We start from the raw sequence: 115,056 nt of genomic DNA, 5'->3' as shown, positions 1-115,056 counted from the left end.
GCGGCGAAGGTTGAAGTGGCGCTGTTGGACTTCGAGAAGTGCCGCCAGCGCTTGACCGCTTTGCGGGCGGCGCGGCATGACATGTTGCAGTTGCGCCGCCATTCGTCGTGGAATGCTACGGACTGGCAGAAACTCAGCTACTTTTACGAGACGGCGTTTGGCAGCGCTATCAAAGGTTTAACGTAATGAAGCTAGAAATTGCACGAGGTTTGTTTCTGTTGGGGGCGTTGGGCATAGCGGCCCTCGCCCTGGCTGCCTGGGAGCAGCCCCGGACACAAGTCCTCAGTGCGGTACAGGGTGTCGGGCAGCAGTGCCCGATGCCGCGGATCGCCAAGGTCGGTGTTGCGGCCAAGCCTGATCATGAGTTGTTGTTGTTCATGTTTGGGATGTCCCAAGGGATGAGGCCACAGAGTTGAAGAGATTGAAGCCCAAATAAAAGGCCTCGCTAGTTCGAGGCCTTTTATTTGGGCTTGGGTTTTTGGGGTTGGTTGGTTGATCGAGTACATATCCGTTGCTGCGGTAACGGCTACTTAGGGTTCCGCTCTTACAGCGGGTCACTTTTGGCAAACGCCCGGAATGCCGGCCCAGCCAAAAGTAACCAAAAGGTCTTTGCCCCACCACTCGGTGCCTCGCTAAGGCTCGGCATGCCCGCACTCCGGCCCGATTCCGCGGGCCGCCGCGACGGGCCATCCATGGCCCGGCGCGGCTAAATCGGCATCCCTGCCGATTTACCCGCTCCACCGTGCCTGCTTGCGGCCATCGTGGTTAACGGGGCCCGCAGATCAAAATCAAAAGCAGATCAAGAGCACAGCGGCCTACCGGCCGGCTTGAGTGTTAAGAGCGAAAGCAGAGCTGCTTTTCTGTGGGAGCTGGCTTGCCTGCGATGCAGACAACTCGGTACATCAGGTACACCCAGTTGATGCCATCGCAGGCAAGCCAGCTCCCACATTTGACCGTGCCCGCTTTATATTTTGATTTGGTTTTTGCTCTTCAACACTCAAGCCGGCCGGGAGGCCGCTGTGCTTTTGATCTTGATCTTAGGCGCCCCGTTAACCACGCTGGCCGAACGCAGGCTTTGGAGCGTGGGTAACCCGGCAGGACGCCGGGTTAGCCGTCCTGGGCCAAGGATGGCCCATGACGGCGGCCCACGGTCCAAAGCCGGAGTGAGGGCACACCGAGCCTAAGCGAGGTGCCGAGTGGTGGGGCAAGAGCGTTTTGCTTACTTTTGCGCTTTTCAAAAGTGAGCCTCTGTAAGAGCGGAACCCATAGCAGCCCTGACCGCAGCAACGGATATGCCCCCCATCAGCCCCCCGATCAAACCAGATGCAGATGGTTATCCCAAAGCCCCGCCGGCAACTCCAGCGGCTTGGCCACCAACGGCACCTGCCGACAATCATAAAACCGGCAACGCCCCTGCCCGGAAGTCACTACAAACCCGTCAGCCACCGCACCCACCCCGGCACAATCCGGCAACGGCCCGTCCAGCAGCAACTCCGCGCTGTCCATGTTCCAGATAAAGAACCGATTCCCCCGAGGCGCCGTCAGCGCCACCAGCCGCAACTCACTGTGCACCGCAACGCTGGCCGTGTAATGCCCCATGGCCTGCAACTGCTCATCCGCCACCGGAAACGCCACAAACGGCTGCCCCGGTCGCTTGATCGCCAGCAACTCCGACCGCTCATGAGACGCCCCCATGAACTGCTGCCCCGCGAGGATCGTCCCGTCGCTGGCAATCCCCATATGCCGCACACTATTCATCTGCTGGCTCAGGGTTTCCTTACTCAGCAGCGTCCCGTCGCGCTTCATCAGAACCAGGCTCGGCTCCATGGCATTCAGGTTCATCTCCACCCGGCTCTCCGCCTCGGTACGAATCCCGCCGTTAGCCACCACCAGCGTCTCACCGTCAGGCATCCACGACACCTGATGCGGCCCGATCCCATGGGTAGAAATCTCCCCGGTGTGCACCAACCGCTCACCCTCGAACCGATATACCCCAAGCAAGCCGCGCCCCGGATCAGACGTGTCGTTTTCCGTGGCATACAACCACTCGCCATCCTTGTGCACCACCGCGTGCCCATAAAAGTGTCGATTGGCCTTCGAGGTGATGGTCTGCAGCAGCGCCCCGTCGCGCAAGTCGATCAGGTAGCTCTCGGTGCCCGGCCGGCGGGCGACAAACAGCGCAATCGGCAGCGTCGGGTGGTTGATGATGTCGTGACAGCGCTGACCGACCTGGGTGGCAAACACCTGCTTGCCGTCCAGGTGGAAGCCGACGGCGTAGTGTTTGCCATCACTGTCATCACGCGCCGAGAGCAGCAGCGGGCTTTTGCCCTTCTGCTTGAACAGCGTCCAGCCACCCAGGGTAATTGCACTGAGCAGCACGCTGCCGAGGGCCAAAGCCTGTCGCCTGAGCATCATCAGTCACCGTCGTTGGCGTTAAAGCCCAGTTGGATGCCCAGCGCTTTGGCCAGATCGCCTTCGTGCAGGCGGTGGACCACGTTGAGGCTGTCGTAGATATCGTTGAGTTGCTGGCGCCCGGCATCGTCGGCCAGCAGTTCATTCAGCGTACGCTGGTTGCTGGCGAACAGTTTCAGGGACGCGGCATACGCGGCGTCGATCTTGTCAGCCAATGGCTTTTGATCGGCAGGCAACAGGCCGCGCAGGCCTTTGTTGTCGACGCCGATCCAGACGGTCTGGGCGGCAGCCAGGCTGGCTTCCAGGCTTTGCAGGGACGACTGGCTGCGCCACGCATCGGCCTGGAACGGTTGCGGGATGCCCTTGGTCTGGCGGCCCATCGGGGTGCCGAGTTTTTTCTTCAGGGTGTCCAGCGCAGTCACTTGAACCCGCAGCAGGTCGGCGATGGCTTCGTGGGAATCGGCGTAGCGCTGGTTAGGAAACTTGGTCATCTGCGCCAGCATGCCGTCGGTGCTGTTCCAGCTCGACAGGATTTCTTCGGCCAGCAGTTTCTGGCGTTCGCCGATGGCTACCAGCAACGGGCAGTAACGGGCTTTTTGCGTCTCGTCCGCCAGATCGGTCTTGGCGTCGTAGAGGATGTATTCGTAGGCCGACAGGCCCTGCACCACGACGCTGGATTTGGCCAGGGCGGCGGCGTCGATCTGTGGTTGGGCAGTCACCAGTTGCTCGACTTGACGACCCACCAGGTTTTTCTTGTCCGGCCAGAACTGCACCTGCCACGAGCGGTTGCCCTCGGCCAGCGGGCCGATCAGCAGTGGTTGCAACTCGGCCCAAGCCTTTTGTGCGTGCAGGAAGTCGGCACGGGCGGTCTCCAGGCTTTCCTTGCCCTGGCAATAGGCCAGGGCGCTGACGGCCAGTTGGCGGTCGGCTTCAACCCAGCGGCTGTAGGTGGGCAGGATCACTTGCTTGGCGATGGCCGCCGAGGTCACCGCTTGCGGGTCCTGGGGCGAGCACGCACCGAGGGCGAGGGCGGCCAGGCTGGTGAACAACAACTTGGGACGGAACATGTCGAGCTCCCTTCTGTAATTAGGACAAAACTTATAAAGAATTCAGAAATGCCAGCAACGCGGCGCGCTGCTCGGCATTGAACGACAACACATGCTGCTGCGCCGCCTGGGCTTCACCGCCGTGCCACAGCACGGCCTCCATCAGGTTACGGGCGCGGCCGTCATGTAAAAACTGGGTGTGGCCACTGACGGCTTGCGTCAGACCAATGCCCCACAACGGCGGCGTGCGCCAGTCGCGGCCACTGGCCTTGAATTCGGTACGGTTGTCGGCGAGGCCGTCGCCCATGTCGTGCAGCAGCAAGTCGCTGTAGGGGCGAATCACTTGGTTGGCCAATTCAGGTTCGGCGGCCGTTGGCGCCGTGGTGAACTGCGGTGTGTGGCAGCCCTGGCAGCCAGCCTGGTAGAACAGGTTTTTTCCGGCCAGCACCTGCGGTGCGTTGACGTCGCGGCGGCCCGGGACGGCCAGGTTGCGGGTGTAGAACAGCACCAGGCGCAGGATGTTGTCGCTGACCTCAGGCTCGCCGTCCGGGCCATTGCCGTTGGGCGCCTGTTTGCAGGCGACTTGTGTATCGGTGCAGTCATCGAAGGGTCTCAGGGACGTGGTGAGGCCCATATCACCAGAAAACGCGTGAACATTTTGTTGATTGAGGTTCGGTTGCCCGGCTTTCCAGCCAAATCGACCGAGGACGGTCTTGTGTTGCGCGTCGTCCCAGACCCAGTTCGCACGTCCGACGATGGCTTCCTTGTCGGCGGTTTTCGGGTCGGTGTTGCGCAGGATATCGGCGTCGGGGATGGCTTCCAGCAGCCCCAGGCCGATCATCGGCGGGGCAACCCGGGCCGAGAAGCGCGTGTCGGGGTGCATCGGGCCGTAGCCCAGCTGGGTGATTTGCAGCGCTGGCTTGCGCAACTCGACGACGGTGCCGTCCTTGAAGCTGACGTTGACCGGTGTGTAGTCGACCCGCACCTTGCCTTCCGGGGCGACGCCAGGCACGGCCATGTCCTGCAATTGCCCACCGTAGACTGGCTCGGGGACGACACCCAGTTGCTCGATGACCTTGGCATAGGGCGGTGCATCGGGGATCGACAGGCGTACCAGCATCGACACCGCGTTGGCTGCATCGGGCAGCGGCGGATGACCACGGCCATCCTTGATATGGCAGTTCTGGCACGCATTGGTGTTGAACAGCGGCCCCAGCCCATCGCGGGCAGTGGTGGTAGACGGGGCAATCACCCAGGGGCTGCGGAAGAAACTGTTGCCCACGCTGAAGTCCAGGCGCCGGGTCGGGGACAGGTTGGCCGAGGGCAGCGAGAAGGCGTTCTGGTCGGTCTTCCTGACCGTTGTCGCGCCGCCAGCCCTTGCTTCACCCGGCTCAGCCTTGGTGAATCGCGGGGCGTCATCGCAGGCACTCAGGCTCAGGGCCATCAACAGTGCAGACAGGCGAAGGGGCGAACGGGACATCAGTCTTCCTGAACGTGGGCTGAAAATAAGGCCGCAAAGTCTAACAGGGCAGGGCGGTTTGAATAAGAGCAATTATCGTTTGGTGGTATCCGATTCATTCCCGCTAGAATGACCGCACATTTTTCTCTGGAGGTGGCCAATGCAGGCTCTCGACGCTTTGCTCAACCGTGTTTCCGTGCCGCGACTGCTGGACCCGGCACCGACCCAGGAGCAGCGCGATCTGCTGTTCGCCGCCGCCATGCGCGCGCCCGACCACGGCCAGCTGCGGCCTTGGCGTTTCCTGACGGTGGAAGGTGCGGCACGTGAGCGCATGGGCACGCTGCTGGCCGAAGCCGCCCGCCTGCAGGACGCCGACGCGCCCCAGGCCGCGATCGACAAGGCGCAGAACGGCCCGCTGCGTGCGCCGTTGGTGGTGGTAGTGATTGCCCGCCTGCAAGAACATTTCAAAGTGCCAAAATCCGAGCAGCTGCTGGCGGCGGCCTGTGCGGCCCACGGGATTCTGCTGGCGGCGTACGCCCAGGGGATCGGCGCGGTGTGGCGCACCGGTGAGTTGTCGTACTCGGCCCATGTCGCCAAAGGCCTCGGGCTGAAGGCGGATGAGGAAGTGATTGGCTTCCTTTACCTGGGCACCCCACAAAACCCGCCGCGTACGGCCCCGAAAGAAGACCTGGCGCCGTTTGTGGCAGCCTGGACGGGTCAATAAGGCACCGCAACTCTGCTGTGGACGGGCTTGTGTGGGAGCGGGCTTGCTCGCGAATGCGGGGTGTCATTCAGTACATGTACCGACTGATCCACCGCATTCGCGAGCAAGCCCGCTCCCACATTGGGTCCTCACTGGATTCAAGCTCGGGTCAAACCCGAAACTGATCCATCAGCTTCATCTGCTGGCTGGCCAAGGCATTGAGCTGGCTGCTGATGGCTGCCGATTCGGTGGCTTGGCCGGTGAGGGTTTCGGTCACTGTGCGGATCGCCGAGACGTTGCGGTTGACCTCTTCGGCCACCGCACTCTGCTGCTCGGCAGCGCTGGCGATTTGCAAGTTCATGTCGCTGATGACCGTCACCGCATCGCTGATCTTGCCCAGGGCCTGCACCGCCTGATGAATCTGCCCGGCATTGTTCTGCGCCTGGGTCTGGCTCGAGTGCATGGTCGCTACCACCCCACGGGTGCCGGTCTGGATGCGCTCGATCACCAGGCGAATCTCCTCCACGGAATCCTGGGTACGCTTGGCCAGGTTGCGCACCTCGTCGGCCACCACCGCAAAACCTCGCCCGCTTTCCCCGGCCCGTGCTGCTTCAATTGCGGCGTTCAGGGCCAGCAGGTTGGTCTGTTCGGCGATGCTGCGGATCACTTCCAGTACCGAACCGATCTGCTCACTGTTCACCGCCAGGGCTTCGACTTCGGTCACGGCCTTGCTGACTTCTTCGGCCAGGGTGGTGATGTCGCGGGTGCTGCGCTCAATGATCTGCATGCCTTCACGGGCTGACTGGTCGGCACCGCGGGCAGCGCTGGCGGCGTTGGAGGCGCTGTTCGCCACGTCGTGGGCGGTGGCGCTCATTTCATTCGAGGCCGTGGCCACCTGGTCGATCTCACGGAACTGCACCTGCATGCCCTCACTGGTCTGGCGCGCGATTGCCGAAGACTGGTCGGCGGTGCCACGGGCTTCGGTGATGCTTTGCTTGATTTGCGCAATGGTCGGCTGCAGCTTGTCGAGGAAGCGGTTGAACCAGTTCACCAGTTCCCCCAGTTCATCCTTTTTACCGTAGGCCAGGCGCTGGGTGAGGTCACCGTCGCCGCTGGCGATTTCCTTGAGCATGGCGGCCACGCTGTTGATCGGCCGGGTCACGCCGGTGGCTGTCAGCCAGATCAGCAACAAGCCCAGCAGGCCGGCGGCTGCGCCCACCAGCAACGCCTTGACGGTGCCACTGGCCTGGGCTTTGTCGAGCACGGCCTGGAGTTTCAGTGAGTCTGCCAACAGCACTTGTTTAGGCAGCTTGATCACTACCCCCCAGGATTTGGCGTCGGCAATCGGCTTGACCGGGTACACGGCGCGAATCGTGCCGTCTTCCTCGCGGATCTTGCGGGTATCGCTGGCCAACAGTTGCACGATCTCTTTGCCTTCGGCGCCGAGAGTGTCCACCAGGTTTTTACCGACCTTGGCCGGCTCGCCGCTGTAGCCGGCGATCAAGCCGTTACCAGACAGTATTTCGAGAATCCCTGCACCGTTGAACAGCTCTTTTTGTGCGGCATCGGTGGCCGCTTGAAGGGCGTTGAGGGCGAGGTCGATCCCCACTACGCCGATCACCTTGCCGTCGACCAGCAGGGGCAGGGAAATGGTGGTCATCAACACCGGTTTGCCGGCTACGGTGTCTTCATACGGGTCCAGCAGGCAGGTGTTTTTGGTGTCCCGTGGGCAGGTGTACCAGATGTTGTAAGGCGTACCGCTGAGGTTGAGGGTGGTCTTGGTCAGGTCATCCTCGACCATCACCGTGTTCAGGCCTTCGCTACCGGCGCGGCTCCAGTAGCTGGAAAAACGGCCTTTTTCGTTGGACACACGGGCGGCGTCGTTGACGAATTCGCTGTCTTTGCCGTCGAGGGCGTTGGGCTCGAACGACAGCCAGATACCAAGCACCTTGGTGTTGCGGTCGAAGGCGGTTTTCAGGCTGTGGTTGAGTTCTTCACGCAAGGCCCCGGCGTCCATGGAACGCTTGCTGGCCAAGGTACGCAGGTCTTTGATCTGGTCGGCAAGGGCGGTGACCACCAACAGGCTTTCACCGAAGGTCTTTTGCAGTTGCACCGCTTGTTCAGCGGCCTTGGCCTGCAGCAGGTTCTGTACGCTGTCGGTGAGCATTCGCGAGCTTGAATCGTTGATCAACTGGTCGTTCTGATTGGTCTGGTAGAGGTTCATGCCGACCACCAGGGCGATTACCCCCAGCAGGCAGAGACCGGACAACAGCACGATTTTCAAGCGAATGGAGAGGGTGTCGAGCATAGGTGTACCCGCGAATGGACTTATTAGTATGCAAGCTCAGGCGAGTCCATTCGGCGCTATGCCCGGAATATCGGCTTGGGGCGGCAGTTCATGAGCGGGAGCCGATGGGTGGTAGGCGTTTGTCAGGTCGGTTGCGGGAGGCGTTCCGGCCGAGACCAGATCCACAGGTTGCCCATGCTCATTCCGGCGATGGCCAGGTAGATCGGCCAGCCGTGGTCAAGCATCACCAGCATCAAGCCGGCGCACAGCAACATGCTCACGGTGGCGCTGACTTTGGCCCGGCGGGCGATGATCTTGCCATTGCGCCAATTGAACAGGATCGGCCCGAACAGGCGGTGGTTTTCCAGCCATGCGCTCAGGCGCGGTGAGCTTTTGGTGGCGGCCCAGGCGGCCAGCAGGATGAATTCAGTGGTGGGTAAGCCCGGAACCACAATCGCAATCAAACCGATGCCCAGGCTGACGTAGGCCAGCAGGCCGAACAGGACACGGGCGATTTTGGATGATGATTGGGTTTTGCCGGTCATGGGTGCGGTTTGCATGGATGGATTTACGAAGGATTCAAAGTGAAACCGGATCAAAATGTGGGAGCGGGCTTGCTCGCGAATACGGTGGATCAGTCGGTACATGTATTGACTGACACACCGCATTCGCGAGCAAGCCCGCTCCCACATTTGATTGCATTCCAATCAGGGAATCAGGCCAGTTCAGGGGCGCTAGCGTACGCCTGTTCCAGCAACACGGTGAAGCGCACGAACGCATCAATCGCGCCTTTCTCCACTTCGGCTTCTTCTTCTGCGCTGAATTCCAGTGCGTCGAGGGTGCGAGTGAAGCGCTTCCAGCCTTCAGCGCGACCACCCGCCGGCTCGCCCAGGTGGCGGGCGCCGAAGGTTTCGCTCAAGCCCAGGCCCACGGCACGCTTGATCAGGAACGCGGCGCCCAGCTTGGAGCCTTCAGACACGAACAGCCAGCCCAGGGCTTCGGCCTTGCTCGGGTTTTTCACCGCGCCGGCAACTGGTGCCGGTACTTCGGTGTCCAGGTCGCCCAGGTCCAGCTTGGCCGCTTCGGCACGGCAGCGCTCGGCCAGGTCGGGGACGATCTTGATCAGCTCGGCATCGTTGTACAGCGCCACCAGCTCCGATTGGAACAGGTACTGCGCAACCACGAAGCGGGCGAAGTTGGCCTGGGTTTCAAACGGTGCATGGGCCTTTACCAGCGCGTCGAGCTTGGTGTGCGGCTCGTTGGTGATCTGGTTCAGGCGCTGGGAGCGCAGGGCGGCACGTTCTGCGTTAGGAGAGGCGGTCATCGGGAAGTCCTTGAGAAGAGAAAGCGTCTGGTTGCCAGGCTGTTATGAACTAGACGAACCAGAAGACGCGTCACAGTAAAAAATCCTCACCCCGCCGAAGATAAAATCCGGCGGGGGAGGCTCCATTGATCAGATGTCCCAGATCAGGTTGATCGCAAAGTTGCGGCCCGGTTGGGTCAGGCGGTCCAGGTTGGCCGGCCCGGTCACACCCGCTTCGCCGACGCTGTCGTAGCTGCGAACGTCGTCCCAGTCCCAGTATTTCTTGTCGGTCAGGTTGTACAGGCCACCGTTGATGGTCACGTCGTTGGTGACTTTGTAGAAGCCGGTCAGGTCCACGATGCCGAAGCCCGGGGTCTTGAACGGGCCGTTGGCGCTGTTGCCGTCGGGGGCGAAGAAAGTGGTGCTGTCGACGCGATTCTGTTTCTTGACCAGGGTCCAGCTGACCAGGGCACCGTAGTTCTGCTGGTCGTAACCCAGGCCAAATACGCCCTTGAGCGGGTTGACGCTGTTCAGCGGTTCGCCGTTGTCGTCGTTGCGCCCGTAGGTGTAGGCAATCGAGCCTTTGGTGTACAGGCCCTGCGGCGCGCCAAACGCATCGAGGTTCAAGCGGCCCTTGGCTTCCACGCCCTTGATGGTGGCGTGTTTGATGTTGTTGGCTTCGAACTGCTGAACCGTGCCACCAGCGACCGAGGCATCTTCGTTGATGAAATCACGGTACTTGTTGTAGTACACCGCCACGTCAAAGGAGCCCGAGTCGAAGTTGCCGCGAATTCCGGTTTCGACACCTCGGCTGCTTTCCGGCTTGAGGTCCGGGTTGGGTTCGACGGTGTAGCTCTGTTGCAGGTTTTCAAAGCGGCCATACAAGGCCTTGGCCGACGGCGTGCGATAGCCTTCGGCGTACTGGCCGAACCAGGTGTATTGCTCGGTCAGGGCGTAAGTCACGCCGAATTTTGGCGTTACACGGTGCCAGTTCTTTTCCGAATTGCTGTGGTCGTAGATGCGTGCCGGGTCAACGGTATTGAGAAATTCCTGAGTCAGCTTGGGTTTGAGCTGGATGTAGTCGTAACGCACGCTGGGCAGGAAGGTCCACTTGTCCCAGGCAATCTGATCCTGGGCAAACAACGCGTAGGAGTTGATGGTCGGATCCGGGAAGTCGCTGGCCTTTTTCACGCTGTCGGCGGCCGACGGGCTCGGTGCGCCGATGGCCGTGCAACCGCTGCCGACCGCCAGGCAGGTCGCGGAGCCTTCACGGGAACCCGTGACTTTCTGCTGTTTGAGGGTAGTGCCGTAGGTCACTACATGATCGGTTTCGCCGATGCTGAAAGCCTTGTCCAGCTGCGCGTCGAATACCCACTGTTTCTCTTCGTACAGGGTGTCGCGGGTGCGCAGCACCTTGCGCGATGGCTGGTAGATCTCTGCGGTGGTCTGGTCGGTCTTGGCGATCTGGTAGTTGAGGCTGGTCTTGATGTGATCGGCAATCGGCGAGTCGAGGGCGAACGTGTTTTCTATGCCGAAACGCTCGCGGGTGATGGTGTCGTTGCCTGTACGGCCGCGGTAGAAGTTAAAGCCCTGGCCACCGACGAACGGGCCACCTACCGCGTTTTTCAGGTTGGTGTCGCGATCATCCTTGAACTTCTCGTAGGTCAGGCCCAGGCGATTCTCTTCACCATAATTCCAGCCGAGCTTGGCCAGTATGTTAGTGGTGCGCGCATCTTCCGGGTTGGCGCCGGTGCGGGCCAGGCCGGTGGCGTTATTGCCGTCGTAGGACTCCATTTCGTGGCCGTTGCGCTGGCTCAGGTGCAGCAAGCCGTCGAAGTCCTGTACGCGACCGGCGACGGTGCCGGAGGTCAGCCAGCTTTCGTCGGCGGAGCTGTAGCCGGTCTTCAGGCGCGCGCCGAAATCCTGGCCGGGCTTGATGATGTCGTCGGGGTCGAGGGTGAAATAGCTCACGGCGCCGCCGATGGCGCTGCTGCCGTACAACGCCGAGGCCGGGCCGCGCAGGATTTCCACGCGCTTGACGATTTCCGGGTCGACATAGTTGCGGCGGGTCTTGGCGTAGGGGCCGTTGAAGAAGTTGTCCGGGACTTCGACGCCGTCCACCTGGGTCAGGATGCGGTCACCGTCGATGCCGCGAATGTTGTAGCCGGCGTTCCCGGAGCGGGTCCCGGCACCCCCCACCGACACACCTGGCTCATAGCGCACCAGTTCGCGGATGGTGTTGACGTTCTGGCGGTCCAGTTCTTCGCGGTCATGCACGGTCACGGTGCTGGGCACGCTGTCTACGGCCTGTTCCTGGCGGGTGGCGCTGATGGTCATTTGTTGCAGGGTGATGGCGCTGCCGGCGGCGCGTTTTTCCAGGACGATGTTGTTGTTGCTCAGTTTGCGATAGCCCAGGTTGGTCCCCACCAACAGCCGGTCCAGGGCTTTATCTGCCGGCAACGCGCCGCGTACGCCAGGGGACGACACACCCTGGCCCAGTTCGGCGGGCAGGCCGACTTGCCAGCCGGTCACCGCGGTGAAGGCGTTCAGCGCCGAGACCAGGGATTGCTGCTCGATGCTGAAGCTGTAATTGCCCTGGCTGCGGGTGGCAGGCTCAGCGGCGGTAGCGGCCATGACGGGCGCACCGGCCAACAGGATTGCGGCCGTCAGCAGGGACAAGCCGTGGCGGCGAACGAGCGAAGAGGACCGGCGGTTGAAACGAGACGACATCGAGAGCGCTCCGGAAGGTACGAATCTTATAGTTGCGACACTGAATCAAATAGGAATCAGTTGCATTGGCTATAACGAGACGTACCGCCGATGGCTATCGAGTAAAAATAATTCTCATTTAGTTCAGGATCACCAGCGCCGGGTATTCCGAGAGCTTGGCGGAAGTGATGTGGGCCAGGGAGCGCACGACGTCGAGAGGCTGGTCCAGGCGGTAATTGCCGGTGACCGCCACGCTGGCGAGCTTGTCGTTGTTGTTGACGATCCAGCCGGGGTAGTAGCGACGCAATTCGGCCAGCACTTCGCTCATCGGGCAGTTTTCGAAGATCAACCGACCGTCGACCCAGGCCAGGTCCTTGGTGGTGTCCAGCTTGGCGGGTTGGCCGAAGCCCTTGGGCCCGATGCGGATACTTTCACCGGCGCTCAGGCGTACCCGCGCATCGTCAAAGGTGTTGCTCAGGTCGACGTCGCCGCGTTGTACCTGAACCTGGGCTTCACCGTTCAAGTAGCGCACCGCGAAGGACGTATCACGCACACTGGCGCGCACCGGGCCGGCGTCGATTTCCAGGGGCAGGCCACGGCTGGGCAGCACTTCGAAAAATGCCTCGCCCTGATACAGGCGCGCGATGCGCTGGTGGTCCTTGATGCTGCTGGAGAACGCGGAATTGGTGTTCAGCAAGACTTTTGAGCCGTCGTCCAATTGAAGTCGCTGGCGTTCGCCCACCACCGTCAAGTGGTCGGCCTGCAGGCGCATCGGCAGGTTGCTGAAGCTGAACAGGCCCAGCAGCAACACAGCGGCAGTGGCCAAGGGTTTCCAATGCGGTTTGATACGACGCCACGCACTGGGTTTGCGCGGCGCATTCAGGGCGACGGCAGCGCTGTGCACGGGTGCGCCGGCCCAGGCAGTCTGGGCCTTGATGAAGGCTTCGGCGTTCAAAGGGTCGCGGGCGAGCCAGGCTTCAAACTCGTCTTGCTGCCCGGGCTGCGGGCACTGCAAGGCGATCAGCCAGTCGAGGGCTTGGTCCATAGCCGTGTCTTGCAACACCTCATGAGCCAGCTCATGAGGGCGCAGTTTATTCGGATCCGTCACGGTGTTCCTCGGGTCTTCGCCACGTTTTAATCAATAGTCCTGCAGGCTGTGCCGACAAAGCTTAAGGGCGATCCAGTCTTTCGGCCACACCTATGCAGATGGCCATGATCAATTTCAGTTCCTTTTGCACAGTGCTCAAGGACACGTCGAGCTTGTCGGCAATTTCCTGATAGCTGCAACCGTGCAGGCGGCTGAGGATAAAGATCTGCTGCTGGCGGGCGCTCAACTGTCCGAGGCTGACACTCAGGTGCTCGAGCAATTGCTCGGCCTGTGTCGCGTCTTCGGGGGTGCTGACGGGGGAGGCGACGCTTTGCAGCACGTCCAGCGGGACATCTTCCTGCAGGGTGCGGGCTTGAATCCTGCGGGCGCGCAGGTGATCCAGCGCCAGGTTGCGCGCCGTCTGGTAGACGAAGGGTTCGAGGTGATCGATCGGCCGTTCGCTCAAGGCCCGGGTCACGCGCAGGTAGGTTTCCTGTAGCAGGTCCTCGGCGGTGCTGTGGTTATTCACCATCCGCTGCAAGGTGCGCAGCAGAATCACCCGCTGGGTGAGGAAGACTTGGTTGAAGCGAGATTGGCTCACAGTGATACCAGACCGATTTGCAGCGAATGATAATGCTTATCATCAACGTAAATGGCAAGTGGCTATTTCTGAGCATGAAGCAAGACCCTGTGGGAGCCGGGCTTGCCCGCGATATACGCAACACGGTCCGTCAGATGGACCGCGTTGACTGCATCGCAGGCAAGCCAGCTTGTATGGTTAGACTTGTAGGGGTGGTGGGACTAAAAGCCAGCATCTGACTCTAGCCAGTACAGACCGTGGGAGACTTCGCCCCACCCCTTCACCAAAGCGCCGATAAGGAATGCATCGGCCATGACCGACGATAGAAGCAAGCCAGCGCAACGGTGAAGCCCCAACAAGCCCATAAACCCTAACCCGGAGCGTTTTTCATGGCAATGACTGTCTTGCAATCAATCATCGGCGTGGATGTTGCTAAGGCTGAAGTCGTGGTCTGTCACATTGAAACAGACGAATTGAAGATTGTGCCCAACAACAAAACCGAGCTGAGGGCGTGGCTCAAATCTCTACCCGTGGACAGTGCCATCGCGATTGAGGCGACCAATATCTATCACCTGGATACGGTCAATTTGGCTCACGGGATGGGCCATAAGGTTTATGTGATTGATGGCTACCGCCTTAATCACTACCGCAAAAGCACGGGTGGGCGGGCGAAAACAGACGCCAGCGATGCGCGTTTACTGGCCCGTTATTTGAAAAATGAACAGGCTGATTTACGTGCCTGGAACCCGCCGCCGAAGATCTATACCAAGCTTCAAAGCTTGCTTCGCCGACGGGCAGCGTTGGTGAAAATGCGGGTTGGCCTTAGCCAAAGCTGGGCAGGTGAGCCACTCCTTAAGGCCTCATCAAAAAATGTCTCAGCCTGCCTTGCGAGACATGAACGGCTTATTGAAAAACGGATATTAGATGCCGTCACTGAGGCGGGCCTCTTGCATCAGATCAAACGCTGCCAAGCTGTTGAGGGGATTGGTTTTCTCACTGCGGTGGCGCTCACGATGGCGTTTCAACGAGGCGAGTTTGAAAGTGCCGATGCCTATATCGCGTTCCTGGGAATGGACTTGAGAGTATCTGACTCGGGGCAAATGAGCGGACGTCGCTCACTGAGCAAAAAAGGAGACTCGGAGATCCGTCGATTGCTGCATAACGCGGCGTCAGCAGGTATCAAGTCAAACGCTTGGAAACCGCTCTATGAAGGCTATCTGGGCAGAGGCCTGAAAACGACTCAGGCCTTGGTTATCATCGCTCGCAAGCTGGCGCGTATCGCGTTCTCCCTCATGAAAAACCTAAGCGAATACCAGTCGAAAGCGGTTTTGGGGGCTTCCCCCCAACCATAGAATCTCCCACAGGAGAGGTCAGCACCGCTGGTTTATTCGGCGTTGCACAGCGCCAGGCAGTTATCCAGCATGCGGTTCGAGAAGCCCCACTCGTTGTCGTACCAGGCCAGCACTTTCAGCAACTTGCCGCTGACCTTGGTGTGATTGGCGTCGAAAATCGACGACAGCGGGTTATGGTTGAAGTCACTGGAAACCAGCGGCAGGGTGTTGTAGCCGAGGATTTTCGAGTGTTGGCTGGCTTCTTTGAGCAGTGCGTTGACTTGCTCGGCGCTGGCTTCTTTTTTCAGTTGCACGGTGAGGTCCACCAGCGACACGTTGATCACCGGCACACGCACGGCCATGCCGGTCAGCTTGCCTGCCAGTTCCGGCAGCACCAGGCCCACGGCTTCGGCAGCGCCGGTCTTGCTCGGGATCATGTTCTGGGTGGCCGAACGCGCGCGGTACGGGTCGGTGTGGTAGACGTCGGTCAGGTTCTGGTCGTTGGTGTAGGCGTGGATAGTGGTCATCAAGCCGCTTTCGATGCCCAGTTCACGGTGCAGCACCTGGGCCACCGGTGCCAGGCAGTTGGTGGTGCAGGAAGCGTTGGAGATGATCTGGTGGGATTGACGCAAAATGTCGTGGTTTACGCCATACACCACGGTGGCATCGGCACCCTTGGCCGGGGCCGAGATGATCACCTTGCGCGCGCCGGCGGTAATATGGGCGGCGGCCTTGTCACGGTCGGTGAACAGACCGGTGCATTCGAACACCACGTCCACCTTGTGTGCAGCCCACGGCAGGTCGGCCGGGTTGCGAATGGCACTGACGGCAATCCGGTCACCGTTCACGGTCAGGCTTTCCTGATCATGAGCGACCTCTGCGTCGAAAGTACCGTGGACGGTGTCGTATTTAAGCAGGTGGGCATTGATCGAGCTGTCGCCGAGATCGTTGATGGCGACGATCTGCAAATCCTGGCGGTAGCCTTGGGTATAAAGTGCGCGCAGGACATTTCGGCCAATACGGCCAAAACCATTGATAGCGATACGTAGAGTCATTGGAAGGTGCCTGTCGTCGATTTGTTGTAAGAATTACAAGATTATTCGCATAAAAATAGAAAACAAGCCTTTTTAGTGGCAATATTTTGTTCAATCTACAACGAGTGACCTGAATCAACTGGTCCGATTGGTCAAGCAACACCCTGCCAACCTCTTCGCGGCGGGCGTTTGACCAGCATAGACTCTCAGGTCGCCACATCCGTTAGCCTGGAGTTCTATACATGCATCCCCGCGTACTTGAGGTCACCGAACGGCTTATCGCCCGCAGCCGTGCAACCCGTGAGGCATACCTTGCGCTCATTCGCGGCGCTGCCAGCGACGGTCCGATGCGCGGCAAGCTGCAATGCGCCAACTTTGCCCACGGCGTGGCCGGGTGCGGCACCGAAGACAAAAACAGCCTGCGCATGATGAACGCCGCCAACGTGGCAATTGTTTCGTCATATAACGACATGCTGTCGGCGCACCAGCCGTACGAACATTTCCCCGAGCAAATCAAAAAGGCCCTGCGTGAAGTCGGCTCTGTTGGCCAGTTCGCCGGCGGTACCCCTGCCATGTGCGACGGCGTGACCCAGGGCGAGCCAGGCATGGAGCTCAGCCTGCTGAGCCGCGAAGTGATTGCCATGTCCACGGCGGTAGCGCTGTCCCACAACATGTTCGACGCCGCGCTGATGCTAGGTATCTGCGACAAGATCGTCCCCGGCCTGATGATGGGCGCCCTGCGTTATGGCCACCTGCCGATGATCTTTGTGCCGGGCGGGCCGATGCCGTCGGGGATCTCCAACAAACAGAAAGCCGACGTGCGCCAGCGCTACGCCGAAGGCAAGGCCACCCGCGAAGAGCTGCTGGAATCGGAGATGAAGTCCTACCACAGCCCGGGCACCTGCACCTTCTATGGCACCGCCAACACCAACCAGTTGCTGATGGAAGTGATGGGCCTGCACCTGCCGGGCGCATCGTTCGTCAACCCGTACACACCGCTGCGTGACGCCCTGACCCGCGAAGCCGCGCACCAGGTCACGCGCCTGACCAAGGCCAACGGTAACTTCACGCCGATCGGCGAGATCGTCGATGAGAAATCCATCGTCAACTCCATCGTCGCCCTCAACGCCACCGGCGGTTCCACCAACCACACCCTGCACATGCCGGCCATCGCCATGTCGGCGGGCATCATCCTCACCTGGCAAGACATGGCCGACCTCTCCGAAGTCGTGCCGACCTTGTCCCACGTCTATCCAAACGGCAAGGCTGATATCAACCACTTCCAGGCGGCGGGCGGCATGTCGTTCCTGATCCGCGAACTGCTGGAAGCCGGCCTGCTCCACAACGACGTCAACACCGTGGCCGGTCACGGCCTGAGCCGCTACACCCAGGAACCGTTCCTGGTGGACGGCGAGCTGGTATGGCGTGAAGGCCCAATCGAAAGCCTCGACGAAACCATCCTGCGCCCCGTGGCCCGTGCGTTTTCCCCGGAAGGTGGCTTGCGGGTGATGGAAGGCAACCTCGGCCGTGGCGTGATGAAAGTCTCCGCCGTGGCCCTTGAGCATCAAATCGTCGAAGCCCCGGCCGTGGTGTTCCAGGACCAACAAGACCTGGCCGATGCCTTCAAGGCCGGCCAGCTGGAAAAAGACTTCGTCGCGGTAATGCGTTTCCAGGGCCCGCGCTCCAACGGCATGCCGGAATTGCACAAGATGACGCCGTTCCTCGGCGTACTGCAGGATCGTGGTTTCAAAGTGGCGTTGGTAACAGACGGGCGCATGTCCGGCGCGTCGGGTAAGATTCCCGCCGCGATTCATGTCAACCCTGAAGCCCAGAGCGGCGGGCCACTGGCACGCGTGCGCGATGGCGATATCATTCGCGTGGATGGCGTCAAAGGCACCTTGGAGCTTAAGGTGGACGCCGAAGAATTTGCAGCGCGTACGCCTGCCACGGGCCTTCTGGGCAATAACGTGGGGGCCGGTCGCGAGCTGTTTGCGTTTATGCGTTTGGCCGCAAGCTCCGCAGAGCAGGGCGCCAGCGCCTTTACCTCTGCCCTGGAGACACTTAAGTGAAGCTTGCGCTGGTCGGTGATATTGGGGGTACCAACGCCCGTTTTGCGTTGTGGCGGGATCAGGAGCTGCATTCGATCCGCGTCCACGCGACGGCGGATCATGCCAGCCCCGAAGAGGCGATCCAGGTCTATCTGAAGGAAGAAGGCCTGGCCATCGGCTCCATTGGCGCGGTGTGCCTGTCGGTCGCCGGGCCGGTGAGCGGAGATGAATTTAAATTCACCAACAACCATTGGCGCCTGAGCAAGACTGCTTTCTGCAAGACTTTACAGGTGGACGAGCTGCTGCTGGTGAATGATTTCTCGGCCATGGCCTTGGGCATGACCCGCCTGAAACCGGATGAATTCCGTGTGGTGTGCGAAGGCACGCCGGAACCGTTGCGGCCTGCGGTGGTGATTGGCCCGGGCACTGGCCTGGGTGTCGGCACCTTGCTCGACCTCGGCAACGGTCGTTGGGCGGCACTGCCGGGGGAGGGTGGCCATGTCGACCTGCCGGTGAGCAGCCCGCGGGAAGCTCAGCTGTGGCAGCACATCCACAATGAGATCGGGCATGTCAGCGCTGAAACCGCCTTGAGCGGTGGCGGTCTGCCGAGGTTGTACCGGGCGATCTGCGCGGTGGACGGCCATGAAGCCGTGCTGGAAACTCCCGAGGCCATCACTGCCGCTGGCCTGGCGGGCGACCCGATTGCCCTGGAAGTGCTGGACCAGTTCAGTATCTGGCTGGGCCGCGTTGCCGGTAACAATGTGCTGACCACCGGCGGTCGTGGAGGGGTTTATATCGTTGGCGGCGTGATCCCGCGCTTTGCCGATTTCTTTATCAAGAGTGGTTTTGCCAAGAGTTTTTGCGACAAAGGCTGCATGAGCGACTACTTCAAAGGCATTCCGGTGTGGCTGGTGACCGCACCGTATTCCGGTTTGACCGGGGCTGGTGTAGCGCTGGAGCAGGCATTTGCGTAGGCAGTGATGGCGCCATCGCAGGCAAGCCAGCTCCCACAGGGAAATGCATTCCAAATGTGGGAGCTGGCTTGCCTGCGATGAGGCCCTCCAGAACAACGAATTATTAAGCCCGTCCCATCCCTAACAACAAGGACGACCCCGTGAGCGTAATCAGTAAATCCATTCTCCTGGTGGACGACGACCAGGAAATCCGTGAGTTGCTGCAAACCTACCTCAGCCGCGCAGGATTCCAGGTGCGTGGCGTGCCGGATGGTGCGGGGTTCCGCCAGGCAATGAACGAGGCGCCGTGCGACCTGGTGATCCTTGATGTGATGCTGCCGGACGAAGACGGCTTCAGCCTCTGCCGCTGGATCCGCCAGCACCCGCGCCAGGCGCAAGTGCCGATCATCATGCTCACCGCCAGTTCCGACGAAGCCGACCGCGTGATCGGCCTGGAACTGGGCGCCGACGATTACATCGGCAAGCCCTTCAGCCCCCGTGAGTTGCAGGCGCGGGTCAAGGCGCTGCTGCGTCGTGCCCAGTTTGGCCAGGAGCGCAGCGGCGGCGAGGTGCTGGTGTTTGGCGAGTGGCGCCTGGACATGGTCAGCCACCGTCTGTTCCACGTCGACGGCGAGGAAGTGATTCTCTCCGGCGCCGACTTTGCCCTGCTCAAGCTGTTTCTCGATCACCCCCAGCAAATCCTCGATCGCGACACCATCGGCAACGCCACCCGTGGCCGCGACCTGATGCCCCTGGACCGGATTGTCGACATGGCCGTCAGCCGCTTGCGCCAACGCCTGCGCGATACCGAAAAACCACCCCGGCTGATCCGCACCGTGCGCGGCAGTGGCTATCAATTGGCAGCCAGCGTGGTTGCCGGCAATGCCCACTGAGCGCCTGCGTGAACTGCGCCGGCGCATCCCGGTACCGCGTTCGCTGCTGGGGCGGATGTTACTGCTGACCCTGTTGGCGGTGCTGTTTGCCCAGGCGTTGTCCAGCGTGATCTGGGTGTCGCAACTGCGGGCTACCCAGCTCGAAGGCCTGGTCACCGCGGCCCGCAGCCTGGCGCATTCGATGACGGCCAGCGTCAGTTATTTCCGTTCCTTGCCGGTGGCCTTTCGGCCGCTGGTGCTGGACCAATTGCGCAGCATGGGCGGCACCCGGTTTGTGGTGACCCTCAATGACAAGCCCCTGGACATGGCGGTGTTGCCGGAAACCCCGCGCAAGCACGCGGTGCTCGGTGCGGTCGAAGAAGTGTTGCGCCAGACCCTGGGCAGTGACGTGCACGTGTCTGTGGAATTCGTCAGTGCCGAAGACCTGCGCATCTTCAATGCCGGTTTGAAACTCGATGAATTGCCGCGTTCCTGGGCGCATTACGCGCTGACCCTGGAGCCGGTGAATCCGCCGGTGTTGGTCACCCAGATCCAGCTGGCCCAGGGCGAATGGCTCTACATTGCCTCCTTGCTGCCCGAACCCTACACCAGCCTTGAAGAGCAAGGCCTGCCATACCAGCAGGTGTGGTTTATCGTGCTCACCAGCGGCTTCCTGCTGCTGTTTATCGGCCTGCTGGTGCACTGGCAAAGCCGTCCACTCAAGCGCCTGGCCAGGGCGGCGCGGGACATGTCCCTGGGCGCCGACGTGGAGCCGGTGGCCGAAGGCGGCGGCAGCGAAGTGGTGGAAGTGGGCCGCGCGTTCAATGCCATGCGCGAACGCATCAGCCGTTACCTGACCGAGCGTAGCCAGCTGTTCAGCGCGATTTCCCACGACTTGCGCACACCTATCACACGCCTGCGGTTGCGGGTGGAGTTGCTGGAAGACGAGAACCTGCAAGCCAAATTCGGCCGTGACCTGGATGAGCTGGAGTTGCTGGTCAAAGGCGCGTTGCAGTGCGTGAAGGACACGGATATCCACGAGAACATCGAGCCGGTAGACCTCAACCATGTGCTCGACTGCCTGGTGGAACCGTACCTGGCACCCAACGGCAATGGCCGCGTGACCCAACATGGCCGGGCACTCACGACATACCCGGGCAAGCCGCTGGCGCTCAAGCGCTGTATCGGCAACCTGATCGACAACGCCTTGAAGTACGGGCAGAACGCCCATTTGCATATCGAAGACGATGGCGCGGAGTTCATCCTCCACGTCGACGACGAAGGCCCGGGCGTACCGGAACAGCGCCTGGAACAGGTCTTCGAACCGCACTTCCGCCTGGCCGGGCAGCAACAGGGTTATGGCCTGGGTCTCGGCATCGCCCGCAACATTGCCCACAGCCATGGCGGTGAAGTGAGTTTGCGGAATTTGCGCGAGGGTGGCTTGCGGGTGACCTTGCAGTTGCCCCGCGGCCTGGATTGAACGCCACCCATACCGCAGCTGATTGAGTACTTGTGGCGAGGGAGCTTGCTCCCGTTGGACTGCGCAGCAGTCCCATCTTTTGGGGCCGCTTCGCGCCCCAACGGGAACAAGCTCCCTCGCCACATTATTAGTATCCGGCGTTATAACCGCGGTTAGACGCTCTGGCGTAACCGGGCCAGATCCCGCAACGGCGGTGCACCAAACAGCCGGCTGTATTCGCGGCTGAACTGCGAGGCGCTTTCATAGCCCACCCGATACCCCGCCGCCGAGGCTTCCAGGCCCTCGGCGATCATCAACCGCCGAGCCTCCTGCAAGCGCAACTGCTTCTGGTACTGCAACGGGCTCATGGCGGTCATCGCCTTGAAGCGGTGGTGCAAGGTCGAGACGCTGAGGTTCACTTCCTTGGCCAGGTCATCAATGCGTAGGGGTTGTTCGTAGTTGCCGTTCAACCAGGTGATCGCCTGGCTGACCCGATGGCTCTGACTGTTGGCAACCGCGATTTCATACAGCCGATAACCCTGCGGGCCACGCAACAAACGGTAGAGAATTTCCCGATTGATCAACGGCGCCAGCATCGCGATGTCTTTCGGCGTGTCCAGCAATCGGGTCAGGCGTAGTACGGCGTCGAGCAACTGGTTATCCAGGCGGTCGACATACATCCCGCGAGACGTAGGGCGTGTGGGTACACCCATGGGACCGGCTTCGGCAATCAGCGCGGTGATTTGGGCCGGGTCGATGTTGACCCGAAGCGACAGGTTGGGATCTTCCGGCGTCGCATCGAGGATGCGACCGGCCACCGGCATCGAAACCGAGAACACCAGGTAATTGAGCGGGTCGTAGGCGAAAACCTCATCCGCCAGGCGCACTTCCTTGCTGCCCTGGGCCAGGATGCACAGTGCGGGCTCCACCAGTACCGGCATGAAGTCGCGCGGGGTGTTATGGCGATTGAGGTACAGCGAAGTGATCGCCGTGCCGTAGGAACCATCCTCCCAGGTATGCCGACGCACGATACCGGCGAGTTCTGCGCGCTGCTTTTCCATATCGGCGTCGAGGGGCGTGGAGCGAAGGTCGGGCGACGACATGGGACATCCTCTGGTGCTTTTGACGATGGGCACAGCTTAACGGCGGCTTTGCAAAAAGCGGTACGTCGATTCTGCACAATCCTTGCCTGATCCTGCGATAAATCGTGAATCAGGCAAGCACAGGGCTGTCATGCCCCTGAAATACGGCAGTCATGCCGGGAACAAAACCCGCACGCCGATTGCTATCTCTGCGCATCTCGCAGGATTGTGCAATAAGCCGGCAGGAATCGACTAACTGCATCCACCCCTGCGCCCGTATCTTTGATCCTGTGGCAACACGCCCTCACAGTGCTTGCCGAGCATCACTTCTCAACGGGAGAGTCGAACATGTCCACCCCCATTCCCGCGAGCCATATGGCCTTTATCCGTGCCCGTACCGGGTACAGCACCGAACTGGGTGCACGCTTGAGCAGTTTGATCGAACCGGGCCGCCAGGCTCAGGGTTGCCTGCAATTCTCGTTGCAGCACTCCCTGGCCGACCCGGATGTGTGGTTGGTGTCGGGCTTCTGGAGCAGCGAGCAGGCGATGAGTGCCTACTTCAGCTCGCCGGCGCTGATGGTCTTCACCGAGTTGTTGAATGACATGGTGGTTCGCAGTATGGACTTCCAGACCTTCACCGACGCCTCGGCGGCCAACGCCTATGGCGAGTACCTGCAACTGGCGGGCTAGTGCTTTAGAATGGCCGCCTTTCCCATTGGCCAGGACCTGCAACATGGCACGTAAAGAGTTTGCCCACCACGAAGCCGTTTCCGCCTTGGTGCGTGAAGAAGAGGGTGGCTATAGCGCCGCCATCGCCGTCAAGGCGCTGGATGGCATGGGCGCACCGCGCTTTCACAAGATCCTCGATGGACAGAAATTCAAGACCGCTGATGACGCTGATGATGCTGCAGCTCTGCAACTGGAGCGCTTGGTCAATGTAGATGAAGACGGTCAGCTTTCTTGGGCAACTTCCGCCAACTAAAACACCGCTGATCCAAATGCGGGAGCGGGCTTGTGTGGGAGCGGGCTTGCTCGCGAATGCGGTGGATCAGTTGGTCTATGCATTGACTGACACGCCCCCTTCGCGAGCAAGCCCGCTCCCACATTTTTATCGCATTCCAATCAGCGTTTCGCGGCGCCTGGGCGGTACATTTTGAACAGCGCTTCCGGCCCCAGCTGAAAATAATCCGCCGGGCCGCCTCCACGCAGGATCGGCTCGGCGGCAGCGGTGTCGTACACCCCGTCTTTCAACAGCCACTTGGCGATATGCACCGCCACGACCTCGCCAAGCACCAGCCAGCTCGGCACCAGCTCCTTGTCGGCGCGCTGCAGCTGAATGATCTGCGTCACCTTGCACTCGAACGACACCGGGCTCTCACCCACGCGAGGCACGGCGATCACCTTTGAAGCCACCGGCGTCAGGCCCGACAATTCAAACTCGTTGACCTCGGGCGAGACCGGCGCGCAGCTCTGGTTCATCTGCTCGGCCAGCGGGCGGGTAGCCAGGTTCCACACGAACTCACCGGTCTGTTCGATGTTGTTCAGGCTGTCTTTGCGCCCGACACTGGAAAACCCAATGATCGGCGGAATGTAGTTAAACGCATTGAAGAAACTGTAGGGCGCCAGGTTCAGGCGGCCTTCGCGGTCCTGGGACGAAATCCAGCCAATCGGGCGTGGGCCGACAATCGCATTGAATGGGTCATGGGGCAGGCCGTGGCCGTTGGCGGGTTCGTAGAAATGAATATCGTCGGACATGGCCGGGGTTCCTGCTGCGCGGTTCTGGGGAGGGCACCATAGTGCAATCCAGCGCGGCGGATTTCTATCATCCATATGGAATTTTCATACAGCCCCCACCTATTTTTCACAGCTTCCGGTTCAGTCTGCGCGCCAGGTCGACACCCCCTGATAAGTCGATCGATTGAAAGACTGAGCCTTTGGAGCCTTCCGCACGATGAACAAACTTCCTCAGATCACCCTGGCGTTCTGGGTCATGAAAATCTGCGCCACGACCCTGGGCGAAACCGCCGGGGACTTGCTGTCGATGACCTTGAATGTCGGTTACGCCATCAGCTCAATGATCCTGATCAGCGTGTTCCTGGTCACCCTGGTGACGCAACTCTGGTCGAAAACCTACAACCCGGTGCTGTACTGGATCGTGATCCTGTCCACCAGCACCGCCGGCACCACCATGTCCGACTTTATGGACCGCACGCTGGGGCTAGGTTATGCCACGGGGTCGATGATTCTGGTGTCGATCCTGGTGGCGATCTTTGCCCTGTGGCGTATCAGCGGCGATTCGCTGAACGTGAACAAGGTGCAGACCTTTCGCGGTGAACTGTTCTACTGGATGGCGATCCTGTTCTCCAACACCCTGGGCACGGCGCTGGGGGATTTCCTGGCGGATGATTCCGGGCTCGGGTTTGCCGGTGGCGCCTTGCTGATCGGCGCGAGCATCGCGGTGGTGGTGTTGCTGAAATACTTCACGCGGATTTCGGCGGTGCTGTTGTTCTGGGTGGCGTTTGTGCTGACCCGGCCGTTCGGCGCCACCCTGGGTGACTTCCTGACCAAACCCCATGAAAAGGGCGGGCTGGACTTTGGCACCATCGGCTCGTCGGCGGTGTTGGCGGCAGTGCTGGTGGTGATGATTGCCGGGGCGGCCTATGCCCAGCGTCGGTATGGGCGCCAGGCGGTTGCCGAGCTGTCTTGAGGCCAATAAAAAAAGGGCCATGTCAGTCAATGACATGGCCCCTTTTTTATTGCCGCCGAACCTTTAGTCCGTGGTAATCCGCGAATGCTTGCGGGTGTCCTTCATGGTCACATACACCAGCAGCGACACCGCAATACACGCGGTGACGTACCAGTAGTACCCGGTTTCCATGCCGATGCTTTTGAACCACAACGCGATGTATTCAGCGGTGCCGCCGAAGATCGACACGGTCAGCGCATAGGGCAAGCCAACACCCAGGGCGCGGATTTCGGTGGGGAACAGTTCAGCCTTCACCACGGCGTTGATCGAGGTGTAGCCGCTGACGATGATCAGCGCCGCCATGATCAGGAAGAACGCGCCCCACCAGGTCTGGATGGTGTGCAGGGTGGTGAGGATCGGCACCGTGAACAGCGTGCCGAGGACGCCGAAGGCGATCAGGATTGGCCGGCGGCCAACCTTGTCCGACAGCCCGCCGATGATGGGTTGCAGGCACATGAACAGGAACAGCGTGGCTGCCGAAATGGTGGTGGAGTCGGAGATGCTCATGCCGACGGTGTTCACCAGGTATTTCTGCATATAGGTGGTGTAGGTGTAGAACGCCAGGGTACCGCCCATGGTCAGGCCGACGACGGTCATCAGTTCCTTGGGGTGGCGCATCAAGGTGCGCATCGCGCTTTCCTTGGCTTTTTCTTTCTTGGTGAACGACTCGGTTTCTTCCATGCCACGACGCAGGTACAGCGCCACTACTGCACACAGGGCGCCGATGGCGAACGGGATACGCCAGCCCCAGTCGTACAGCTGCTCGGTAGTCAGGGTCTGTTGCAGCACGATCAGCACGCCAAGGGCGATGAGCTGGCCAGAGATCAGGGTTACGTACTGGAAGCTGGAGTAGAAGCCACGACGTTCCTTGGTCGCCATCTCGCTGAGGTAAGTGGCGGAGGTGCCGTATTCGCCCCCGACCGACAGCCCCTGCAGTAGGCGGGCGAATACCAGCAGGATCGGCGCACCGATACCAATGGCTTCATAACCCGGGCTCAGGGCAATCAGCAGCGAGCCGAAGCACATCAGGTACACCGAGGCCATCAAGGCCTTTTTACGCCCGACCTTGTCGGCGTACAGGCCCATCAGCCAGCCACCGATCGGGCGCATCAGGAAGCCCACGGCGAAGATAGCGGCGGTGTTCAAGAGTTGGGCGGTGGTGTCGCCTTTCGGGAAAAAGGTCTTGGCGAAGTACAGAGAGAAAGCAGCGTAGACGTACCAGTCGTACCACTCGACCATGTTGCCGACCGATCCGCTGAAGATCGACTTGATACGGCTGGAGGTGGTGCGTTCTTTTGCCGGCGCAGCCGCCGACCCCAGAGGCAGGGAGTTGGAGTTATCCATTTAAGGATCCTTCATCTAATTGTTTTTGTGGAGCGCGCCCGAGCGCAGCCTGGCTGGGCTATAGCAGGAGCTGTGCCAAACAGATGAAGGCCCGGTCTAGAGGGGTTTGGAGATTTTTTTGAGCGGAAAGTCGCTGATGATTGAAGGGCGATGAGCGGAAAACCGCCGACGAAGATCGCTCCCACGCTCTGCGTGGGCGCGCATCCTGTGACGCTCCGCGTCACGATTTTAAGGGCGGACGCGGAGCGTCCAGAGCTGCATTACCACGCGGAGCGTGGGAATGATCGGGTTAGAGGAACGTGTCCCGCGCCAGGCCATGGCGCTGCATTTTTTCATTGAAGGTGCGCCGGGGCAGTTGCAGCTCGGCCAGCACCGCCTTGATATCGCCTTTGTGCCGGGTCAGTGCGGCTTTCAGGCAATGGGCTTCAAAGGCTTCCTGCTGGGCCGCCAACGATTGCCCGGCTTCGGCTTCGATACCTTCCGGCTCCGGCTCACCCAACCCCAGTACTTGGCGTTCAGCGACGTTGGCCAGTTCCCGCACGTTGCCCGGCCAGTCATGGCTGAGCAGGCGGCCCAGCGCCGGCCCGCTCAACGGAGCGAAGCTGCGGCCCAGGCGTTCGGCCGCGCTTTGCGCAAAGTGTTCGAACAGCAGCGGAATGTCTTCCCGGCGCTCCCGCAGCGGTGGCAGGCGCAGTTGCGCGACGGTCAGGCGGTAGGCCAAATCCTCACGGAAACGCCCAGCGCGGGCTTCGTCCAGCAGGTCCGGCTTGGTGGCAGCGATGATCCGCAAGTCCACCTTGATGCTTTGATTGGAGCCGAGCCGTTCCAGTTTTTGCTCCTGCAGCACCCGCAGCAATTTCACCTGCTGGGCGAGGGGCATGCTCTCAATCTCATCGAGAAACAGGGTGCCGCCGTCGGCGTATTCCAGCTTGCCGATACGCTTGCCCTGGGCGCCGGTAAACGCGCCACTTTCATGGCCGAACAGCTCGGCTTCAAACAGCTGCTCGGGAATCGCCGCGCAGTTCAGCGCCACAAATGGCTTCTTCGCCCGGGGGCCGAAATCATGCAGGCAACGGGCGACCAGTTCCTTGCCGCTGCCGGTTTCACCACGAATCAACACATTCACCGGTAAGCCCGCGAGGTCCAGCACTTGCCGGCGCAGGTTCTGCAAACCGCGCGACACCCCCAACAGGCTCGATTCCAGTTGGGCCCGGTGATCGGCCTGTTGATGCAGGCGGCGGTTTTCCAGCACCAGCCCGCGCTTGTCCAGCGCCCGGCGCAGGCTGCTGAGCAGGGCCTCGGGGCTGAAGGGTTTTTCGAGGAAGTCGTAGGCGCCGTCGCGCATGGCTTCGACGGCCATCGGCACATCGCCGTGGCCGGTGAGCAGAATCACCGGCAGGTCGGCGTCACGCCGCTGCACTTCAGCCAGCAACTCCAGGCCGCTGAGGCCGGGCATGCGCACGTCGCTCAGGATCACCCCGGGAAAGTCCCTGGGCAATTGCGCCAGGCATTCTTCGGCGCGGCCGAACAACTGCACCTCAAAGCCCGACAGGCTCAGCCATTGCTCGACGGCCGTGCGAATGCTGGCTTCGTCATCGACCACAATCACCGCGTTCAACATAGGTCTGGCGTCTCCAGCGCGATAGGCAAGGTCAGGGTAAAGATCGCCCCGTCACCGTGATTGCCGGCGCTCAGGCGACCGCCGAGTTCGTGGACGATAGCGTACGACACGGCGAGCCCCAAACCGAGCCCGTCGCCCACAGGCTTAGTGGTGAAGAACGGGTCGAACACGCTGTTGAGGTGTTCCTCGGCAATCCCGCCGCCGCTGTCGCTGACGGTCAGGCACCACAGCTGTTGATCGGCATGCAGGCGGATTTCCAGGCGTTTGCGCGGCTTGTCGGCCATGGCGTCGAGTGCGTTGCGCAGCAGGTTGATCAGCACCTGTTCCAGGCGGATCGCGTCGCCGCGTACCCAGGCCGGGCGGGTCAAATCGAGGACGGTGCCGATGGCTTCGTCCCGCAGGCGCGCATCGAGCAAGTGCAGGGATTGGTCCACCACCGTCGCCAGGTCGAGGCGTTCGCGCAGGCCGCTGGGGCTCTTGCGGGCGAAGGTCTTGAGGTGGCCGGTGAGCGCGGCCATGCGCGTGAGCATGTCGTCCAGCGGGGTCAGGGCCTGGTAGGCGTCGTCCACCCGGCCATGATCCAGCAGCAGCCGCAGGGTCGCCAACTGCATGCGCTGGGCGGTCAATGGCTGGTTGATTTCGTGAGCGAGAGCAGCAGACATCTGCCCCAGCGCTGCCAGTTTGGCGGATTGCACCAGGCCATCCTGGGCGGTGCGCAGGGCGCGGGTGCGTTCCTCCACCAACTGTTCAAGTTCTTCACGGCTGCGCTGGCGCAGGCGGGCGAGGCGCCAGCGTTGGGTCAGGAACAGCACCAGGAACACCAGCGCCAGCCATGAGCCGGCGGCAGCGAGGCCGGCGTTGCGTTGGTCCTCAAAGGCAACCTGTGGTTTGCGCAACAGGTGCAAGGTCCAGCCTTCGGCTTTCAGCGGCAGGGATTCCCAGATGTAATTGGCCTTGCCATCGGGGCCATCGACGCGCATCAGGTGGCTGTTCTCGTCAAAGCGCTGCAACGCTTCAGCGTCCAGCGGCAGCAGCTGTTTCTTGTCGTATTGGCGAGTGGCCTTGAGTTCGGCGTGGTCGCTGTCCGACAACGGACGCAGCGCGCGGTAGCGCCAGCCCGGCTGGTTGGCGATAAACACAATACCCCGCGCATCGCTGACCAGCAGCAGGTCATTGCCCTGAGCCCACTCGCGTTCCAGTTCCGGGAACTCCAGCTTGACCACCATGGCGCCGAGGAATTGTTCGTTCTCGCCGACCACCGCGCTGGAGAGGAAATACCCCGGAATCCCGGTGGTCACCCCCACCGCATAAAACCGCCCGGTGCCCTGGCTCAGGGTCTGGCTGAAGTACGGGCGAAACGCGTAGTTGTGCCCTACATAACTGCTGGGCAAATTCCAGTTGCTGGCGGCCACGGCCAGGCCGTTGCGGTCCATCAGTTCCAGGGTGGAAGACTGGGCGGCGCCGTTGATGCGCTCCAGCTTGCGGTTGAGCAAATCCTGGGTGGCGGTGTCCAGCGGGCCCTTCAAGGCGCTGATCATTTCCGAGTCCAGGGCCAGTACGGCGGGCAGGGCGCGGTAACGTTCGATCAGGGTGTGCAGTGAGTTGCCATAGAGCATGAGCTGCTGATTGGCGCGGGCAGCGTCATCCACCAGGGCCAGGCGTTCGGCGTGGCGGGTAGCCAGGGCGGCAGCCAGGACCGCGCCGGCGATGATCAGCAAGGAGTAGAAGGTCAAACGCAGCGGGCGGGGAATCGCAATCATACGAAGATGAACAGTGCAATTAGGGGCGAGCACCATAGCACGCGGCGCATGGCTGTTGTGGCGAGGGAGCTTGCTCCCGCTGGGGCGCGTAGCGGCCCCAAAAAATGGGAGCGCTGAGTACTGGAGCGTCAGCCCGGTCCAGCGGGAGCAAGCTCCCTCGCCACAGTGAGAGGTGCATGGCACAAAAAAAGGCGACCGTAGTGGTCGCCTTTTATCCTTGCAGCGGAAATGCTTACTGCACTTCTACCGCCAGGCTTTCACTGATCTTTTTCTGCCAGATGGCAGGACCGGTGATGTGTACCGACTCGCCCTTGCTATCCACTGCAACGGTAACCGGCATGTCTTTTACGTCGAACTCGTAGATCGCTTCCATACCCAGCTCGGCGAACGCCACGACGCGGGATTTCTTGATGGCCTGGGCCACCAGGTAAGCCGCGCCGCCCACTGCCATCAGGTAAACCGCCTTGTGGTCCTTGATCGCTTCGATAGCGGTCGGACCGCGCTCGGATTTGCCGATCATGCCCAACAGGCCGGTTTGCTCGAGGATCTGGCGAGTGAACTTGTCCATCCGCGTGGCGGTGGTCGGACCGGCAGGCCCAACCACTTCTTCGCGCACCGGATCAACCGGGCCGACGTAGTAGATGAAGCGACCCTTGAGGTCCACCGGCAGGGTTTCGCCCTTGTTCAGCATCTCGACCATGCGCTTGTGCGCCGCGTCGCGACCGGTGAGCATCTTGCCGTTGAGCAGTACGGTTTCGCCCGGCTTCCAGCTCTGTACGTCTTCCGGGGTCAGGGTGTCGAGGTTGACGCGACGGGCCGACGGGCCGGCTTCCCAGACGATTTCCGGGTAGGCGTCCAGCGGTGGTGCTTCCAGCGACGCAGGGCCCGAGCCGTCGAGCACGAAGTGCGCGTGACGGGTGGCGGCGCAGTTGGGGATCATGCACACCGGCAGCGAGGCCGCGTGGGTCGGGTAGTCCATGATTTTCACGTCGAGCACGGTGGTCAGGCCACCCAGGCCCTGGGCGCCGATGCCCAGTTGGTTGACCTTCTCGAACAGCTCCAGGCGCATCTCTTCGATACGGTTGGACGGGCCGCGCTTTTTCAGCTCGTGGATGTCGATGGATTCCATCAACACTTCCTTGGCCATCACGGCGGCCTTCTCGGCGGTGCCGCCGATGCCAATGCCGAGCATGCCCGGTGGGCACCAGCCGGCGCCCATGGTCGGAACGGTCTTCAGTACCCAGTCGACGATCGAGTCGGACGGGTTGAGCATGGCCATTTTCGACTTGTTCTCGGAACCACCGCCTTTGGCGGCCACGTCCACTTCCACGGTGTTACCCGGGACGATGGAGTAGTGGATCACGGCCGGGGTGTTGTCCTTGGTGTTTTTACGCGCACCGGCCGGGTCGGCGAGGATCGAGGCCCGCAGCACGTTTTCCGGCAAGTTGTACGCCTGGCGCACGCCTTGGTTGATCATGTCGTCCAGGCTCATGGTGGCGCCATCCCAGCGCACGTCCATGCCGACACGTACGAATACGGTGACAATCCCGGTGTCCTGGCAGATCGGGCGGTGGCCGGTGGCACACATGCGCGAGTTGATCAGGATCTGTGCCATGGAGTCACGGGCCGCTGGCGATTCTTCGCGCAGGTAGGCTTCGTGCATCGCCTGGATGAAGTCAACGGGATGGTAATAGGAAATGAATTGCAGGGCGTCAGCAACGCTCTGAATCAGGTCGTCTTGCTTGATCACGGTCATGAGTCGCGCTCCTCTATAAGGGAACATTCAATAAAGGTGGCGTCAGTGTTGCATCGGTCGGCTGAAGCCACCTTTCCAAGGCACGCCAAAGTGGTGCAGGCGCGACGCTAAAAAGGCGCGGCAGTATAACCCGCCGCGGTGGCCGATACACCCGACTATGGTCAAACTCTGCCGGGCGTGATTCCCTGTAGACGCCTTTTTGATTCGAGACCCTTGATGCCTGAACTTCACGTCGGCGAACGCCACTGGTCGGTAGCCGCCGGCAGTAACCTGCTGGATGCCCTGAACCAGGCGGGTGTGGCTGTGCCCTACAGCTGCCGCGCCGGCAGCTGCCATGCCTGCCTGGTACGTTGCCAGGGTGACCTTCAGGACAATCAACCAGATGCCCTGAGCCTGGCGCAACGCCAGGACGGCTGGCGCCTGGCTTGCCAGTGCCAGGTCATGGGTGACTTGCAGATCGAAGCCTTTGACCCGCTGCGTGATGGATTGCCTGCGACGGTGCAGAGTATCGATTGGTTGACCCCGAACGTACTGCGCCTGCGGCTGCAACCCGAGCGCGGCTTGCGCTACCGAGCGGGGCAGCATCTGGTGCTGTGGGCGGGCAGCATTGCGCGGCCGTACTCATTGGCCAGCCTGCCCCAGGAGGATCCGTTTCTCGAGTTTCACATCGATTGCCGCCTGCCCGGCGAGTTCAGCGACGCCGCCCGCCAGTTCAAGGCCGGTGACAGCCTGCGCCTGGGCGAACTGCGGGGCGGGGCGTTGCAGTACGACCCCGACTGGCAATCCCGGCCGCTCTGGCTGCTCGCCTCGGGCACCGGACTTGGCCCGTTGTGGGGCGTGCTACGTGAGGCCTTGCGCCAGGATCACCAAGGCCCCATCCGGGTCATTCATCTGGCCCATGATGCCGACGGTCATTATCTGGCCGAGCCGTTGACGCAACTGGCTGCGGCGCATCCCAACGTGACGGTCGAGCTATGGACGGCGGCCGGGTCGACTGACGCTTTGGCGCAACTGCGGCTTGTTTCCCGGCAAACTCTGGCCTTACTCTGCGGGCACCCTGCCAGCGTCGAGGCCTTCTCCAAGCGCCTGTTCCTGGCCGGACTGCCGCGCAATCAACTGCTGGCCGATGTGTTCCTGCCCCGTGGTTGAGCGCTGAATTTTCCAGCCGCGAGATTTGCCATGACCGATGCCATCCTGCAGCAACGCGAACGCGGGTTGCTGATCCTGCAGCTCAACCGCCCGGACAAGAAAAACGCCCTGACCCGCGCCATGTACAGCCAATTGGCCGAGGCGCTGGAGCAGGCGGATGCTGATACCAGCGTCAACGCCGTGTTGATTCAGGGCAGCAGTGAGTGTTTCACCGCCGGTAATGATATTGGCGACTTCCTGGAGCAACCGCCGGCTGACCTCGACAGCCCGGTGTTTCACTTCATGCGCAGCTTGCTCAATTGCCGCAAGCCGGTGATTGCGGCCGTGGCGGGTGTGGCAGTGGGAATTGGTACGACGCTGCTGCTGCATTGTGACCTGGTGTATGTCAGCCGGGATGCGCGGTTGCGCATGCCGTTCGTCAACCTGGGGCTGTGTCCGGAGTTTGGTTCCAGCTTGATTCTGCCGCGCTTGCTGGGGCATGCCAAGGCGGCGGAGTTGTTGCTGCTGGGTGAAGGCTTTACTGGTGAGCAGGCTGCCGCTTGGGGCATTGCCACTGAGGCATTGGGCAGCGGCGAATCAGCCCTGGCCAAGGCGCGGGAAGTCGCTGGACGGTTTGAGACCCTGGCGCCGGGTGCGGTGCAGGTCAGCAAGCATCTGATGAAAAGCGTCGATCGCGAGCAGTTGCGCAGGGTGATCGAAGAGGAGGGGGCGTTGTTTACCCAGCGGTTGAAATCGCCGGAAGCGATTGCGGCGTTGTCGGCCTTTATCGTTCGGCGATGAATGGGCGTTGACTGTTCGGACGTCTTCGCGAGCAAGCCCGCTCCCACATTCGACCGCATTTCTTCAGGATGTACGCGGTTAAATGTGGGAGCGGGCTTGCTCGCGAAGAGGCCAGTAAAGCCAATACACGAGCCAATCTGGAATGCAAAAAGCCTCGCCATTCACAGGGCGGGGCTTTTGTTTTTCAGCGTGTCACTCAGACCATTGGGTCGCCAACGTGCAGGATCTTCATGCCGTTGGTGCCGCCGATGGTGTGGTAGCTGTCGCCCTTGGTCAGGATGACCCAGTCGCCTTTCTCTACTACGCCGCGCTTGAGCAACTCGTCGATCGCGGCCTGGCTGACTTGCTCAGGCGGCAGCGATGCCGGGTCGAACGGTACGGTGTAGACGCCACGGAACATGGCCGCGCGGGCCTGGGTTTCGCGGTGCGGGGAGAATGCGTAGATCGGGATCGAAGAACGGATGCGCGACATGATCAACGGCGTGTAGCCACTTTCGGTCAGGGCGATGATCGCTTTCACGCCCGGGAAGTGGTTGGCGGTGTACATGGCGGCGAGCGCGATGCTCTGGTCGCAGCTTTCGAAGACCTTGCCGATACGGTGGCTGGAGGTCTTGCTGGTCGGGTGCTTTTCAGCGCCGACGCAGATGCGTGCCATGGCCTGCACGGCTTCCAGCGGGTACGGGCCAGCCGCACTTTCAGCCGAGAGCATTACGGCGTCGGTGTAGTCGAGCACGGCGTTGGCCACGTCGGACACTTCGGCACGGGTCGGCATCGGATTCTGGATCATCGACTCCATCATCTGGGTCGCAACGATCACCGCTTTATTGTGGCGACGTGCGTGCAGGATGATTTTCTTCTGGATACCGATCAGCTCGGCGTCGCCGATTTCCACGCCGAGGTCACCACGGGCAACCATCACGGCGTCGGACGCCTTGATCAGTCCGTCGAGGGTTTCGTCATCGGCCACGGCTTCGGCGCGTTCGATCTTCGCCACCAACCAGGCAGTACCGCCGGCTTCGTCGCGCAGTTTACGGGCGTATTCCATGTCGGCGGCGTCGCGCGGGAAGGATACCGCGAGGTAGTCCACTTCCATTTCGGCGGCGAGCTTGATGTCGGCCTTGTCTTTTTCAGTCAGGGCTGGAGCGGTGAGGCCACCGCCGCGACGGTTGATGCCTTTGTGATCCGACAGCGGGCCGCCGATGATCACGGTGCAGTTCAGTTCGGTCGGGGTTGCGGTGTCGACGCGCATCACCACGCGACCGTCGTCCAGCAGCAGTTCGTCGCCGACGCCGCAGTCTTTCACCAGGTCCGGGTAATCGATACCCACGACTTGCTGGTTGCCCTCGGTCAGCGGATGGCTGGTGGAGAAAGTGAACTGGTCACCGATCTTCAGCTCGATCCGCTTGTTGGTGAATTTGGCGATACGGATTTTCGGGCCTTGCAGGTCACCCAGCAATGCAACGAAGCGGCCATGCTTGGCAGCCAGGTCACGCACCAGCTTGGCGCGAGCCTTGTGCTCGTCCGGGGTGCCGTGGGAGAAGTTCAGACGGGCAACGTCCAGGCCAGCCAGAATCAGCTGTTCGAGGACTTCCGGCGAGTTACTGGCCGGGCCAAGGGTGGCGACGATTTTGGTACGACGGACGGACATGCACGGACTCCTGAGTTCAAGCGCTGAGGAAGGCTACTATGCTCTTTGGTTGTAGTCATTGTTCGTTTGCACTACTTATCGATGATTCGCTTGTTTTCACTCTGCATGAACAGATGAACAACCTTGAAGATTTTCGATGAAGGGTCGATACACTGCACAAGACAGGAGAACCCCCATGCGAATCGTGATCATTGCTGCCCTGGCCGTCAGTGTTGTCGGCTGCACCCGTTGGTCGATGGACCATCATTTGAACAATGCGTACCGCGCCTATGGTGTCGGCGATTGCCAGCGGGTCACCCTTGAGTTGTCTCAGGTCGACCGTGAGAGCCGTTCCCGGCGCTATGTGCAACCGGAAGTCTCGATGCTGCGCGGGCAGTGCCTGGAGCGCGAGAAACTGTTCGTTGATGCGGCGCAAACCTATCAGTTCATCATCAGCCAGTACCCGGCGAGCGAATACGCTTTCCGTGCCCGCGCTCGCCTGGACACCCTGCAACAACTGGGGCATTACTCCGGCGCGAGCGCCGCCCAGCCGCGTCCCGCGTCGTTGTGATGATATTTGTCATGCCATAGCTGGCTCGTTGCCAGTCTTGGGCTAATCTTTGAATGTCAGTTTGTATAAGTTTCTATTCAAACGGATGGAGTTCCCGGATTTGGCAGTTGTAGAAGTGGCAACGCGTTTGCGGTTGTCGCACCGATATCCGGGGAGAGCGGGCCTTTGGGCTCGTTTCGAATCACTGGAGCGGCCACAATCATGGCCATTGGATGGCGACCTCATCATGTTTACTCCCCGACGGATCGAGCGGCATCAGTTACCTTGCTTCCTTCAAGTGTTCAATCGCCTGACGGACAAGCCTATTGGCTATTTGGGCAATGTCTCCGCGCAGGGGCTGATGTTGATCAGCCAATTGCCCATGATGGTCGACGTGGAGTTCGAGCTGCGCTTGAAGATCCCGGGGCCTGAGGGCCAGGTACAGGCGGTAGACCTCACGGCTACCTGCCTGTGGTGCCATGAGGACATAAACCCCAGGCATTACGACTCCGGGTTCAGTGTGTCCCAGGCGCCCGCCGAATATGGAGAGGTGATCAACGCACTGTTGAGTTACTTCAGCTTTGATCCCTTGCAGGCCTCTGCCTAGGCGCCGTGCGCCAGCATTCATAGCACGCCGGCTTTTTTCCAGCTCAGGTAACGGGTCACCAGGGCGGCTCCCATTTCCGAAGGCAGCGTGTCCAGTACTGAAAGACCGTGGGCGTTCAAGCGGTCATGGAGTTCGTCTCGGGTATTGAGATAGTCGACATTACCGCAATAGGCCAGGGCTTCGGGCAGGGTTTGCACAGGGGCTTGGCGCAACTGGTCTAGGACTTCCTCCCGCAGGCTCGCGACCAATACCCGGTGCTGGCGACTGAGGCGTTTAACGGCGCTCAGCAGTTCTTCATCATCCTCATCGCGCAAATTGGTCACTACGATCACCAACGAGCGGCGTTTCTGCCGCGCCAGCAGCTGGCTGGCGGCTGCCTGGTAATCGGCCGTACGCCGGGAAGTGTCCAGGTCATACACCGCATTCAGCAGCAGATTGAGCTGGCCGCTGCCCTTGACCGGCGCCAAGTAGCGCGGCTGGTCGCAGGCAAATGTGCAGAGCCCCACGGCATCACCCTGGCGCAAGGCGACATAGCTGAGCAGCAGGCAAGCATTGAGGGCGTGGTCGAAGTGCGACAGTTCGGCGTCCTGGCTGCGCATACGCCGGCCACAATCGAGCATGAACATGATCTGCTGGTCGCGCTCATCCTGGTACTCCCGGGCAATGGGTGTGCGTTGCCGAGCGGTGGCTTTCCAGTCGATCTGGCGCAGGCTGTCGCCCTCGCGAAACTCGCGCAGTTGATGAAATTCCAGGCCCAGCCCGCGCCGTTGGCGCTGGCGTACGCCAAGCTGGTTGAGCCAGTTGTCTACCGCCAGCAGCTGCGCGCCATACAGGCGCGCGAAGTCCGGATAGACCCGGGTGGCATCTTTGACGTCTATCAACCGCCGTGCCGACCACAATCCCAGTGGGCTGGGAAGGTGGACTTCGCAACGGGTAAAACTGAAATGCCCGCGCCTTTGGGGTTTTAACCGGTAACCCAATTCACTCTGCTCTGCGGGCCGCAGTTCGATGGATTGTGGCAGGTTCTCCACCGTCAAACCGTCCGGTACATGATCGAAGACCTCGACCACCAGCGGCTGTGGATAGTCGTGGTCCAGCGTCACCCGCACCTCGCCCCAGCGACCCAGCGCCAGGCTCCCGGGCATCTGCCGTCGCACGCGTGGGGATGGCCGGCGGCGCAAACGGCCGGCATCCAGCAGGGCCAGTAACAAAAGGGCCAGCAGCAGGCCCCACGTCACGGCGTGCAGGGTGTCTGGCACCTTGATCTGCAGTGCCCCCAGTGCGCCGAGCAGGACACTCAGGCCCAGCAGCACACCGAGCCAGATCAATAGCAGGCGGGTCGGTCTCATGGGCGTGTCATTGCCGTGGCGCCGGGACTTGGTCCAGCAGTTGCTTGAGCACCTGGTCGACTTCCAGCCCGTCGATATCCAGCTCCGGGGCAATGCGCACTCGATGGCGCAGCACTGCCAGGGCGCAGTCCTTGATGTCGTCCGGGGTAACGAACTCGCCCCCACGCAGCAAGGCCCGGGCCCGGGCGCCACGCACCAGGGCGATGGAGGCCCGCGGGCCCGCGCCGATGGTCAGGCCTGGCCAACTGCGGGTGGTGCGGGCCAGGCGCACGGCATAGTCGAGTACTTGTTCATCCAGCGCCAGTTCACTGGCGATCTGTTGCAATTGCAACACATCTTCGGCGTGCAGCACCGTTCGCAGCGGTTGCACGTCGAGCATGTCGGCGCGCGAGGAACGGGTGACTTCGCGCACCATGTCCAGTTCTTGCTGCGCCTCGGGGTAGTCCATGCGCACCTTGAGCATGAAGCGATCCAGTTCGGCTTCGGGCAACGGGTAAGTGCCTTCCTGCTCGATGGGGTTCTGGGTGGCCAGTACCATGAACGGTTGGCTGATGGGCAGCGCCTCGCCTTCGAGGGTTACCTGGCGTTCCTGCATGGCTTCCAGCAACGCCGCCTGGGTTTTCGCCGGGGCGCGGTTGATCTCGTCAGCCAACAGCAGGTTGGTAAACAACGGCCCCTTGCGCAGCTTGAACTGCTCGGTATGCAGGTCGTAAACGGCATGGCCGGTCACGTCGCTGGGCATCAAATCCGGTGTGAACTGAATACGTGCGAACTCTCCACCAAAACAGCGCGCCAGGGCTCGTACCAGCAGGGTTTTGCCCAGGCCAGGAACACCTTCAAGGAGTACGTGGCCACCGGCGATCAACGCCGTGAGCACGTCATCGATCACTTGCTCCTGGCCGATGACCGCCTTGCGCAGTTCGACGCGCAAGGCCTGGGCCAGTTGGCTGGCGCGCTGAATCGGGTCTGCGGCTGGAAATTCGCTCATAGGGCATTCCTGAGGGTTTGCAGGCTAGCCACCTGGCGGCTGAAATCGGCACTGGAGAGCCGTTTTGTCGGGAGTGGGCCGAGGGCCTGGCTGATGACGAGGGAGGGTTGGCGGGTCAGGCGTTCAAGGACCCGCGATTGTTCGGCAGTGTCGAGGTGTTCGAACCCGGGATGACGGCGCCTTGCAGTGCGTTGGATGTCGCGCTGCAAGGCTTGCAACAAGCTGTTTTGGCCGCTGCGGCGCAGCAGGAAGTCGGCACTGGCTTTTAGATGTTCCTGCAATTGCCGGCGTGCCTTGGGGGCTGGTTGCCGGATCGGGCCCTGGCGTAGGCTGGCGTGCCATAACCCGAGGGCCATCAATGCGGCGAGTGCCACCAGGGCCTGGGGGAAATAGCGCAGCAACAGGCTGAACAGATCCTCGACATCCGTGTTGAACAGCAGCGTGACCTGCGTCCCCTGGCTCAGGTACCAGAGCAGCCAGGCGTTATCGTATTGGCCAATGGCCGGGCTTTTCCACAGGTCGCTGTCGGTGACCACCGTCACACGGCCTTGTCCGAGGTTGACCTGCATCAGGTGCGTCGACTTGGCACTGTTGGCCGAGAATTGCGCCAGGTGCCTGGGGTCGGTGAGATTGAAGTCGGTGTCGAAGCTGAAATAGGCCGGGGCCGTTTCGTTGTCCACATAGAGTTTGGTCAGGTCCGGCGTTTTCTTTTTACGCGCCGGTGCTGGAGCGTCGAACGTTTCACTGAAGGATTGGTGTATCTGCACACTATCCAATAGCAGGTCACCACTTTTGCCGGTGTCCTCATCCCACAGTGCTTCGGCGACCAGCAGCAGGTGGCCGCCAGCCCGGGTCCATTGCAGCAATTGCTCGACCTGCGGTGGGCTCATGCTACTGCGCTCGCCCAGCAATAGCAGGCTGTTGCCTTTGGGCGAAAGACTGGCCAGCCGTTCCAGGCTGTTGGCGTGCTCCACCACCAGGCCTTGTTGGCGCAGAAAGTGTTCCGCCGCCAGGTAGGGGTTGGCGAGGGCTTCTGGCGAAGGGCCGCGGTCGACCACCTCCTGATACGGGATCGCCTTGTGCCAGGCATAAAAACCGCCTGCTGCGAGCAGGCACGCCACAAGCAGTCCTACCCACAGCAATGGCCGGTTCATTGCACAGCTCCAGAGCCGAACAGGGCTCGCCAACGGCTGCATAGCTGTTGTTGCGCGAAGGCCGGCGGCAGGCGGTGACCATAGGCAAGGTTTTGCCAGTAGCGGGTCAGCTCATCGCTGAACGCCAGCAACTGCGGCTGTTGCAGTTGGCGGATACGCTCCAGGACCTGGCCTTCCGTGTCGGCGCTTTTCAGCGGCAGGTTGAAGTCGTGCAGCAGGCGGCTGAGCAACCCACGGTAAAGTAAACCGAGGGCTTCCCGGGGCTGCGTTGCCCAGAGCTGTTCGGCGGTGCCGGCGATGTCTTCGGGCAGGGTATCTGCCCCCAGCTCGAGGCCGAACAACTGCGAGGGAGCGGGCTTGGCAGCCTTGGGCTTGCGGGGGCTGCGGCGGCTGACAAAGGCATGCAGCCAGTCGCGATAGCGCCAGATCACCAGTGCAAGGCCACCCACCAGCAACCCCCAGAGCAGCACTTCAAGGCCCTTCGCGATGTGCTTGAACGAATCGCTGTTGAGGTTTTTCAGCAACGCTTCCAGCCAGGCCGGCAACTTGCCTTCACCTTTTGTTTTGGTTTTGTCCGCCGCTTTTTCTTCGCCGAAGCGGTAGCGGGTGACGGTCTCGGTGTTTTTGAACGGTGGCTGCTCCAACTGCGCCTTGATCGACTGACTGGCCGATTGTGTACTCAGGGGCTTTTGGGGCGCCGGTTCATCGGCCCACGCCGATGGGGGCGCCGGAACCAGTACCAGCCCGATCACCAGCAGCAGTACCGGCGCTATGCCGCTCAAGCGCTGGCGCAGCCGGCGGAATACCAGTTCCAGGTCCCAGGCTTCCAGCACGGTACGGCGGTTCAGGTACAGGCTGAAACCGCAGGCGACATAGATAGGCTCCCAGAACACCAGGATCAGCGCATAGAAGGCGTTGGTCAGGTGTTCCAGCCAGAGCCAATCGTGCCCCGCGGTGAGCACCAGCTGTTGCCAGTCCCAATCCCGCTCTACCTCCTGGGGCAGGAAAAAATAGAACACGGCCATCAACCCGAACCACAGGGCGATTTCCAGGTGCACCCCGATCAGGGTCAGCCAGCGCGCAGCGCCGGCGTTGCGTTGTTGCAGTACACCAAGACGTTGTTGGCGCGCCTGGCCTTTCAGACCTTCGAGCTGGACCACCGGCATCACGAAGCTGCGGCTCAGGCTGAAACGTCGCCAGGTCAGGCTGGCCAGCAGTTGGCCCTTGAGCAGGCGTGGCGAGTGACGCAGGGCTTGTTTCAGGCTGGGTGTTTCGCCGAACAGGGCCTTGGACAGGATATACAGTGGCAGACGGTCGAATGCCGGTTTCAACCACCAGAACAGCAACAGCGCGGTGGAGGGATGATTCCACAGCAGCACGCTGAGCAGCGCGAAGATCGGTAAACTCACGATGGCCCAACTGCTCATCAGCAGCACACGATGTTCGCGGGCCAGCAGTATGCCGAGGTCCATGGCTTCCCAGGAGGTGCGCGGGCGGATCACGACGCTGGCATCACTCAGGCGCATGGCGGTTCCGTCCGGCAAACAGCAGGTAGGCAGCCATCAGCAACCAGAGGGCGGCGCCCACCAGGTACTTGATCCACGGCGCCACCGCAGTGGTGGAAGACCAGTACGCCTCGATAAACGCGGCGATCAGCAGGAACACCATCACACCGCAAATCATTTGCACGCTTTTACGCGCGGCCAGTCGCAGGGATTCACCTCTCGTCAGTTGCCCCGGTGCAATCAAGGCCCACCCCAGTTGCAGGCCGGCCGCGCCAGCCAGGGCGATGGCGCTGAGTTCGAAGGCGCCATGGCCAATCACGAATGACCAGAAGGTCTGGCCGTAGCCGATTTGTGTCAGGTGCCCGGCAACGGCACCAATGATCAGGCCGTTGAAGAACAGGAAAAATACGCTGCCCAGGCCGAACAACAGCCCGGCGGCAAAGGTCTGGAATGCGATGCCGATGTTGTGCATCACGTAGTAACCAAACATCATCCAGTCTTCGCTGGAGGCACGTTCGGCTGCCCGACCCAGACGGCTGGCATCCGGGTCGTACATGCCCTGCATCTCGGCCACTTGCTGGGGGCTGACGATGCTGTAGATCAGGTCTGGGTACAGGTACACCAGCAACGCGATGCCGATCAGGCTGCCAAAGAACAGTAGGCTGGCGACCAACACGAATGGCCATTGCGCGCGAACCAGCCTGGGGAAGTCGGCCAGCAGAAAGCTCAGTACGTTTGCGCTCAACTGGCTGCGATGCCGATACAGCTGTTGATGGCCGCGCAAGGCAAGCTGCTGCAATGGATCAACCAGATAACTGCTGTAGCCGCGTTCCTGGGCCAGCGCCAGATGCTGGCACAACTGCCGGTACTGATGAGGGAAGTCGGTGAAGTCAGCACGCTTGGCTTTGCCCTTTTCAAGCTGTGTCAGTTGCGTGGCAAAGGCTTGCCATTGTGCCTGGTGGCGGCTTTCGAAAAGACTCTGCTTCATGCTGGCCCCAACAATCCACGAGCCACGCCGTTCAGTTCCGCGACGGCGCGGGCAGGGGAGACCTGCAGGGGAGTGGCCAGGATCGCGGCCAGTTCGTTGACTCGCTCGGCGGACAGTTCGCCCTGGCGTTCGGCGAAGCTGAGAATTGCCCGTTGTTCGTTCAGCTCCAGGGCGAACGGCAGACGCAGCGCCGGAGCTTGCGGAACCTGCGGACGGGAAAGTGGTTGTTCGCGATAGATCACCAGGGTCCCGGCCGCCAGGTCACCCAGGCGTTTGAAGTTGGGGTGTTGCAGGCAACTGATGGCGCCGAGGACGTAGCCGAACGGCAACATGTCGACAAAGCGCAGCAGGTTGCGGATCAGCGAGGCGGACCAGCCGATGGGCGTACCGTCGTCCTGCACTACTCGCAAGCCCATGATCTGCTTGCCGGGTGAGCAGCCCTGGTTGAGCACTTCGAACAGCACCATGTACCACCAACTGACGAGGAACAGCAGCAGCGAGCCCAGGCCGATGCCCAGGTTTCCGAGAAACGCGAGGGCGATGAACAGGATGCCGAGAATCAGGCCGCGCAACCCCAGGTCGAAGGCGAAGGCCAGTGAGCGGACCAGCAGGCCGGCCGGGCGCAGGGGCAGGTCGATGCCCTCTGGGGTCTCGATCTGGTAGCGGGTATCCAGTGGCGCAGATGGCATCGCGGTCCTTGGCAGTGCTGCGCTGACGCCTGGGCGGCAGCGGCGGGGTTGGAAAGACGGATGCTAGCAGTGTCGACGGTGGAAGCAACCACTCAACGATTTACTGAATGTTTGTACAGTGAACACAGCGCTGGCCCCCGGTGCCGTCAAGCGCCTAGACTTTGCCGGTCTTCAGCACAGGAATAGCCCGTGACCACCATTTTCTGGTACGACTATGAAACCACCGGCATCAACCCGCGTACCGACCGCCCACTGCAGGTAGCCGGCATTCGCACTGACCTTGAACTCAACGAGGTCGGGTCGCCGGTCAATCTTTATTGCCACCCCAGCGACGATATCCTGCCGCACCCGGCGGCGTGCGCGATTACCGGTATCACGCCCGGGGTGCTGGCGGAAAAAGGCCTGGCCGAAGCCGACTTCATGACCCGGGTACACGCCGAACTCGCCGCCCCGGGCACCTGCGGGGCTGGCTACAACACCTTGCGTTTTGACGACGAGATGACGCGCTACAGTCTGTACCGCAACTTTTTTGATCCCTATGCCCGGGAGTGGCAGGGCGGCAATAGCCGCTGGGACCTGATCGACGTAGTACGCACCGCCTACGCCCTGCGCCCGGACGGGATCGTCTGGCCGGAACAGGATGGGCGCGTCACCCTCAAGCTTGAGCGATTGACGGCTGCCAACGGCATCGACCACGGTCAGGCCCACGACGCCTTGTCTGATGTGCGCGCCACCATCGCACTGGCGCGGTTGATCCGCGAGAAGCAACCCAAGCTCTATGACTGGCTGTTTCAACTGCGCAGCAAGCAACGGGTGATGGACCAGGTGCGGTTATTACAGCCGATGGTGCATATCTCCGGCCGTTTTTCCGCCGAGCGTCATTACCTGGGAGTGGTGTTGCCGCTGGCCTGGCATCCGCGCAATCGCAATGCGTTGATCGTCTGTGACCTTGGGCTCGATCCCCAAGGGTTGTTGGACGAGGACGCCGATACCTTGCGCCGGCGCTTATATACCCGTCGTGATGACCTTGCCGAAGGTGAGTTGCCGGTACCGCTCAAATTGTTGCACATCAATCGCTGCCCGGTAGTCGCACCGTTGAGTGTGCTTCGGGCACAAGACCGCGAGCGTCTGCAACTGGATATGGATGAGTGTGAGGCGCGAGCCCTGCGGCTAAGCGACGCACAGGAACTATGGCGCGATAAATTAGCGCTGATTTATGCCGAGGAAGATTTTGCGCCAAGCGCTGATCCCGAGCAGCAGCTATACGATGGTTTTATCGGGGATCGTGATCGACGTTTATGTGAACAAGTGAGAGTCGCCGAGCCTGCGCAACTAGCGCGCCAGCAATGGCCTTTCGATGATGAGCGTTTACCTGAATTATTATTTCGCTATCGCGCGCGTAACTTCCCCGACACCTTGAATAGTGAGGAGCAACAACGCTGGAGAGTTTTCTGTCAGCAACGTTTGTCAGACCCTCAATGGGGGGCGCCAAACACCCTTGAAGCTTTTAAACAGGCACGTCTTGAGTTGGCTGTTAGTGCTACACCGTTTCAGCAGCAGGTGCTTGATGAGTGGCAGGAATATGTTGACTCTTTAGCAGCACGAATGAGCCTGTAATCGGCACGCAGGTAAAATGCGGACAATAAAAAACGCCAGCTAGCTGGCGTTTTTTATTGCGTTGCGTATCACGCGGCGTCCTGGTGAGGCTTAGCCCAGCAGGGTAGCCCAGCCTTCAACCACGTCGCCGCCCCACTTGGCTTTCCACTCTTTCAGCGTCTTGTGGTTGCCACCTTTGGTTTCAATCACTTCGCCGTTATGCGGGTTTTTGTATTGTTTAACCTTACGTGCACGCTTGGTGCCGGTAGTTTTTACGGCACCACGTGGAGCCTTAACTTTCGACTCTGGATCCAGCAGCGCGATGATGTCACGCAGGGATTTGGAGTATTCGCCCATCAGGGTGCGCAATTTGCCTTCGAATTCCAGCTCGGTTTGCAGTTTGTCGTCTTGGGACAGGTTCTTCAAACGGGCTTGCAGCTCTTTGATAGCTTCTTCGGTGGCACGGTATTCGTTGATCAGGGACATGGGGACTACCTTATGTAGGGCGCTGGGTGAAAGGGGATAGTGGCCCAATAATAGTCAGACAGTTTGCCCAAGTAAACATTTAAGGCCGCATTTATGTAATTTACTTTGGTTGTTTGTGGCAAAAGGGTGGAATTGAGTTAATTAGTAAGGGTTAAGGCCTAAAGATACTCTCGTTAAGTCCTGGCTTACTGCCTGAGTCCATGGGATAGCACACATATAGTGGGTAAAACCTTACGCTATTAAGGGGTAGGGCCGGCTCGCGTGATCAGAATAAGCGTAGAGGAATACTGCAGTTTTTGTGCGCAATCGCTAGAATGGCGGCCTTTGTGAAGTTCTGGAGTTTCCCCCTAATGCGCACTTTTCGGCTGGTGATTGCTTGCCCGGACCGGGTTGGCATCGTTGCCAAGGTCAGTAACTTTCTGGCTTCCCATAACGGCTGGATCACCGAAGCGAGCCATCACTCGGACAATCTCAGCGGCTGGTTCTTCATGCGTCACGAAATTCGTGCCGATACGCTGCCCTTTGGTCTAGAGGCATTTCGCGAGGCATTTGCGCCGATCGCTGAAGAGTTCTCGATGACCTGGCGCATCACCGACACGGAACAGAAAAAGCGTGTGGTCCTGATGGCCAGCCGTGAGTCCCACTGCCTGGCAGACTTGCTGCACCGCTGGCACAGCGACGAACTGGACTGCGAAATCTCCTGCGTGATTTCCAATCACGACGACCTGCGCAGCATGGTCGAGTGGCACGGCATCCCTTACTACCATGTCCCGGTCAACCCGCAGGACAAGGAGCCGGCTTTCGCCGAGGTCTCGCGCCTGGTCAAGCAGCACGACGCAGACGTCGTGGTGCTGGCGCGCTACATGCAGATCCTGCCGCCGGAACTGTGCAGTGAGTACGCCGGCAAGGTGATCAACATTCACCACAGTTTCCTGCCGTCGTTTGTAGGCGCAAAGCCGTATCACCAGGCATCCCTGCGCGGTGTAAAGCTGATCGGCGCTACGTGCCACTACGTCACTGAAGAGTTGGATGCAGGTCCGATCATCGAGCAGGACGTGGTGCGCGTCAGCCATAGCGACAGCATCGAAGACATGGTCCGTTTTGGCCGTGACGTCGAGAAGATGGTGCTGGCCCGCGGCCTGCGCTATCACCTGGAAGACCGGGTGCTGGTGCACGGCAACAAGACCGTCGTGTTCTGATTGAAGTGTTCTGATTGAAGAATGAAGGGCCTGGGCGTTAAATCGCTACAGGCCCTTTTTTTTGCCTCGGGAGAGGATTGGAGAATGAGCGATCCACTTGATAAAGCCACGTCCAAAGCCCCTGCGACGCTGGGAGAGGGTTGTTTGAGTCGATATGACCCGGATGACTTGAGCGGTGAAGACGGCACCGAGTTTCCAGGCGCCGCCGAGTTGTGGGAACAACTGCAGGACACGTCCGAATCGCCGGAAGAAAAGGCGTCAGCCCCTGCGCAAGGTCGCCACTGACGCCGTTGAATCAGATCCGGAAACTGCCCACCAGTTGTTTCAAGCGCGCTGCCTGCTGTTCCAGGTCGGAACAGGCGCGCAACGTTGATTGCAGGTTTTCCACACCTTCCTGATTGAGGGTGTTGATCTCGGTGATGTCCATGTTGATCGACTCCACCACCGAGGTCTGTTCCTCGGTAGCGGTGGCCACCGACTGGTTCATCCCGTCAATCTCGCCGATGCGCTGGGTCACGCTGTTCAGGCGCTCGCCGGCCAGGTTGGCGATTTCCACGCTGTCCTGGCTGTGACGCTGGCTTTCACTCATGGTGCTGACCGAATCCCGCGCGCCCACTTGCAGCTCCTCGATCATCTTCTGCACTTGCTGCGCCGATTCCTGGGTACGGTGTGCCAGGTTGCGCACTTCGTCGGCCACCACGGCGAACCCGCGACCGGCTTCCCCGGCCCGTGCGGCTTCAATCGCCGCGTTGAGGGCCAGCAGGTTGGTTTGCTGGGAAATGCTGGTGATCACTTCCAGAATCTGCCCGATGTTCACCGTCTTGTTGTTAAGCGCTTCGATATTGGTGCTGGAGGCGCTGATCATCTGCGACAACTGGTTCATCGCCTTGATATTGCGCTCCACCACCTGCTGCCCGTCTTCGGCCAGTTGTCGGGCATCGCTGGCCTGGTTGGAGGCCTGTGCGGCGTTGCGGGCGATTTCCTGGGCGGCGGCCCCCAGTTCGTTGATGGCGGCCGCTACGCTGTTGGTGCGGTTGGCCTGCTCGTCGGAATTAACCATCGAGGAGTTGGAGGCGCTGACCACCCGCAGGGCCACTTCATTGACGTGCTCGGTGGCCGAGGACACTTCGCGAATCGAGGTGTGAATCCGCTCCACGAAGCGATTGAACGCGGTACCGAGTACGCCGAATTCGTCGTGGTTCTGGATGGTCAGGCGGCGGGTCAGGTCGCCCTCGCCGTCGGCGATGTCTTCCATGGCGCGGGTCATGATGTGCAATGGCTGCAGGAGGATGCGGATCAGCATGCCCAGCAGGGCGATGATGATGACCACCGCGATGATCGTGGCAATGATCGCCGAGGTGCGGAATTCACTGAGCATGGCGAAGGATTTGTCTTTATCCACCGACAGGCCGAGGTACCAGTTCACCGAAGGCAGGCCCTTGATTGGGGTAAAGGTGACGATGCGGGTTTTGCCGTCGACTTCGACTTCACTGAAATCGCTGCTGATCTTCGGGGTGTTTTTTGGATAGACGTCAGCCAGGGCTTTCATCACCAGGCTTTTGTCCGGGTGCACCAGCACTTTGCCGTCGGCGCTGACCAGGAAGGCATACCCCATGCCGCCGAAGTTCAGGGCTCCGATGTTGTCCACCAGGGTTTGCAGGCTCAGGTCGCCGCCCACCACGCCAACACTCTGCCCGGCTTTGCTGCTGGGGGTGGCAATGGAGATGATCAACTGGCCGGTGGCCGCATCAATGTACGGTTCGGTCAGGGTTGAGCCGTTGCTGCCCTGTGCACCCTTGTACCAGGGGCGTACACGCGGGTCGAAACCGTCGGGCATCTTGGTGTCGGGGCGGATCACGAAACCGCCTTTGCTGTCGCCCAGGTAGGTGGCCATGAACGAAGACGTCAGGGCTTTCTGTTCCAGGAGGCTCGCGACGTTAGTTGAATCCGGGTTGATGGCGATGTTCTGCGCGGCGCTTTCGATCAGCACAATGCGCCCGGTGAGCCAGGTCTGAATGTTGCTGGCGGTGACGTCGCCCATTTCATGCAGGTAGTTGTTCAGATCGTCGCGAATCGCATTACGCTGCAAGTAGTCGTTGTAGAGGGTAAACAACGCAAAGGCGGCAATGACGATAAGAGCGGCGGCAAGCAGGATTTTATGGCTGAAACGCAGATTTTTGTTCATGGCTTGTGGGGTCCGCTATGGTCTTAATATCCGATGCACGTCCTTTTGGGGCGCGCAAAATGGCTGCGTCAAAAAAAGTGTGATATTTCCATCTGCTCCTGCAGGAATTATCCGGCCCGTTTTTTCTAAGACTTCTTGGGTCTCTCGCTTTAACTGTATCGACCACGCCGTGCTAAAGATTAACCATGGGTGACAAAATGCCTGACTCCTCGCAACTCATTATTGGTGCAGATCTTCAAGGTCAGCCGATCGCCCAGTCGATGCGCCTGGCCAACCGCCACGGCCTGATCGCGGGTGCTACCGGTACTGGCAAAACCGTCACGTTGCAGCGTCTGGCGGAAGCCTTCAGCGATGCCGGCGTCGCGGTATTTGCCGCCGACATCAAGGGCGACCTGTGTGGCCTGGGCGCTGCGGCCAACCCTCAAGGCAAGGTCGCCGAGCGGATCGCCGGCATGCCTTTCCTTAATTACACGCCCAAGGCGTATCCGGTGACGTTGTGGGATATCCACGGCCAGTCCGGTCATCCGCTGCGTACCACCATGAGTGAAATGGGCCCGCTGTTGCTCGGCAGCCTGTTGGAACTCACCGACAGCCAGCAATCAGCGCTTTATGCAGCTTTTAAGGTGGCCGACCGCGAAGGCCTGCTGCTGCTGGATCTGAAGGACCTCAAGGCGTTGCTCAATCATTTGCGCTACCACCCGGAATTGCTGGGGGAAGACGCGGCCTTGATGACTACCGGTTCCAGCCAGGCGCTGTTGCGTCGCCTGGCAGTGCTGGAGCAGCAGGGCGCCGAAGCGTTGTTCGGCGAGCCGGCGTTGCAACTGGAAGATATCCTGCAGCCCGCCAGTGACGGGCGCGGTCGTATTCATTTGTTGGACGCCAGCCGGCTGGTGCATGAGGCACCGAAGGTGTACGCGACCTTCCTGCTCTGGCTGTTGGCCGAACTGTTTGAGCAGCTACCGGAGCGCGGTGATGCCGACAAGCCGCTGCTGGCGCTGTTTTTCGATGAGGCGCATCTGTTATTCGCCGATACTCCAAAAGCCCTGCAGGATCGCCTGGAACAAGTGGTGCGGCTGATTCGTTCGAAAGGGGTCGGTGTGTATTTCGTCACCCAGTCTCCGGGAGACCTGCCGGACACGGTACTGGCGCAACTGGGCTTGCGCATCCAGCACGGCCTGCGGGCATTCACCACCAAAGAGCAGAAATCCCTGCGAGCCGTGGCCGATGGCTTCCGCCCTAACACGGCGTTTGATGCGCTGGCGGTGCTGACCGAATTGGGAACGGGTGAGGCGCTGGTGGGAACCTTGCAGGAAAAGGGGACGCCTGAGGTAGTCCAACGCGTACTGGTGGCGCCGCCGCAATCGCGGATCGGGCCGTTGAGCGAAGCCGAGCGGGCGGCGTTGATTGCCAGTTCGCCGTTGCTGGGGCGCTATGACAAGCCGATTGATCGAGAGTCGGCGTACGAAGTGTTGATGGCCCGCAAGGACCTGGGGCCGCAGGACGAGGCGGCGCCCGCTGCTGAAGAACCGAGTTTTACCGACAAGGCAGGCGCGTTTCTGGGAACTACGGCAGGCAAGGCACTGAAGTCGGCGATGCAACAGGCGGCCAATCAGATGGGCCGGCAATTGGTGCGCGGGTTACTCGGGTCGTTGTTGGGTGGCAGCAAGCGTAAATAACGATGCGATCAAATGTGGGAACGGGCTTGCTCGCGAAAGCGGTGCATCAGTCAATATATGCAGTGACTGACACGCCGCCTTCGCGAGCAAGCCCGCTCCCACATTTGGTTATGCGCCGGGTCTCAGGTTTTGGGCTTGGCGTGAGCGGCCAGCCGCTCCAGCGCCGCGCGTAAATTCGGGTCGGTAATCCCGTCGGCGGTGGCCTGAATGGTTTCGGCTGCGATTTCCGACAAATCCATCGTATGCCCCACTGCACCTTGCGGTACGGTCGGCGGTTGTACTTTGAACTGGATGCGCGTCAGGCTGGCGAATTCATCGAAGGCCATCAATTGGCGCTGCAACCGTTTTTGCTGATAGCGCAGGCGCGTCGCCCAATGGCCATCGGTGACGATCAGCAGCAGATTGCCTTCACGCCACGAAGCCACATGGCAGTGTTCGCGGGCGGCGGGTTGCAGTTGGCTTTCTACCAGGCGTTGCAGATGACCAAGGCGTTGCGCATGGCCGAAGATGGCTTTTAAAGGCTTGGCTTCGCGAAGCAACACGGCGGGAGCTCGAGCCGTAAGAGGGCGAAATGCCATGACTAGACACCTTAAGTAACAGAGCGGCCATGGTAGCAGAAAGCGTCTGCACCGCTGCGGCCATTGCATTACCGGCAGTTTATCCATTAAATCAATGAGTAACTTATTGCCTGAATGGGTTGAAGTTCAGCAAAAAGCCCTTATTTTAAACAAGCCCTCTAAGAGCGCCGTGCCAGCATCGTGGAATAACGCCACTTTCCTCACCCACGTTTCCGGGTAGAATGCTCGTTCGCATGCGGCCGTGAGGGCTGCTCGGGCGACTCACGGGGCGCCCTCCATCCCTATGTGTGGAAGAACCTGCCGATATGTTTGCGCCTTTGTTAAAGAAACTTTTTGGAAGCAAGAATGAGCGCGAAGTCAAACGCATGCTCAAGACGGTGCAGCTGGTCAATGCCTTCGAAGAGCAGATGGTTGCCCTTTCGGACGAGCAATTGCGCGCCAAGACCGAAGAGTTCAAGGCCCGCATAGCCAAAGGTGAAACCCTCGACAAGCTGCTTCCCGAAGCCTTTGCGGTCGCCCGTGAAGCCGGTAAGCGTGTCATGGGCATGCGCCACTTCGACGTTCAGTTGATCGGCGGCATGACCTTGCATGAAGGCATGATTGCCGAAATGCGTACCGGTGAAGGCAAGACCCTGGTGGCAACCCTGGGCGTTTACCTCAACGCATTGTCCGGCAAGGGCGTGCACGTTGTGACGGTGAACGACTACCTGGCTCGCCGGGACGCCAACTGGATGCGTCCGCTGTATGAATTCCTCGGCCTGACGGTCGGCGTTGTCACGCCGTTCCAGCCGCCGGAAGAGAAGCGCGCCGCCTACGCTGCCGACATCACCTACGGTACCAACAACGAATTCGGTTTCGACTACCTGCGCGACAACATGGCGTTCAGCATGGAAGAAAAATTCCAGCGCGAACTCAATTTTGCCGTGATCGACGAAGTCGACTCCATCCTGATCGACGAAGCCCGTACCCCGCTGATCATCTCCGGTCAGGCCGAGGACAGCTCGCGTCTGTATACCGAAATCAACAAGCTGATCCCGCGCCTTGAGCAACATATCGAGGAAGTGGAAGGCGTGGTGACCAAAGAAGGTCACTTCACCATCGACGAAAAGACCCGCCAGGTCGAACTCAACGAAGCCGGTCACCAGTTCGTCGAAGACATGCTCACCCAGATCGGCCTGCTGGCCGAAGGCGAGAGCCTGTACTCGGCGCACAACCTGGGCCTGTTGACCCACGTGTATGCCGGCCTGCGCGCTCACAAGCTGTTCCATCGCAACGTTGAATACATCGTGCAGGACGGCCAGGTCGTACTGGTCGACGAACACACCGGTCGTACCATGCCGGGTCGCCGTTTGTCGGAAGGCCTGCACCAGGCGATCGAAGCCAAGGAAGCCCTGAACATTCAGGCTGAAAGCCAGACCCTGGCCTCCACCACCTTCCAGAACTACTTCCGTCTGTACAACAAACTGTCCGGCATGACCGGTACAGCCGACACCGAAGCGTTCGAATTCCACCAGATCTACGGTCTGTCGGTGATGGTTATCCCGCCGAACAAGCCGCTGGCGCGTAAAGATTTCAACGACCTGGTGTTCCTGACCGCCGACGAGAAATACGCTGCAATCGTCGCCGACATCAAGGAGTGCATGGCCCAGGGCCGTCCGGTGCTGGTGGGTACCGCTACCATCGAAACTTCCGAGCACATGTCCAGCTTGCTGGCCAAGGAAGGCATCGAGCACAAGGTCCTCAACGCCAAGTTCCACGAAAAAGAAGCCGAGATCATTGCCCAGGCCGGTCGCCCGGGCGCACTGACCATCGCCACCAACATGGCCGGTCGTGGTACCGACATCCTGTTGGGCGGTAACTGGGAAGTGGAAGTTGCCTCCCTGGACAACCCGACCCCAGAGCAGATCGCGCAGATCAAGGCTGACTGGCAGAAGCGTCACCAACAAGTGCTGGAGTCCGGCGGCTTGCAGGTGATCGCGTCCGAGCGTCACGAATCGCGTCGTATCGACAACCAGTTGCGTGGTCGTGCCGGTCGTCAGGGTGACGCCGGTTCCAGCCGTTTCTACCTGTCCCTGGAAGACAGCCTGATGCGTATCTTCGCCTCGGACCGGGTGAAGAACTTCATGAAAGCCCTGGGCATGCAGTCCGGTGAAGCGATTGAACACCGCATGGTGACCAACGCCATCGAGAAGGCCCAGCGCAAGGTAGAAGGCCGCAACTTCGACATTCGTAAGCAACTGCTCGAGTTCGATGACGTCAACAACGAACAGCGTAAAGTGATTTATCACATGCGTAACAGTTTGTTGGCCGCCACCAACATCGGCGAGACCATTGCCGATTTCCGCCAGGACGTGCTGAACGCCACCGTCAGCGCACACATTCCGCCACAGTCCCTGCCTGAGCAGTGGGATGTTGCCGGTCTGGAAGCCGCGTTGAAGAGCGACTTCGGTGTCGACTTGCCGGTCCAGCAATGGCTCGACGAAGACGACCACCTGTACGAAGAAACCCTGCGCGAGAAGCTCATGACCGAGCTGCTGGCCGCGTACAACGAAAAAGAAGAGCAGGCGAGTGCCGAAGCACTGCGCACCTTCGAGAAGCAAATCGTACTGCGCGTGCTGGACGACCTGTGGAAAGACCACCTGTCGACCATGGACCACCTGCGTCACGGCATCCACCTGCGTGGCTACGCCCAGAAGAACCCGAAGCAGGAGTACAAGCGCGAGTCGTTCACGCTGTTCTCCGAGCTGCTGGATTCGATCAAGCGCGATTCGATTCGTGTGCTGTCCCACGTTCAGGTGCGTCGCGAAGACCCGATCGAGGAAGAAGCCCGCCTGCGTCAGGAAGCCGAGGCACTGGCTGCGCGCATGCAGTTCCAGCACGACGAAGCGCCTGGCCTTGAGGCTCCGGAAGTGTTGGGTGAAGAGGTCGATGTGGCCCTGGCTCAAGCTCCGGTGCGCAATGAGCAGAAGCTGGGTCGCAATGAACTGTGCTGGTGCGGTTCGGGCAAGAAGTTCAAACACTGCCACGGCGAAATCAACTAAGATTTTCGCCTGACGCTGCAACACCCCGCGCCGCGACCGGCATCAGCCGTCGCGGCGTTTTGCCATTTTGTCACCGTCGAGAATGACGGGTCACACATCCACTATTTTTAGGAGCGCATTCATGGCTGTTGGTCTTGGTCCTTTGCCCACGTTGCACCCGGTTGCCGGTTTTGAACTCGGTATTGCTTCGGCCGGCATCAAACGCCCGGGGCGCAAGGATGTGGTGGTGATGCGCTGTGCCGAAGGCTCGACCGTCGCGGGTGTGTTCACCCTGAACGCGTTTTGCGCGGCTCCGGTGATTTTGGCCAAGCAGCGGGTTGAAGGCCCGGTGCGTTACCTGCTGACCAACACTGGCAATGCCAACGCCGGCACCGGCGAGCCTGGCCTGGCCGCTGCTGCTCGCACCTGCGCCAAGCTGGCAGAGCTGACTGGCGTTGATGCCAACCAGGTGCTGCCGTACTCCACCGGTGTGATCGGTGAGCCGTTGCCGGTCGAGAAAATCGAAGGCGCGTTGCAAGCCGCACTGGATGACTTGTCGGTGGATAACTGGGCGGCCGCGGCCACCGGCATCATGACCACTGACACCCTGCCTAAAGGCGCGAGCCGCCAGTTTGTGCACGAAGGCGTCACCGTGACCGTCACCGGCATCAGCAAAGGTGCTGGCATGATTCGCCCGAACATGGCGACCATGCTCGGCTATATCGCCACCGACGCCAAAGTCTCTCGTGATGTGCTGCAAAACCTGATGCTCGACGGCGCCAACAAGTCGTTCAACCGCATCACCATCGACGGCGATACCTCGACCAACGACTGCTGCATGTTGATAGCCACCGGCCAGGCCGACCTGCCGGAAATCACCTCGTCCAACGGCGCGTATTTCGCAGCCTTGAAGCAGGCGGTGTTCGAAGTGTGCATGGACGTGGCCCAGGCCATCGTGCGTGATGGCGAAGGTGCCACCAAGTTTGTGACGGTTGAAGTCAACGGCGGCGGCAACCATCAGGAATGCCTGGACGTCGGCTACACCGTGGCCCACTCGCCGCTGATCAAGACTGCACTGTTTGCCTCCGACCCGAACTGGGGCCGTATCCTGGCCGCTGTGGGGCGTGCCGGTGTGCCGAACCTGGACGTGAGCAAGATCGATGTGTTCCTCGGCGAGGTGTGCATTGCCAGCCGTGGCGCCCGGGCCGAGACGTACACCGAAGCCCAGGGTTCTGCGGTGATGCAGCAGGAAGAAATCACCATCCGTATCGAATTGGGCCGCGGTGAGTGCAGCGAAACCATCTGGACCACCGACCTGTCCCACGAGTACGTGAAGATCAACGCGGAATACCGCACCTGATACCAGGCAGGTCTTCAAACCGATTCAGAGGAAATAGTGCGGTGAAACGAGTTCATGTAGCAGCAGCGGTCATCCGGGGTGTCGACGGCAGGATTCTGCTGGCGCGCCGCGCCGATACCCAGCATCAGGGCGGGCTCTGGGAGTTTCCCGGGGGCAAGGTGGAGGCCGATGAGTCGGTCGCTACCGCGCTGTCCCGTGAATTGCAGGAAGAGTTGGGTATTCAGGTTACGGCGGCTCGTCCGTTGATCAAGGTGCAGCATGATTACCCGGACAAGCAGGTGTTGCTGGATGTCTGGGAAGTCTCGGCCTTTACCGGCGAACCTCACGGTGCCGAAGGGCAACCCCTTGAGTGGGTGGCCCAACGGGACCTGCCTAACTATGAGTTTCCGGCGGCCAACGCACCGATCGTAGCGGCAGCGCGTTTGCCGGCTGAATACCTGATCACTCCGGGTGAGCTGGAAACGCCGACCCTGCTGCGCGGGATTCAAAAGGCCATCGCTGGCGGCATCAAGCTGGTTCAGTTGCGTGCTCCCAACGGTTACGACCCCAAGTACCGCGACCTGGCGGTGGACGCCGTGGGCCTGTGTGCGGGCAAGGCTCAGCTTATGCTGAAAGGGCCGTTTGAATGGCTGGGGGATTTTCCCGCAGCCGGCTGGCACATGACCTCGGCGCAACTGCGCAAATACGCGAGCAAGGGACGTCCTTTGCCGAAGGATCGCTGGTTGGCGGCGTCTTGCCACAATGCTGAAGAACTGGCGTTGGCGGAGTTGATGGACGTGGATTTCGTCACCCTGTCTCCGGTTCAGCCGACCCAGACTCACCCGGATGCCCAGCCATTGGGGTGGGCGCAGGCGCAGCAGTTGATCAGTGGTTTCAGCAAACCGGTGTTCTTGCTGGGTGGGGTGGGTCCTGCAGAGCGGGAAAAGGCCTGGGAAGCCGGTGCGCAAGGCGTGGCGGGGATTCGGGCGTTTTGGCCTGAGGTGTAAGGACCAGGCCGATGAGCTTGTTGTGCCGAGGGAGCAAGCTCCCTCGGCACAAATCTCAATCAGTCAGTAAGCATTAGTGCGGCTTTGCCGCCGCCTGCCACAAAATCTCCGCAACGCCCTGACGCTTGGCGATCACCCTGGCTGCCACAAACAGCAAGTCCGACAGCCGGTTGATATACGCCAACCCCACGCCTTCCAGCGGTTCCACAGCATTCAGGTGCTGACACCGACGCTCCGCACTGCGAGCCAGGCTGCGGCACACATGAGCCTGGGCAATCAACGCCGATCCCCCCGGCAGAATGAAGTTCTCCAGCGGCCCGACCTCTTCATTCCAGCGATCGATCGCCGCTTCAAGCCGGTCGACTTCCGCCGCATTCAGCGCCTTGTACACCGGCATCGCCAACTCGCCGCCCAGATCAAACAGCCGATGCTGGCAAGGCGTCAGCACCTCGATCACATCCTTCAATGCCGGATGCTGCCCGCTCTGTTCCTCAAGACCCGCCAACAACAAACCCAGCTGGCTGTTCAGCGCATCGACTTCGCCAATCGCCTCGACCCGTGGATGGTCCTTGGGCACGCGGCGACCATCGCCCAGGCCGGTTTCGCCCTTGTCGCCGGTACGGGTGTAAATCTTCGACAGGCGAAAGCCCATGGTTAGCGCTCCAGTTGAGTGAGTTCGTTGGGGGGCAATTGGCTGCCCGCCAAAGGTAATCGCAGGGTGAAGCAGGTGCCTTGGCCGAGGGTCGATTGGACTTCCATCTGGCCCTTGTGATTGTTGGTGATGATGAAGTACGAAACCGACAGGCCAAGCCCGGTGCCCTGGCCGATCTCCTTGGTGGTGAAGAAGGGCTCAAACGTGCGTTTGCGCACGTTCTCGCTCATGCCGATGCCGTTGTCTTCCACCTGGATCTCCGCCCACGGCGGGTTGAGCCGGGTACGCAGGATGATACGCCCGGGCTCGCTGTCATTTTCACGCTGGTGAATCGCCTGTGCGGCGTTTTTCAGCAGGTTGAGCAGTACCTGCTCCAGTTCGTTGGCGGTGCCGGGCACCGGGCCCAGTTGTGGGTCGAACTGGCGGATGATCGCCTGGCCCTTGAAGTCGAAACCGACGATGAGGTCGAAGTCGTTGCCGGCAATTTCTACGGCCTGGTCGATCAAGGCCGGCAGGTCGCAGGGCGCCATCTGGCGGTTGCTGCGGCGGCTGAAGCTGAGCATGTGGGTGACGATTTTTGCCGCCCGGGCTCCGGCCTGCTGGATGCCATCGAGCAATTGCGGCACTTCGCGGCTTTGCAGGTAGCGGTTGACCATGTCCAGGTCGATGCCCACCTGTTCGGCATGCTCAAGGTTTTTTGGCAGTTCGTTGGACAGGCGGCGGCGGATGTTCTGCACGTTATGCAGGATCGCCCCCAGCGGGTTGTTGATTTCGTGGGCCATGCCGGCGGCCAGGCCGCCGACTGAGAGCATCTTCTCTGACTGTACCATCATCTCTTCCAGGGACAGGCGCTGGGTGATGTCGTCGATCCGGATCACTACGCCACGCCCGGCGCCGCCCATCAGCGGGTAGAAGGTCAGGGCGTAGTGCTTGGGCTCGTCATCCTTGACCCAGGTCACCCGCTCGATCCGCTCCACGGTGTGTTGCTCCACCGTGGCCTTGATTTGCGGCAAAAAGGGTTTGAGCGGTTGGAAGGCAAGGAAGATTGGCTGGTTCAACGCCTCATCCAGACGGGTGCCGGAAAGCGCGCTGGCTTCCTGGTTCCACTGGGTGACGTAGAGCTGTTCATCCAGGGCAATCAGCGCCGAGGGCATCGAGTCGATGATGCTGTTGAGGTAGTTCTGGAAACCGGTGAGTTTTTTCTCGATCTTGCTGCGCACCTGGACTTCCAGTTCCAGCTTGCGGTTGGTGTGGCGGGTTTCTTCCGCCAGGCCCTGGGCCTGATCGTAGGCGGCCTGGGAATCGTCCCGCGCGCGCTTGAGTTGTTGCTCGCGGGCTTCGATGCGCGAAAGCATGGTGTTGAAGGCTTCGGCCAGGCTGCCGATTTCGTCATGGTTGCCGCGACCGGCGCGCAAGGCGTAGTTCTCTTCCCGGGTGACCTGACGCGACAGTTCTTCCAGTTCATGGATCGGCCGGGTAATCAGGCGCTTGATCTGTCGGGCAATCACCAGCCACAGCAGCACACTGAAAATCAGGATGCCCAGGCTGGCGGTGAAGGTCCCGGTGTAAAAGGCCACCGGCAGTTCGCTGCTGGCCACCAGCAGCAAATGCCCGGACGGTTGGCCGGCACGGGGAAGGGTGATCACCTGATTGCTGCGAAACTCGGTGGCGCGCCAGATTTCGATCTCATTGTAATTGGCTGGCAGGTGCAGGCGATTGGCATGTTGCAGTTGGGCCAGGCGCGTACCCTCACCGTCATACAAGGCTGCGGCCCGCAAGGGTGAATAGCTGGTCAGTTCATCCAGCAGGTTTTGCGCCTTGAGCGGCGAGTCCAGGGCTTGGGCAGCCAGCGACGGGTTCGACACCAGTCGACCGATGGCCTGCAAGGCCTGGGGCGCCATGCTTTCCTGGGAGATCCAGTAGGCGGCGCTGATAAAGGTCAGGTTGGCCACCAGCAAGACGGTGGTCAACAAGACCAGCAGGGCCGCCAGCAGTTTTTGCCCAACCGGTAGATTTTCGAGACGCTGGCGCAGTGGCATCAAGGTTTTCGCTGCAAAGGAACAAGCAGGCAGGGTAGCGCGTGCTTCAGTCGCTGGGCAATCCGCGTGCAGACAGTTGCTGTACCAGGCGGACCTGAAGTTGTTGCAGGTGCGGCAAGGTCAGTTGGTGACGTGCGGCCGCCTGGCAGGCATAGCCCAGCAAGTAGCTGATTTCGGTGCGCCGGGCATTGGCCACGTCCTGGTACATCGATGAGTAATTGGCCGCCGTGGCCTGGATCACCCGCTCCACTTCGCTCTGCAAATCCTGCGCGGCGGCGGGTTGGCCGCAGCATTCCAGCAGTTCGGCGAGTTCGGCGCACAGGGTGGCCACTTCGCACTGATGGGCTTGCAGTTCCCCATTGCGGCATTGATACAGCACAGTCAGCGGGTTGATGGCGCAGTTCAGGGCCAGTTTGCGCCACAGGCGGGTGAGGATATCGGTGCTCCATGCATGGGGGATGCCGGCGGCTTGCAGGTCATCCAGCCACAGAGGCGGGGTAGGGTGGCTCGCATCTCCCAGCCAGGTGTAGCCATGGCCGGCAAATACGACCCGCCAGTCGCTTTCGCGAAACGCGCCTTCGGTGCTGGAGGCGAAGATGCAGCGGGCTTGGGGCAGTTGGGCGGCGACTGCATCCTGGCTGCCCAGGCCGTTTTGCAGCAGGATCAGCTCGGCGTGGGGTGCCAGACGATGTTCAAGCTGTGCGACGGCCTCTTGGGCGTCGTAGGCTTTGCACGCCACCAGCAGGCGATGAATCGGCCCAGGGCTGTCGGATGTTTCGCCGACGACTGGATAGGTGTGAGCCACGCCGTGCTCGACCAGGGTCAGGCCCTTGCCGGTCTGATAGCTCGCCAGCCGCGCGTGGTCCCGCAGGATCAGGCGCACCGGCAACCGGGCGCGGGCCAGGCGGGCAGCCCACAATGTTCCGAGGCTGCCAGCGCCGAGGACATGCCAGGTGGTCGACATCAGTTTTTACTCCGTAAGGCTGCCCGCAGTGAACGAGGCGAAAGAACCGCTATAATGCCCGGGCATTTTAGCCTGGGCGTGCTCCATCTCTACTGAGCCGCGCCCCTTTTTATTGGAGAAATTACATGCCGTCGTTCGACGTGGTATCCGAACTGGACAAACACGAAGTCACTAACGCCGTCGAGAACGCCGTCAAGGAGCTGGATCGCCGCTATGACTTGAAGGGCAAGGGCAGCTTCGAGTTCAAGGAAAAGGAGCTGACCGTCAACCTGACCGCAGAAGCCGACTTCCAGCTGGAAGCGATGATTGAGATCCTCAAGCTGTCCCTGGTCAAGCGCAAGATCGATGCGCAGTGCCTTGAAATCAAGGACGCCTATGCCTCCGGCAAGCTGATGAAGCAGGAAGCCGTGCTCAAGGAAGGCATCGACAAGGAGCTGGCGAAGAAAATCGTCGCCCACGTCAAGGACGCCAAGCTCAAGGTCCAGGCCTCCATCCAGGGCGAGCAGGTACGTATCACCGGCAAGAAGCGTGACGACTTGCAAGAGGCCATTGCTGCCCTGCGCGCCAAGACCTTCGACATGCCGCTGCAGTTCAATAACTTCCGCGACTGATAGCACTTTGGGGAACCTGTGGGCGTTTTTGACGTCCCACGCCCCAGAACCTGCGCCCACCATTGAGCCCTACGGGGCTCAATTGTATTTAGGGCCAACCAATAGGCCGAGCATCCGGTAAACAGGAGAATGTAGATGGACTTGAACGCTGAAGTGGATCACCTGATCAAGAGCTCGGAGTCATGGTTACCGATGATCATGGAATACGGCAGCCGATTTTTGCTGGCTGTGGTCACCCTGGCCATCGGTTGGTGGCTGATTAACGTCTTGACCCACCGAGTGGGGCGTTTGCTGGCACTGCGTAATGCTGACCTGGCGCTGCAACACTTCATTACCAACCTGGCGAACATTGCGCTCAAAGTCATGCTGGTGGTCAACGTGGCCTCGATGATCGGCGTGGCAACCACGTCGTTCGTTGCCGCGATTGGTGCCGCCACCCTGGCCATCGGCCTGGCCTTGCAAGGCAGCCTGGCGAACTTCGCCGGCGGCGTGCTGATTCTGTTGTTCCGCCCGTTCCGCATTGGTGACTGGATCGAAGCCCAGGGTACTTCCGGTACCGTCGATAGCATCCAGATTTTTCACACCGTGCTGCGCACCGGCGACAACAAGACGGTGATCATCCCAAACGGCAGCCTGTCCAACGGCCTCATCACCAACACCAACCGTCAGCCGACCCGCAAGGTAGTGTTTGATGTGGGTGTCGACTACGAAGCCGACCTGCAGAAAGCACGTGAAGTGCTGCTGGAACTGGCCAAGGATCCACGGGTACTGGCTGATCCTGCGCCGGCTGCCGTGATTTCCACCTTGGGCGATAGTTCGATCACTGTATCCCTGCGAGTCTGGACCAAGACTGCGGATTATTGGGATGTGATGTTTATGTTCAACGAACTGGCACGTGACCGTTTGAAAGCGGCGGGAATTGATATTCCATTTCCGCAGCGGGTTATTCGCGTCATGCAGGAAAGTGCTACGAAGTAATAGCATGACTGGATGATTAAACCTGGCCGATGTGTCAGGTTTGTTACGCAGCATTAAACTAGATAGCTAGCTTGCTAGTTATTCGGTTGTTGAGATTAAGTTGCAATAAAAAAGCCGCTCACTTGTGAACAAGTGAGCGGCTTTTTAGTTAGAGCCGAGGCCCTAAGTCATCGTTGTAATCAAACTGCCAATTACAAGATGTTCAGCGGGTATTGCGCAATCAGACGCAGTTCGTCCAACGATGCCGAGCCGTAGTACACACCATCGCTGGAGCGGTAAGTGGCTTGACGTACACGCAGGCTCAGGTCTTTAGCCGGGCCGCTCTGAATCACGTACTTGGCCTCGATGTCGCGTTCCCACTCTTTGGCGTTGTTGGTCACGCCGTTGTCAGCACCGCTACCGGTGACATAACGAGTCATGAAGCTCAGGCCTGGAATGCCGAAGGTGGCCATGTTCAGGTCGTAGCGAGCTTGCCAGGATTTTTCACCTTCAGCGTTGAAGTCGGAACGGGCAACGGAGTTGGCGAGGAAAATCGTGCCGCCGCCGTCTACGCCGTAACCGTAGTCGCCGTCACCGGTGACCTTCTGGTAGGCCAGGGTGAAGGTGTGAGCGTCGATGGTGTACGCGCCTTGCAAGCTGTAGGCACGGTTGTCGAGCTTGGTGGTGTTGTCTTTTTCTGCGCGTTGCAGACCAAGGCCATCACTTTTGGTGCTGTAGATGTTGAAGTCAAAGGCCAGCGACTGTTCCTTGCTCAAGGCATGGGTCCAGTTGATGTTGGCGTAGGTCTTCTTCCAGTAGTCTTCGGTTTTCGCGTAGTACAGGCTACCGGTCAGCTCTGGGGTGAACGCGTAGACGCCACCGACAAAGTTGGTTTCCTTCAGGCCCAGGCTGTCATGGTAGGTCTGGGCTTGCGCGGTGCTGGCGGTGAAGTGACCACCTTCCAGTTTCAGGCCCTTGATCTCGTTGCTGGTGATCGAGACACCTTGTGGCAGCTCAGGCAGCAGGCGGCTGTCGTCGGAAGCGAAGACAGGAGCGGTGGTGTATTGGTCGCCGATTTTCAAGACCGTGTCGGAGAAACGGAATTTAACGGCGGCGCCACCTTTGGAGTAGTCATCCTGTGCACGGCCATCAGCGCCGTTAGGGAACAGGCCTGTACCTGCATGGCCACGGCCGCTGTCCAGTTTCACACCCAGCAAACCGATTACATCAACACCGACGCCGATGGTGCCCTGGGTGAAGCCTGATTGGTAAAGAGCATTGAAGCCCAGGCCCGTTTCTTCGGAGATGCTCTTCTTCTCAGTACTGCCTGCTTTAACAGGTTTGTAACCGCCAGCAGGTTCGTTGCGGATATCACGGCTGAAATACAGAAGACGGGTATTGATGCTGAAAGTACTGTCTTCAACAAAGCCCTTGGCATCGTCCTGGGAGGACGCGATTGCGAACTGCGAGGTGCCTGCTGAAACAGCCAGGGCGATCATGCTCCACTTCATCACGCGCATCGTGATTTGCTCCTTTGGTTTTAGGAAGAGTACTGCCGTCCCACCTATATTTTTGTCTGGGCGGCTCTTTCTTTTTTGTGTCGGCGCAAAGTTATATCACGCAGACATTATTGACGATACTTGCACATCTATCCTTTCAGCTTCTTTACGGGTCTGTCGTAAATTGCTAGCTCCATGTCGCAAATTCACAGTCCGCTTGTAACCGGACTGACAACTTCAATACTGTTTAAAAGCATCGAGGTGGGGGTGGGAACCTCCCTTCTCAAAGTTTTAACTCTTTCCTGAAAAAGCATTGAACCGCTGTTGTTTTCCGTCGCGAAACACCTGCTTCCTGCCGGTGCCGTTGTCGACGATGCAGGGGTGAATGCAACAAGCGTGCACAAACCGGTAACCGAATGTGATTTTTTCGTGAAAATTGTCAACGGCCTGTAAAAACCGCATAAGCACGGGCTTTTTACGCCGTTTGGTTTGGCCTTGTGGCACCTGCCGCACGCCACTGCGGTGGTGCATAAAACCTGCACCAGAACAAAACGTTACCGGTTCACCCCTTTCTGTGAGTAGTCGGTGGATCCCTTTGAAGCACAAATGGGTCATTTTGGTGCAGGTGTTCCTTGCCTGCGTTTTTGCTCGAAGTCGCTCTTCGCTCCTTGAAATCCCTCTGGCTCAAGGTCTTGGGGGAGCGCCCGCGTCCTGACTTTGACTGCATCTGGACACATTGGTCATTTAGCGTAGCTGAAATATTGGTCTGTCTCGAAATGGTGCGCTTTTTTTCGTGGTGTCCCATTTGGACGCGTATTTGGCCTGATGCATTCGCCGTGAAGCGCTCGGCATTCGCAGGTATGCTGGGCGCCTGAAACCTGACCCGCCGAACGGGAGTGACTGCTGTGTTCGCCTTAGATCCACGTCTTCAACAAGACACCTTGCCCATTGGGGATTTCCCCCTGTGCCGGCTGCTGCTGTCCAATGACTCGAATTACCCCTGGTTCATCCTGGTGCCGCGCATCGACGGTATCAGCGAAGTGTTTCAACTGGATGTCGCTGACCAGCAGCGGGTGTGGCAGGAAAGCACGGTGCTGGCGCAACTGCTTAATGAAGGGTTTGGCGCCGACAAGATGAATATCGGTGCCCTGGGTAACGTGGTCAGCCAACTGCACGTGCATGTAATCGTGCGCAAGCGCGATGACGCTGCCTGGCCGGCGCCGGTCTGGGGCAAGCATCCGGCGAAGCCATACAGCGACGAGCAGCTGGCGACCATTCGTGCACGCCTGCGCGAGATCCTGCCGGCTGATTTCATGTTTCTGGAGGCTTGAGTCATGGACCTCCAAGACCGTGTGACCGACCTGGAAAGCCGCTTGGCCTTTCAGGACGACACCATTGAGACCCTCAATGACATCCTGGTCACCCAGCAGCGGGCGGTCGAACGCCTGCAGATGCAGATGACTGCGTTGCTCAAGCGCCAGGAAGAAATGGGCGGCCAGTTCGAGTCATCCGAGGAAGAAGCGCCGCCGCCTCATTATTAATAAGGCAGGGATGAATCCCCGGGCATAAAAAAACCGCGATGCAGCCAGGCTGCATCGCGGTTTCTTTTTTCGGGGTGCTGGAATCAGCGGCGCGGCAACGCGGCGATCACATCTTCAGCTTGCAGGCCCTTGTCACGATTCATGACGGAGAACTCCACGCGCTGGCCTTCCACCAGGACGCGATGGCCTTCGCCGCGAATCGCCCGGAAGTGGACGAAGATATCGTCGCCCGAATCCCGGGAAATAAAGCCGAAGCCCTTGGAGGTGTTGAACCACTTCACGGTACCGGTATCCCGGTTGGTCATGTCGTAGCTTTGCGACGCAGCGGCCGGGGAGGAACGGTAGAAACTGATGGCCAGATGAAGAACGATGGCGACCAGTGCGATTGCCAAACTGAGCAGGACGGCCGGGTGGCCACCGACTTCAGGCATAGGCGCCAGCAGGGTGAGGGTTTGCACGACAACAGCCAGGACCAGCAGGGCGCTGACCAGGTTTTGCAGTTGATGACGCGGGCCTTTGTTCCAGTAAGGAATGACTGGAGCCAGTGTCAGGTTAAGAAGACCAAAAAAGGTCAGGTAGAGAGCGTCAGGTTGTTGCAGGTAAGGCAGGGTTTCTGATCGCAGGCTGGGGATAAAGGACAGCAGCAAAGCTGCAGCGCCCGTTAGCAGGTGGACGATTTTCAACATTTTGATTAACTCACGTTAAGACGGATCACGAGGAAGAGCTGACTGGCACGGTTCGCTTCTGAACAATGGGAGGCGTTGGACACGTACACGGGTATCAGCCTATGCCGCTTGCCGCAAACAAAAACGGCGGCGACACGCTGCCTATTTAACAGCAAAGCCTGTGCCTACTCAAATCAAGCATTTCGGGCTGTTGCGAGGCATGCGGCATTTCTGCGTCAAACGCTTGTCCTAGACAGGTGCGGGTTTTTTTCGCCGGCGGCGGATAATTTTTTCGGCAGGGCTTGAAGCTTTGCCTGCCGTGTAAACCCGCTCTGCGAGGGGCAATTTGCCGCACCTCGAGAGGGTCGGCCGGGCTGCGCAAGGCCGGCACTCTTGCTAGAGTGGTCCTGCACCTGATCAATGAATGTTTATCAATTGAAGGGGAAACACATGGCAATCGATATTGGTATCAGTGAAGAAGACCGTAAATCAATCGTTGACGGACTTTCGCGCCTGCTTTCCGATACCTATGTACTTTACCTGAAGACCCACAACTTCCATTGGAACGTAACGGGCCCGATGTTTCGCACACTGCACTTGATGTTTGAAGAGCAGTACAACGAACTGGCGCTGGCGGTGGATTCAATTGCAGAGCGTATACGCGCCCTGGGCTTCCCCGCACCGGGTGCTTATTCGGTGTACGCACGACTTTCTTCGATCAAGGAAGAAGAGGGTGTGCCGAGTGCTGAAGACATGATCAAGCAATTGGTCGAAGGCCAGGAAGCGGTTACCCGCACGGCCCGGGGCATCTTCCCGTTGCTGGATAAAGTCAGCGATGAACCCACTGCGGACTTGCTGACCCAGCGTATGCAAGTTCATGAAAAGACCGCGTGGATGTTGCGTTCCCTGCTCGAAAACAAGTAATGCCGGTGGCGGGTGGGCGTCGAGCTGACGCCCCTCGCGTGCCTGTTTTTCGGCGATTTTCCTGACCCCGCGAGCTTCCTGATACACGCGTTGGCTTGTCCTACGGCGATCGGCTCCCTGTCTTCTGGCTGCACTTGTCTTCTTGATGTTTTATAGCTCAACGGCCAACGACAACACTGATGAGTGGCCGTCAGGCAATGGAGTGTCAAGTGTATGTCACGCGGAGCAGGTAATGGAGTTATGGAAACGTGCGGGTTGCACAAGATAAAGGTAGATCCCTTTGCCAAAGGGTTCGATATGAACTTGGCGAGGCCATTGTCCCGATCCGTTCGGCTTAATGGTTTTTCGACGTGTTTGCGACTCGAAGAGGTCTATTGGAATATCCTTGCGGAAATAGCCCGGATCAATACATGTTCGGTCAGTGCGTTGCTGTCTTACGTGGACCGTGAAGTGCACTTGCGATATGGCGGTGTAAAGAACTTCAGCGGTCTGGTCAGGGTAGTTTGTGTGGTTCATGTATTGAAAGAGCGCCTTAATGCGTCGGGTGTCCATCCGGACCTGGCATGATCCTTGTGCCAGTCGCCAGGCTCGGGATTGCCCCGGGTCGGGCGTCTGGCAGAAGCCTGCTGCAGCCACCTATATAAAGAGCAGCGCGCCGCTACGGCTGCACAGCCTCGATTTACCAGATATAATCCCGGGCTTTGCTGCGCATGCCGGGACTTTCCCACGGGATAGAGCCAGGGCAGGGCGTGGCGCAGTAATGATCTGATCGCCGAGACATCTCCATGCCCATGTACGACTATCAATGCGCTTCCTGTGGTCATCAGTTGGAAGCCATTCAAAAGATCAGCGCAGCGCCGCTGGTCGATTGCCCTGCCTGCCAGGCTCCGGAGCTCAAGAAGATGTTGTCCATGCCGGGCTTTCGCCTGAGTGGCAACGGTTGGTACGAGACCGATTTCAAGACCGGTTCGAAGAAGAATCTGGCCGGCGGCGACAAAGCAGACTGAGTTGAACTCTACGCGCAGGCTCCTGCATTATCCGTCACCTGACTTAGCTGTACGGTGATGAGGCAGGCCTCCACCGAATTTCGAATTACGAGAAGCGAAACCACTATCATGATGCGCAGCCACTATTGCGGCCAACTGAACGAGACCCTGGAAGGTCAGGAAATCACCCTTTGCGGATGGGTTCACCGTCGCCGCGACCACGGCGGGGTGATCTTCCTCGATATCCGTGATCGTGATGGTCTGGCCCAGGTGGTGTTCGATCCGGACCGCGCCGAGAGCTTCGCCGCCGCCGACCGCGTGCGCAGCGAGTACGTCGTGAAGATCACCGGCAAGGTTCGCCTGCGTCCGGCCGGTGCCACCAACGCCAACATGGCGTCGGGCATGATCGAAGTGCTGGGTTACGAACTGGAAGTGCTGAACGAGTCGGAAACCCCGCCGTTCCCACTGAACGAGTTCTCCGACGTTGGCGAAGAAACCCGCCTGCGTTATCGTTTTCTGGACCTGCGTCGCCCGGAAATGGCCGAGAAGCTGCGTCTGCGCTCGCGCATGACCACCAGCATCCGTCGCTTCCTCGACGAGAACGGCTTCCTCGACGTCGAAACGCCGATCCTGACCCGTGCTACCCCGGAAGGCGCTCGCGACTACCTGGTGCCGAGCCGTACCCACGCCGGTTCCTTCTTCGCCTTGCCGCAATCGCCACAGCTGTTCAAGCAGTTGCTGATGGTGGCCGGCTTCGACCGTTACTACCAGATCGCCAAATGCTTCCGTGACGAAGACCTGCGGGCTGACCGCCAGCCGGAATTCACCCAGATCGACATCGAGACCAGTTTCCTCGATGAAAAAGAGATCATGGGCATCACCGAGCAGATGATCCGCAACCTGTTCAAGGAAGTGCTGAACCTGGAGTTCGGCGAATTCCCGCACATGACCTTCGAAGAAGCCATGCGCCGTTACGGTTCCGACAAGCCGGACCTGCGTAACCCGCTGGAACTGGTTGACGTTGAAGACCAACTCAAAGACGTCGACTTCAAAGTGTTCAGCGGCCCGGCCAACGACCCGAAATGCCGTATTGCCGCGCTGCGCGTTCCTGGCGCTGCGAGCATGCCGCGCAAGCAGATCGACGACTACACCAAGTTCGTCGGCATCTACGGTGCCAAGGGCCTGGCGTACATCAAGGTCAACGAGCGCGCCAAGGGCGTTGAAGGCCTGCAGTCGCCAATCGTCAAGAACATCCCTGAAGCCAACCTCAACGTGATCCTTGATCGTGTTGGTGCGGTCGACGGCGACATCGTTTTCTTCGGTGCCGACAAGTCGAAGATCGTCAGCGAAGCGCTGGGTGCACTGCGGATCAAGGTCGGTAACGACCTGAACCTGCTGACCTGCCAGTGGGCGCCGATGTGGGTTGTCGACTTCCCGATGTTCGAAGAGAACGACGACGGTAGCTTCAGCGCGCTGCACCACCCGTTCACCGCGCCGAAGTGCACGCCGCAAGAGCTCGAAGCCAACCCGGCTGGCGCTCTGTCCCGTGCCTACGACATGGTGCTCAACGGCACCGAGCTGGGTGGCGGTTCGATCCGTATCCACCGCAAGGAAATGCAGCAATCGGTCTTCCGCCTGCTGGGCATCAACGAAGATGAGCAGCAAGAGAAGTTCGGCTTCCTGCTCGACGCCCTGAAGTACGGCGCACCGCCTCACGGTGGCCTGGCCTTCGGCCTGGACCGTCTGGTGATGCTGATGACCGGTGCCCAGTCGATCCGTGAAGTGATTGCCTTCCCGAAAACCCAAAGTGCTGCCGACGTCATGACGCAAGCACCGGGTGTGGTGGATGCCAAGGCACTGCGCGAGCTGCATATCCGTCTGCGCGAGACACCAAAGGCTGAGTAAGGCCGCAGCGTGAAAGCGCGATAAGGTTTTACATTGTCAGCTAAGGGCGCATCTTCGGATGCGCCTTTGCGTTACAAGGGCTGCACGTTAAAGAGGGAAGTCCCGCCAGGGGCGGGATTGACAGGTTTCTACAGAATTTCGGAGTTGTGTTATGGCTGGCCATTCCAAGTGGGCGAACATCAAGCACCGCAAAGAGCGTCAGGATGCCAAGAAAGGCAAGATCTTCACCAAGTGGATTCGCGAGCTGACCGTCGCTGCGCGCCAGGGTGGCGGTGACCCGGGTTCCAACCCGCGTCTGCGCCTGGCCCTGGACAAGGCCCTCGGCGCCAACATGAGCCGCGACATCATCGACCGCGCCGTGGCCCGTGGTGCCGGTGCGGCCGATACCGACGACATGGTCGAGTTGAGCTACGAAGGCTACGGCCCGGGTGGCGTGGCGGTGATGGTCGAGTGCATGACTGACAACCGCAACCGTACTGCGGCTGCCGTGCGCCATGCGTTCAGCAAATGTGGCGGCAACCTGGGGACTGACGGTTCGGTGGCCTACCTGTTTGAGCGCAAGGGGCAGATCTCCTTCGCGCCGGGTGTTGACGAAGATGCACTGATCGAAGCAGCGATGGAGGCCGATGCTGACGACGTGGTGACCAACGAAGACGGTTCCATCGACGTGTTTACCTCGTTCGCGGGCTTCTACTCGGTGCGCAACGCGTTGGAAGCGGCCGGTTTCAAAGGTACCGATGCGGAAATCGTGATGCTGCCCACCACCAGCGCCGAGCTGGACCTGGACGGGGCGCAGAAGGTACTCAAGATGCTCGATATGCTCGAAGACCTGGATGACGTGCAGAACGTCTATTCCAATGCCGATATCCCGGAGTTGGTGGCCGAACAGCTCGTTTAAGAGCACCAAAGATCCAATGTGGGAGCTGTCGAGCCTTGGCGAGGCTGCGATGGCATCAACCCGGTGTAACTGAAGCACCGAGGTGCCTGTATCGCAGGCAAGCCAGCTCCCACAGGGATCTATGCTGTTACACAAACCATGTGCCTGGCGCATCCGCTTTAAACCCATCCCGCAGGCGTTATGACTCTTATCCTAGGTATCGACCCCGGTTCGCGAATCACCGGCTTTGGCGTGGTCCAACAGACCCCGCGAGGCTGCGTGTACGTGGCGTCGGGCTGTATCCGTACCGGCGCCGGCGAGCTTGCCGAGCGCTTGCAGATCGTTTACCGCGGCGTGCGTGAAGTGATCCAGACTTACGGCCCGGTCACCATGGGCATCGAAAAAGTGTTCATGGCAAAAAACGCCGACTCCGCCTTGAAGCTCGGCCAAGCCCGCGGTGCTGCCATCGTGGCCGGTGCCGAGGAGGGCATGGAGATCGCGGAGTACACCGCGACCCAGGTCAAGCAAGCCGTGGTCGGCACCGGTGCGGCCAACAAGGAGCAGGTGATGATGATGGTCATGCACATGCTCAAGCTCACCGCCAAACCGCAAATCGATGCCTCCGACGCCCTGGCCATTGCCATTTGCCACGCCCACACCCGTTCCAGCCTGATGCCCCACGGCTTGGGTACGGCACGCAGTCGTGGCGGCCGCCTGCGTCTCTGATAGCATCAGCGCAATCATTCTGCGTGGGGTGCATGAACGGCCTGTACTGCCGGCCGGCATGCCCGCGTTATTACCGGTCAGGCCTTGATCTGAGCCGATTCTTAAGGATTCGAACGTGATTGGACGCTTGCGCGGCACCCTGGCTGAGAAACAGCCGCCGCACCTGATTCTGGATGTAAATGGGCTGGGCTATGAGCTGGAAGTGCCCATGACGACCCTCTACCGCCTACCGTCGGTCGGTGAACCGCTGACCCTGCACACCCACCTGGTGGTGCGCGAAGACGCACAATTGCTCTATGGTTTCATTGGCAAGCGTGACCGGGACTTCTTTCGTGAGCTGATCCGCCTGAACGGCGTGGGCCCGAAGCTGGCGCTGGCACTGATGTCGAGCCTCGAAGTGGATGAGCTGGTGCGCTGCGTATCGGCCCAGGACACTTCAGCGCTGACCAAGGTGCCAGGCGTTGGCAAGAAAACCGCCGAGCGCTTGCTGGTGGAGCTCAAGGACCGCTTCAAGGCCTGGGAGGTCGTGCCGAGCATGTTTGCCCTGGTGCCTAACCAGCCGGATGCGCCGGGTGTGCCGGTGGCCAGTGCCGAAAGCGATGCAGTCAGCGCGCTGATCTCCCTGGGCTACAAGCCGCAAGAGGCGAGCAAGGCCGTGTCGGCCATCAAGGACAAGAACCTGAGCAGCGAAGACATGATCCGCCGCGCCCTGAAGGGAATGATTTAAGTGATTGAAGCTGATCGTCTGATCGCGGCCACCGGCCCCCGTGACCGTGAAGAAGTCCAGGACCGGGCGATTCGCCCCCTGAGCCTCGCCGAATACATCGGCCAGCCCACCGTGCGCGAGCAGATGGAGCTGTTTATCCAGGCTGCACGCGGGCGCAGCGAGTCCCTGGATCACACGTTGATCTTCGGCCCGCCGGGCTTGGGCAAGACCACCCTGGCCAACATCATCGCCCAGGAAATGGGCGTGTCGATCAAGTCCACCTCCGGCCCTGTGCTGGAGCGTCCGGGTGACCTGGCGGCGCTGCTGACCAATTTGGAGCCCCACGACGTACTGTTTATCGACGAGATCCACCGGCTTTCGCCCATCGTCGAGGAAGTGTTGTACCCGGCCATGGAAGACTTCCAGTTGGACATCATGATCGGCGAAGGCCCGGCCGCGCGCTCGATCAAGCTCGACCTGCCACCGTTCACGCTGGTGGGGGCCACCACCCGTGCGGGCATGCTGACCAATCCGCTGCGAGACCGTTTCGGGATTGTTCAACGTCTAGAGTTCTATAGCACGGCGGATCTGGCCACCATCGTCAGCCGTTCGGCGACTATCCTCGGCTTGCCCCTGGACCCGGAAGGCGCGTTTGAAATCGCCCGCCGCGCCCGTGGTACGCCGCGGATTGCCAACCGGTTGCTGCGTCGGGTGCGCGATTTTGCCGAAGTACGCGCCAAAGGGCATATCACCAAGCCCGTGGCAGACCTGGCGCTGAACCTGCTGGATGTGGATGAACACGGCTTTGACCACCAGGATCGGCGCCTGCTGTTGACCATGATCGAGAAATTCGACGGCGGCCCGGTGGGCGTGGACAGTCTCGCGGCAGCCATCAGCGAAGAGCGGCATACGATTGAGGATGTGCTGGAGCCGTATCTGATCCAGCAGGGCTACATCATGCGTACACCAAGGGGGCGTGTGGTCACCCGGCATGCGTATCTGCACTTTGGGTTAAACATTCCGTCACGATTGGGCGAGATGCCCGTAGTAGACGAATTCCTTGATGCAGTAGACGATTAAAAACGCTTGGCGATTCGATTTATTCGGCGTTTGTGCTGTCCTAGTGGCTGGCGTCGTCATTCTTTCGTTAGAAATGTGCCACAGAATGAAAAACAGTTGCCTGGCCGGATTGGCAACCTGAGGAGTAAGCACTAGAGTATGCGCGCGCAAAACGGGGATCAGTCGTTCGCACATCGCTGTCGCGTTTATTACGAGGACACCGATGCCGGCGGCATCGTTTATTACGTCAATTACCTAAAGTTCATGGAGCGGGCTCGAACCGAGCGGCTACGGGAGCTGGGCTTTGCCCAATCCCAGCTGGCAGGGGAGGACCTGTTGTTTGTCGTGCATTCCAGCGAGGCTCGTTATTACGCGCCGGCGCGACTGGACGATGAACTGCTGGTCAGCGCAGAAATAACCGAATTGAACCGTGCCAGCCTGCGCTTTAAACAGCAGGTCAGGCGGGCTACGGATGCAACGCTGCTCTGTGAGGGGCAGTTCCTGGTGGCCTGTGTTCGCACCAATAGTTTGAAACCCCGGGCCATTCCCGAAGCTCTACGCGCGGCCTTTGCCGGCGTGAGCGGCGCGGGTAAACATTCAGAGCAGGAGATTTAGCGTGGAACCTACCGTCGTCGACCATTCCTCCATGTGGAGCCTGGTCAGCAATGCCAGTGTCGTGGTTCAACTGGTGATGCTGGTCCTGGTAGCCGCATCGGTTACCTCTTGGGTCATGATTTTTCAGCGCAGCAACCTGCTGCGTGCCGGTCGACGTGCCCTGGAGAGCTTCGAAGAGCGCTTCTGGTCGGGTATCGACCTGTCCAAACTGTATCGCCAGGCCGGCAGTAACCCGGACCCGGATTCGGGCGTCGAGCAGATCTTCCGCGCCGGCTTCAAGGAATTCTCCCGTCTGCGCCAGCAGCCAGGCGTTGACCCTGAAGCAGTCATGGAAGGCGTGGCCCGTGCCATGCGCGTAGCGATTTCCCGCGAAGAAGAAAAGCTTGAACAAAGCCTGCCGTTCCTCGCCACCGTAGGTTCCGTCAGCCCGTACATCGGCCTGTTCGGTACCGTGTGGGGGATCATGAACTCCTTCCGCGGCCTGGCCCAGGCCCAGCAAGCGACCCTGGCCACTGTAGCCCCGGGTATCGCCGAAGCGCTGATCGCCACCGCCATCGGCCTGTTCGCAGCTATTCCCGCCGTAATCGCCTACAACCGTTTTGCCGCTCGTGGCGAAACCTTGATCAGCCGTTACTACACCTTCGCCGATGAATTCCAGGCGATCCTGCACCGTAAAGTGCACACCAGCGAAGAATAAGCAGGTAATTCCCAATGGCTTTAATCGCTCGAGCTCGCAAAAAGCGCAAGCCGGTCGCCGAGATGAACGTAGTGCCTTACATCGACGTGATGCTGGTGCTGCTGGTTATCTTCATGGTGACCGCGCCGATGCTCAATCAGGGCGTGAAGGTTGATCTGCCCAAGGTTTCCAGCGAAGCCTTGCCGCAGGACAACAACACTCAGGTCCTGACCATTTCGATCAAGGCTGACAAGACCTATTACTGGAACCTTGGCAGCGAAGTCGACACTCAGAAACAGCAGGACAAGGCCATGACCTTGCCGCAGATGACTGATGCTGTGACCAAGATCATTCGCGCCGGCAACGAAGGTGGCAAGCACACCCAGGTGTTCATCCGCGGCGACAAGGTCGTCGACTATGGCTCCGTCATGGGCGCCATGGGCGGGCTGCAGAAGGCCGGCGTCGGTAACGTTGGCTTGATTACCGAGGCGCCCTGATGCACCAACAGCGAGAGCCGTCCGCCTCGGAAAGCTTCTTCTGGCCTAGCGTCTGGGCAATTGCCCTGCACGTCCTGGTGTTTGGCATGCTGTTCGTCAGCTTTGCCATGACCCCGGACCTGCCGCCAGCCAAGCCGATCGTGCAGGCGACCCTGTATCAGCTGAAATCGAAAAGCCAGGCCACCACCCAGACCAATCAGAAGATTGCGGGTGAGGCCCAGAAGTCGGCTGCGCGCCAGACTGAAGTCGAGCAGATGGAACAGAAGAAGGTCGAGCAGGAAGCGGTGAAGGCTGCTGCGGAACAAAAGAAAGAAGAGGCGGCTCAAAAGGCCGAGGAATCGAAAAAGGCTGACGAGGCGAAGAAAGCTGACGAGGCTAAAAAGGCTGATGAAGCCAAGAAAGCCGATAAAGCTGCTGAAGCCAAGAAGGCTGAAGAGAAACAATTGGCTGATATAGCCAAGAAGAAATCTGAAGAAGAAGCCAAGAAAGCTGCTGAAGAAGAGGCCAAGAAAAAGGCCGCTGAAGACGCGAAGAAAAAGATAGTCGAAGACGCGAAGAAGAAAGCCGCGGACGACGCCAAGAAGAAAGCTGAAGCTGACGAGGCGAAGAAGAAAATCGCCGACGACGCGAAGAAGAAAGCTGCCGCCGATGCCTCGAAGAAAAAGGCCCAGGAAGCAGCCCGTAAATCGACCGAAGACAAAAAGGCCCAGGCCTTGGCCGATTTGCTTTCCGACACGCCGCAGCGCCAGCAAGCCTTGGCCGATGAACGTGGTGATGAAGTCGCGGGCAGTTTCGATGACCTGATTCGTTCACGGGCAGCGGAAGGTTGGACCCGTCCTCCTTCGGCACGTAAAGGCATGACAGTAGTGCTGCAGATCGGCATGTTGCCGGATGGTACGGTGACCTCGGTCAGCGTGGCCAAGTCCAGTGGCGACGGTTCGTTCGACAGTTCGGCGGTAGCAGCGGTCAAGAACATTGGCCGGTTGACCGAGATGCAGGGAATGAAACCAAGCGACTTCGCTCCCTACCGTTCATTCAAGATGACATTCACACCTGAGGATCTAGCCTTGTGAGAAACCTTCTTCGAGGAATGCTTGTCGTTATTTGCTGCATGGCAGGGATAGCGGCGGCGGATGAAAAGAACATCCTGGTCACCAGCGGTAGCGATCGGGCCACCCCGATCGCCGTTGTACCGTTTGGCTGGCAGGGCGGCAGCGTGCTGCCGGACGACATGTCGCAGATCATCAGTGATGACCTGCGCAACTCCGGTTACTACGCACCGATCGACAAAGGCAACATGATCAGCCAGCCGACCCAGGCCAGCGAAGTCATCTTCCGTGACTGGAAAGCGCTGAACGCCCAGTACCTGATGGTGGGCAGCATCACGCCTGCCGGCGGTCGCCTGCAGATCCAGTACACCCTGTTCAACGTCGCGACCGAGCAGCAAGTGCTGACCGGCAGCGTGTCGGGTACCACGGATCAGTTGCGGGACATGGCGCACTACATCTCCGACCAGTCGTTTGAAAAGCTGACCGGGATCAAGGGTGCCTTCTCGACTCGCCTGCTCTATGTAACAGCAGAGCGTTTTTCGGTAGACAACACTCGCTACACGCTGCAGCGCTCCGACTATGACGGCGCTCGTGCAGTGACGCTGCTGCAATCCCGTGAGCCGATCCTGTCGCCACGCTTTGCACCCGACGGCAAGCGTATCGCCTACGTGTCCTTTGAACAGAAGCGTCCACGCATCTTCGTTCAGCACATCGACACCGGTCGCCGTGAGCAGATCACCAACTTCGAAGGCCTGAATGGCGCGCCAGCCTGGTCGCCGGATGGTTCTCGCCTGGCGTTCGTATTGTCCAAAGACGGTAACCCGGACATTTACGTGATGAACATGGCTTCGCGCCAACTGAGCCGTGTTACCAGCGGCCCTGGCATCAACACCGAACCGTTCTGGGGTAAGGATGGTTCGACCATCTACTTCACCTCCGACCGTGGCGGCAAGCCGCAAGTCTACAAAACCAGCGTCAACGGCGGCGGCGCCGAACGTGTGACCTTTATTGGTAACTACAACGCTGCACCTAAGCTTTCGGCTGATGAAAAGACGTTGGTGATGATTCACCGTCAGGATGGTTTCACTAATTTCCGGGTTGCGGCCCAGGATTTGCAGCGCGGAACCGTAAAAATCCTTACAGATACCAACCTTGATGAGTCAGCCACTGTTGCGCCCAACGGCACCATGGTAATCTACGCCACCCGCCAGCAGGGCCGGGGAGTCTTGATGCTCGTGTCCATTAATGGACGCGTAAGGCTCCCGCTTCCTACCGCACAAGGCGAAGTCAGAGAACCATCCTGGTCCCCTTACCTGAACTGACGCGGCGCTACAAAAAGAAGTACTTAACACACTGGGGTTCATTAGGAGTTTCACGATGGAAATGCTGAAGTTTGGTAAGTTTGCTGCTCTGGCTCTGGCTCTGTCCGTAGCCGTTGGTTGCTCGTCTAAAGGCGGCGACAATGCCGGTGAAGGCGCAGCTGTTGATCCAAACGCTGGTTACGGCGCTAACACTGGTGCAGTTGACGGCTCCCTGAGCGAAGAAGCTGCTCTGCGCGCTATCACCACTTTCTACTTCGAATACGACAGTTCGGACCTGAAACCAGAAGCCATGCGCGCTCTGGACGTTCACGCGAAGGACCTGAAAGCTAACGGCGCTCGCGTTGTTCTGGAAGGTAACACCGACGAACGTGGTACTCGTGAGTACAACATGGCACTGGGCGAGCGTCGTGCGAAAGCCGTTCAGCGCTACCTGGTACTGCAAGGTGTTGCTCCAGGCCAACTGGAACTGGTTTCCTACGGTAAAGAGCGTCCAGTTGCTACTGGCCACGACGAGCAGTCCTGGGCTCAAAACCGTCGCGTCGAACTGCGTAAGTAATTCGTCATGCGAACGTGCCGTCGTGCTCTAACTGTATTGGCTCTCAGCCTGGCACCGCTTGCGGTGTGGGCTGCGGTTCCTGTGGAAGATAGCAACTCTGGCTATAACAATAGCGGGAGCAGTTATCCGCCAGCGGGTTATGGCACGAACGGCGCCTATGCCGGGGGGGCGGCTACGGCCGCGCCTTCGGCACAGGGCGAACTGTTCAACCAGCTGCAACGCATGCAGGATCAATTGTCGCAGCAACAAGGCACGATTGAAGTTCTGCAGAATCAAGTGAACCAGCTGAAGCAAGAAGGCCTGGAGCGTTACCAGGATCTTGATCGACGTATTGGAGCCGGCGTTACACCAGCCGCTACTCCTGATAATTCTTCTGCCGGTGGCGCGCCAAGTGCCGCCGCCGGTGGTGCAGCAGCAGGGGCCGCGGCTGCCAGCCAAGCCCCTGCCGCCAGCAGCGAACCGGGTGATCCGGCGAAGGAAAAACTGTATTACGACGCAGCCTTCGACCTGATCAAAGCCAAGGATTTCGATAAGGCCAGCCAGGCTTTTACCGCATTCCTGCGCAAATACCCGAACAGCCAGTACGCGGGCAACGCCCAGTACTGGTTGGGTGAGGTGAACCTGGCCAAAGGCGACTTGCAAGGTGCAGGTCAGGCGTTTGCCAAGGTCAGCCAGCTGTACCCCAAGCACGCCAAGGTGCCGGATTCGCTGTACAAACTGGCTGACGTAGAACGCCGCCTGGGTCATACCGACAAGGTCAAAGGCATTCTGCAGCAGGTGGTGGCCCAATATCCGGGTACCTCCGCTGCTCAGTTGGCACAGCGGGATCTGCAACGCATGTAAGCGTCGCAACCCGTTCAGAAGAAACCCGCGCCCTGCGCGGGTTTTTTCGTTAGAATCCACGCCCTTTTATGAAACACGCTTCCTGGGGTTTACGCGTTGGCGGAATTCCTCGAAGTGCCTGACGGAGGCGGACAGCCTGTTTAGCTGTTACGCCCGTGGCGACTATGCAAGACACATTACGTATCACCGAAGTTTTTTACTCGTTGCAGGGTGAAACGCGCACTGCCGGGCTGCCCACTGTATTTGTGCGCCTCACCGGTTGCCCGCTGCGTTGCCAGTACTGCGACAGCGCCTACGCCTTCAGTGGCGGTACCGTGCGCACCCTTGACGACATCCTCGAGCAAGTGGCCGGTTACCGGCCGCGTTATGTCTGCGTCACCGGTGGCGAGCCGCTGGCGCAGCCTAATGCCATTCCCCTGCTCAAGCAGTTGTGTGATGCCGGTTACGAGGTTTCCCTGGAAACCAGCGGTGCCCTGGATATTTCCGCGGTCGACCCTCGCGTCAGTCGTGTTGTCGACCTCAAGACCCCGGGTTCCAAGGAAGCGCACCGCAACCGCTACGAGAACATCGAGTTGCTGACGGCCAACGACCAGGTCAAGTTCGTCATCTGTTCCCGTGAAGACTACGACTGGGCGACCTCCAAGCTGATCCAATATGGCCTGGACCGCCGTGCCGGCGAAGTGCTGTTTTCCCCCAGCCATTATGACCTGAATGCTCGCGACCTGGCTGACTGGGTTGTCGCAGACAATCTACCGGTGCGCCTGCAGCTGCAGTTGCACAAGTACCTGTGGAACGACGAGCCGGGGCGCTGAGATGACTGATCAAAAGCGTGCTGTCATCCTGCTGTCCGGCGGCCTCGACTCCGCCACCGTGGTCGCCATGGCCCGTGCAGAAGGCTACAGCTGCTACACCATGAGCTTCGACTACGGCCAGCGTCACCGTGCCGAGCTGGAGGCTGCTGCCCGCGTCGCCCGAGACCTGGGCGTGGTGGAGCACAAGGTGATCGGCCTGAACCTCGACGGCATGGGTGGTTCGGCGCTGACCGACAGCTCCATAGACGTGCCGCAAGGCCCCAGCGAAGGCATCCCGGTGACCTACGTGCCGGCGCGTAACACCGTCTTCCTGTCCCTGGCCCTTGGCTGGGCCGAAGTCCTCGAGGCGCGCGACATCTTCATCGGCGTCAACGCCCTGGACTACGCCGGCTACCCGGACTGCCGTCCCGAGTACATCGAGTCGTTCGAGCGCATGGCCAACCTCGCTACCAAGGCCGGTGTAGAAGGGCCGGGCTTTCGCATCCTGGCGCCGCTGCAGAACCGTAGCAAGGCCGATATCGTGAAGGCTGGCGTAGGACTTGGCGTCGATTACTCGCTGACTGTTTCCTGCTATCAGGCGGATACTGACGGTCGTGCTTGTGGGAAGTGCGACAGCTGCCGACTGCGTGCAGAGGGCTTCCAGGCGGCCGGAATTACTGACCCAACGCGTTATTTCTGATTTATTTCAAATAAGGTGTTGAATAATCCTTAGAAATCAGTATTATACGCGCCACCACACAGCGGGTCGTTAGCTCAGTTGGTAGAGCAGTTGGCTTTTAACCAATTGGTCGTAGGTTCGAATCCCACACGACCCACCATTTTTGGCGGTTTAGAAAATCCGGAAGGCCCACGCAAGTGAGGATTTCCGGGTTTTTTTTTGCCCAACAAAAGCCGATCACTCTCATGGCAGAGAGTGATCGGCTTTTTTGTTAAAGCTAGCCGAACCGCCCGGTGATGTAGTCCTCGGTTTGCTTCATCTTCGGCTTGGTGAAGATCTCATCCGTATTGCCGTGCTCAATCAGCTCCCCCATGAACATGAACGCCGTGCTGTCGGACACCCGCGCGGCCTGCTGCATGTTGTGGGTCACGATGATCACCGTGTATTGCTCTTTCAGTTCGGTGATCAACTGTTCGATGCGCCCGGTGGAAATCGGGTCGAGTGCCGAGGTCGGTTCATCCAGCAGCAACACCTGCGGCCGCAGCGCAATGGTGCGGGCGATGCACAGGCGTTGCTGCTGCCCGCCTGAGAGACTCTGGGCGCTCTGCTTGAGTTTGTCTTTCACCTCATCCCACAGCGCGCCGCCGCGCAAGGCTTGCTCGACTCGATCATCCATTTCCCGGCGCGACAGCTTTTCATGGTGGCGCACGGCATAGGCGATGTTGTCGTAGATCGACATGGGGAACGGCACCGGCTTCTGGAAGACCATCCCGACATGACTGCGCAGGCGGTTCATCGAGTAGCCGGGGGCGAGGATGTTTTCGCCATTGAGCAGCACTTCACCGCGGGCTTCCTGCTTCGGGTACATCGAGTAGATACGGTTGAATACCCGCAGCAAGGTCGACTTCCCGCAACCCGATGGACCGATGATCGCGGTGATGCGTTTTTCCGGAATGTCGATGTCGATGGATTTCAGCGAACGTTGGTTGTTGTAGAAAAACTCCAACCCACGGACACGGATTTTGGTTTTTTCAGGATCAAGGCGGGTCGATTGCATCAGTGGGACCTATTGCGCAAAAGAATCAGGCGAGACAGCAAGCTCAGCACCAGCACGAACATCGTCAGTACCAAGGCGCCTGCCCATGCGAGGGAGTGCCAGTCATCGAAGGGGCTCATGGCGTACTGGAAAATAACCACCGGCACGCTGGCGATCGGTTTGAGCAGGTTGCTGCTCCAGAACTGGTTGCCGAAGGCGGTGAACAGCAGCGGGGCGGTTTCCCCGGTAATCCGGGCCAGCGCCAGCAGGATGCCGGTCACCACACCCGCCTTGGCCGCCCTCAACACGATCTGCAACGTCAGCTTCCATTGCGGCACGCCCAGGGCCAGGGCCGCCTCACGCATGGTGGAGGGCTGCAGTTGGAGCATCTCGTCGGTCGTCCTCACCACCACCGGAATCACCAGCAGTGCCAACGCCAGGGCGCCAGCAATGGCAGAGAAGCCGACCTGGTGATTGGTCAGCAGGTTCAGCGGCAGGATTACGCCGGTGTAGATGAACAAACCGAGGACGATCGAGGGCGCGGACAGCAGAATATCGTTGATGAAACGCACTGTGGTACCCAGGCGCGAGTGCCGTGCGAACTCCGCCAGCCAGATACCGGCCATCAGCCCGATGGGCGTGCCAATCAGCAGCGCAATCCCGGACATCAGGGCGCTGCCGTAAAACGCGTTGGCCAGGCCGCCGTCTGTTCCGGGCGGCGGCGTCATCTCGGTAAACAGGCGCAGGTTGAGTGCCTGAAAACCGTTGATGATGGTAGTCAGCAGAATCCACGCCAGCCACAGCAGGCCAAAGACCGTCGCGCCACAACTGAGCAGCATGGCCACCCGGTTCTTGAAGGCACGCTTGCGGTACAGGCGGTCGTTGCTGTTCATAGGCCCTCCTTGCGTGACAGGCGCATGAGCATCAACCGCGCCAGTGCCAGCACCACGAATGTCACGATAAACAGCAGGAAGCCCAGGGCGATCAGCGCCGAACGATGCAGGTCGGTGTAGGCCTCGCTGAACTCGTTGGCGATGACCGATGCAATGGAACTGCTGGGCATCAGCAACGAGGCGGAGAACTGTTGCGCGTTACCCAGCACGAAGGTGACGGCCATGGTTTCACCCAGGGCGCGACCGAGGCCAAGAAAGATCCCGCCGACCACGGCCGAGCGGGTGTAGGGCAACACGATGTCCCACACCACTTCCCAGGTAGTACTACCGAGTGCGTAGGCCGACTCCTTCAATTGAGTCGGAACACTGCGGAAAACCTCATGCATCACCGACGTGATGAACGGCGTAATCATGATCGCCAGGACGATACCGGCGGTCAGCATCCCGATGCCCAGCGGCGGTCCCTGGAACAGCGAGCCAATAAACGGAAGTGCGCCCAGGTAGTCATTGATCCAGGGTGACAAGTGTTCTGCCATGAAGGGCCCGAAAACAAACAGGCCCCACATGCCGTAGATGATTGAGGGAATGCCCGCGAGCAATTCAACGGCGGAGGCGACTGGCATTCTCAGCCAGGGCGGCGCCACTTCGGTGAGGAAAATCGCGATGCCGAAACTCACGGGCACCGCAATCAGTAACGCGAGGAAAGAGGTGACCAAGGTGCCGTAAATCGGCACCAGGGCGCCGAAGTGGTTGTTGACCGCATCCCAGTCGGTGCTGGTAATGAAACCGAAACCAAAAGTCTTGAAGGCCAGGCCGCCGCCCCAAAGCGTTGAGGCAGCAATGCTGGCCAATAACAGCAAGACCAGCATGGCAGCGCCGAACATGGAGCGTTTGAACCACAGGTCATTGCGCTGATCGCGAGCAGCGCGGTTGTCACCGCTCACATCGCCCGCGTGAGTAGTCATCACCATCGGTTGCACGGTTTCGTTCATATCAGATGTGCTCACCAGCGCCCCCTGGCATCAGGTTGCTTGAGGGCGCGGGTCTCAGGGACGGATCAGTGGGCGAAGTCGGACTTCCAGTAACCTTCGATCCGGGTCACGAGGGAATCAGGCAGCGCGACGTAGTCCAATGCCGCAGCCTGCTGTTGACCTTTCTCCAATGACCATTTGAAGAAGTTGAAAGCGGCCTGGCTTTGCTCGGCGTTCTTGGCCTGCTTGTACATGATGATCCAGGTGGTCGCCGTGATCGGCCACGCGTTCTCGCCCGGTGCGTTGGTCATGATCAGGTTGAAGTCCTTGGCGTTGGCCCAGTCGGCGGTATCCGCCGCTGCCTGGAAGGCCTTGGCGTTGGGCTCGACGAATTTGCCGGACGCGTTCTTCAGTGAGGCGTAAGTCATCTTGTTCTGCAGGGCGTAGGCGTATTCAACAAAGCCGATGGAATTCTTGATCTGCTTTACGTAGGCCGAAACACCTTCGTTACCCTTGCCGCCCACACCGACTGGCCACGGCACGGTGGTGCCGAAACCGATTTTGCTTTTCCAGCCATCACTGACTTTGGAGAGGTAGTTGGTGAAGTTGTACGAGGTGCCCGAGCCGTCCGAGCGGTGGACCACGGTGATATTCGCGCCGGGCAGCTTCAGGCCGGGGTTGAGCGCGGCAATCGCCGGGTCGTTCCAGGCCTTGATGTCACCGAGGAAAATCTTCGCCAGCACCTCGCCATCGAGTTTCAGCTGGCCTGCTGCAACGCCTTCGACGTTCATCACCGGCACGATACCGCCAATCACGCTGGGGAACTGGCCGAGGCCGCCGGCCTTCAGTTCATCCGCCGACAGCGGTGCGTCGGAAGCGCCGAAATCCACGGTGGCCGCCTTGATCTGGGCGATGCCGCCGCCAGAACCGATGGACTGGTAGTTGATCCGGTCACTGGAGCTTTTGCTGTATTCCTGGGACCACTTGGACAGCACCGGGTAGACGAAACTGGAGCCTGCACCCGTGACGTCAGTGGCGTGAGCGACACCACTCAGGCACAGGGCAGTGAACAACACTGACAGACTCTTTTTGGTCAGCAACATCACGACGACACCTCAAAGGAAGGGGGTAGGTGGAGGGCTCCACCTGTCTGGGACGTGACGATTTAATTCCTGAAATGTGTCTGTTTAATGACGGTTTGGCTTTATGAAGAAACATTTAGAAATGTTTGCTCCGATGAAAGCGGGCATGCCCGTCTCCACCGGAGCAGGGTTGCTTAGTGGGTGCCTTGATCAATCCCGGCCTGCAACTCCTGGCTATTACTGTGCCCGCCTACCCGCAGCGGTCCGAGGTTGATGGCTTGATCCTTACGCGTTGCGTCGTCCTGTTTGCGCGTCAGTTCATCCTTGGCGCCGAGCGCCAGATTGACCGGTGACTTCGAGACGTTCAGCCCGACATCCGCGCGATAATCGCTGCCCGTCAACGTGGTGGCGTTTACCGCAGAACCACCCAAATCGACTTTGCCTTCCGAAGCCCCGATGCGCGCACCGGTCAAGCGAGTCTCACCACCCACCTGCAAGTTCACGCCCTGGGTACCGCTGATGCCCGAGGCCTGAGTGACGCTGTCCTTGGCGACGTGGCTGACGTTCAGGTTCAAGGTCGGGGTGTAGGCGGTGGTGCCGCTCTTGTCGCCGAACAACACGCTTTCTGCGGTATTGGCCACCGAGCTGCCGGTGGTGTTCTTGCCGCTGACGGCGTAGCTGTCACTGGTTTTCGGCCAGAGCTTTTCCTTGACGCTGGACAGGCGCGTGCCCAGGGCGTCCTTCTTGTCGGCGAGGTAAGTCTTGGCCTGCTCCACGCGGGTGCCGAAGGCGCCACGGGGCTCGGGGTTCACGTCGTAGCTACCGCTGCGGGTGAGTTTTTCGCCCAAGCGTTCCTTGGCGTTGCCGACGCTATTAACCACGTTGTCCTTGGCCGAGGCCAGGTGCTCGGTGCCCTTGTCGACGGCGTTCTCGAGTTTTTCGCGGTGCTTGTCGAACGCGCCTTCCGCCTTGGCCTGCACTTTGTCCTTGAGGGGGCCGGTGGTCTTGGCGAGTTTGTTGACGACGCCGGGCTGGTTTTTTTCAACGTCCAGCTTGGCATCGACGTTGACCTGGGTGCTGCTGACGTGATCCTTGCGGCTCTCGACCATGAGGTCGCCGCCGATCTTGCCGCTCACCTGATTCGCGTCGATCCGTGCCCCGGACAATCGGGTATCACCGGCACTGTTGATCACCACGGTGTCGGCCTTGATCTGGCTGTCGTGCTGAGTGGTGCCTTGCAGGTAATCGACGTCGACCTTGGCCCGGGCATTGATGCCGTGTTGGGTCTTTGGCGTGTCGTGTTCACCCGCGTTGGCCAGTGTGGTTTTGCCGCCGCTGCCGCCCGCGCCCAAGGTCACGCCCCAGCTGTCATGGGCCTGGGTCGATTGCGCCGACTCTTGCAGGATGCCGCCATTTACCGCGTCGAGGCTGACGTTGCTGGCCGCGATTTGCGTGCCTTGCAGGTGGATGGCATCGGCGCTGTTGCCGCCGCTGGCGAGCGCCACGTTGCCGTTGCTGTGCAGCTGTCCGACGCTGACGGTCTGGTCGTTTTCCGCGCCCTTGCCGATGTTGAAGTTGGCGCTGAGGCTCCCGGTCTTGCCGCTGCTTTCGGCGCTGCTGGTCTTGCCGGCGCCGACGTTCAGGCCGCCGCCCAGGTTGCTGGCGTTGCTGACGTGGCGCTCGGTGGCGGCTTGCAGGTCCAGCTTGCCACCGGCGGCGAGGTTGATGTCACCGGTCTTGGCGCTGCTGCTGCCAATCCGGGTGCCTTGCAGGGTCAGGTCGGCGCCGCTGTTGAGTTGCACCGGACCTTTGCCCTGGAGGGTCGCGACCCGGGCCTGGCTGTCCTGGGTGTCCAGGCGCTTGTTGTCCAGCTGCACGCCGGCACCGAGGTTGACGTTATTGCCGTTGGTGCCCGGCGCCGTGCCCACGGTCAACGAGCCGTTGCCGCGCAGGGTGCTGCTGGTTTTGCTCTGGGTGTCGTTGGCTTGATTCAGCGCCAACTCGCCGCCCGCCTTGAGGTCGACACCGGCCTGGCCGCCGTTGAACTGGCTGCCTTCATAACGCGCATCGCCCTTGATGTCGATGCCCACGCCTTGGGCCCCGGCGTAGCTGCCGACCACTGCCGTGCTGGTGGATTCGCGTACGTCACTGCTGCCGCCGGCGCCGCTGCCGCGCACGTTCAAGTCTTCACCCGTGGTGGTGTAGACCCGCACGCCGGCCTTGGCGTCCACGCCTTGCTCGCTGCTGCTGTGGGTATTGGCGGCAGCGGTGGCAAGGTGGCTGCCGGCATCGATTTTCAGGCCGCCCTCGGTGGCATGGTATTGAGTGCCTTCATCCTGCAGTTTGCCGGCGACGTTGACCTGCACCGTGCCGCCCGTGAACTGGCTGACCACTGCCGTGCTGTCCTGCTGTGTGCGGGACTTGTTGGCATGGCCGACTTCAACATCGAGCCCGACATTGGGTTGCTCGAACGCGTCCAGCAGCCCTGGCTGATGAAACTTGCTTTGGGCCACACCTTCGATGGCTTTTTCGATGGGCCGGGTGATGCCTTTGTATTCGATATTGGCGCCGGCATCGGCCGTCCAGCCATTCTCCTTGTGGGTGCTGGACTCGCTGTTATGCGCCGCCTGGTTGTCGACCTGCGCAGCGTTGACCTGCAACCCGGAACCGGCCTTGACCTGTGCGCCCTGGCTGGTGAGGGTGTTGCCGGCATTGATGGTCAGCTTGCCGGCCGCCGCAACGGTGCTGGTGTGCGCGGTGGTTTTGCTGTTGGTGTCGTGGCTGCTTTGATGGCTGAACTGCGCGCCGCTGCCGGCCCTGTCGAGGCCGCCGGTGTAGTAGACGCCACCGCCAGTGGTGGTCTGCTCGGTGGTGTTGGCAGTGCTGTCATGGGTCGCCAGCAACTCGACATTTTTCCCGCTTAAGGTCGCATCACCCTGGGTGGCCTTGAGGCCTGAACCCTCTACGCTCAAATCGCCACCCGCGGCGACGGCCAGGGTACCGCCGCTGAGGCTGGAGGCTTGTTGGCGGGTGGTGTCGGTGTGGCTGGTTTTCTGCTGGTCTTCGTAGTTCACGCCTGCGCGATACTGGCGCGTGCCGTCGGCGGTTTCCTTGGCGTAGCCATCAAAACCCCGCGTGTGAGTGCGGGTGGTGTCGCTGGAAGTGTTTTCCGCCGAGGCGATCTTGATATCACCCTTGGCGTCAGCCGTCAGTTCACCTGTGGCAGACACCTTGGAACCACTGACTTCGATGTCCTTGGCGCTGCGCAGTGCGAGGTTACTGTCCGAGCGCAGTTCGCTGGCGACCACGGTGCTGTCCTTGAGGTTCTTGCGGCTTTCGTCCTTGGAGATCCCGAAGAACTTGCTGTCCTTGCTGTAGCGGTTGTCGTGGGACGTGTCGCGTACGCCATCGATCACCAGCGAACCCTTGTCGCTGATGACGCTGGCCTGCGTGCCGCCACGGGCCTGGCTGCCGCTGATGCGTACTTCATCGGCCTTCACGATCAGCTTGCCGTCGGCGTTGACCTTGCTGCCGGTATTCAGGGTTTTGCCCTTGTCGCCATCGCCCTTGGAGCCGAAGAAACTGCCGCCCACCAGGTCACCGGAGTAACCGTTATCCCGGCTGCTTTGGGTGCGGCTGGCGCTGGTGATTTCCACGTGCCGGGCGGCCAGTTGAATATCCCCCGGGGTTTTCAGTTCGGCGCCCTGCAATTGCAGGGCCTGCCGGCCGGTCAGTTCCAGGTTCTTGCCGGCCTTGAGGCTACTGGTGATGCTGCGTTGTTCGCTGGCGGACTTGTCCCAGTCGGCTTTCCACAGGTGCTTGCGGTGGTTGCCCTGGTCGCGGGTTTCATGGGTCTCGGTGGCGGCGGTCAGGCGCAGGTCCGCGCCACTGTTGACCCGCACGGTGTCGCCGGCGTCGACACGGCTGGCCTTGATCTCGGTGTTGGCGCCGGAAGACAGCGCGGCATTCTGTTGCGCGACGACGCTGTTGCCGTGCTGGCGCGAGTCCTTGTCGGTGGTGGTGCGGTCATAGGTTTCGTAGGTGAAGAGGAAGTTGCTGTTGTTCCACTGCTCACGCTTTTCCTGAAGCTTGCGGCTTTCCAGGCTGCTCAGGGTCAGGTTGCGGCCAGCGTCGAGCTTGACGTTGCGCCCGCCAACATCGGTGGCGGCCAGGCTCAAGTCCTTGGCGCTGTGCAGGTCGACATCGCCCTGGCGGCTCTGCACCCCGGCGCGGGTGGCCTCAAGGCTATTGGCGTGCACCTGGCCGCTGATGTCGAGGTCGCCGGCCGAGCGGATGTTCACGCCGTCCCGCCCATCCACTTGCACGGCCCCCACGCGTACGCCGGCACCTTCGGCGGTACTGACGATATTGATCCGCCCGGCCTGCATCGCACCGAACAGGCTGGCGTCGATACGTTGTTCCCCGGTCTTGCTGGCCGGGTCCACCTGGCGCACCTGGCCGCTGGCAACGTCGACCTGATTGCGGCCGATGGTGAGGTTCAATTGATCACGGGCGCTGAGCCGACCTTCGCTGTCGATGCGCGGTGCGATCAGGTTGATCGAGCCGTCACGGTTTTGCAGGCCCTGGGCCTGCACCGTCAGTTGGCCGCTTGCATCACGGGTGTTCAAGCCTTGCAGCTTGCCGTCGCTGAGTTCGGGACGGCCGACGACCAGGCTGGCGTTGGGGGTGTTGATGAAGCTGCCACCGTTGACAGAAATCCCGTTCGGGTTGGCCAGCACATAATCCGCCGCCCGGCCAAAAATCTCCTGCGCACCGTTGAGAGCCGAGGCGTTACGGCTGACCACTTCATTGAGGATCACGCTCGCTGCCTGGCCCTGGAACTGCGGGTTGGCCGCCAGGTGCCCGGCGAGCTGGGATTGCCCGGCCTGCAAGGCGTTGTTCAACACCACGCCTTGGCGGTCGACGTTGTAGTCGAGAAATTGGTTGTGGGACAGGCCGCCGGCATTCGGCGCGACGATATTGACGATAGGCACGCCCGCCTGGTTTTGCAGTTGCGGGGTGCCGCCGGGCCCTTCGACGACGGTCAAGCCGCCGGCCAGTACGAGTTGAGGTAACAGGAACAGGCTGGCGATGGCCCAGCGCAGTTTGCCCTGTGGAGAGAGGTGAAAAGCATGAGTGTTAGTCGGCATAAATAGTCTCGCTCTGTTGGCTGATCGGTGAAGTGCGTCGTTCGGTGCAACGCTGCCGTGCTGATCAGGTGCTGCGGTTATTTCAGGCAAATCAGGTGTCGGCTCATATCTGCAAACTAAGGCGCGTCAGCCAGACCTCCGGCTCCTGGGCAAACCCCGCGGGGGTGTTCAAGTTGCGTTGGTAATCGAGGTCGAGTTGCACGTTCTTCCAGCTCAGGTTGAGCCCGGCACTGGCGCCGCTCAGGCGTTGGCTGCGGGCGCCGTATTCACGCTTGACCCAGCCGTTGTCCAGGCCCAGGTGCGGGGTGATCTTGAACGGCAGGTCGCTGTTGAGTGGCAGGCGCAGGGTGTTGCGCCACACCGCGCCGATGGCGCCGGACGCGCTGTTCTCGCGATAGCCACGCACCGCCGAATCGTCAGTCACCAGCAGTTGTTCGATGGCAGGCAATGCATCCGGGCTGTATTGCACCGACAGTTGGCTCTGCCACTGCCACGGTTGCCCGATGAGCTGGCCGTTGCGCCATTGGGTGAGGTTGGCGCGGTACTTGTGAAATTGCGCCTGGGGCAGGTTTTTCACTACCTGATCGGCATCGCGGTCGGCGCCGAACCAGGTCAGGCCCTGAGCGTAATTGACGTCCAGGTTCCACACCGCGCTGTTGAGCCAGAACAGATTCACACCGGCCTCGGCCACGGTCAGGGTCGGGCTCTGAATACCCAGCCGAACCTTTTGCAGGTAGCTGTCGACGTCCTTGTAAGCCAGTTGCAGGTTGGCGCTTAGTTGATGGCTTTGGTCGCGCCACAACACCCGGTCGGTGCGCAGGCTGACTTGATCGGTGCGGCCACTGTTATAGAGCGTGGTGCGGCTGAGCTTGAACGGCGAGCGGTACTCGGCATGGCTGGCGAACAGGCTGTAGGTCCAGTAACCGTAGGGGATGGAATAAAACAGGCTGTTGCTGCGGCTGTAACGCGGGCCGTGGTTGAGGGTGTCGCTGAAGCTCAGGTTGAGGGCGTCGTTGAGCTGCAACGGGCTGTCCATGCTCAGGCTCACCGCATTGCGATCACGGCCGGTGCCGGCACTTCCCAGGTTGTCGACACCCAGTCCCCACGCCCACCGCGAGGCACTGCTGCGCGAGCGCAGGATGATCCGTGAGGCGCCCGGTGTGCTGCCGGGGGCGATGTCGGCGGTGAGGTCAACCGAGCGCAGGCGATTGAGTTGGTCCAGGCCCTGTTCCAGGTCCCGCAGGTTCAGCGGTTCGCCGAGCATTCCCGGGAATGCCCCGCGTAATGACACGGGCAGGCTCTGGTCGGCCAGCTCGATGGCTTCGACGTAGCCTTCCTCGACGTGAATATCCAGCGGGTGCCCGGCGGCCGGGGTGCTGATCAGGTATGGGCGACTGGCGATATAGCCGGCCTCGACATACAGGCGGGTGATCTCGGCGAGCAGGCGGTTGATCTGCGCGACGCCCATGCACGGCGCCACATAGGGTTCGATGCGGGTGTTCAGTTCAGCCTTGTTGAACAGCGTGACACCGGCCACGCGCGTACCGCTCAAAGGCCAGCAGCGCTGGTCCTGGCCGGTGTCTGCCGGCGGTGCGGGTGTGGTCGGTGGTACTGCGAAACTGCCTCGCTGGATTTGCCGCTGACGCTGTTCCAGTTGTAATTGCTGCAGGTCGCGCTGCTGTTGCTGCTGCAAGCGCAATGCTTCCTGGCCGGGCAGCGGCCCATCGGCGGCGGCCGCCGGCAGCGTGCACAGGCAGAGCAGGGCAACGATCAGTTTGTTGCTACAACAGAGTCGCTCGGTTGAGGGCTGATTCGGCACTCGACATCCTTAACGTGAAATACGCACGATCCATGCCCCTGAGCCAAAACGGTGAACTCAGGGACTTTCCACAGTTGAGCCATCATTAAACGGTTTGTTACATCAGTGGCAGGATTTATTACGTAAAACGTGGGGAATGCCGCGTTATTCACAAAATAAATGCACAGAGGTGGTGCAGGACGGGCAAGCGGGTGCCTAATGCAGGTTGGTTTTTCGGGCTTTTGTCAGGAGGGATGGTGCGAGGGGACCTTTTGATTGTTGCAATACAGGCGCTTAATCGTTTTGTTTATAAGTGGCTGAAAAGGGCAGCCCCGGCCTTGGCAAGAGACCGGGGCTGCTTCGCTTCAACTCAGTTTTGGCCGCGCACCAGAATCGATTCATTGATTTGTGCAATCGACGTGACCCCGGTCAGCGTCATGGCCACGCGCATCTCCTTGGCGAAGATATCCAGCAGGTTTTCCACGCCACGCTGTCCGTCGGCGGCCAGTGCATAAGCTTGTGCACGGCCCAGCAATACGCCCTTGGCACCCAGCGCGAGCATGCGCACCACGTCCAGCCCCGAGCGTACGCCGGAGTCCACCAGCACCGTCAGATCGCTGCCCACGGCTTGTACGATAGGTGCCAGCGCCTTCGCCGTGGACAGCACGCCATCCAGCTGGCGGCCGCCGTGGTTGGAGACGACGATGCCGTCGGCGCCAAAGCTCACCGCGTCCTTGGCATCCTCGGGGTCGAGGATGCCTTTGATGATCATCGGGCCTTTCCAGAACTCGCGGATCCACTCCAGGTCTTTCCAGCTGATGGACGGGTCGAAGTTGTTGGCCAGCCAGCCGATGTAGTCCTTCAGTTGGGTGGGCTTGCCCAGGTATTTGGAGATGTTGCCCAGGTCGTGGGGGCGCCCCAGCAGACCCACATCGAAGGCCCAGGCCGGTTTGGTCATGGCTTGCAGGATTTGGCGTTGCGGCCCGTAGGCGCCGGACATCCCCGAATGAGCGTCGCGATAACGCGCGCCGGGGGTGGGCATATCGACGGTGAACACGAGGTTTTTCACGCCCGCGGCCTGGGCTCGCTCCAGAGCATTTTTCATGAAGCCGCGATCTTTCAGCACATACAGCTGAAACCAGATGGATTGCGCGCTCTGGGACGCCACTTCCTCGATCGGGCACACAGACACCGTCGACAGGCAAAACGGAATGCCCTTGTTCGCCGCCGCCTTCGCCGCCTGGACTTCACCGCGCCGGGCAAACATGCCGGTCAGGCCCACCGGGCTGAGGACCACCGGCATCGCCAAGGGCTGGTCGAACAGCGTGGTTTCAAGGCTCAGGCTTTCGACGTTACGCAGGATGCGCTGGCGCAGGCTGATATCGGACAGGTCCGAGCTGTTGGCCCTGAGGGTGTGTTCGGCGTAGGCACCGCCGTCGATGTAGTCAAACAGGAAACGCGGCAGTTTGCGGCGGGCGGCTTCGCGGTAATCCGATGCGGACGAAATGATCATGAACAGTGATGCCCCGAGTGAAGAAAAACGGTGGGGTGAGCATAGACAAAGGCCTTTCATGGTAAAAACAACTTTTCCAACTTGAATCAAGTCGCAAATGGAATACTCATGAACCTTCGTACGTTGTTGGCCTTTGTCGAAGTGGTTCGCCAGGGCAGCTTCTCACAGGCGGCCGAGGTGGTTTCGCTCACCCAGTCTACCGTCAGTAAGGCGGTCAAGACCCTGGAAGATGAGTTGGGCACGCCGCTTTTCAATCGCATCGGTCACAAGAGCGAGCTGACGGCCGCTGGCGAAATTGCCTACCGCCGCGCTCTGGTGTTGCTGGCCGAGCGCAGTGACCTGGTGGCCGAGATCAATGATCTGCTGGGGCTCAAGCGCGGTGTCTTGCGCATCGGCTTGCCGCCGGTGGGCAGTGGCGTGCTGTTTGCGGCGATGTTTGCCTTATATCGACAGCGTTATCCGGAGATCGAGATCGAGCTGATCGAGCACGGCAGCAAGAAGTTGGGCGAATGCCTGGAGGCCGGGGAGGTGGACCTGGCCGCGTTGCTGGTACCGGTGGCGGGTGAATTTGAATATCAGGATGTACGCGTCGAGCCGCTGATGGTGGTGATGCCGATCGACCATCCATTGGCCGGGCGCAAAAGCGTCGATTTTTCCGATCTGGCCGACTCGCCCTTTATTCTGTTCGAAGCCGGGTTTGCGCTTAACCGGATTATTCTCACGGCCTGCGAGCGCAGAGGCGTAGTCCCACGCGTCACCGCCCGCAGCGCCCAGATCGACTTTATCGTCGACCTGGTTGCCGCAGGATTGGGAGTCGCGTTTTTGCCGAGCATGCTGGCTTACAAACACCTGCACGCCGGTATTGCTCTGATCCAGCTGGACGAGCCCCAGACCGATTGGCACATCGCCCTGGCCTGGCGGCGACAGGCGCATCTGCCCCCGGCAGCGCGGGCCTGGCTGGACTTGGCCCTGGAGATGGGCAATGTTCCAGGCAGCGCGGCCCAGCCGGCGGTTTAGCCTTGTGCGATCAGGGTCAGGCGGCTCTTGACGACTTTTTGCAGCAGCAGGGCCAGTGCCTCGGTGGAGTACGGCTTCTGCAGCAAGACAAAACGGCTGGCCTCTTCCTGAGCGATACGCGCGTACTCGTCGTTGTAGCCAGTGGTGAGCACCACCGGCAGCCAGGGATACAGGGCCTCGATTGCGTCCAGCAACTCCAGGCCGCTCATGCCGGGCATGGAGATGTCGGAGAACACCACCTGAAAGCTTTCCGGGTTGGGGGCCAGGGCTTCCAGTGCGCTGTTGGCATCCGGGACCCAGAGTACGTGAAAGCCCATCTGTTCCAGGGTTTGCGAGGTATAAAGGCCGACATCGGCGTTGTCCTCGACCATCAGCACACACAAGCTTGAGACGATGGGCGTGGCGCTGGTGTCTTGAAGAACCGGTAGGGTACTTGGCTCGACCTTGGGCAGGTACAGGGTGAACTGGCTGCCGGTGCCGCACTCGCTCTGCACCAGGATTTCACCGCCCGACTGCTTGGCGAAGCCGTACACCTGAGACAAGCCCAGACCGGTGCCCTGGCCGATGCCCTTGGTGGTGTAGAAGGGCTCAAAGATCGCGTCGAGTTTTTCCGGCGGGATACCCGAGCCGGTGTCGGCCAACTCGATGGTTACGTATTCGGCGATGCGTACCGGATGGGCGCGAACCGAAGGCAACCAGTCTGCCGTCGAAACGGTGATCGTCAAATGCCCATGACCGGCCATGGCGTCCCGGGCGTTGACCACCATATTGACCAGCGCGGTATCGAACTGGCTTTCATCGGCGTTGATAAAGCAGGCGTCGTCAGGCACCTGGATGCTTACCTTGACCCGTGAACCGGTCAGGCTGTCCATCATCTCGCCAACCCGCTTTACACTTTCGCCGACGTTGAACACTTCTGGCCGCAGGGCCTGGCGGCGAGCGAACGTGAGCAACTGGGCGGTCAGGCGGGCTGCGCGGTCGACGGTGCTGGCGATGGCTTCCACGTATTTCACGCGCCGCGCTTCGCTGAGGGCGGGCGGCTTGAGCAAGTCGGCGCAGGATTTGATCACCGTCAGCAGGTTATTGAAATCGTGGGCGACACCGCCAGTAAGCTGGCCGATGGCTTCCAGTTTCTGCGACTGGCGCCGGGCATCTTCCGACAGGCGCAAGGCTTCCTTGGCTTCTTCCTCGGCCTGGATGTCGCGGCCCACGGCATGGATGTAGTCGCTGTCGGGCACGGCCGTCCAGGCGATCATGCGGTAGCTGCCGTCCTGGTGGCGGTAACGGTTCTTGAAGTTGGGGAAGTTCTTGCCGTCCCCCAGACGGCTGACCGCCGAGGATGAGACGGCCAGGTCGTCGGGGTGAACCAGGGCCAGCAATTGGCTGCCCACCAGGTCGTTTTCGGTGTGGCCGAGCATGCGTGTCCACGCCGGGTTCACGGCGGAGATCACACCATCGAGTTGCGCCACCAGCATCAGGTCCGGCGACAGGCGCCAGATGCGGTCGCGGTCGCGGGTGCGTTCGATCACCCGCTGTTCCAGGGACTCGTTGAGTTTGCGCAGGGACTCTTCGGCTTCGCGCAGGGGCGTGATGTCCCGGGACACGCAGAGGATTTTTTCCGGCAGGCCGTCACTGCCCATGATCGGGCTGACGTTCACGTGCCACCATTTCAGGTTGCCGGCCAGGGTGTTGGCGGCGCCGACAAAGCTGGCGTTGCGACCGGCCTTGGCGGCCTCCACGGCGGCCTTGGCGTCGAGATTGCCCTGGTCTTGCCAGAAGTCGGGCCAAGGACAGCCGCGAATCGCATTGAAGTCGCTGACTTCCATGATCTGCTTGCCGCCTTCGCTCATGAAGGTCAGACGGGCGTCCAGGTCCAGCACCTTGATGCAGTCATTGATGCTGGCAAGCACGCGCTCAGTGAAGGCTTCACTGTGAGTGAGGCCCGCGGCGGACAAATCACTCTCGCCAGATTCAGGTGGGCTATTTGTATCGGAGCCCTTCCCGATGGTGCTATTCATTTGAGTGCGGCCGCGCGTGTTAAATGGCCGCCATCATGTCATTACGACACCTATATCACCAGCGACTTGACACTTATTCGGTGACCACCGCTCGCCATGCTGCAAGCGGAAGGACCAGGGTTAAAACCCATCAGTCATATTCGGGTTTTCAGGTCTGAATAAGTGCCGGGAAAACCGTCGAAGTCTTTGAAAAAACTAAGATTGTCGGACAATTTTTCCCATGAAAAACTCTTCATAATTTGCCCGCTCGAAGATTGGTAGCTTCCTCTCGCTGCCCAATAATTCGAGTTCTAATAATGAATAAAAAACTCTTCAAGAGCGCTTTGGCGCTGTCGATTTCGCTCGCCTCCACTTCCCTGCTTGCGGGCGGTTTCGCCCTCAATGAACAAAGCATCAGTTCAATGGGTACCGGTTACGCCGGGCGTTCCTCTTCCGCCGATGACGCCAGCACGGTGTACGGCAACCCGGCCGGCATGGCCCGCCTCAAGCAGAATGAAGTGAGCATCGGGGCGACCTACCTGGATGCCAGTTCGAATATCAAGAATGCCAGCTCCTCGCAATTTGGTGCCAACAACCCCGGCACCGACAAGGGCGACATGGTGCCAGGCATTGCCGTTCCGATGGGCTACCTGGTTACGCCGATTGATGAACACTGGGCGTTCGGCCTGGGGATCTACGCGCCGTTCGGCCTGGAAACCGACTATGAGCGCAGCTTTCAGGGCAATGGCTTTGGCAATAAAAGCCAGATCAAGGTCATTACCGTCCAGCCGACGGTCAGTTATGCCTTCAACGACAAGGTGTCGGTGGGTTTCGGTCCCACCTTCAACCGGATCTCGGGTGAACTGGATTCCAACGTGCCTCTCGGGGGTGGCGCCGGCGAGAAGGTCAAGGTCAAGGGTGACGACACCGCCACCGGTTTCAATGCCGGTATCCTTGTACAGCCGCTGGAAAGCACGCGCATCGGCCTGACTTATCACTCGCAAGTGGTCTACCACCTCAGCGGCAAGACCAACGCTTCCGGCCTGATTTCCGATGCCTTTGATGGCGGCCCACAACGCTATGACGCCAGCCTCAATGTCACCACACCCTCGTCGGTGGACTTCTCGGTTACCCATCAACTGAACGATGACTGGACCTTGTACCTGGGCAGCACTTACACGCGCTGGAGCCAGTTGAAGAAGATCACCATCAACAACGACGGTGTGTCCGCTTTGGCCGCCCAGTTTGGCGGTTTGAATTCAATCACCGAACAGCAGAACTGGCATGACACCTGGTCCCACGCCATTGGCGCGGCGTATCGGGTCAACAAACAACTGGTGCTGCGTACCGGGTTCTCGGTGGACCAGACGCCAACCAACAACACCGACCGTTCCGTGCGGATTCCGACGGGTGACCGCACGGTGTTCAGCCTCGGTGCCGGGTGGACGCCAATTGAAAACGTAACGTTTGACGTGGCCTATTCCTACCTCAAGGAAGAACCGATCAAGGTGCATCAGAACCAGCCCGCCTTGGGCCTGACCTACGACGCCAAGTATGAAAACAGCGCCAACGGTTTTGGTGGTTCGGTCACTTACCGCTTCTGATGCACCGAAAGAGGGCAAAGAGTCATTTTTCTGACGTGGCTCTTTGCTATTAATTGTATCAATCGTGCTACCAAACCCTGCCTGTCTTGGTTAGATTAGGAGCAATCCAGCTCAAGACAGGGATCGTCATGACTACGCTTTCGCCGATCAGCTCCGCCATTCCCCTTATCAATCGACCCGCCGTTACGCCGCCAGCAACGCTGACGCCCGAAACGGACGCCACTGCCGTGCGTCCTTCCTCGGTGGTCAGCCTTGGTAATGTCACGGTGGAGGTTCAAGCCGAGACCTATTCCCGTAACGGCCAATTGCCCGGCCATGGGTCGATCAACGCCTGGGAAAGTGACAGCTACGATGCGGTCACTAAAGCGATCAACACGAATTTCTATGCGCTGCCCAGAGGCACGGGCTTCAGCGGCCTGGGCGCTACCCTGATCGAGCAATTTGCGAAGAGCGGTACCGACATTTCCCAGTCGGCGCTGACCACTACTTCGTCCAAGACCCAAAGCCCCGACGAGCTCAAGATTCAACAGGCGCTGCTCCACAGCAAGGCAGACAACCTGGTCAGCCTCACCGTCAAGACGGCCAGCGGCAAGACCGTCACCTTCAGCTTGGCCAGCCAGTCCGGTGGCCTGGCCGCGCAGGCCAAGGTGGACGGCGGCACCCTCAGCGCCGCCGAGCTCAAGGAAATCGCCAAGTTGGGCGAAGCCTTCCAGGGTGCTATTGACGGCCTGGCCGCCCAGCCGCCAAAACTCGAGCTGAGCAAGCTGACGCAGTTTGATTCCAGTGTGTTGTCCTCGGTGGACCTCAGCGGCAAATTGAAAGTACGCAATGCTGAGGACCTCACCCTTGCATTCCATGCGGACAGCCAAAGCCGTACGACGCGGATGAGTGGCCCGGCGGGGGAGGTGAATCTCTCGGTCGACCTGAAAAACGCCGGCATCATCGGTAACGCCAAGCAACAGGCAATCGCGCTGAAAAGCTACCTGGCCCAATTCGACAAGGCTCAGGCGCGAGGCAAAGCCGATGCTGACCTGATGGCCATGTTCAAGGATGCGTTTACCGCCATGAACAGCAACTACCCGCAGGGCGTCAAAGCCCCTGCGGCGCTGACCCGGAGCGCGGCGGATCAAGGCCTGCTGACGGGGTTGGCCGACTTCAAGGCATCCATCACCCAGGCCGCCAAGTCCACTAACCCTGCACGCCTGGGAGAAACCGACACCTTTGCCTATGACGTCTCCCAGAAGACGCGCGTGGGCGGCAATGATATTTTGAATCGCACGATCCATCAGGCCCAGCAATCAAGTCTCAAAGCCAGTTTTCATTTGGGGCTCGACGGTGGGAAGGCGCCGGATCTCGGCACCCAGCGCGAGTCGCAGAACTACCTCTATGTGCAGGTCGACGACAAGGCCAGCAGCGCGGCGAATATCACCTATAAGGATGGCTTCCTGACCAACGCGTCCGTGGACCAAAGCGCCAGCCAGAACACTCGCACCCAGCGCTATGAAATGGGGATATTGGTTAAAGACAGCGTGGCGCCGAACCAGGCCAGCAGCCATCGCGACTACCTGGTGTTGCTGGAGTATGCGGCGCGCGAAGGCAAGAAGGCCCAGGGCGCTGATGAAACCATCCTGAAGGATGCGCTGGCGAACATGCATCAGTGGGTGTTGCTGCAAGACGATCCCACCGTTTTGCCCCGTTAATCCGATCGTTGTAAAAAAGGGAAACCCCTGGCCGGGTTTCCCTTTTTTATGCCTCGCCGAATCCCAGATTAGGCTTTTGAAACCATTCGATATTCTGTAGCCTTGCGCAGCTTCACCGTGCTTGATGAACACAATCACTTCGTCCGGCGGCGCCCGAAAGGCTCCAGAGCCGGTGGTACACTCGACTTTCGCGCAACTGCGCCTGCAGGTCTTGCGAACATGACGCAAATTTCCGAACGCCTTCTGGTCCAAGCCCACCTCGACGCTAAGCAGCCCAAGGTGCTGAGCGCCGAAGAAGAGGCGGGCTACCGTGCCGCCATCGCCGCCGAGCTCAAGGCTCAGGACGCGGTGCTGGTGGCGCACTTCTACTGCGATCCGGTGATTCAGGCCCTGGCCGAAGAAACCGGTGGCTGTGTCTCCGACTCCCTGGAAATGGCCCGCTTCGGCGCGGCGCACCCGGCCAAGACCGTATTGGTGGCGGGCGTGCGCTTCATGGGCGAAACGGCCAAGATCCTTACCCCTGAAAAACGCATCCTGATGCCAACCCTGGAAGCCACGTGCTCTCTGGACCTTGGTTGCCCGGTGGATGAATTCTCGGCGTTCTGTGATCAGCACCCCGAGCGCACGGTGGTGGTTTATGCCAACACGTCGGCGGCGGTGAAAGCCCGGGCTGATTGGGTGGTCACCTCCAGTTGTGCGTTGGAGATTGTCGAAAGCCTGATGGATAACGGCGAGACCATTATCTGGGGGCCGGATAAGCATCTGGGTACCTATATCCAGCGTCAGACGGGGGCGGACATGCTGCTGTGGGACGGTGCGTGCATCGTTCACGAGGAGTTCAAGTCCAAGCAGTTGGAGGACATGAAGGCGTTGTACCCTGACGCAGCGATTCTGGTGCACCCGGAGTCGCCGACGTCGGTGATCGAGTTGGCGGATGCGGTGGGGTCGACCAGCCAGTTGATCGCGGCGGCGCAGCGGTTGCCGAACAAGACGTTTATCGTGGCTACCGATCGGGGCATCTTCTACAAGATGCAGCAGCTGTGCCCGGACAAGGTGTTTGTCGAGGCGCCGACGGCCGGGAATGGGGCGGCGTGTCGCAGTTGTGCGCATTGTCCCTGGATGGCGATGAATACCCTGGAGCGTACGCTGCAGTGTTTGCGTGAGGGGAGTAATGAGATTTTTGTTGAGCCTTCGGTGATTCCGCAGGCGGTTAGGCCGCTGAAGCGGATGTTGGATTTTACTCAGGCGGCTCGGTTGAGGTTGGCGGGGAATGCCTGATTTGCGGTGGGTTGGTTTGTGTACATATCCGTTGCTGCGGTAACGGCGGCTTATGGTTCCGCTCTTACAGCGGGTCACTTTTGGCAAACGCCCCAAAAGTAACCAAAAGGTCTTTGCCCCACCACTCGGTGCCTCGTTTAGGCTCGGCATGCCCGCACTCCGGCACGGCTCCGCGGGCCGCCGCGACGGGCCATCCATGGCCCGGCGCGGCTAAATCGGCATCCCTGCCGATTTACCCGCTCCACCGTGCCTACTTGCGGCCATCGTGGTTAACGGAGCCCGCAGATCAAGATCAAAAGCAGATCAAAAGCAGAGCACAGCGGCCTACCGGCCGGCTTGAGTGTTAGAAGCCAGATCAAAAGCCAGAGCGAAAGCAGAGCTGCTTTTCTGTGGGAGCTGGCTTGCCTGCGATGCAGACACCTCGGTGCATCAGGTACACCCAGTTGATGCTATCGCAGGCAAGCCAGCTCCCACATTTGACCGTGCCCGCTTTAGCTTTTGATTTTGCTCTTCAACACTCAAGCCGGCCGGTAGGCCGCTGTGCTCTTGCTTTTGATCTTGATTTTGATCTTAGGCGCCCCGTTAAACCACGCTGGCCGAACGCAGGCTTTGGAGCGTGGGTAACCCGGCAGGACGCCGGGTTAGCCGCGCTGGGCCAAGGATGGCCCATCGCGGCGGCCCACGGTCCAAAGCCGGAGTGAGGGCACACCGAGCCTAGGCGAGGTGCCGAGTGGTGGGGCAAGAGCGTTTTGCTTACTTTTGCGCTTTTCAAAAGTGAGCCGCTGTAAGAGCGGAACCAATAGCGGCCCTAACCGCAGCAACGGATATGCCCCCCAATCTAAAAACCTACTTCTTTTTCTTCGGAACCCGCACCAACCGCGTATCCGAATAAATGTCATGCCAGCCACGCTTCTGCTTGTCGAACACCGACCAGACAAACCCAAGCCCCAGACACAACCACGAAGCAATCGACACCACAAACCGCAACAACGCCTGCCACAGACTAATCCGCGACCCATCAGCGTTCTGCACCCGCACCCCCCAAACCTGCATCCCCAGGGTCTGCCCCGAATGCGTCCAGAACTTGGCAAAAAAACCAAACAACACAAAAAACAAAATCGTCGACAACAGCGGATCACCATCCAGCGCGCCAGACTCAGACAGCGCCCGCAACTTGGCCTCCCCGACAAACCCCATCCACACCAGCTTGTAGATAAAGGCCGTGACGATCAGCAGGGCCGTGCACAACAGGAAGTCATAGAACATCGCTGCCAGACGACGGCCCAGGCCTACGGCGGGAAACTCGCCTTGGGGGCTCAGCAGGTGTTTCGACATGGCATGGCTCTCGGCAGGAAAAAAGCCATTTTACGGAAGAACGCCCATAAAAAAGCCCCTGATGTCATATCAGAGGCTTTTTGTCGCAGCAAGGATCAGCCTTCTGCTTGTACTTCGTCGGCTTGCATGCCTTTTTGGCCTTGCACCGCGATGAAGGTCACTTTCTGGCCTTCTTTCAGGCTTTTGAAGCCGTTGCCCTGAATAGCGCGGAAGTGGACGAACAGATCCGGACCGCTTTCTGGAGTGATAAAACCAAACCCTTTCTCGTCGTTAAACCACTTGACGGTACCGCTCTGACGTTCAGCCATTTTCTTATTTCCTTGACGCTAAAAATTAATGACAGCCCCTTTCACATGAAAGAGTACTGGGCTGGGTTGCAGGAAAGTAAGAGACGTCGAACGGGTTGTAGCAAACTTTGGCTACTGCCCAGGTCCAGGTTCAAAGCGACCCATGCAAACACAGTGGGCAAACTCTACGACAACTAAGACAGAAAAAACAAGCCCTGGGAAAAGCCCGGGTTTTGCTCGGCTTCATTACAGTTCTGTTCACAATGTGGAACGTCTTTATTCGATAGAATCCGTCACTTGTTATAGGTGACAGAACATAACATTGACTATCGACAGTGCACTTTAATGTGGCGGTTGCGTTACAGATTAGTGCACGTTAACGCAACCGCGTTACTTATAGGAACAGTCAATCAACCACGGTAGTAACGTTGTGGCACGAATGGCATTTTACTTACACGAAGTGGCACCTTTTTCCCACGTACCAATGCAGATACTTCGGTATCCAACGCGATGAACGCACTGTCCAGATAACCCATGGCCAGCGGGCCGCCCAGGCTCGGGCCAAAGCCGCCGCTGCAGACGCTACCGATCACGGTACCGTGTTCGTCGACGATCTCTGCACCTTCGCGCACCGGTGTCCGCTCTTGCGGCAACAGGCCCACGCGTTTGCGGCTCACGCCGGTTTGTTGCTGGGTGAAGATTGCGTCGGCACCCGGGAAGCCGCCGGCACGTGCGCCATCGGCGCGACGGGCCTTGGAAATCGCCCACAACAGGCTGGCTTCAATCGGCGTGGTCTCGGTGTTCATGTCATGGCCGTAGAGGCACAGGCCGGCTTCCAGGCGCAGGGAGTCGCGAGCGCCCAGGCCGATGGCCTGCACTTCGGTTTCGGCCAGCAGGCTGCGGGCCAGGGCTTCGGCGCTGGCGGCCGGCACCGAGATTTCGAAGCCGTCTTCGCCGGTATAGCCCGAGCGGCTGACGTAGCAGTCCACGCCCAGCAGGCGGGTCGGTGCGAATTGCATGAAGGTCATGTGCTTGACCTCCGGTGCCAGGCGCGCCAGCACGCTGACGGCAGCGGGGCCTTGCAGGGCGAGCAGGGCGCGTTCCTCGAACAGTGGCTCGATGCTGCACTGGTCACCGATGTGCTGGCGCAGGTGGGCCAGGTCCTGGTCCTTGCAGGCAGCGTTGACCACCAGGAACAGTTCGTCGTTACCCAGGTTGGCAACCATCAGGTCATCCAGGATGCCGCCTTGCTCGTTGGTGAACATCGCATAACGCTGCATGCCCACCGGCAGGTCAATGATGTCCACCGGCACCAAGGTTTCCAGGGCCTTGGCGGCACCGGCGCCGGTCAGGCGGATCTGGCCCATGTGGGACACATCGAACAACCCGGCCTGTTCACGGGTGTGCAGGTGTTCTTTCATCACGCCCAGCGGGTATTGCACCGGCATGTCGTAGCCGGCGAAGGGCACCATGCGTGCGCCCAGCTCGATGTGCAGGGCGTGCAATGGGGTTTTCAACAGGGTTTCGGTGGACATATTCAGCTCCTGAAAAACGTGCGGACGCGCTTGTAGGCGTCAGCACTCGATAATGTTGACCGCCAAACCGCCACGGGCGGTTTCCTTGTATTTGCTTTTCATGTCGGCGCCGGTCTGGCGCATGGTGCGGATGACCTTGTCGAGGGAGACGAAGTGTTGCCCGTCGCCGCGCAGGGCCATGCGCACCGCATTGATGGCCTTGACCGAACCCATGGCGTTGCGCTCGATGCAAGGCACTTGCACCAGTCCGCCGATGGGGTCGCAGGTCAGGCCGAGGTTGTGTTCCATGCCGATCTCGGCGGCGTTTTCTACCTGGGAAACCGTACCGCCCAACACCTCGCACAGGGCGCCGGCGGCCATGGAACAGGCCACGCCGACTTCCCCCTGGCAGCCGACTTCGGCGCCGGAAATCGAGGCGTTTTCCTTGTACAGAATGCCGATGGCCGCGGCGGTGAGCAGGAAACGCACCACACCGTCTTCGCTGGCCCCCGGGATAAAGCGCATGTAGTAGTGCAACACCGCCGGCACAATCCCGGCTGCACCGTTGGTGGGCGCAGTCACCACGCGCCCGCCATTGGCGTTTTCTTCGTTGACCGCCAGGGCGTACAGGTTGACCCAATCCAGTACCGACAACGGGTCGCGTAGCGCCGATTCCGGGTGCTTGCACAGCTGGCGATGCAGCGCGGCGGCGCGTCGTTTGACCTTCAGGCCGCCCGGCAAAATCCCTTCGTTGCGACAGCCCGCGTCTACGCAATCCTGCATTACCTGCCAGATTTTCAGCAGGCCGGCGCGGGTTTCGGCTTCCGGTCGCCAGGCGCTTTCATTGGTCAGCATCACCTGGCTGATGGAGAGCCCATAGGTGGCGCAGTGGCCGAGCAAGTCCTTGGCACTTTTGAACGGGAAGGTCAGGAGCGTGGCGTCTTCGACGATACGATCGTGGCCGGCGGCGTCTTCATCCACCACAAACCCGCCGCCCACCGAGTAGTACTCGCGGCTGCGAATCTGCAGGCCGGCGGCGTCGAAAGCGCGGAAGATCATGCCGTTGGGATGATAGGGCAGGGGTTTGCGAATCATCGCCAGGTGTTCTTTCTCGTTGAACGCAATGCTGTGTTCGCCGAGCAGGTTCAAGCGTGCGTTGCCGCGAATTTCCGACAAGCGTGCGGCGACGGTTTCAGTGTTCACGGTGTCCGGGTGTTCGCCTTCCAGGCCCAGCAATACAGCCTTGTCACTGCCGTGGCCTTTGCCGGTGGCGCCGAGGGAACCGTAGAGCTCCACCTTGACGCAGGTGGTGGTGGCTAACAGGTTATCGCGCTTCAGTCCTTCGACGAATCGAGCGGCAGCGCGCATCGGGCCGACGGTGTGGGAGCTGGAGGGGCCGATGCCAATCTTGAACAGGTCGAACACGCTTAAAGACATGGTTGTTCTCCGGTTTCTTATTATTTATCGGATGTACTCGGTCCAATTGTGGGAGCGGGCTTGCTCGCGAAAGCGGTGGGTCAGCCACCAGATGTATCAACTGACACTCCGCATTCGCGAGCAAGCCCGCTCCCACATTAGGTTACGCGTAGCTCTCGATCGACGGGCAAGCACACACCAAATTGCGATCGCCAAACACGTTGTCGACCCGGCCAACCGGCGGCCAGTACTTGGCCTCGATCAACGACGCCACCGGGTACACCGCTTGTTCACGGCTGTATGGGTGGCTCCATTCGCCAACCAGTTCCGCGGCAGTGTGTGGTGCGTTCTTCAGCGGGTTGTCGTCCTTGTCCAGCGAGCCGTTTTCCACTGCACGAATTTCTTCGCGGATGGCGATCATCGCGTCGCAGAAGCGGTCCAGTTCTTCCCTGGATTCGCTTTCGGTCGGCTCGATCATCAGGGTGCCGGCTACCGGGAACGACATGGTCGGGGCGTGGAAACCAAAGTCGATCAGACGCTTGGCCACGTCATCCACGCTGATGCCGCTGCTGTCTTTCAGCGGGCGCAGGTCGAGGATGCATTCGTGGGCCACCAGGCCATTGCTGCCGGTGTACAGCACCGGGTAGTGCTCTTCCAGGCGACGGGAAATGTAGTTGGCATTCAGGATCGCCAACTGCGAAGCGCGCTTGAGGCCTGCGCCGCCCATCATGCTGATGTACATCCAGGTGATCGGCAGGATGCTCGCGCTTCCGAACGGTGCGGCGCAGACTGCGCCTTCCTTGCGTTCCATCGCGGCATGGCCGGGCAGGAACGGGGTCAGGTGGGATTTGACGCCAATCGGGCCAACGCCCGGGCCGCCACCGCCGTGGGGAATGCAGAAGGTCTTGTGCAGGTTCAGGTGGGACACGTCGCCGCCGAACTTGCCCGGGGCGCACAGGCCGACCATCGCGTTCATGTTGGCGCCGTCGATGTACACCTGGCCGCCGTTGTCGTGAATGATCCCGCAGATTTCGCGGATGCCTTCTTCGAACACGCCGTGGGTGGACGGGTAGGTGATCATCAGCGCAGCGAGGTGTTCGCGGTGCTCGATAGCCTTGGCGCGCAGGTCTTCGATGTCGACGTTACCGCGTGCATCGCAAGCGGTGACCACGACGCGCATACCGGCCATGTTGGCGGTGGCCGGGTTGGTGCCGTGGGCCGACGACGGGATCAGGCAGATGTCGCGGCGCTCTTCGCCACGGCTCTGGTGATAGGCACGAATGGCCAGCAGGCCAGCATACTCGCCCTGGGAACCGGCGTTCGGTTGCAGGGAGATCGCGTCGTAACCGGTGGCCGCGCAGAGCATGGCTTCCAGTTCGGTGGTCAGTTGCTGGTAGCCGGCGCTTTGCGAGGCGGGGGCGAACGGGTGCAGGGCACCGAACTCGGCCCAGGTCACCGGGATCATTTCGCTGGCGGCGTTGAGCTTCATGGTGCACGAGCCCAGCGGGATCATGGTGCGATCCAGGGCCAGGTCCTTGTCGGCCAGCTTGCGCAGGTAGCGCATCAGCTCGGTTTCGGAGTGATAACGGTTGAACACCGGGTGGCTGAGGATCGGCGACTGGCGCAGCAGCGCGGCCGGCAGGGTGCTTTCAACGCTGGCAGCCAATGCGGCGAAGTCTGGCAGGGCTTTGCCGCCGGCGAACACGCTCCACAGGGTTTCGATATCGGCTTGGGAGGTGGTTTCGTCCACCGACAGGCCAAGGCGTTCGCCATCGACCACACGCAGGTTGATGCGCTGGGCACGGGCCTTGTCGTGCAGGGCGGCGGTTTGCGCGCCGGTCTTGATGGTCAGGGTATCGAAGAAGTGGGCTTGCTCAACCGCCAGGCCCAATGCGCTCAAGCCTTTGGCGAAGATCGCGGTCAGGTGGTGAATGCGGTTGGCAATCTGGGTCAGGCCTTTCGGGCCGTGGTACACGGCATACATGCTGGCGATGTTGGCCAACAGCACTTGGGCGGTGCAGATGTTGCTGGTGGCCTTCTCGCGGCGGATATGTTGCTCGCGGGTCTGCATGGCCAGGCGCAGGGCCGGCTTGCCGAAACGGTCCACGGAGACGCCTACCAGGCGGCCCGGCATGTCGCGCTTGAACGCATCCTTGGTGGAGAAGTACGCCGCGTGCGGACCACCGAAGCCCAGCGGTACGCCAAAGCGTTGCGCGCTGCCGATGGCCACGTCGGCACCGAACTCACCCGGCGGGGTCAGCAGGGTCAGGGCCAGCAGGTCGGCGGCCACGGCCACCAGTGCGTTGGCGGCGTGGAAGCGCTCGGTGAGTTCGCGGTAGTCGAACACGTCACCGTTGCTCGCCGGGTATTGCAGCAGGGCGCCGAAGAAGGCGCTGACATCGGTCAGTTCACGCTCGTCGCCCACGACTACGTCGATGCCCAGCGGCTCGGCACGGGTGCGCAGTACGTCGAGGGTTTGCGGGTGGCTGTGCACGGAGGCGAAGAACGCGTTGCTGCCTTTGTTCTTGCTCAGGCGTTTGCAGAAGGTCATGGCTTCGGCAGCGGCGGTGGCTTCGTCCAGCAGCGAGGCGTTGGCGATCGGCAGGCCGGTGAGGTCGCTGATCAGGGTCTGGAAGTTCAGCAGCGACTCCAGGCGGCCCTGGGAAATCTCCGGCTGATACGGCGTGTAGGCGGTGTACCAGGCCGGGTTTTCCAGGAGGTTGCGCAGGATCGGCGACGGTGTATGGCAGTTGTAGTAGCCCTGGCCGATGTAGGTCTTGAACAGCTCGTTCTTGGCGGCAATCGCCTTGATCGAAGCCAGTGCGTCGGCTTCGCTCAGGCCATCACTCAGACCCAGCACAGCGGTGCCCTTGATGCTTTCCGGGATCACGCTGGCGCTCAGGGCTTCCAGGGAATCAAAGCCCAGGGTGGCGAGCATGTGTTGCTCGTCGTCCTGGCGCGGGCCGATGTGGCGGGCAATGAATTCGTTGGCGGTGGTCAGATTAGTCATGGCGCGCTCCTCAGGCTTCAGCGTTGGCTTTGATCAGGCGGTCATACGCATCCTGATCCAACAGCTTAGCTACTGCATCGGCATCAGCCGGTTTAAAGCGGAAGAACCAGCCTTCGCCCATCGGGTCTTCGTTGACCAGCTCTGGGCTGCCGTCCAGCTTGTCGTTCACTTCGAGGACTTCGCCGTCCAGCGGCATGTACACGCCGCTGGCTGCCTTGACCGACTCAACGGTGGAGGCTTCTGCGCCCTTGTCGTAGGCCTGCAGTTCAGGCAGTTGCACGAAAACCACATCACCCAGCGCGTTCTGCGCAAAAGCGGTGATGCCCACGGTAACGCTGCCGTCGGCTTCGGCGCGCAGCCATTCGTGATCTTCAGTAAAGCGCAACTCGCTCATGGAAACTCCTCAGGGCCAGATTCGTCTGGTGGACGGGATTGGAATAATGAGGAGTTGCTTAGCAAAATCGCGGCCAATGTTTTTTTATCGTTATAAAACAAATGGTTACTGATTATGGCCAGCGGTGTTCAAACGCTGGCTGTAGCGATATCGCTACAGCTGGGCCGTTGAAAAAAAGCCTATGAGGATCAAAGCCTTGCATGGCGACGGCTGAGACTGCGTGTATCGATATCGTTCCGCTGTAGCGCTTTCAGTACAGGTGGACGTCGCTTTTGATATCAACGTTGGAATGCAATCAATGTGGGAGCTGGCTTGCCTGCGATAGCGTTGGGTCAGTCGACACCGCTATCGCAGGCAAGCCAGCTCTCACATTTTGACTGCGTGCAGTCAGGGCTTGTTGGGAATGCCGTACTTGCGCAAGCGATGGGCGATGGCGGTGTGGGAGGTTTGCAGGCGGCTCGCCAGCTGGCGCGTGGACGGATAGCTGGCATACAGCTTCTCCAGCAACCCGCGCTCGAAGTCCTCTACCGCCTGCTCCAGGCTGTCGACTTCACCGTCGTTCTGGCGCGCCACCGAGGTGCCGGCGATGTCCAGGTCGCCAATGTCCACCAGGCTGCTTTCGCAAATGGCCGCGGCGCGGAAGATCACGTTCTGCAACTGCCGCACGTTGCCCGGCCAGCGGTTGCCCAGCAGCGCCGGGTAGGTGCCGGGCGCCAGGCGGCAGATTGGGCGCTGGATCTGCGCGCAGGCCTGCTGCATGAAGTAGCGGGCCAGCAGCAGGATGTCCTGGCCGCGCTCGCGCAGGGGCGGTACCTCGACGTTGAGCACATTGAGGCGGTAGAACAGGTCTTCGCGGAAGGTGCCTTCGCTGACCATTTTTTCCAGGTCGCGGTGGGTGGCGCTGAGGATCCGCACATTGACCTTCACCTCGCGGTCGCCGCCTACCCGACGGAAACTGCCGTCGTTGAGAAACCGCAGCAACTTGGCCTGCAGGTACGGTGACATTTCGCCGATCTCGTCGAGGAACACCGTGCCCTGGTTCGCCAGTTCCATAAGCCCCGGCTTGCCGCCGCGCTGGGCACCGGTAAAGGCGCCGGGGGCGTAACCGAACAGCTCGCTCTCGGCCAGGTTTTCCGGCAGCGCGGCGCAGTTCAAGGCCAGGAACGGCGCACTGTGCCTCGCGCTGATGGCGTGGCAGGCGCGGGCCACCAGTTCCTTGCCCGTACCGGTCTCGCCCTGGATCAACAACGGTGCATCCAGCGCCGCCACCCGTTGCGCCCGCGCCTTGAGGGTGCGGATCGCCGGGGACTCGCCCAGCAGCGCGTCGAACCCTTCGGCATGGTCATGGTGCAGCGCCGACAGTTGTTCGCCGATGCGGTTGGGTGGGTACAGGGTCAGCAGGGCGCCGGCATCGGTGATCGGCGTGGCGTCCAGCAGCAAGGTCTGGCCGTTCACGTTGATTTCCCGCAGGGCCAGGCGAAAGCCGTGTTCCAGCAAGGTGGCCAGCAGCGTTGGGTCGTCGAAGAGTTCGTTGATGCTTTCCCCGGCAGGCTCGCGACCGTACAAGGCAATCAAGGCCGGGTTGGCCAGCAGGATCTTGCCGGCGCTGTCCAAGGCCAGCACCGGGTCGGTCATGGCGGCGAGCAGGGCGTCGAGTTGCAGGTGCTGGCGCTGGCCGGGGAGGATGTCGACCACGGTCACGGCTTGCACGCCGCGCACGCTGAACAGTGCATCGCGCAGCTCTTCCAGCACCTCGGCGCTCAGGGTTGGAGCGTCGATGTAGACGTTGGGCGGAACCATTTCCACCGCATCCAGGTTGAGATTGCGCCCACCGAGCAAGGCCAGGACTTCCTGGGTGATGCCGACGCGGTCGATGAAGCTGACGTGGATACGCATGGGGCGGTTAGCGGTTCTGGCGAGCGAGAGGTGGCAAGTATGCCTTGGAGAAGATGGAGATCAAAATGTGGGAGCGGGCTTGCTCGCGAATGCGGTGTATCAGCTAATACATCCGGTGACTGACACACCGCATTCGCGAGCAAGCCCGCTCCCACATTTGATGGTTGGTGCCTGGGAAATCGGGTTATTCGAGGTGTTCGGGCTTGACCGGATCCCCCGGCTTCACATCCAACTGATGCCGCACATCTTCAAACATCAAATCGTACTGCTTGTGCATCTGCCCGTTAAGCACGGCAATCTTCGGCATGCCGTACTTCTGCGCGATATTCATCGCGTGCCGGGCGAAGTCGAACGACTGGTCCTTGGGCAGGAAAAACTCTTCCTTGAGCTCCTTGTCCTGCACCGAGCCGTGCATTTTGAAGAGCATTCCTTTGCCTTCCTTTGGGTCCTGGCTGACTTCGTAGTCGATGCACAGGTTGTAGCTGTAGTCATCCTTGTTCAGCGCGTGGCGTTCGATGTGCAGGTGACCAGGTTCAAAGGTAGCCATAGGCATTTCTCCTCTACTTCACAGGTAGGTGATTCCGGGTTTCGCCGTGCTGATTCGCGTGCCGGCAGTGCCCTGGACGATCGCTTCGATGTCCGAGAGTGAACCGATCACTGCGGTTTTGCCAGTCTGGCGGGCGAACTCGCAAGCGGCCTGGACCTTGGGTCCCATGGAGCCGGCGGCGAAGCCGAGCTTTTCGATTTCGTCCGGGTGCGCCTGGCCGATGGCTTTCTGGGTGGGCTTGCCGAAGTCGATAAAGGCGGCATTGACGTCGGTGGCGATCACCAGCAAATCAGCGTCCAATTGCCCGGCCAGCAAGGATGAGCACAGGTCTTTGTCGATCACGGCTTCAATGCCCTTGAGCTTGCCGTCTTCGCCATACATCGTCGGAATGCCGCCGCCACCGGCGCAGATCACGATGCTGCCTTTTTCCAGCAGCCACTGGATTGGACGGATTTCAAAGATCCGCTTCGGCCGTGGGCTGGCCACCACGCGGCGATACTTGTCGCCATCGGGGGCAATTGCCCAGCCTTTTTCGGCCGCGAGTTTTTCCGCTTCGGCCTTGGCGTACACCGGGCCGATCGGCTTGGTCGGGTTCTGGAAGGCCGGGTCCTTGGCGTCCACTTCCACCTGGGTGAGCAGGGTGGCGAACGGCACTTCAAAGTCCAGCAGGTTGCCCAGTTCCTGTTCGATGATGTAGCCGATCATGCCTTCGGTTTCGGCGCCCAGCACATCCAGCGGGTATGGCGACACCTGGGTGTAAGCCGCCGCTTGCAGCGACAGCAGGCCCACCTGCGGGCCATTGCCGTGGGCAATCACCAGCTCGTTGCCTTTGTGGATCTTGGCGATCTGTTCGGTGGCGATGCGGATATTGGCCCGTTGATTGTCTGCGGTCATGGGTTCACCACGGCGCAGAAGGGCGTTGCCGCCCAGTGCAACGACGATACGCATAATGCGGTCCTTCTAAAATTGAGCGAGGTCTCTCATGAACAAACCGGTCAATGTGGGAGCTGGCTTGCCTGCGATAGCATCAACTCGGTTTCTCAGCTAGACCGAGGTGCCTGCATCGCAGGCAAGCCAGCTCCCACACTGACGGTGTTTGCACCGTGAGAATTAGATATCCGCCAACGCCGACACCAGGATCGCCTTGATGGTATGCATGCGATTCTCAGCCTGCTCAAAGGCGATATTGGCCGGGGACTCAAACACCTCTTCGGTCACTTCCACACCGTTGGCCAGGTTCGGATAACGCGCGGCGATGTCCTTGCCGACCTTGGTTTCACTGTTATGGAACGCCGGCAGGCAGTGCATGAATTTCACCCGTGGGTTGCCCGAGGCCTTCATCATCTTGGCGTTGACCTGGTACGGCAGCAGTTGCTCGATGCGCTCGTCCCACGCTTCCACCGGTTCGCCCATGGACACCCAGATATCGGTGTGGATGAAGTCCACGCCTTTGACCGCTTCTTTCGGGTCTTCGGTGATGGTGATGCGCGCGCCACTTTCTTCGGCGAACTCCTGGCACTGCTTGATGAAATCAGCATGGGGCCACAGGGCTTTCGGTGCGCCGATGCGCACATCCATACCCAGCTTGGCGCCAATCATCAGCAGCGAGTTGCCCATGTTGTAGCGGGCGTCGCCCAGGTAGGCGTAGCTGATGTCATGCAGCGGCTTGTCGCTGTGCTCGCGCATGGTCAGGGTGTCAGCGATCATCTGGGTCGGGTGGAATTCAGCGGTCAGGCCGTTGAACACCGGCACCCCGGCGAACTTGGCCAGTTCTTCGACGATTTCCTGTTCAAAGCCACGGTACTCGATGGCATCGAACATCCGGCCCAGAACGCGGGCGGTGTCTTTCATGCTTTCCTTGTGGCCGATCTGCGACGACACCGGGTCGATGTAGGTGACGTGGGCACCCTGGTCGTGGGCCGCGACTTCGAACGCGCAACGGGTGCGGGTCGAGGTTTTTTCGAAGATCAGCGCGATGTTTTTGCCCTTCAGGTGCGGACGCTCGGTGCCGGTGTATTTGGCGCGCTTGAGGTCGCGGGACAGGTCGAGCAGGTAGTGCAGTTCGCGGGTGGTGTGATGCATCAGCGACAGCAGGCTGCGGTTGCGCATGTTGAAAGCCATGATGGATCTCCTTAGTAGTCGATTGGGTCGCGAATGATCGGGCAGGTCATGCAGTGGCCACCGCCACGGCCGCGGCCGAGTTCACCGGCGCTGATGGTGATGACTTCCACACCGGCCTTGCGCAGCAGGGTGTTGGTGTAGGTGTTGCGGTCGTAACCGATCACCACGCCAGGCTCCACGGCCACTACGTTGTTGCCGTCATCCCACTGCTCGCGTTCGGCGGCGAAGCTGTTGCCGCCGGTTTCCACCACGCGCAGGGCCTTGAGGTTCAGGGCGGCGGCGACGGTGTCGAGGAAGTTGGTTTTTTCGCGTTGGATATCGATGCCGCCGGGCTTGGTCTCGTCCGGGCGCAGGGTGAAAGCGACGATCTGGTTGACCACTTCCGGGAAGATCGTGACCAGGTCGCGGTCGCAGAAACTGAACACGGTGTCGAGGTGCATCGCCGCGCGGGATTTCGGCAGGCCGGCGACGATTACGCGTTCCACGGCTTTGTGCTTGAACAGGTTCAGGGCGAGTTGGCCGATGGCTTGGCGCGAGGAACGCTCGCCCATGCCGATCAACACCACGCCGTTACCGATCGGCATCACGTCGCCGCCTTCCAGGGTGGCATTGCCGTGCTCCTGGTCCGGGTCGCCGTACCACACCTGGAAGTCGGCGTTGGTGAACTCCGGGTGGAATTTGTAGATGGCGCTGGCCAGCAGGGTTTCCTGGCGTCGTGCCGGCCAGTACATCGGGTTCAGCGTCACGCCGCCGTAGATCCAGCAGGTGGTGTCGCGGGTGAACTGAGTGTTGGGCAGCGGCGGCAGAATGAAGCTGGAGTGGCCGAGGAAATCGCGGAACATCTCGATGGTCTTGCCGCCAAAGCTGCTCGGCAGGTCATCGGCCGACACACCACCGATCAGGAACTCGGCGACCTTGCGCGGCTCGAGGCTGCGCAGCCACGAGCTGACTTCATTGACCAGCCCCAGGCCGACCTGGTTGGCGGTGATCTTGCGCGCCAGGATCCAGTCCAGCGCTTCGGGGATGGCGACGATGTCGGTCAGCAGGTTGTGCATTTCCAGCACATCGATGTCGCGCTCGCGCATCTTGGTCACGAAGTCGAAATGGTCGCGCTTGGCCTGGGCCACCCACAGCACATCATCGAACAGCAGTTCATCGCAGTTGTTGGGGGTCAGCCGCTGGTGGGCCAAACCTGGGGAGCACACCATGACTTTGCGCAGTTTGCCGGCTTCGGAATGTACGCCGTACTTCACTTTTTCCGTGGTCATTACAGATCCTCCAGTGAACAATAATTACAGGGTCAGGAAGCCGGAGTAGAGGCCATAGCCCGCCACGAAGGCGCCTATGACGACTGCGGCGAAAATCAGCTTCTCGACGTTGGTGAAAATCGGTTTGCCCAGTTCATGCTTGGCCATGGCGAACAGGATCACGCCAGGGGCGTAGAGCAGGGCGGACAGCAACAGGTACTTAGTGCCACCGGCGTACAGCAGCCAGACCGCGTAGATCAACGCGATGGCGCCGATCAGCAGGTCTTTGCGGCGTTCGCCCGGGGCGCTTTCATAGGTTTCACCGCGCACCGCCAGCAGCAGTGCATAGGCCGCCGACCACAGGTAAGGCACCAGGATCATCGAGGTGGCCAGGTAGATCAGCGACAGGTAAGTGCTGGCCGAGAACAGCGTGATCACCAGGAAGATCTGCACCATGGCGTTGGTCAGCCACAGGGCGTTGGCCGGCACGTGGTTGGCGTTTTCCTTACGCAGGAACTCCGGCATGGTGTGGTCCTTGGCCGCGGCGAACATGATCTCCGCACACAGCAGCACCCACGACAACAGCGCCCCCAGCAAGGAAATGATCAAGCCGACGCTGATCAACACCGCGCCCCAGTGACCCACCACATGCTCCAGCACGGCGGCCATCGAAGGGTTCTGCAGCTTGGCCAGTTCCGGTTGGGTCATGATCCCCAGGGACAGCACGTTCACCAGCATCAGGAACAGCAGCACGGTGATAAAACCGATCACGGTGGCCTTACCGACGTCGGAGCGTTTTTCGGCGCGGGACGAGAAGATGCTCGCGCCTTCAATGCCGATGAACACCCAGACGGTGACCAGCATCATGTTGCGCACCTGGTTCATCACGCTGCCCAGGTCCGGGTTTTTCACGCCCCAGATGTCAGCGGTGAAGATGTCCAGCTTGAACGCGAAGAGCGCGATCAACACGAACAGCACCAGCGGCACGACCTTCGCGACGGTGGTCACCAGGTTGATGAACGCGGCTTCCTTGATCCCGCGCAGTACCAGAAAATGCACGGCCCACAGCAGCACCGACGCGCCGATCACCGCCGCCGGGGTGTTGCCTTCGCCGAAGATCGGAAAGAAGTAACCGAGGGTGCTGAACAGCAGCACGAAGTAGCCGACGTTGCCCAGCCAGGCGCTGATCCAGTAACCCCAGGCGGATGAGAAACCCATGTAGTCGCCAAACCCGGCCTTGGCGTAGGCGTAGACCCCGCCGTCGAGGTTGGGCTTGCGATTGGCCAGGGTCTGAAACACGAAGGCCAGGGTCAACATGCCCACGGCGGTAATCACCCAACCGATCAATACCGCGCCGACATCGGCGCTGGCCGCCATGTTTTGCGGCAGTGAGAAGATCCCGCCACCAATCATTGATCCCACGACAAGTGCAACCAGTGCGCCTAATCGAAGTTTTCCGGGAGAATCAGACATCGCATGACTCCAATGCAGGAGAAGAGAGACCACAGAATAAATCCGTGCGCTAATCAAACAGCTGACTCAGATCACTTCATTGGCACATTCCATTGTGAATTAATGACTTATGATGAAAGGTCCGGGCGCTCAAGCGCCACGCAGAGGCTCGTCGTAGAGCGTTTCTACGTTTCAAACAGCAGGTGTTCTCATTGGCATGGACGTTTGAAGCTAGTTCGTTTTTTCAGATATGCAAACTTTTTGGAAAGGGGTTGTGCAACGCCTCACCGTCTGGAAAGTTCAATCATTATTTAAATTATAAATTTGCCAGAAGGTTGTTTGTTGTCATGCCTTTAAGTTATGAGGCGTTAGGGTTTATTAGCTATATCTAATAAACGCTGCTCACGTTAGATAAATTAGTTGAGTGCACGCTTGTTGCCTCAACAGCTGTTTCTTTATTCAGGAATATCCATGTCCCAAGCGTCAGAAAAGCTTCGCCTCAACGCCTTGATCGCCCTGGTGGTGGGTTCGATGATCGGCGGCGGGATCTTCTCGTTGCCCCAGAACATGGCAGCGCGGGCCGAAGTGGGCGCGG

100 protein-coding genes, 1 tRNA gene and 2 pseudogenes (1 of these 103 only partly in view) are annotated in these 115,056 nt (G+C 60.3%); 49 read left to right on the top strand and 54 right to left on the bottom strand.

From position 1 onward, the window contains the following. Both JFU58_RS05370 and JFU58_RS05365 read left to right on the top strand, forming a co-directional pair. Positions 1–186 carry the final stretch of a lipopolysaccharide kinase InaA family protein gene (locus JFU58_RS05370; protein ID WP_023659223.1) on the top strand. The gene continues 531 nt to the left of window position 1, outside the view, so the window shows 186 of its 717 coding nt (coding positions 532–717); its start codon lies off the left edge, out of view; it ends in the stop codon at positions 184–186. Further along, entirely contained in the window at positions 186–416 is a 231-nt protein-coding gene (locus JFU58_RS05365; RefSeq protein ID WP_008433604.1) for a hypothetical protein, read from the top strand. The genes JFU58_RS05370 and JFU58_RS05365 overlap by 1 nt, the downstream gene beginning before the upstream one ends. 898 nt (positions 417–1,314) lie before the next feature. Here the strand turns inward: JFU58_RS05365 and JFU58_RS05360 are convergent. Genes JFU58_RS05360 through JFU58_RS05350 form a run of 3 tightly spaced genes read right to left on the bottom strand, consistent with a single transcriptional unit; the run spans position 1,315 to position 4,938 of the window. Further along, complete coding sequence (locus JFU58_RS05360; RefSeq protein WP_177071339.1) at positions 1,315–2,412, bottom strand: DUF1513 domain-containing protein; 1,098 nt, start codon at positions 2,410–2,412, stop codon at positions 1,315–1,317. Between the two features lie 2 nt (positions 2,413–2,414). Continuing rightward, positions 2,415–3,479, bottom strand: a complete 1,065-nt coding sequence (locus tag JFU58_RS05355; RefSeq protein ID WP_093205602.1) for an imelysin family protein — start codon at positions 3,477–3,479, stop codon at positions 2,415–2,417. A gap of 31 nt (positions 3,480–3,510) precedes the next feature. Further along, positions 3,511–4,938: a di-heme oxidoreductase family protein gene (locus JFU58_RS05350; RefSeq protein WP_201139999.1), complete on the bottom strand. Its 1,428-nt coding sequence runs from the start codon at positions 4,936–4,938 to the stop codon at positions 3,511–3,513. A gap of 139 nt (positions 4,939–5,077) precedes the next feature. Between JFU58_RS05350 and JFU58_RS05345 the strand changes: the two genes are divergently transcribed. After that, positions 5,078–5,641 carry an NAD(P)H nitroreductase gene (locus JFU58_RS05345; RefSeq protein ID WP_003214103.1) on the top strand — a complete coding sequence of 188 codons (564 nt, stop codon included), beginning with the start codon at positions 5,078–5,080 and terminating at the stop codon, positions 5,639–5,641. A 148-nt stretch (positions 5,642–5,789) separates the two neighbouring features. On the opposite strand, the gene JFU58_RS32540 is transcribed toward JFU58_RS05345, so the two are convergent. The 7 genes and pseudogenes from JFU58_RS32540 to JFU58_RS05315 all read right to left on the bottom strand — a co-directional run bounded on the left by JFU58_RS32540 (position 5,790) and on the right by JFU58_RS05315 (position 13,607). Next, the gene (locus JFU58_RS32540) at positions 5,790–6,545 is read right to left on the bottom strand and encodes a methyl-accepting chemotaxis protein (RefSeq protein ID WP_371103562.1); all 756 of its coding nucleotides are present in this window, start codon (positions 6,543–6,545) and stop codon (positions 5,790–5,792) included. Between the two features lie 102 nt (positions 6,546–6,647). Continuing rightward, positions 6,648–7,637, bottom strand: a pseudogene (locus JFU58_RS32535) (PDC sensor domain-containing protein); the annotation flags it as partial. Between the two features lie 413 nt (positions 7,638–8,050). Beyond that, positions 8,051–8,452: a YbaN family protein gene (locus tag JFU58_RS05335; protein ID WP_008435511.1), complete on the bottom strand. Its 402-nt coding sequence runs from the start codon at positions 8,450–8,452 to the stop codon at positions 8,051–8,053. 170 nt (positions 8,453–8,622) lie between these two features. Beyond that, a complete protein-coding gene (locus JFU58_RS05330; protein WP_063027555.1) occupies positions 8,623–9,231 on the bottom strand; it encodes a biliverdin-producing heme oxygenase in 609 nt (202 codons plus the stop codon). A gap of 129 nt (positions 9,232–9,360) precedes the next feature. Next, on the bottom strand, positions 9,361–11,940 hold the full coding sequence (locus tag JFU58_RS05325; RefSeq protein WP_201139997.1) for a TonB-dependent receptor: 2,580 nt from the start codon (positions 11,938–11,940) through the stop codon (positions 9,361–9,363). A 118-nt stretch (positions 11,941–12,058) separates the two neighbouring features. After that, a complete protein-coding gene (locus JFU58_RS05320) occupies positions 12,059–13,027 on the bottom strand; it encodes a FecR family protein (RefSeq protein WP_063027559.1) in 969 nt (322 codons plus the stop codon). A gap of 61 nt (positions 13,028–13,088) precedes the next feature. Beyond that, positions 13,089–13,607, bottom strand: a complete 519-nt coding sequence (locus tag JFU58_RS05315) for an RNA polymerase sigma factor (protein WP_003214115.1) — start codon at positions 13,605–13,607, stop codon at positions 13,089–13,091. Between the two features lie 368 nt (positions 13,608–13,975). Here JFU58_RS05315 and JFU58_RS05310 point away from each other — a divergent pair, with 368 nt between their 5' ends. Then, on the top strand, positions 13,976–14,938 hold the full coding sequence (locus JFU58_RS05310; protein WP_201139700.1) for an IS110 family transposase: 963 nt from the start codon (positions 13,976–13,978) through the stop codon (positions 14,936–14,938). 32 nt (positions 14,939–14,970) lie between these two features. Here JFU58_RS05310 and gap read toward each other — a convergent pair whose 3' ends face one another. Then, positions 14,971–15,972 carry a type I glyceraldehyde-3-phosphate dehydrogenase gene (gap, locus tag JFU58_RS05305; RefSeq protein ID WP_003214117.1) on the bottom strand — a complete coding sequence of 334 codons (1,002 nt, stop codon included), beginning with the start codon at positions 15,970–15,972 and terminating at the stop codon, positions 14,971–14,973. A 221-nt stretch (positions 15,973–16,193) separates the two neighbouring features. On the opposite strand from gap, the gene edd reads away from it, so the two are divergent. The 4 genes from edd to JFU58_RS05285 all read left to right on the top strand — a co-directional run bounded on the left by edd (position 16,194) and on the right by JFU58_RS05285 (position 21,304). After that, positions 16,194–18,020 (top strand): phosphogluconate dehydratase, encoded by a 1,827-nt coding sequence (edd, locus tag JFU58_RS05300; RefSeq protein WP_093205618.1) that lies wholly within the window; start codon positions 16,194–16,196, stop codon positions 18,018–18,020. Beyond that, positions 18,017–18,973, top strand: coding sequence for a glucokinase (locus JFU58_RS05295; RefSeq protein ID WP_201139995.1), 957 nt, complete (start codon positions 18,017–18,019; stop codon positions 18,971–18,973). The genes edd and JFU58_RS05295 overlap by 4 nt, the downstream gene beginning before the upstream one ends. Positions 18,974–19,113: 140 nt before the next feature. Beyond that, positions 19,114–19,845: a response regulator gene (locus JFU58_RS05290; RefSeq protein ID WP_010169994.1), complete on the top strand. Its 732-nt coding sequence runs from the start codon at positions 19,114–19,116 to the stop codon at positions 19,843–19,845. After that, complete coding sequence (locus JFU58_RS05285) at positions 19,835–21,304, top strand: ATP-binding protein (RefSeq protein WP_201139993.1); 1,470 nt, start codon at positions 19,835–19,837, stop codon at positions 21,302–21,304. Before JFU58_RS05290 ends, JFU58_RS05285 begins: the two co-directional genes overlap by 11 nt. A gap of 152 nt (positions 21,305–21,456) precedes the next feature. Here JFU58_RS05285 and JFU58_RS05280 read toward each other — a convergent pair whose 3' ends face one another. Further along, complete coding sequence (locus JFU58_RS05280) at positions 21,457–22,386, bottom strand: AraC family transcriptional regulator (RefSeq protein WP_063027566.1); 930 nt, start codon at positions 22,384–22,386, stop codon at positions 21,457–21,459. Between the two features lie 327 nt (positions 22,387–22,713). Here JFU58_RS05280 and JFU58_RS05275 point away from each other — a divergent pair, with 327 nt between their 5' ends. Both JFU58_RS05275 and JFU58_RS05270 read left to right on the top strand, forming a co-directional pair. Further along, on the top strand, positions 22,714–23,055 hold the full coding sequence (locus JFU58_RS05275) for an antibiotic biosynthesis monooxygenase family protein (protein WP_003214130.1): 342 nt from the start codon (positions 22,714–22,716) through the stop codon (positions 23,053–23,055). Between the two features lie 43 nt (positions 23,056–23,098). Further along, positions 23,099–23,347, top strand: a complete 249-nt coding sequence (locus JFU58_RS05270; protein WP_063027568.1) for a hypothetical protein — start codon at positions 23,099–23,101, stop codon at positions 23,345–23,347. Between the two features lie 140 nt (positions 23,348–23,487). Here JFU58_RS05270 and JFU58_RS05265 read toward each other — a convergent pair whose 3' ends face one another. Further along, on the bottom strand, positions 23,488–24,120 hold the full coding sequence (locus JFU58_RS05265) for a flavin reductase family protein (protein WP_017475641.1): 633 nt from the start codon (positions 24,118–24,120) through the stop codon (positions 23,488–23,490). A gap of 196 nt (positions 24,121–24,316) precedes the next feature. Here JFU58_RS05265 and JFU58_RS05260 point away from each other — a divergent pair, with 196 nt between their 5' ends. Next, a complete protein-coding gene (locus JFU58_RS05260) occupies positions 24,317–25,072 on the top strand; it encodes a COG4705 family protein (RefSeq protein WP_017475642.1) in 756 nt (251 codons plus the stop codon). Positions 25,073–25,135: 63 nt separating this feature from the next. Here JFU58_RS05260 and JFU58_RS05255 read toward each other — a convergent pair whose 3' ends face one another. The 4 genes from JFU58_RS05255 to JFU58_RS05240 form a co-directional block, all read right to left on the bottom strand. Next, complete coding sequence (locus JFU58_RS05255; protein ID WP_063027572.1) at positions 25,136–26,455, bottom strand: MFS transporter; 1,320 nt, start codon at positions 26,453–26,455, stop codon at positions 25,136–25,138. Positions 26,456–26,744: 289 nt separating this feature from the next. Next, positions 26,745–28,076: a sigma-54-dependent transcriptional regulator gene (locus tag JFU58_RS05250; RefSeq protein WP_017475644.1), complete on the bottom strand. Its 1,332-nt coding sequence runs from the start codon at positions 28,074–28,076 to the stop codon at positions 26,745–26,747. Next, positions 28,070–29,836: an ATP-binding protein gene (locus JFU58_RS05245; RefSeq protein ID WP_177025503.1), complete on the bottom strand. Its 1,767-nt coding sequence runs from the start codon at positions 29,834–29,836 to the stop codon at positions 28,070–28,072. The genes JFU58_RS05250 and JFU58_RS05245 overlap by 7 nt, the downstream gene beginning before the upstream one ends. A gap of 232 nt (positions 29,837–30,068) precedes the next feature. Next, positions 30,069–31,592 carry a fumarate hydratase gene (locus tag JFU58_RS05240; RefSeq protein ID WP_003214142.1) on the bottom strand — a complete coding sequence of 508 codons (1,524 nt, stop codon included), beginning with the start codon at positions 31,590–31,592 and terminating at the stop codon, positions 30,069–30,071. Between the two features lie 216 nt (positions 31,593–31,808). Here JFU58_RS05240 and JFU58_RS05235 point away from each other — a divergent pair, with 216 nt between their 5' ends. Continuing rightward, positions 31,809–32,741, top strand: a complete 933-nt coding sequence (locus tag JFU58_RS05235) for an iron-sulfur-binding ferredoxin reductase (protein ID WP_201139992.1) — start codon at positions 31,809–31,811, stop codon at positions 32,739–32,741. A gap of 30 nt (positions 32,742–32,771) precedes the next feature. Continuing rightward, complete coding sequence (locus JFU58_RS05230) at positions 32,772–33,521, top strand: enoyl-CoA hydratase-related protein (protein WP_093205642.1); 750 nt, start codon at positions 32,772–32,774, stop codon at positions 33,519–33,521. A gap of 196 nt (positions 33,522–33,717) precedes the next feature. Here the strand turns inward: JFU58_RS05230 and pyk are convergent, their stop codons facing one another. Beyond that, positions 33,718–35,169: a pyruvate kinase gene (gene pyk / locus JFU58_RS05225; protein WP_017475648.1), complete on the bottom strand. Its 1,452-nt coding sequence runs from the start codon at positions 35,167–35,169 to the stop codon at positions 33,718–33,720. Between the two features lie 175 nt (positions 35,170–35,344). On the opposite strand from pyk, the gene JFU58_RS05220 reads away from it, so the two are divergent. Together JFU58_RS05220 and JFU58_RS05215 are read left to right on the top strand one after the other, a co-directional pair. Next, a complete protein-coding gene (locus tag JFU58_RS05220; protein ID WP_093205647.1) occupies positions 35,345–35,719 on the top strand; it encodes a tetratricopeptide repeat protein in 375 nt (124 codons plus the stop codon). A gap of 226 nt (positions 35,720–35,945) precedes the next feature. Next, entirely contained in the window at positions 35,946–36,305 is a 360-nt protein-coding gene (locus JFU58_RS05215) for a PilZ domain-containing protein (protein WP_063033907.1), read from the top strand. A 17-nt stretch (positions 36,306–36,322) separates the two neighbouring features. On the opposite strand, the gene JFU58_RS05210 is transcribed toward JFU58_RS05215, so the two are convergent. From JFU58_RS05210 to JFU58_RS05185, 6 genes are read right to left on the bottom strand one after another with little or no spacing between them, the layout of a single operon-like run. Next, on the bottom strand, positions 36,323–37,654 hold the full coding sequence (locus JFU58_RS05210; protein ID WP_201139991.1) for a DUF58 domain-containing protein: 1,332 nt from the start codon (positions 37,652–37,654) through the stop codon (positions 36,323–36,325). Positions 37,655–37,661: 7 nt separating this feature from the next. Continuing rightward, complete coding sequence (locus tag JFU58_RS05205; protein WP_201139990.1) at positions 37,662–38,642, bottom strand: AAA family ATPase; 981 nt, start codon at positions 38,640–38,642, stop codon at positions 37,662–37,664. Beyond that, positions 38,639–39,796: a DUF4350 domain-containing protein gene (locus tag JFU58_RS05200; RefSeq protein WP_201139989.1), complete on the bottom strand. Its 1,158-nt coding sequence runs from the start codon at positions 39,794–39,796 to the stop codon at positions 38,639–38,641. Before JFU58_RS05200 ends, JFU58_RS05205 begins: the two co-directional genes overlap by 4 nt. Continuing rightward, complete coding sequence (locus tag JFU58_RS05195; RefSeq protein WP_201139988.1) at positions 39,793–41,322, bottom strand: DUF4129 domain-containing protein; 1,530 nt, start codon at positions 41,320–41,322, stop codon at positions 39,793–39,795. Before JFU58_RS05195 ends, JFU58_RS05200 begins: the two co-directional genes overlap by 4 nt. Further along, positions 41,309–42,289 (bottom strand): stage II sporulation protein M, encoded by a 981-nt coding sequence (locus JFU58_RS05190; protein WP_093205661.1) that lies wholly within the window; start codon positions 42,287–42,289, stop codon positions 41,309–41,311. Before JFU58_RS05190 ends, JFU58_RS05195 begins: the two co-directional genes overlap by 14 nt. Beyond that, the gene (locus JFU58_RS05185) at positions 42,286–42,978 is read right to left on the bottom strand and encodes an RDD family protein (RefSeq protein ID WP_093205665.1); all 693 of its coding nucleotides are present in this window, start codon (positions 42,976–42,978) and stop codon (positions 42,286–42,288) included. The genes JFU58_RS05190 and JFU58_RS05185 overlap by 4 nt, the downstream gene beginning before the upstream one ends. Before the next feature lie 189 nt (positions 42,979–43,167). Here JFU58_RS05185 and sbcB point away from each other — a divergent pair, with 189 nt between their 5' ends. Next, the gene (gene sbcB / locus JFU58_RS05180; protein WP_177071288.1) at positions 43,168–44,595 is read left to right on the top strand and encodes an exodeoxyribonuclease I; all 1,428 of its coding nucleotides are present in this window, start codon (positions 43,168–43,170) and stop codon (positions 44,593–44,595) included. 90 nt (positions 44,596–44,685) lie between these two features. Here sbcB and mvaT read toward each other — a convergent pair whose 3' ends face one another. Next, positions 44,686–45,060 (bottom strand): histone-like nucleoid-structuring protein MvaT, encoded by a 375-nt coding sequence (mvaT, locus tag JFU58_RS05175; protein WP_005790963.1) that lies wholly within the window; start codon positions 45,058–45,060, stop codon positions 44,686–44,688. Between the two features lie 350 nt (positions 45,061–45,410). On the opposite strand from mvaT, the gene purU reads away from it, so the two are divergent. Next, positions 45,411–46,259, top strand: a complete 849-nt coding sequence (purU, locus tag JFU58_RS05170) for a formyltetrahydrofolate deformylase (RefSeq protein WP_003209762.1) — start codon at positions 45,411–45,413, stop codon at positions 46,257–46,259. Positions 46,260–46,343: 84 nt separating this feature from the next. Next, the gene (locus tag JFU58_RS05165; protein ID WP_063033908.1) at positions 46,344–46,544 is read left to right on the top strand and encodes a hypothetical protein; all 201 of its coding nucleotides are present in this window, start codon (positions 46,344–46,346) and stop codon (positions 46,542–46,544) included. A 10-nt stretch (positions 46,545–46,554) separates the two neighbouring features. On the opposite strand, the gene JFU58_RS32530 is transcribed toward JFU58_RS05165, so the two are convergent. Next, positions 46,555–47,319 carry a methyl-accepting chemotaxis protein gene (locus JFU58_RS32530; RefSeq protein WP_373568943.1) on the bottom strand — a complete coding sequence of 255 codons (765 nt, stop codon included), beginning with the start codon at positions 47,317–47,319 and terminating at the stop codon, positions 46,555–46,557. Positions 47,320–47,412: 93 nt separating this feature from the next. Then, positions 47,413–48,444: pseudogene (locus JFU58_RS32525) on the bottom strand (HAMP domain-containing protein); the annotation flags it as partial. Between the two features lie 197 nt (positions 48,445–48,641). On the opposite strand from JFU58_RS32525, the gene JFU58_RS05155 reads away from it, so the two are divergent. Further along, positions 48,642–50,120 (top strand): helicase HerA-like domain-containing protein, encoded by a 1,479-nt coding sequence (locus JFU58_RS05155; RefSeq protein ID WP_201140164.1) that lies wholly within the window; start codon positions 48,642–48,644, stop codon positions 50,118–50,120. Between the two features lie 122 nt (positions 50,121–50,242). On the opposite strand, the gene JFU58_RS05150 is transcribed toward JFU58_RS05155, so the two are convergent. Further along, complete coding sequence (locus JFU58_RS05150; protein WP_008432358.1) at positions 50,243–50,698, bottom strand: DUF721 domain-containing protein; 456 nt, start codon at positions 50,696–50,698, stop codon at positions 50,243–50,245. A gap of 305 nt (positions 50,699–51,003) precedes the next feature. On the opposite strand from JFU58_RS05150, the gene secA reads away from it, so the two are divergent. The 3 genes from secA to JFU58_RS05135 all read left to right on the top strand — a co-directional run bounded on the left by secA (position 51,004) and on the right by JFU58_RS05135 (position 56,064). Next, on the top strand, positions 51,004–53,739 hold the full coding sequence (gene secA / locus JFU58_RS05145) for a preprotein translocase subunit SecA (RefSeq protein WP_003209775.1): 2,736 nt from the start codon (positions 51,004–51,006) through the stop codon (positions 53,737–53,739). Between the two features lie 121 nt (positions 53,740–53,860). Next, positions 53,861–55,078, top strand: coding sequence for a bifunctional glutamate N-acetyltransferase/amino-acid acetyltransferase ArgJ (argJ, locus tag JFU58_RS05140; RefSeq protein WP_063027595.1), 1,218 nt, complete (start codon positions 53,861–53,863; stop codon positions 55,076–55,078). 41 nt (positions 55,079–55,119) lie between these two features. After that, positions 55,120–56,064, top strand: coding sequence for a Nudix family hydrolase (locus tag JFU58_RS05135; RefSeq protein WP_063027597.1), 945 nt, complete (start codon positions 55,120–55,122; stop codon positions 56,062–56,064). A gap of 73 nt (positions 56,065–56,137) precedes the next feature. Here the strand turns inward: JFU58_RS05135 and JFU58_RS05130 are convergent, their stop codons facing one another. Genes JFU58_RS05130 through JFU58_RS05120 form a run of 3 tightly spaced genes read right to left on the bottom strand, consistent with a single transcriptional unit; the run spans position 56,138 to position 59,719 of the window. Further along, positions 56,138–56,716, bottom strand: coding sequence for a cob(I)yrinic acid a,c-diamide adenosyltransferase (locus JFU58_RS05130; RefSeq protein WP_063027599.1), 579 nt, complete (start codon positions 56,714–56,716; stop codon positions 56,138–56,140). A 2-nt stretch (positions 56,717–56,718) separates the two neighbouring features. After that, a complete protein-coding gene (locus tag JFU58_RS05125; protein ID WP_017475667.1) occupies positions 56,719–58,755 on the bottom strand; it encodes a sensor histidine kinase in 2,037 nt (678 codons plus the stop codon). A gap of 46 nt (positions 58,756–58,801) precedes the next feature. Further along, positions 58,802–59,719, bottom strand: coding sequence for a putative 2-dehydropantoate 2-reductase (locus JFU58_RS05120; RefSeq protein ID WP_093205678.1), 918 nt, complete (start codon positions 59,717–59,719; stop codon positions 58,802–58,804). 125 nt (positions 59,720–59,844) lie between these two features. Here JFU58_RS05120 and JFU58_RS05115 point away from each other — a divergent pair, with 125 nt between their 5' ends. Both JFU58_RS05115 and JFU58_RS05110 read left to right on the top strand, forming a co-directional pair. Further along, a complete protein-coding gene (locus tag JFU58_RS05115) occupies positions 59,845–60,330 on the top strand; it encodes a YajQ family cyclic di-GMP-binding protein (RefSeq protein ID WP_017475669.1) in 486 nt (161 codons plus the stop codon). A gap of 135 nt (positions 60,331–60,465) precedes the next feature. After that, positions 60,466–61,308 (top strand): mechanosensitive ion channel family protein, encoded by an 843-nt coding sequence (locus JFU58_RS05110; RefSeq protein WP_201139987.1) that lies wholly within the window; start codon positions 60,466–60,468, stop codon positions 61,306–61,308. A gap of 191 nt (positions 61,309–61,499) precedes the next feature. Here JFU58_RS05110 and JFU58_RS05105 read toward each other — a convergent pair whose 3' ends face one another. Then, a complete protein-coding gene (locus tag JFU58_RS05105) occupies positions 61,500–62,807 on the bottom strand; it encodes an OprD family porin (RefSeq protein ID WP_063027607.1) in 1,308 nt (435 codons plus the stop codon). Between the two features lie 270 nt (positions 62,808–63,077). Beyond that, complete coding sequence (locus JFU58_RS05100) at positions 63,078–63,317, bottom strand: hypothetical protein (RefSeq protein WP_201139986.1); 240 nt, start codon at positions 63,315–63,317, stop codon at positions 63,078–63,080. A 374-nt stretch (positions 63,318–63,691) separates the two neighbouring features. Between JFU58_RS05100 and JFU58_RS05095 the strand changes: the two genes are divergently transcribed. Both JFU58_RS05095 and JFU58_RS05090 read left to right on the top strand, forming a co-directional pair. Beyond that, a complete protein-coding gene (locus JFU58_RS05095; RefSeq protein ID WP_201139985.1) occupies positions 63,692–64,117 on the top strand; it encodes an HIT domain-containing protein in 426 nt (141 codons plus the stop codon). Between the two features lie 3 nt (positions 64,118–64,120). Continuing rightward, positions 64,121–64,327: a SlyX family protein gene (locus JFU58_RS05090; RefSeq protein ID WP_017475674.1), complete on the top strand. Its 207-nt coding sequence runs from the start codon at positions 64,121–64,123 to the stop codon at positions 64,325–64,327. 83 nt (positions 64,328–64,410) lie between these two features. On the opposite strand, the gene JFU58_RS32395 is transcribed toward JFU58_RS05090, so the two are convergent. Then, positions 64,411–65,013, bottom strand: a complete 603-nt coding sequence (locus tag JFU58_RS32395) for a cold-shock protein (RefSeq protein WP_003209798.1) — start codon at positions 65,011–65,013, stop codon at positions 64,411–64,413. Between the two features lie 429 nt (positions 65,014–65,442). Here JFU58_RS32395 and JFU58_RS05080 point away from each other — a divergent pair, with 429 nt between their 5' ends. From JFU58_RS05080 to JFU58_RS04995, 18 genes are all read left to right on the top strand, one after another. Next, complete coding sequence (locus tag JFU58_RS05080; RefSeq protein WP_003209800.1) at positions 65,443–65,916, top strand: Dps family protein; 474 nt, start codon at positions 65,443–65,445, stop codon at positions 65,914–65,916. 213 nt (positions 65,917–66,129) lie between these two features. After that, positions 66,130–66,483 carry a ribbon-helix-helix domain-containing protein gene (locus tag JFU58_RS05075; protein WP_081253086.1) on the top strand — a complete coding sequence of 118 codons (354 nt, stop codon included), beginning with the start codon at positions 66,130–66,132 and terminating at the stop codon, positions 66,481–66,483. Between the two features lie 218 nt (positions 66,484–66,701). After that, entirely contained in the window at positions 66,702–66,923 is a 222-nt protein-coding gene (locus tag JFU58_RS05070) for an FmdB family zinc ribbon protein (protein ID WP_003209804.1), read from the top strand. A gap of 108 nt (positions 66,924–67,031) precedes the next feature. After that, a complete protein-coding gene (aspS, locus tag JFU58_RS05065) occupies positions 67,032–68,807 on the top strand; it encodes an aspartate--tRNA ligase (protein ID WP_003209808.1) in 1,776 nt (591 codons plus the stop codon). A gap of 151 nt (positions 68,808–68,958) precedes the next feature. Further along, the gene (locus JFU58_RS05060) at positions 68,959–69,705 is read left to right on the top strand and encodes a YebC/PmpR family DNA-binding transcriptional regulator (protein WP_093205691.1); all 747 of its coding nucleotides are present in this window, start codon (positions 68,959–68,961) and stop codon (positions 69,703–69,705) included. A 180-nt stretch (positions 69,706–69,885) separates the two neighbouring features. After that, positions 69,886–70,410 carry a crossover junction endodeoxyribonuclease RuvC gene (ruvC, locus tag JFU58_RS05055; protein ID WP_003209812.1) on the top strand — a complete coding sequence of 175 codons (525 nt, stop codon included), beginning with the start codon at positions 69,886–69,888 and terminating at the stop codon, positions 70,408–70,410. Positions 70,411–70,525: 115 nt separating this feature from the next. Continuing rightward, positions 70,526–71,137, top strand: coding sequence for a Holliday junction branch migration protein RuvA (gene ruvA, locus JFU58_RS05050; RefSeq protein WP_010169952.1), 612 nt, complete (start codon positions 70,526–70,528; stop codon positions 71,135–71,137). Further along, entirely contained in the window at positions 71,138–72,196 is a 1,059-nt protein-coding gene (gene ruvB / locus JFU58_RS05045) for a Holliday junction branch migration DNA helicase RuvB (protein WP_017475679.1), read from the top strand. A gap of 138 nt (positions 72,197–72,334) precedes the next feature. Continuing rightward, a complete protein-coding gene (gene ybgC / locus JFU58_RS05040; protein WP_063027614.1) occupies positions 72,335–72,790 on the top strand; it encodes a tol-pal system-associated acyl-CoA thioesterase in 456 nt (151 codons plus the stop codon). A gap of 1 nt (position 72,791) precedes the next feature. Then, on the top strand, positions 72,792–73,487 hold the full coding sequence (gene tolQ, locus JFU58_RS05035) for a protein TolQ (protein ID WP_003209819.1): 696 nt from the start codon (positions 72,792–72,794) through the stop codon (positions 73,485–73,487). Between the two features lie 23 nt (positions 73,488–73,510). Beyond that, positions 73,511–73,963 carry a protein TolR gene (gene tolR / locus JFU58_RS05030; protein WP_161635741.1) on the top strand — a complete coding sequence of 151 codons (453 nt, stop codon included), beginning with the start codon at positions 73,511–73,513 and terminating at the stop codon, positions 73,961–73,963. Then, complete coding sequence (gene tolA, locus JFU58_RS05025) at positions 73,963–75,036, top strand: cell envelope integrity protein TolA (RefSeq protein WP_017475681.1); 1,074 nt, start codon at positions 73,963–73,965, stop codon at positions 75,034–75,036. Before tolR ends, tolA begins: the two co-directional genes overlap by 1 nt. A gap of 17 nt (positions 75,037–75,053) precedes the next feature. Then, complete coding sequence (tolB, locus tag JFU58_RS05020) at positions 75,054–76,334, top strand: Tol-Pal system beta propeller repeat protein TolB (protein WP_032868196.1); 1,281 nt, start codon at positions 75,054–75,056, stop codon at positions 76,332–76,334. A gap of 55 nt (positions 76,335–76,389) precedes the next feature. After that, on the top strand, positions 76,390–76,890 hold the full coding sequence (gene pal / locus JFU58_RS05015) for a peptidoglycan-associated lipoprotein Pal (RefSeq protein ID WP_003209827.1): 501 nt from the start codon (positions 76,390–76,392) through the stop codon (positions 76,888–76,890). Positions 76,891–76,896: 6 nt separating this feature from the next. Further along, positions 76,897–77,733: a tol-pal system protein YbgF gene (gene ybgF, locus JFU58_RS05010; protein WP_063027616.1), complete on the top strand. Its 837-nt coding sequence runs from the start codon at positions 76,897–76,899 to the stop codon at positions 77,731–77,733. Positions 77,734–77,897: 164 nt separating this feature from the next. Beyond that, positions 77,898–78,545, top strand: a complete 648-nt coding sequence (gene queE, locus JFU58_RS05005) for a 7-carboxy-7-deazaguanine synthase QueE (protein WP_201139984.1) — start codon at positions 77,898–77,900, stop codon at positions 78,543–78,545. Between the two features lies 1 nt (position 78,546). Then, on the top strand, positions 78,547–79,224 hold the full coding sequence (queC, locus tag JFU58_RS05000) for a 7-cyano-7-deazaguanine synthase QueC (protein WP_177025512.1): 678 nt from the start codon (positions 78,547–78,549) through the stop codon (positions 79,222–79,224). Between the two features lie 63 nt (positions 79,225–79,287). After that, a tRNA-Lys gene (locus JFU58_RS04995) sits at positions 79,288–79,363 on the top strand. Positions 79,364–79,480: 117 nt separating this feature from the next. Here the strand turns inward: JFU58_RS04995 and pstB are convergent. The 7 genes from pstB to lldD all read right to left on the bottom strand — a co-directional run bounded on the left by pstB (position 79,481) and on the right by lldD (position 91,646). Continuing rightward, on the bottom strand, positions 79,481–80,260 hold the full coding sequence (gene pstB, locus JFU58_RS04990) for a phosphate ABC transporter ATP-binding protein PstB (RefSeq protein ID WP_003209835.1): 780 nt from the start codon (positions 80,258–80,260) through the stop codon (positions 79,481–79,483). Beyond that, the gene (pstA, locus tag JFU58_RS04985; RefSeq protein WP_063027624.1) at positions 80,260–81,132 is read right to left on the bottom strand and encodes a phosphate ABC transporter permease PstA; all 873 of its coding nucleotides are present in this window, start codon (positions 81,130–81,132) and stop codon (positions 80,260–80,262) included. Before pstA ends, pstB begins: the two co-directional genes overlap by 1 nt. Next, positions 81,129–82,124: a phosphate ABC transporter permease subunit PstC gene (gene pstC, locus JFU58_RS04980; protein ID WP_017475686.1), complete on the bottom strand. Its 996-nt coding sequence runs from the start codon at positions 82,122–82,124 to the stop codon at positions 81,129–81,131. The genes pstA and pstC overlap by 4 nt, the downstream gene beginning before the upstream one ends. Before the next feature lie 65 nt (positions 82,125–82,189). Then, positions 82,190–83,206: a phosphate ABC transporter substrate-binding protein PstS gene (pstS, locus tag JFU58_RS04975; protein ID WP_081253087.1), complete on the bottom strand. Its 1,017-nt coding sequence runs from the start codon at positions 83,204–83,206 to the stop codon at positions 82,190–82,192. Positions 83,207–83,379: 173 nt separating this feature from the next. Continuing rightward, positions 83,380–88,335, bottom strand: coding sequence for a hemagglutinin repeat-containing protein (locus tag JFU58_RS04970; protein WP_201139983.1), 4,956 nt, complete (start codon positions 88,333–88,335; stop codon positions 83,380–83,382). A 103-nt stretch (positions 88,336–88,438) separates the two neighbouring features. Next, the gene (locus JFU58_RS04965) at positions 88,439–90,109 is read right to left on the bottom strand and encodes a ShlB/FhaC/HecB family hemolysin secretion/activation protein (RefSeq protein WP_207198237.1); all 1,671 of its coding nucleotides are present in this window, start codon (positions 90,107–90,109) and stop codon (positions 88,439–88,441) included. Between the two features lie 394 nt (positions 90,110–90,503). Continuing rightward, positions 90,504–91,646: an FMN-dependent L-lactate dehydrogenase LldD gene (gene lldD / locus JFU58_RS04960; RefSeq protein WP_063027632.1), complete on the bottom strand. Its 1,143-nt coding sequence runs from the start codon at positions 91,644–91,646 to the stop codon at positions 90,504–90,506. A gap of 108 nt (positions 91,647–91,754) precedes the next feature. Between lldD and JFU58_RS04955 the strand changes: the two genes are divergently transcribed. After that, complete coding sequence (locus tag JFU58_RS04955) at positions 91,755–92,663, top strand: LysR family transcriptional regulator (protein ID WP_063027634.1); 909 nt, start codon at positions 91,755–91,757, stop codon at positions 92,661–92,663. On the opposite strand, the gene JFU58_RS04950 is transcribed toward JFU58_RS04955, so the two are convergent. After that, positions 92,660–94,618: a hybrid sensor histidine kinase/response regulator gene (locus JFU58_RS04950; protein WP_093205718.1), complete on the bottom strand. Its 1,959-nt coding sequence runs from the start codon at positions 94,616–94,618 to the stop codon at positions 92,660–92,662. The two genes, JFU58_RS04955 and JFU58_RS04950, sit on opposite strands and share 4 nt — an antisense overlap. Before the next feature lie 359 nt (positions 94,619–94,977). Between JFU58_RS04950 and JFU58_RS04945 the strand changes: the two genes are divergently transcribed. From JFU58_RS04945 to nadA, 3 genes are all read left to right on the top strand, one after another. Then, complete coding sequence (locus tag JFU58_RS04945; protein WP_201139981.1) at positions 94,978–96,264, top strand: OmpP1/FadL family transporter; 1,287 nt, start codon at positions 94,978–94,980, stop codon at positions 96,262–96,264. Between the two features lie 128 nt (positions 96,265–96,392). Continuing rightward, positions 96,393–97,964, top strand: a complete 1,572-nt coding sequence (locus JFU58_RS04940) for a lactate dehydrogenase (protein WP_207198231.1) — start codon at positions 96,393–96,395, stop codon at positions 97,962–97,964. A 219-nt stretch (positions 97,965–98,183) separates the two neighbouring features. Next, positions 98,184–99,242, top strand: coding sequence for a quinolinate synthase NadA (nadA, locus tag JFU58_RS04935; protein ID WP_003209852.1), 1,059 nt, complete (start codon positions 98,184–98,186; stop codon positions 99,240–99,242). Positions 99,243–100,088: 846 nt separating this feature from the next. Here the strand turns inward: nadA and JFU58_RS04930 are convergent. The 12 genes from JFU58_RS04930 to arcD all read right to left on the bottom strand — a co-directional run bounded on the left by JFU58_RS04930 (position 100,089) and on the right by arcD (position 114,482). Beyond that, positions 100,089–100,577 carry an RDD family protein gene (locus JFU58_RS04930; RefSeq protein ID WP_063027643.1) on the bottom strand — a complete coding sequence of 163 codons (489 nt, stop codon included), beginning with the start codon at positions 100,575–100,577 and terminating at the stop codon, positions 100,089–100,091. 95 nt (positions 100,578–100,672) lie between these two features. Beyond that, the gene (locus JFU58_RS04925) at positions 100,673–100,885 is read right to left on the bottom strand and encodes a cold-shock protein (RefSeq protein ID WP_003316897.1); all 213 of its coding nucleotides are present in this window, start codon (positions 100,883–100,885) and stop codon (positions 100,673–100,675) included. Between the two features lie 389 nt (positions 100,886–101,274). Next, the gene (gene gcvT, locus JFU58_RS04920; protein WP_063027645.1) at positions 101,275–102,399 is read right to left on the bottom strand and encodes a glycine cleavage system aminomethyltransferase GcvT; all 1,125 of its coding nucleotides are present in this window, start codon (positions 102,397–102,399) and stop codon (positions 101,275–101,277) included. Between the two features lie 39 nt (positions 102,400–102,438). Then, positions 102,439–103,815, bottom strand: a complete 1,377-nt coding sequence (locus JFU58_RS04915; RefSeq protein ID WP_201139980.1) for an L-serine ammonia-lyase — start codon at positions 103,813–103,815, stop codon at positions 102,439–102,441. 142 nt (positions 103,816–103,957) lie between these two features. Beyond that, a complete protein-coding gene (gcvP, locus tag JFU58_RS04910) occupies positions 103,958–106,804 on the bottom strand; it encodes an aminomethyl-transferring glycine dehydrogenase (RefSeq protein ID WP_177027123.1) in 2,847 nt (948 codons plus the stop codon). Positions 106,805–106,814: 10 nt separating this feature from the next. Then, positions 106,815–107,198 (bottom strand): glycine cleavage system protein GcvH, encoded by a 384-nt coding sequence (gene gcvH / locus JFU58_RS04905; protein WP_005790845.1) that lies wholly within the window; start codon positions 107,196–107,198, stop codon positions 106,815–106,817. A 387-nt stretch (positions 107,199–107,585) separates the two neighbouring features. Beyond that, positions 107,586–109,094 carry a sigma-54-dependent transcriptional regulator gene (locus JFU58_RS04900; RefSeq protein ID WP_201139979.1) on the bottom strand — a complete coding sequence of 503 codons (1,509 nt, stop codon included), beginning with the start codon at positions 109,092–109,094 and terminating at the stop codon, positions 107,586–107,588. Between the two features lie 184 nt (positions 109,095–109,278). Next, positions 109,279–109,641 (bottom strand): DUF5064 family protein, encoded by a 363-nt coding sequence (locus tag JFU58_RS04895; RefSeq protein WP_063027653.1) that lies wholly within the window; start codon positions 109,639–109,641, stop codon positions 109,279–109,281. A gap of 18 nt (positions 109,642–109,659) precedes the next feature. Then, a complete protein-coding gene (arcC, locus tag JFU58_RS04890) occupies positions 109,660–110,589 on the bottom strand; it encodes a carbamate kinase (RefSeq protein ID WP_201139978.1) in 930 nt (309 codons plus the stop codon). Positions 110,590–110,751: 162 nt separating this feature from the next. Further along, positions 110,752–111,762, bottom strand: coding sequence for an ornithine carbamoyltransferase (locus JFU58_RS04885; protein ID WP_010169901.1), 1,011 nt, complete (start codon positions 111,760–111,762; stop codon positions 110,752–110,754). Positions 111,763–111,773: 11 nt separating this feature from the next. Beyond that, positions 111,774–113,030 carry an arginine deiminase gene (gene arcA / locus JFU58_RS04880; protein WP_017475703.1) on the bottom strand — a complete coding sequence of 419 codons (1,257 nt, stop codon included), beginning with the start codon at positions 113,028–113,030 and terminating at the stop codon, positions 111,774–111,776. 24 nt (positions 113,031–113,054) lie between these two features. Next, on the bottom strand, positions 113,055–114,482 hold the full coding sequence (arcD, locus tag JFU58_RS04875; RefSeq protein ID WP_063027657.1) for an arginine-ornithine antiporter: 1,428 nt from the start codon (positions 114,480–114,482) through the stop codon (positions 113,055–113,057). 450 nt (positions 114,483–114,932) lie between these two features. Between arcD and JFU58_RS32180 the strand changes: the two genes are divergently transcribed. Then, positions 114,933–115,056 (top strand): hypothetical protein (locus tag JFU58_RS32180; RefSeq protein WP_242488224.1); only part of this gene is annotated, 124 nt, incomplete at its 3' end.

The organism is Pseudomonas sp. TH34 (genome assembly GCF_016650865.1).
Classification (GTDB): domain Bacteria; phylum Pseudomonadota; class Gammaproteobacteria; order Pseudomonadales; family Pseudomonadaceae; genus Aquipseudomonas; species Aquipseudomonas yamanorum.
Note: the sequence above shows the minus strand (reverse complement) of the source record. Positions and strands in the feature narration are given on the sequence as shown.

Bases quoted from the DNA above. Each gene is read 5' to 3' on its own strand.
- JFU58_RS05365 (WP_008433604.1), top strand. From the start codon at position 186: ATGAAGCTAGAAATTGCACGAGGTTTGTTTCTGTTGGGGGCGTTGGGC.
- JFU58_RS05360 (WP_177071339.1), bottom strand. From the start codon at position 2,412: ATGCTCAGGCGACAGGCTTTGGCCCTCGGCAGCGTGCTGCTCAGTGCA.
- JFU58_RS05355 (WP_093205602.1), bottom strand. From the start codon at position 3,479: ATGTTCCGTCCCAAGTTGTTGTTCACCAGCCTGGCCGCCCTCGCCCTC.
- JFU58_RS05350 (WP_201139999.1), bottom strand. From the start codon at position 4,938: ATGTCCCGTTCGCCCCTTCGCCTGTCTGCACTGTTGATGGCCCTGAGC.
- JFU58_RS05345 (WP_003214103.1), top strand. From the start codon at position 5,078: ATGCAGGCTCTCGACGCTTTGCTCAACCGTGTTTCCGTGCCGCGACTG.
- JFU58_RS32540 (WP_371103562.1), bottom strand. From the start codon at position 6,545: ATGCAGGTGCAGTTCCGTGAGATCGACCAGGTGGCCACGGCCTCGAAT.
- JFU58_RS05335 (WP_008435511.1), bottom strand. From the start codon at position 8,452: ATGACCGGCAAAACCCAATCATCATCCAAAATCGCCCGTGTCCTGTTC.
- JFU58_RS05330 (WP_063027555.1), bottom strand. From the start codon at position 9,231: ATGACCGCCTCTCCTAACGCAGAACGTGCCGCCCTGCGCTCCCAGCGC.
- JFU58_RS05325 (WP_201139997.1), bottom strand. From the start codon at position 11,940: ATGTCGTCTCGTTTCAACCGCCGGTCCTCTTCGCTCGTTCGCCGCCAC.
- JFU58_RS05310 (WP_201139700.1), top strand. From the start codon at position 13,976: ATGGCAATGACTGTCTTGCAATCAATCATCGGCGTGGATGTTGCTAAG.
- gap (WP_003214117.1), bottom strand. From the start codon at position 15,972: ATGACTCTACGTATCGCTATCAATGGTTTTGGCCGTATTGGCCGAAAT.
- edd (WP_093205618.1), top strand. From the start codon at position 16,194: ATGCATCCCCGCGTACTTGAGGTCACCGAACGGCTTATCGCCCGCAGC.
- JFU58_RS05285 (WP_201139993.1), top strand. From the start codon at position 19,835: ATGCCCACTGAGCGCCTGCGTGAACTGCGCCGGCGCATCCCGGTACCG.
- JFU58_RS05280 (WP_063027566.1), bottom strand. From the start codon at position 22,386: ATGTCGTCGCCCGACCTTCGCTCCACGCCCCTCGACGCCGATATGGAA.
- JFU58_RS05275 (WP_003214130.1), top strand. From the start codon at position 22,714: ATGTCCACCCCCATTCCCGCGAGCCATATGGCCTTTATCCGTGCCCGT.
- JFU58_RS05270 (WP_063027568.1), top strand. From the start codon at position 23,099: ATGGCACGTAAAGAGTTTGCCCACCACGAAGCCGTTTCCGCCTTGGTG.
- JFU58_RS05265 (WP_017475641.1), bottom strand. From the start codon at position 24,120: ATGTCCGACGATATTCATTTCTACGAACCCGCCAACGGCCACGGCCTG.
- JFU58_RS05260 (WP_017475642.1), top strand. From the start codon at position 24,317: ATGAACAAACTTCCTCAGATCACCCTGGCGTTCTGGGTCATGAAAATC.
- JFU58_RS05255 (WP_063027572.1), bottom strand. From the start codon at position 26,455: ATGGATAACTCCAACTCCCTGCCTCTGGGGTCGGCGGCTGCGCCGGCA.
- JFU58_RS05250 (WP_017475644.1), bottom strand. From the start codon at position 28,076: ATGTTGAACGCGGTGATTGTGGTCGATGACGAAGCCAGCATTCGCACG.
- JFU58_RS05245 (WP_177025503.1), bottom strand. From the start codon at position 29,836: ATGATTGCGATTCCCCGCCCGCTGCGTTTGACCTTCTACTCCTTGCTG.
- JFU58_RS05240 (WP_003214142.1), bottom strand. From the start codon at position 31,592: ATGACCGTGATCAAGCAAGACGACCTGATTCAGAGCGTTGCTGACGCC.
- JFU58_RS05235 (WP_201139992.1), top strand. From the start codon at position 31,809: ATGCCTGAACTTCACGTCGGCGAACGCCACTGGTCGGTAGCCGCCGGC.
- JFU58_RS05230 (WP_093205642.1), top strand. From the start codon at position 32,772: ATGACCGATGCCATCCTGCAGCAACGCGAACGCGGGTTGCTGATCCTG.
- pyk (WP_017475648.1), bottom strand. From the start codon at position 35,169: ATGTCCGTCCGTCGTACCAAAATCGTCGCCACCCTTGGCCCGGCCAGT.
- JFU58_RS05220 (WP_093205647.1), top strand. From the start codon at position 35,345: ATGCGAATCGTGATCATTGCTGCCCTGGCCGTCAGTGTTGTCGGCTGC.
- JFU58_RS05215 (WP_063033907.1), top strand. From the start codon at position 35,946: ATGTTTACTCCCCGACGGATCGAGCGGCATCAGTTACCTTGCTTCCTT.
- JFU58_RS05210 (WP_201139991.1), bottom strand. From the start codon at position 37,654: ATGAGACCGACCCGCCTGCTATTGATCTGGCTCGGTGTGCTGCTGGGC.
- JFU58_RS05205 (WP_201139990.1), bottom strand. From the start codon at position 38,642: ATGAGCGAATTTCCAGCCGCAGACCCGATTCAGCGCGCCAGCCAACTG.
- JFU58_RS05200 (WP_201139989.1), bottom strand. From the start codon at position 39,796: ATGAACCGGCCATTGCTGTGGGTAGGACTGCTTGTGGCGTGCCTGCTC.
- JFU58_RS05195 (WP_201139988.1), bottom strand. From the start codon at position 41,322: ATGCGCCTGAGTGATGCCAGCGTCGTGATCCGCCCGCGCACCTCCTGG.
- JFU58_RS05190 (WP_093205661.1), bottom strand. From the start codon at position 42,289: ATGAAGCAGAGTCTTTTCGAAAGCCGCCACCAGGCACAATGGCAAGCC.
- JFU58_RS05185 (WP_093205665.1), bottom strand. From the start codon at position 42,978: ATGCCATCTGCGCCACTGGATACCCGCTACCAGATCGAGACCCCAGAG.
- mvaT (WP_005790963.1), bottom strand. From the start codon at position 45,060: ATGTCCCTGATCAACGAATACCGTGCCACCGAAGAAGCTATCAAAGAG.
- purU (WP_003209762.1), top strand. From the start codon at position 45,411: ATGCGCACTTTTCGGCTGGTGATTGCTTGCCCGGACCGGGTTGGCATC.
- JFU58_RS05165 (WP_063033908.1), top strand. From the start codon at position 46,344: ATGAGCGATCCACTTGATAAAGCCACGTCCAAAGCCCCTGCGACGCTG.
- JFU58_RS32530 (WP_373568943.1), bottom strand. From the start codon at position 47,319: ATGGTTAATTCCGACGAGCAGGCCAACCGCACCAACAGCGTAGCGGCC.
- JFU58_RS05155 (WP_201140164.1), top strand. From the start codon at position 48,642: ATGCCTGACTCCTCGCAACTCATTATTGGTGCAGATCTTCAAGGTCAG.
- JFU58_RS05150 (WP_008432358.1), bottom strand. From the start codon at position 50,698: ATGGCATTTCGCCCTCTTACGGCTCGAGCTCCCGCCGTGTTGCTTCGC.
- secA (WP_003209775.1), top strand. From the start codon at position 51,004: ATGTTTGCGCCTTTGTTAAAGAAACTTTTTGGAAGCAAGAATGAGCGC.
- argJ (WP_063027595.1), top strand. From the start codon at position 53,861: ATGGCTGTTGGTCTTGGTCCTTTGCCCACGTTGCACCCGGTTGCCGGT.
- JFU58_RS05130 (WP_063027599.1), bottom strand. From the start codon at position 56,716: ATGGGCTTTCGCCTGTCGAAGATTTACACCCGTACCGGCGACAAGGGC.
- JFU58_RS05125 (WP_017475667.1), bottom strand. From the start codon at position 58,755: ATGCCACTGCGCCAGCGTCTCGAAAATCTACCGGTTGGGCAAAAACTG.
- JFU58_RS05120 (WP_093205678.1), bottom strand. From the start codon at position 59,719: ATGTCGACCACCTGGCATGTCCTCGGCGCTGGCAGCCTCGGAACATTG.
- JFU58_RS05115 (WP_017475669.1), top strand. From the start codon at position 59,845: ATGCCGTCGTTCGACGTGGTATCCGAACTGGACAAACACGAAGTCACT.
- JFU58_RS05110 (WP_201139987.1), top strand. From the start codon at position 60,466: ATGGACTTGAACGCTGAAGTGGATCACCTGATCAAGAGCTCGGAGTCA.
- JFU58_RS05105 (WP_063027607.1), bottom strand. From the start codon at position 62,807: ATGCGCGTGATGAAGTGGAGCATGATCGCCCTGGCTGTTTCAGCAGGC.
- JFU58_RS05100 (WP_201139986.1), bottom strand. From the start codon at position 63,317: ATGCACCACCGCAGTGGCGTGCGGCAGGTGCCACAAGGCCAAACCAAA.
- JFU58_RS05090 (WP_017475674.1), top strand. From the start codon at position 64,121: ATGGACCTCCAAGACCGTGTGACCGACCTGGAAAGCCGCTTGGCCTTT.
- JFU58_RS32395 (WP_003209798.1), bottom strand. From the start codon at position 65,013: ATGTTGAAAATCGTCCACCTGCTAACGGGCGCTGCAGCTTTGCTGCTG.
- JFU58_RS05080 (WP_003209800.1), top strand. From the start codon at position 65,443: ATGGCAATCGATATTGGTATCAGTGAAGAAGACCGTAAATCAATCGTT.
- JFU58_RS05075 (WP_081253086.1), top strand. From the start codon at position 66,130: ATGTCACGCGGAGCAGGTAATGGAGTTATGGAAACGTGCGGGTTGCAC.
- JFU58_RS05070 (WP_003209804.1), top strand. From the start codon at position 66,702: ATGCCCATGTACGACTATCAATGCGCTTCCTGTGGTCATCAGTTGGAA.
- aspS (WP_003209808.1), top strand. From the start codon at position 67,032: ATGATGCGCAGCCACTATTGCGGCCAACTGAACGAGACCCTGGAAGGT.
- JFU58_RS05060 (WP_093205691.1), top strand. From the start codon at position 68,959: ATGGCTGGCCATTCCAAGTGGGCGAACATCAAGCACCGCAAAGAGCGT.
- ruvC (WP_003209812.1), top strand. From the start codon at position 69,886: ATGACTCTTATCCTAGGTATCGACCCCGGTTCGCGAATCACCGGCTTT.
- ybgC (WP_063027614.1), top strand. From the start codon at position 72,335: ATGCGCGCGCAAAACGGGGATCAGTCGTTCGCACATCGCTGTCGCGTT.
- tolA (WP_017475681.1), top strand. From the start codon at position 73,963: ATGCACCAACAGCGAGAGCCGTCCGCCTCGGAAAGCTTCTTCTGGCCT.
- tolB (WP_032868196.1), top strand. From the start codon at position 75,054: ATGCTTGTCGTTATTTGCTGCATGGCAGGGATAGCGGCGGCGGATGAA.
- pal (WP_003209827.1), top strand. From the start codon at position 76,390: ATGGAAATGCTGAAGTTTGGTAAGTTTGCTGCTCTGGCTCTGGCTCTG.
- ybgF (WP_063027616.1), top strand. From the start codon at position 76,897: ATGCGAACGTGCCGTCGTGCTCTAACTGTATTGGCTCTCAGCCTGGCA.
- queE (WP_201139984.1), top strand. From the start codon at position 77,898: ATGCAAGACACATTACGTATCACCGAAGTTTTTTACTCGTTGCAGGGT.
- queC (WP_177025512.1), top strand. From the start codon at position 78,547: ATGACTGATCAAAAGCGTGCTGTCATCCTGCTGTCCGGCGGCCTCGAC.
- pstB (WP_003209835.1), bottom strand. From the start codon at position 80,260: ATGCAATCGACCCGCCTTGATCCTGAAAAAACCAAAATCCGTGTCCGT.
- pstA (WP_063027624.1), bottom strand. From the start codon at position 81,132: ATGAACAGCAACGACCGCCTGTACCGCAAGCGTGCCTTCAAGAACCGG.
- pstC (WP_017475686.1), bottom strand. From the start codon at position 82,124: ATGAACGAAACCGTGCAACCGATGGTGATGACTACTCACGCGGGCGAT.
- pstS (WP_081253087.1), bottom strand. From the start codon at position 83,206: ATGTTGCTGACCAAAAAGAGTCTGTCAGTGTTGTTCACTGCCCTGTGC.
- JFU58_RS04970 (WP_201139983.1), bottom strand. From the start codon at position 88,335: ATGCCGACTAACACTCATGCTTTTCACCTCTCTCCACAGGGCAAACTG.
- lldD (WP_063027632.1), bottom strand. From the start codon at position 91,646: ATGATCATTTCGTCCGCATCGGATTACCGCGAAGCCGCCCGCCGCAAA.
- JFU58_RS04955 (WP_063027634.1), top strand. From the start codon at position 91,755: ATGAACCTTCGTACGTTGTTGGCCTTTGTCGAAGTGGTTCGCCAGGGC.
- JFU58_RS04945 (WP_201139981.1), top strand. From the start codon at position 94,978: ATGAATAAAAAACTCTTCAAGAGCGCTTTGGCGCTGTCGATTTCGCTC.
- JFU58_RS04940 (WP_207198231.1), top strand. From the start codon at position 96,393: ATGACTACGCTTTCGCCGATCAGCTCCGCCATTCCCCTTATCAATCGA.
- nadA (WP_003209852.1), top strand. From the start codon at position 98,184: ATGACGCAAATTTCCGAACGCCTTCTGGTCCAAGCCCACCTCGACGCT.
- JFU58_RS04930 (WP_063027643.1), bottom strand. From the start codon at position 100,577: ATGTCGAAACACCTGCTGAGCCCCCAAGGCGAGTTTCCCGCCGTAGGC.
- JFU58_RS04925 (WP_003316897.1), bottom strand. From the start codon at position 100,885: ATGGCTGAACGTCAGAGCGGTACCGTCAAGTGGTTTAACGACGAGAAA.
- gcvT (WP_063027645.1), bottom strand. From the start codon at position 102,399: ATGTCCACCGAAACCCTGTTGAAAACCCCATTGCACGCCCTGCACATC.
- JFU58_RS04915 (WP_201139980.1), bottom strand. From the start codon at position 103,815: ATGTCTTTAAGCGTGTTCGACCTGTTCAAGATTGGCATCGGCCCCTCC.
- gcvP (WP_177027123.1), bottom strand. From the start codon at position 106,804: ATGACTAATCTGACCACCGCCAACGAATTCATTGCCCGCCACATCGGC.
- gcvH (WP_005790845.1), bottom strand. From the start codon at position 107,198: ATGAGCGAGTTGCGCTTTACTGAAGATCACGAATGGCTGCGCGCCGAA.
- JFU58_RS04900 (WP_201139979.1), bottom strand. From the start codon at position 109,094: ATGCGTATCCACGTCAGCTTCATCGACCGCGTCGGCATCACCCAGGAA.
- JFU58_RS04895 (WP_063027653.1), bottom strand. From the start codon at position 109,641: ATGGCTACCTTTGAACCTGGTCACCTGCACATCGAACGCCACGCGCTG.
- arcC (WP_201139978.1), bottom strand. From the start codon at position 110,589: ATGCGTATCGTCGTTGCACTGGGCGGCAACGCCCTTCTGCGCCGTGGT.
- JFU58_RS04885 (WP_010169901.1), bottom strand. From the start codon at position 111,762: ATGGCTTTCAACATGCGCAACCGCAGCCTGCTGTCGCTGATGCATCAC.
- arcA (WP_017475703.1), bottom strand. From the start codon at position 113,030: ATGACCACGGAAAAAGTGAAGTACGGCGTACATTCCGAAGCCGGCAAA.
- arcD (WP_063027657.1), bottom strand. From the start codon at position 114,482: ATGTCTGATTCTCCCGGAAAACTTCGATTAGGCGCACTGGTTGCACTT.